General features: G+C 38.6%; 102 protein-coding genes, 2 pseudogenes and 1 riboswitch (1 of these 105 running past the window's edge). Of the genes and pseudogenes, 85 read left to right on the top strand and 19 right to left on the bottom strand.

Annotation, left to right across the window (positions count from 1 at the left end; all coding sequences use genetic code 11):
* On the bottom strand, nt 1-124 hold the 5' portion of the coding sequence (locus tag ACVYAD_RS15400) for a cell wall hydrolase (RefSeq protein ID WP_386830027.1). The gene continues 260 nt to the left of window position 1, outside the view; 124 of the gene's 384 nt are visible here — the first part of the coding sequence; its start codon is at nt 122-124; its stop codon lies beyond the left edge, outside the window.
* Nucleotides 125-880: 756 nt separating this feature from the next.
* Between ACVYAD_RS15400 and ACVYAD_RS15395 the strand changes: the two genes are divergently transcribed.
* On the top strand, nt 881-1,063 hold the full coding sequence (locus tag ACVYAD_RS15395; RefSeq protein WP_079559343.1) for a hypothetical protein: 183 nt from the start codon (nt 881-883) through the stop codon (nt 1,061-1,063).
* A gap of 42 nt (nt 1,064-1,105) precedes the next feature.
* Here ACVYAD_RS15395 and hemQ read toward each other — a convergent pair whose 3' ends face one another.
* Nucleotides 1,106-1,855: a hydrogen peroxide-dependent heme synthase gene (gene hemQ / locus ACVYAD_RS15390; protein WP_349660685.1), complete on the bottom strand. Its 750-nt coding sequence runs from the start codon at nt 1,853-1,855 to the stop codon at nt 1,106-1,108.
* A 157-nt stretch (nt 1,856-2,012) separates the two neighbouring features.
* Here hemQ and lipL point away from each other — a divergent pair, with 157 nt between their 5' ends.
* Nucleotides 2,013-2,846 (top strand): octanoyl-[GcvH]:protein N-octanoyltransferase, encoded by an 834-nt coding sequence (gene lipL / locus ACVYAD_RS15385; protein WP_349660684.1) that lies wholly within the window; start codon nt 2,013-2,015, stop codon nt 2,844-2,846.
* A 59-nt stretch (nt 2,847-2,905) separates the two neighbouring features.
* Here lipL and ACVYAD_RS15380 read toward each other — a convergent pair whose 3' ends face one another.
* Complete coding sequence (locus tag ACVYAD_RS15380; RefSeq protein ID WP_349660683.1) at nt 2,906-3,553, bottom strand: RsfA family transcriptional regulator; 648 nt, start codon at nt 3,551-3,553, stop codon at nt 2,906-2,908.
* Between the two features lie 245 nt (nt 3,554-3,798).
* On the opposite strand from ACVYAD_RS15380, the gene ACVYAD_RS15375 reads away from it, so the two are divergent.
* The 3 genes from ACVYAD_RS15375 (at nt 3,799) to ACVYAD_RS15365 (ending at nt 11,416) form a co-directional block, all read left to right on the top strand.
* Entirely contained in the window at nt 3,799-4,023 is a 225-nt protein-coding gene (locus ACVYAD_RS15375; RefSeq protein ID WP_049667962.1) for a YuzB family protein, read from the top strand.
* Nucleotides 4,024-4,345: 322 nt separating this feature from the next.
* Entirely contained in the window at nt 4,346-5,719 is a 1,374-nt protein-coding gene (locus ACVYAD_RS15370; RefSeq protein ID WP_476427039.1) for an HD domain-containing protein, read from the top strand.
* 513 nt (nt 5,720-6,232) lie between these two features.
* The gene (locus tag ACVYAD_RS15365; RefSeq protein ID WP_476427038.1) at nt 6,233-11,416 is read left to right on the top strand and encodes a collagen binding domain-containing protein; all 5,184 of its coding nucleotides are present in this window, start codon (nt 6,233-6,235) and stop codon (nt 11,414-11,416) included.
* A 51-nt stretch (nt 11,417-11,467) separates the two neighbouring features.
* Here the strand turns inward: ACVYAD_RS15365 and ACVYAD_RS15360 are convergent, their stop codons facing one another.
* Together ACVYAD_RS15360 and ACVYAD_RS15355 are read right to left on the bottom strand one after the other, a co-directional pair.
* Nucleotides 11,468-12,136 carry a class A sortase gene (locus ACVYAD_RS15360; RefSeq protein WP_476427037.1) on the bottom strand — a complete coding sequence of 223 codons (669 nt, stop codon included), beginning with the start codon at nt 12,134-12,136 and terminating at the stop codon, nt 11,468-11,470.
* Between the two features lie 170 nt (nt 12,137-12,306).
* Nucleotides 12,307-12,492 (bottom strand): 2-hydroxymuconate tautomerase, encoded by a 186-nt coding sequence (locus ACVYAD_RS15355; protein ID WP_053484500.1) that lies wholly within the window; start codon nt 12,490-12,492, stop codon nt 12,307-12,309.
* A gap of 171 nt (nt 12,493-12,663) precedes the next feature.
* Between ACVYAD_RS15355 and ACVYAD_RS15350 the strand changes: the two genes are divergently transcribed.
* Nucleotides 12,664-13,179, top strand: coding sequence for a YwhD family protein (locus tag ACVYAD_RS15350; protein WP_349660678.1), 516 nt, complete (start codon nt 12,664-12,666; stop codon nt 13,177-13,179).
* A 349-nt stretch (nt 13,180-13,528) separates the two neighbouring features.
* On the opposite strand, the gene ACVYAD_RS15345 is transcribed toward ACVYAD_RS15350, so the two are convergent.
* Nucleotides 13,529-15,586 (bottom strand): transglycosylase domain-containing protein, encoded by a 2,058-nt coding sequence (locus tag ACVYAD_RS15345; RefSeq protein WP_476427036.1) that lies wholly within the window; start codon nt 15,584-15,586, stop codon nt 13,529-13,531.
* Nucleotides 15,587-15,989: 403 nt separating this feature from the next.
* On the opposite strand from ACVYAD_RS15345, the gene speB reads away from it, so the two are divergent.
* On the top strand, nt 15,990-16,862 hold the full coding sequence (gene speB, locus ACVYAD_RS15340) for an agmatinase (protein ID WP_349660676.1): 873 nt from the start codon (nt 15,990-15,992) through the stop codon (nt 16,860-16,862).
* Between the two features lie 396 nt (nt 16,863-17,258).
* Here speB and ACVYAD_RS15335 read toward each other — a convergent pair whose 3' ends face one another.
* Together ACVYAD_RS15335 and ACVYAD_RS15330 are read right to left on the bottom strand one after the other, a co-directional pair.
* Nucleotides 17,259-18,374 (bottom strand): hypothetical protein, encoded by a 1,116-nt coding sequence (locus tag ACVYAD_RS15335; protein ID WP_476427035.1) that lies wholly within the window; start codon nt 18,372-18,374, stop codon nt 17,259-17,261.
* 432 nt (nt 18,375-18,806) lie between these two features.
* Nucleotides 18,807-19,523: a 3-ketoacyl-ACP reductase gene (locus tag ACVYAD_RS15330; RefSeq protein WP_349660674.1), complete on the bottom strand. Its 717-nt coding sequence runs from the start codon at nt 19,521-19,523 to the stop codon at nt 18,807-18,809.
* A gap of 165 nt (nt 19,524-19,688) precedes the next feature.
* Between ACVYAD_RS15330 and ACVYAD_RS15325 the strand changes: the two genes are divergently transcribed.
* The 3 genes from ACVYAD_RS15325 to ACVYAD_RS15315 all read left to right on the top strand — a co-directional run bounded on the left by ACVYAD_RS15325 (nt 19,689) and on the right by ACVYAD_RS15315 (nt 21,625).
* Nucleotides 19,689-20,093: a winged helix-turn-helix transcriptional regulator gene (locus tag ACVYAD_RS15325; protein WP_349660673.1), complete on the top strand. Its 405-nt coding sequence runs from the start codon at nt 19,689-19,691 to the stop codon at nt 20,091-20,093.
* 204 nt (nt 20,094-20,297) lie between these two features.
* On the top strand, nt 20,298-20,867 hold the full coding sequence (locus ACVYAD_RS15320) for a TetR/AcrR family transcriptional regulator (RefSeq protein ID WP_476427034.1): 570 nt from the start codon (nt 20,298-20,300) through the stop codon (nt 20,865-20,867).
* Entirely contained in the window at nt 20,864-21,625 is a 762-nt protein-coding gene (locus tag ACVYAD_RS15315) for a lysostaphin resistance A-like protein (protein ID WP_476427033.1), read from the top strand. The genes ACVYAD_RS15320 and ACVYAD_RS15315 overlap by 4 nt, the downstream gene beginning before the upstream one ends.
* A 62-nt stretch (nt 21,626-21,687) precedes the next feature.
* Here ACVYAD_RS15315 and ACVYAD_RS15310 read toward each other — a convergent pair whose 3' ends face one another.
* The gene (locus ACVYAD_RS15310; RefSeq protein WP_476427032.1) at nt 21,688-22,623 is read right to left on the bottom strand and encodes a threonine ammonia-lyase; all 936 of its coding nucleotides are present in this window, start codon (nt 22,621-22,623) and stop codon (nt 21,688-21,690) included.
* Between the two features lie 206 nt (nt 22,624-22,829).
* Between ACVYAD_RS15310 and ACVYAD_RS15305 the strand changes: the two genes are divergently transcribed.
* The 19 genes from ACVYAD_RS15305 (at nt 22,830) to ACVYAD_RS15215 (ending at nt 48,898) form a co-directional block, all read left to right on the top strand.
* Nucleotides 22,830-23,261 (top strand): YwiB family protein, encoded by a 432-nt coding sequence (locus ACVYAD_RS15305; protein WP_323648762.1) that lies wholly within the window; start codon nt 22,830-22,832, stop codon nt 23,259-23,261.
* Nucleotides 23,261-24,928 (top strand): arginine--tRNA ligase, encoded by a 1,668-nt coding sequence (gene argS / locus ACVYAD_RS15300; RefSeq protein ID WP_476427031.1) that lies wholly within the window; start codon nt 23,261-23,263, stop codon nt 24,926-24,928. Before ACVYAD_RS15305 ends, argS begins: the two co-directional genes overlap by 1 nt.
* 804 nt (nt 24,929-25,732) lie before the next feature.
* On the top strand, nt 25,733-26,122 hold the full coding sequence (locus tag ACVYAD_RS15295; RefSeq protein ID WP_476427030.1) for a MerR family transcriptional regulator: 390 nt from the start codon (nt 25,733-25,735) through the stop codon (nt 26,120-26,122).
* The gene (locus tag ACVYAD_RS15290; protein WP_476427029.1) at nt 26,115-27,617 is read left to right on the top strand and encodes a class I adenylate-forming enzyme family protein; all 1,503 of its coding nucleotides are present in this window, start codon (nt 26,115-26,117) and stop codon (nt 27,615-27,617) included. Before ACVYAD_RS15295 ends, ACVYAD_RS15290 begins: the two co-directional genes overlap by 8 nt.
* 1 nt (nt 27,618) lies before the next feature.
* The gene (locus tag ACVYAD_RS15285; protein ID WP_476427028.1) at nt 27,619-29,286 is read left to right on the top strand and encodes an acyl-CoA dehydrogenase family protein; all 1,668 of its coding nucleotides are present in this window, start codon (nt 27,619-27,621) and stop codon (nt 29,284-29,286) included.
* Nucleotides 29,287-29,432: 146 nt separating this feature from the next.
* Nucleotides 29,433-29,615: riboswitch (cobalamin riboswitch) on the top strand.
* 394 nt (nt 29,616-30,009) lie between these two features.
* Nucleotides 30,010-30,975, top strand: coding sequence for an ABC transporter substrate-binding protein (locus tag ACVYAD_RS15280; RefSeq protein ID WP_476427027.1), 966 nt, complete (start codon nt 30,010-30,012; stop codon nt 30,973-30,975).
* A complete protein-coding gene (locus ACVYAD_RS15275) occupies nt 30,972-31,973 on the top strand; it encodes a FecCD family ABC transporter permease (RefSeq protein WP_386829446.1) in 1,002 nt (333 codons plus the stop codon). The genes ACVYAD_RS15280 and ACVYAD_RS15275 overlap by 4 nt, the downstream gene beginning before the upstream one ends.
* Nucleotides 31,970-33,445 carry an adenosylcobinamide amidohydrolase gene (locus ACVYAD_RS15270; protein WP_476427026.1) on the top strand — a complete coding sequence of 492 codons (1,476 nt, stop codon included), beginning with the start codon at nt 31,970-31,972 and terminating at the stop codon, nt 33,443-33,445. The genes ACVYAD_RS15275 and ACVYAD_RS15270 overlap by 4 nt, the downstream gene beginning before the upstream one ends.
* Nucleotides 33,446-33,615: 170 nt before the next feature.
* Nucleotides 33,616-34,179 carry a cob(I)yrinic acid a,c-diamide adenosyltransferase gene (locus ACVYAD_RS15265; RefSeq protein WP_079559371.1) on the top strand — a complete coding sequence of 188 codons (564 nt, stop codon included), beginning with the start codon at nt 33,616-33,618 and terminating at the stop codon, nt 34,177-34,179.
* 456 nt (nt 34,180-34,635) lie between these two features.
* On the top strand, nt 34,636-36,858 hold the full coding sequence (locus ACVYAD_RS15260) for a heterodisulfide reductase-related iron-sulfur binding cluster (protein WP_476427025.1): 2,223 nt from the start codon (nt 34,636-34,638) through the stop codon (nt 36,856-36,858).
* A gap of 345 nt (nt 36,859-37,203) precedes the next feature.
* Nucleotides 37,204-38,409, top strand: coding sequence for an acetyl-CoA C-acetyltransferase (locus ACVYAD_RS15255; RefSeq protein WP_476427024.1), 1,206 nt, complete (start codon nt 37,204-37,206; stop codon nt 38,407-38,409).
* Nucleotides 38,409-39,260: a 3-hydroxybutyryl-CoA dehydrogenase gene (locus tag ACVYAD_RS15250; RefSeq protein WP_476427076.1), complete on the top strand. Its 852-nt coding sequence runs from the start codon at nt 38,409-38,411 to the stop codon at nt 39,258-39,260. The genes ACVYAD_RS15255 and ACVYAD_RS15250 overlap by 1 nt, the downstream gene beginning before the upstream one ends.
* Before the next feature lie 69 nt (nt 39,261-39,329).
* Nucleotides 39,330-40,466, top strand: a complete 1,137-nt coding sequence (locus ACVYAD_RS15245) for an acyl-CoA dehydrogenase (protein WP_349660663.1) — start codon at nt 39,330-39,332, stop codon at nt 40,464-40,466.
* A 133-nt stretch (nt 40,467-40,599) separates the two neighbouring features.
* Nucleotides 40,600-41,736 (top strand): acyl-CoA dehydrogenase, encoded by a 1,137-nt coding sequence (locus ACVYAD_RS15240; protein ID WP_476427023.1) that lies wholly within the window; start codon nt 40,600-40,602, stop codon nt 41,734-41,736.
* 3 nt (nt 41,737-41,739) lie between these two features.
* On the top strand, nt 41,740-42,372 hold the full coding sequence (locus ACVYAD_RS15235) for a TetR/AcrR family transcriptional regulator (RefSeq protein ID WP_197139646.1): 633 nt from the start codon (nt 41,740-41,742) through the stop codon (nt 42,370-42,372).
* Nucleotides 42,373-42,500: 128 nt separating this feature from the next.
* A complete protein-coding gene (gene icmF / locus ACVYAD_RS15230) occupies nt 42,501-45,749 on the top strand; it encodes a fused isobutyryl-CoA mutase/GTPase IcmF (protein ID WP_476427022.1) in 3,249 nt (1,082 codons plus the stop codon).
* Nucleotides 45,750-45,876: 127 nt separating this feature from the next.
* Nucleotides 45,877-46,038: a hypothetical protein gene (locus ACVYAD_RS15225; RefSeq protein WP_170938864.1), complete on the top strand. Its 162-nt coding sequence runs from the start codon at nt 45,877-45,879 to the stop codon at nt 46,036-46,038.
* Nucleotides 46,039-46,188: 150 nt separating this feature from the next.
* Complete coding sequence (gene rpoE, locus ACVYAD_RS15220) at nt 46,189-46,737, top strand: DNA-directed RNA polymerase subunit delta (RefSeq protein ID WP_476427021.1); 549 nt, start codon at nt 46,189-46,191, stop codon at nt 46,735-46,737.
* Between the two features lie 568 nt (nt 46,738-47,305).
* Nucleotides 47,306-48,898, top strand: coding sequence for a CTP synthase (locus ACVYAD_RS15215; protein ID WP_349660659.1), 1,593 nt, complete (start codon nt 47,306-47,308; stop codon nt 48,896-48,898).
* Between the two features lie 163 nt (nt 48,899-49,061).
* Here the strand turns inward: ACVYAD_RS15215 and ACVYAD_RS15210 are convergent, their stop codons facing one another.
* A complete protein-coding gene (locus tag ACVYAD_RS15210; RefSeq protein ID WP_349660658.1) occupies nt 49,062-49,592 on the bottom strand; it encodes a DUF2529 family protein in 531 nt (176 codons plus the stop codon).
* Nucleotides 49,593-49,747: 155 nt separating this feature from the next.
* On the opposite strand from ACVYAD_RS15210, the gene ACVYAD_RS15205 reads away from it, so the two are divergent.
* The 24 genes from ACVYAD_RS15205 (at nt 49,748) to ACVYAD_RS15090 (ending at nt 74,040) form a co-directional block, all read left to right on the top strand.
* Nucleotides 49,748-50,107: a response regulator gene (locus tag ACVYAD_RS15205; protein ID WP_349660657.1), complete on the top strand. Its 360-nt coding sequence runs from the start codon at nt 49,748-49,750 to the stop codon at nt 50,105-50,107.
* Between the two features lie 475 nt (nt 50,108-50,582).
* The gene (locus ACVYAD_RS15200) at nt 50,583-51,437 is read left to right on the top strand and encodes a class II fructose-bisphosphate aldolase (RefSeq protein ID WP_349660655.1); all 855 of its coding nucleotides are present in this window, start codon (nt 50,583-50,585) and stop codon (nt 51,435-51,437) included.
* A 253-nt stretch (nt 51,438-51,690) separates the two neighbouring features.
* Complete coding sequence (fsa, locus tag ACVYAD_RS15195) at nt 51,691-52,341, top strand: fructose-6-phosphate aldolase (protein ID WP_349660654.1); 651 nt, start codon at nt 51,691-51,693, stop codon at nt 52,339-52,341.
* A gap of 63 nt (nt 52,342-52,404) precedes the next feature.
* Nucleotides 52,405-53,691, top strand: coding sequence for a UDP-N-acetylglucosamine 1-carboxyvinyltransferase (locus tag ACVYAD_RS15190; protein WP_476427020.1), 1,287 nt, complete (start codon nt 52,405-52,407; stop codon nt 53,689-53,691).
* Between the two features lie 95 nt (nt 53,692-53,786).
* Nucleotides 53,787-54,746, top strand: a complete 960-nt coding sequence (gene glpX / locus ACVYAD_RS15185) for a class II fructose-bisphosphatase (RefSeq protein ID WP_079559386.1) — start codon at nt 53,787-53,789, stop codon at nt 54,744-54,746.
* Between the two features lie 331 nt (nt 54,747-55,077).
* Nucleotides 55,078-56,361 carry a transcription termination factor Rho gene (gene rho / locus ACVYAD_RS15180; protein WP_349660652.1) on the top strand — a complete coding sequence of 428 codons (1,284 nt, stop codon included), beginning with the start codon at nt 55,078-55,080 and terminating at the stop codon, nt 56,359-56,361.
* A gap of 125 nt (nt 56,362-56,486) precedes the next feature.
* Complete coding sequence (locus ACVYAD_RS15175) at nt 56,487-58,394, top strand: AraC family transcriptional regulator (RefSeq protein ID WP_476427019.1); 1,908 nt, start codon at nt 56,487-56,489, stop codon at nt 58,392-58,394.
* Between the two features lie 95 nt (nt 58,395-58,489).
* Nucleotides 58,490-60,214: an ABC transporter ATP-binding protein gene (locus ACVYAD_RS15170; protein ID WP_349660650.1), complete on the top strand. Its 1,725-nt coding sequence runs from the start codon at nt 58,490-58,492 to the stop codon at nt 60,212-60,214.
* A 75-nt stretch (nt 60,215-60,289) separates the two neighbouring features.
* The gene (locus ACVYAD_RS15165; protein ID WP_476427018.1) at nt 60,290-61,084 is read left to right on the top strand and encodes an ABC transporter ATP-binding protein; all 795 of its coding nucleotides are present in this window, start codon (nt 60,290-60,292) and stop codon (nt 61,082-61,084) included.
* Nucleotides 61,085-61,127: 43 nt separating this feature from the next.
* Nucleotides 61,128-62,180, top strand: a complete 1,053-nt coding sequence (locus ACVYAD_RS15160; RefSeq protein ID WP_476427017.1) for a FecCD family ABC transporter permease — start codon at nt 61,128-61,130, stop codon at nt 62,178-62,180.
* Nucleotides 62,177-63,211, top strand: coding sequence for a FecCD family ABC transporter permease (locus tag ACVYAD_RS15155; protein ID WP_476427015.1), 1,035 nt, complete (start codon nt 62,177-62,179; stop codon nt 63,209-63,211). Before ACVYAD_RS15160 ends, ACVYAD_RS15155 begins: the two co-directional genes overlap by 4 nt.
* 30 nt (nt 63,212-63,241) lie before the next feature.
* Nucleotides 63,242-64,231: an ABC transporter substrate-binding protein gene (locus ACVYAD_RS15150; RefSeq protein ID WP_476427014.1), complete on the top strand. Its 990-nt coding sequence runs from the start codon at nt 63,242-63,244 to the stop codon at nt 64,229-64,231.
* Entirely contained in the window at nt 64,212-65,261 is a 1,050-nt protein-coding gene (locus tag ACVYAD_RS15145; protein ID WP_349660645.1) for an NAD(P)/FAD-dependent oxidoreductase, read from the top strand. The genes ACVYAD_RS15150 and ACVYAD_RS15145 overlap by 20 nt, the downstream gene beginning before the upstream one ends.
* 213 nt (nt 65,262-65,474) lie before the next feature.
* The gene (locus ACVYAD_RS15140) at nt 65,475-65,561 is read left to right on the top strand and encodes a zinc-ribbon domain-containing protein (protein WP_432760155.1); all 87 of its coding nucleotides are present in this window, start codon (nt 65,475-65,477) and stop codon (nt 65,559-65,561) included.
* Between the two features lie 88 nt (nt 65,562-65,649).
* Entirely contained in the window at nt 65,650-66,456 is an 807-nt protein-coding gene (locus ACVYAD_RS15135; protein WP_349660644.1) for a DUF6574 domain-containing protein, read from the top strand.
* Nucleotides 66,457-66,619: 163 nt separating this feature from the next.
* Complete coding sequence (rpmE, locus tag ACVYAD_RS15130) at nt 66,620-66,823, top strand: 50S ribosomal protein L31 (protein ID WP_010857976.1); 204 nt, start codon at nt 66,620-66,622, stop codon at nt 66,821-66,823.
* A gap of 236 nt (nt 66,824-67,059) precedes the next feature.
* Entirely contained in the window at nt 67,060-67,632 is a 573-nt protein-coding gene (locus tag ACVYAD_RS15125; RefSeq protein ID WP_349660643.1) for a thymidine kinase, read from the top strand.
* Between the two features lie 192 nt (nt 67,633-67,824).
* Nucleotides 67,825-68,901: a peptide chain release factor 1 gene (gene prfA, locus ACVYAD_RS15120; protein ID WP_349660642.1), complete on the top strand. Its 1,077-nt coding sequence runs from the start codon at nt 67,825-67,827 to the stop codon at nt 68,899-68,901.
* Nucleotides 68,888-69,748, top strand: a complete 861-nt coding sequence (gene prmC / locus ACVYAD_RS15115) for a peptide chain release factor N(5)-glutamine methyltransferase (RefSeq protein WP_476427012.1) — start codon at nt 68,888-68,890, stop codon at nt 69,746-69,748. The genes prfA and prmC overlap by 14 nt, the downstream gene beginning before the upstream one ends.
* A gap of 44 nt (nt 69,749-69,792) precedes the next feature.
* On the top strand, nt 69,793-70,392 hold the full coding sequence (locus tag ACVYAD_RS15110; RefSeq protein WP_476427011.1) for a stage II sporulation protein R: 600 nt from the start codon (nt 69,793-69,795) through the stop codon (nt 70,390-70,392).
* Between the two features lie 101 nt (nt 70,393-70,493).
* A complete protein-coding gene (locus ACVYAD_RS15105) occupies nt 70,494-71,528 on the top strand; it encodes an L-threonylcarbamoyladenylate synthase (RefSeq protein ID WP_349660639.1) in 1,035 nt (344 codons plus the stop codon).
* 258 nt (nt 71,529-71,786) lie between these two features.
* Nucleotides 71,787-72,284, top strand: a complete 498-nt coding sequence (locus ACVYAD_RS15100; RefSeq protein WP_349660638.1) for a manganese efflux pump MntP — start codon at nt 71,787-71,789, stop codon at nt 72,282-72,284.
* A gap of 23 nt (nt 72,285-72,307) precedes the next feature.
* Nucleotides 72,308-72,748 (top strand): low molecular weight protein arginine phosphatase, encoded by a 441-nt coding sequence (locus ACVYAD_RS15095; protein WP_079559400.1) that lies wholly within the window; start codon nt 72,308-72,310, stop codon nt 72,746-72,748.
* Nucleotides 72,749-72,756: 8 nt separating this feature from the next.
* A complete protein-coding gene (locus ACVYAD_RS15090) occupies nt 72,757-74,040 on the top strand; it encodes a methyl-accepting chemotaxis protein (RefSeq protein WP_349660636.1) in 1,284 nt (427 codons plus the stop codon).
* Between the two features lie 28 nt (nt 74,041-74,068).
* On the opposite strand, the gene ACVYAD_RS15085 is transcribed toward ACVYAD_RS15090, so the two are convergent.
* Complete coding sequence (locus ACVYAD_RS15085) at nt 74,069-74,710, bottom strand: hypothetical protein (RefSeq protein WP_476427010.1); 642 nt, start codon at nt 74,708-74,710, stop codon at nt 74,069-74,071.
* A 365-nt stretch (nt 74,711-75,075) separates the two neighbouring features.
* Here ACVYAD_RS15085 and rpiB point away from each other — a divergent pair, with 365 nt between their 5' ends.
* The 29 genes from rpiB (at nt 75,076) to ACVYAD_RS14940 (ending at nt 100,492) form a co-directional block, all read left to right on the top strand.
* On the top strand, nt 75,076-75,513 hold the full coding sequence (gene rpiB / locus ACVYAD_RS15080; protein ID WP_079559803.1) for a ribose 5-phosphate isomerase B: 438 nt from the start codon (nt 75,076-75,078) through the stop codon (nt 75,511-75,513).
* Nucleotides 75,514-75,615: 102 nt separating this feature from the next.
* On the top strand, nt 75,616-76,158 hold the full coding sequence (locus ACVYAD_RS15075) for a TIGR01440 family protein (protein ID WP_349660634.1): 543 nt from the start codon (nt 75,616-75,618) through the stop codon (nt 76,156-76,158).
* Between the two features lie 60 nt (nt 76,159-76,218).
* Nucleotides 76,219-77,460, top strand: coding sequence for a serine hydroxymethyltransferase (gene glyA, locus ACVYAD_RS15070; RefSeq protein ID WP_349660633.1), 1,242 nt, complete (start codon nt 76,219-76,221; stop codon nt 77,458-77,460).
* A 310-nt stretch (nt 77,461-77,770) separates the two neighbouring features.
* Nucleotides 77,771-79,921 carry an EAL domain-containing protein gene (locus ACVYAD_RS15065; protein ID WP_476427008.1) on the top strand — a complete coding sequence of 717 codons (2,151 nt, stop codon included), beginning with the start codon at nt 77,771-77,773 and terminating at the stop codon, nt 79,919-79,921.
* A gap of 125 nt (nt 79,922-80,046) precedes the next feature.
* Nucleotides 80,047-80,676, top strand: a complete 630-nt coding sequence (gene upp, locus ACVYAD_RS15060; RefSeq protein ID WP_079559406.1) for a uracil phosphoribosyltransferase — start codon at nt 80,047-80,049, stop codon at nt 80,674-80,676.
* A gap of 206 nt (nt 80,677-80,882) precedes the next feature.
* The gene (gene wecB / locus ACVYAD_RS15055; RefSeq protein ID WP_349660631.1) at nt 80,883-82,004 is read left to right on the top strand and encodes a non-hydrolyzing UDP-N-acetylglucosamine 2-epimerase; all 1,122 of its coding nucleotides are present in this window, start codon (nt 80,883-80,885) and stop codon (nt 82,002-82,004) included.
* A 517-nt stretch (nt 82,005-82,521) separates the two neighbouring features.
* Nucleotides 82,522-82,893 carry an ATP synthase subunit I gene (locus ACVYAD_RS15050; protein WP_476427006.1) on the top strand — a complete coding sequence of 124 codons (372 nt, stop codon included), beginning with the start codon at nt 82,522-82,524 and terminating at the stop codon, nt 82,891-82,893.
* A 36-nt stretch (nt 82,894-82,929) separates the two neighbouring features.
* A complete protein-coding gene (gene atpB / locus ACVYAD_RS15045) occupies nt 82,930-83,652 on the top strand; it encodes a F0F1 ATP synthase subunit A (protein ID WP_476427004.1) in 723 nt (240 codons plus the stop codon).
* A gap of 63 nt (nt 83,653-83,715) precedes the next feature.
* Nucleotides 83,716-83,931 carry a F0F1 ATP synthase subunit C gene (gene atpE, locus ACVYAD_RS15040; protein WP_400936011.1) on the top strand — a complete coding sequence of 72 codons (216 nt, stop codon included), beginning with the start codon at nt 83,716-83,718 and terminating at the stop codon, nt 83,929-83,931.
* Between the two features lie 177 nt (nt 83,932-84,108).
* Entirely contained in the window at nt 84,109-84,630 is a 522-nt protein-coding gene (gene atpF, locus ACVYAD_RS15035) for a F0F1 ATP synthase subunit B (protein WP_476427003.1), read from the top strand.
* Complete coding sequence (locus ACVYAD_RS15030; RefSeq protein ID WP_349660627.1) at nt 84,627-85,163, top strand: F0F1 ATP synthase subunit delta; 537 nt, start codon at nt 84,627-84,629, stop codon at nt 85,161-85,163. The genes atpF and ACVYAD_RS15030 overlap by 4 nt, the downstream gene beginning before the upstream one ends.
* A gap of 28 nt (nt 85,164-85,191) precedes the next feature.
* Complete coding sequence (gene atpA, locus ACVYAD_RS15025; protein WP_323654276.1) at nt 85,192-86,700, top strand: F0F1 ATP synthase subunit alpha; 1,509 nt, start codon at nt 85,192-85,194, stop codon at nt 86,698-86,700.
* Between the two features lie 46 nt (nt 86,701-86,746).
* On the top strand, nt 86,747-87,604 hold the full coding sequence (atpG, locus tag ACVYAD_RS15020; protein WP_323654277.1) for an ATP synthase F1 subunit gamma: 858 nt from the start codon (nt 86,747-86,749) through the stop codon (nt 87,602-87,604).
* Nucleotides 87,605-87,653: 49 nt separating this feature from the next.
* On the top strand, nt 87,654-89,069 hold the full coding sequence (gene atpD, locus ACVYAD_RS15015; RefSeq protein ID WP_323654278.1) for a F0F1 ATP synthase subunit beta: 1,416 nt from the start codon (nt 87,654-87,656) through the stop codon (nt 89,067-89,069).
* A 24-nt stretch (nt 89,070-89,093) separates the two neighbouring features.
* Nucleotides 89,094-89,501, top strand: a complete 408-nt coding sequence (locus ACVYAD_RS15010; RefSeq protein ID WP_079559415.1) for a F0F1 ATP synthase subunit epsilon — start codon at nt 89,094-89,096, stop codon at nt 89,499-89,501.
* An 86-nt stretch (nt 89,502-89,587) separates the two neighbouring features.
* Nucleotides 89,588-89,827 carry a DUF1146 family protein gene (locus tag ACVYAD_RS15005; RefSeq protein WP_476427002.1) on the top strand — a complete coding sequence of 80 codons (240 nt, stop codon included), beginning with the start codon at nt 89,588-89,590 and terminating at the stop codon, nt 89,825-89,827.
* Between the two features lie 378 nt (nt 89,828-90,205).
* Nucleotides 90,206-91,519 (top strand): UDP-N-acetylglucosamine 1-carboxyvinyltransferase, encoded by a 1,314-nt coding sequence (gene murA / locus ACVYAD_RS15000; RefSeq protein ID WP_386829510.1) that lies wholly within the window; start codon nt 90,206-90,208, stop codon nt 91,517-91,519.
* Between the two features lie 699 nt (nt 91,520-92,218).
* Nucleotides 92,219-93,154 carry a stage II sporulation protein D gene (spoIID, locus tag ACVYAD_RS14995; protein ID WP_476427001.1) on the top strand — a complete coding sequence of 312 codons (936 nt, stop codon included), beginning with the start codon at nt 92,219-92,221 and terminating at the stop codon, nt 93,152-93,154.
* A 37-nt stretch (nt 93,155-93,191) separates the two neighbouring features.
* On the top strand, nt 93,192-93,857 hold the full coding sequence (locus ACVYAD_RS14990) for a M23 family metallopeptidase (RefSeq protein ID WP_349660622.1): 666 nt from the start codon (nt 93,192-93,194) through the stop codon (nt 93,855-93,857).
* Between the two features lie 290 nt (nt 93,858-94,147).
* Nucleotides 94,148-94,408: a sporulation transcriptional regulator SpoIIID gene (locus ACVYAD_RS14985; RefSeq protein ID WP_079559420.1), complete on the top strand. Its 261-nt coding sequence runs from the start codon at nt 94,148-94,150 to the stop codon at nt 94,406-94,408.
* A gap of 693 nt (nt 94,409-95,101) precedes the next feature.
* Complete coding sequence (gene mreB / locus ACVYAD_RS14980) at nt 95,102-96,097, top strand: rod shape-determining protein (RefSeq protein WP_079559421.1); 996 nt, start codon at nt 95,102-95,104, stop codon at nt 96,095-96,097.
* Nucleotides 96,098-96,118: 21 nt separating this feature from the next.
* The gene (locus tag ACVYAD_RS14975; RefSeq protein WP_349660621.1) at nt 96,119-96,952 is read left to right on the top strand and encodes a flagellar hook-basal body protein; all 834 of its coding nucleotides are present in this window, start codon (nt 96,119-96,121) and stop codon (nt 96,950-96,952) included.
* A 24-nt stretch (nt 96,953-96,976) separates the two neighbouring features.
* Complete coding sequence (locus ACVYAD_RS14970; protein WP_349660620.1) at nt 96,977-97,816, top strand: flagellar hook-basal body protein; 840 nt, start codon at nt 96,977-96,979, stop codon at nt 97,814-97,816.
* Between the two features lie 47 nt (nt 97,817-97,863).
* A complete protein-coding gene (locus ACVYAD_RS14965; RefSeq protein ID WP_197139693.1) occupies nt 97,864-98,148 on the top strand; it encodes a DNA-directed RNA polymerase subunit beta in 285 nt (94 codons plus the stop codon).
* Between the two features lie 249 nt (nt 98,149-98,397).
* On the top strand, nt 98,398-98,841 hold the full coding sequence (fabZ, locus tag ACVYAD_RS14960) for a 3-hydroxyacyl-ACP dehydratase FabZ (protein ID WP_079559425.1): 444 nt from the start codon (nt 98,398-98,400) through the stop codon (nt 98,839-98,841).
* A gap of 188 nt (nt 98,842-99,029) precedes the next feature.
* Nucleotides 99,030-99,413, top strand: coding sequence for a hypothetical protein (locus ACVYAD_RS14955; RefSeq protein WP_349660619.1), 384 nt, complete (start codon nt 99,030-99,032; stop codon nt 99,411-99,413).
* Nucleotides 99,414-99,523: 110 nt separating this feature from the next.
* Complete coding sequence (locus tag ACVYAD_RS14950; protein WP_476427000.1) at nt 99,524-99,871, top strand: hypothetical protein; 348 nt, start codon at nt 99,524-99,526, stop codon at nt 99,869-99,871.
* 107 nt (nt 99,872-99,978) lie between these two features.
* A complete protein-coding gene (locus ACVYAD_RS14945) occupies nt 99,979-100,227 on the top strand; it encodes a hypothetical protein (RefSeq protein ID WP_476426999.1) in 249 nt (82 codons plus the stop codon).
* Nucleotides 100,121-100,492, top strand: a complete 372-nt coding sequence (locus tag ACVYAD_RS14940; RefSeq protein WP_476426998.1) for a hypothetical protein — start codon at nt 100,121-100,123, stop codon at nt 100,490-100,492. Before ACVYAD_RS14945 ends, ACVYAD_RS14940 begins: the two co-directional genes overlap by 107 nt.
* On the opposite strand, the gene ACVYAD_RS14935 is transcribed toward ACVYAD_RS14940, so the two are convergent.
* A complete protein-coding gene (locus tag ACVYAD_RS14935; RefSeq protein WP_476426997.1) occupies nt 100,479-101,459 on the bottom strand; it encodes a nuclease-related domain-containing protein in 981 nt (326 codons plus the stop codon). The genes ACVYAD_RS14940 and ACVYAD_RS14935 overlap by 14 nt on opposite strands.
* Before the next feature lie 103 nt (nt 101,460-101,562).
* Nucleotides 101,563-101,988 (bottom strand): YwpF family protein, encoded by a 426-nt coding sequence (locus ACVYAD_RS14930; protein ID WP_079559428.1) that lies wholly within the window; start codon nt 101,986-101,988, stop codon nt 101,563-101,565.
* Nucleotides 101,989-102,297: 309 nt separating this feature from the next.
* Between ACVYAD_RS14930 and ACVYAD_RS14925 the strand changes: the two genes are divergently transcribed.
* The gene (locus ACVYAD_RS14925) at nt 102,298-102,729 is read left to right on the top strand and encodes a single-stranded DNA-binding protein (RefSeq protein WP_349660616.1); all 432 of its coding nucleotides are present in this window, start codon (nt 102,298-102,300) and stop codon (nt 102,727-102,729) included.
* A 250-nt stretch (nt 102,730-102,979) separates the two neighbouring features.
* On the opposite strand, the gene ACVYAD_RS14920 is transcribed toward ACVYAD_RS14925, so the two are convergent.
* Together ACVYAD_RS14920 and ACVYAD_RS14915 are read right to left on the bottom strand one after the other, a co-directional pair.
* Complete coding sequence (locus ACVYAD_RS14920) at nt 102,980-105,742, bottom strand: DEAD/DEAH box helicase (RefSeq protein WP_476426996.1); 2,763 nt, start codon at nt 105,740-105,742, stop codon at nt 102,980-102,982.
* On the bottom strand, nt 105,739-107,313 hold the full coding sequence (locus tag ACVYAD_RS14915; protein ID WP_476426995.1) for a hypothetical protein: 1,575 nt from the start codon (nt 107,311-107,313) through the stop codon (nt 105,739-105,741). The genes ACVYAD_RS14920 and ACVYAD_RS14915 overlap by 4 nt, the downstream gene beginning before the upstream one ends.
* A gap of 198 nt (nt 107,314-107,511) precedes the next feature.
* On the opposite strand from ACVYAD_RS14915, the gene ACVYAD_RS14910 reads away from it, so the two are divergent.
* Nucleotides 107,512-107,985: a transcriptional regulator gene (locus ACVYAD_RS14910; protein WP_197139708.1), complete on the top strand. Its 474-nt coding sequence runs from the start codon at nt 107,512-107,514 to the stop codon at nt 107,983-107,985.
* 447 nt (nt 107,986-108,432) lie between these two features.
* Nucleotides 108,433-109,266 carry a flagellin N-terminal helical domain-containing protein gene (locus ACVYAD_RS14905; RefSeq protein WP_476427075.1) on the top strand — a complete coding sequence of 278 codons (834 nt, stop codon included), beginning with the start codon at nt 108,433-108,435 and terminating at the stop codon, nt 109,264-109,266.
* Between the two features lie 43 nt (nt 109,267-109,309).
* On the opposite strand, the gene csaB is transcribed toward ACVYAD_RS14905, so the two are convergent.
* The 4 genes and pseudogenes from csaB to ACVYAD_RS14885 form a co-directional block, all read right to left on the bottom strand.
* A complete protein-coding gene (csaB, locus tag ACVYAD_RS14900; RefSeq protein ID WP_476426994.1) occupies nt 109,310-110,389 on the bottom strand; it encodes a polysaccharide pyruvyl transferase CsaB in 1,080 nt (359 codons plus the stop codon).
* Nucleotides 110,389-112,143: pseudogene (locus tag ACVYAD_RS14895) on the bottom strand (DUF5693 family protein); the annotation flags it as partial. The gene csaB and the pseudogene ACVYAD_RS14895, both read right to left, overlap by 1 nt.
* Nucleotides 112,144-112,332: 189 nt before the next feature.
* Nucleotides 112,333-113,880, bottom strand: a pseudogene (locus tag ACVYAD_RS14890) (putative polysaccharide biosynthesis protein); the annotation flags it as partial.
* Entirely contained in the window at nt 113,877-114,617 is a 741-nt protein-coding gene (locus tag ACVYAD_RS14885) for a WecB/TagA/CpsF family glycosyltransferase (protein WP_476426993.1), read from the bottom strand. The gene ACVYAD_RS14885 and the pseudogene ACVYAD_RS14890, both read right to left, overlap by 4 nt.
* Nucleotides 114,618-115,343: the final 726 nt, after the last annotated feature.

Genomic DNA, 115,343 nt, shown 5'->3' with positions numbered 1-115,343 from the left:
TTGTACGAACATCTGTAAAATCTAAACAATCTGCTCGTACACGATTGACGCCAACATTGCCGACCATCAGCATACCTTGGTTCCCTTCACCCTCTGCCTCGGCACGCATAAGCCTTGCTAGCATGGCTGTTTGTGCATCATTCGTTTTGATAACAGCGATTTTTACTCCTCCTCGCAGACAGTATATGCATGATGGTATCGTAGACATGTTCAATTTCGATGAAAGAAATTCACAGTTTAAAATGGCTAAGCATATATTAATAATGACGAGCCGTATGTAAAAGAGGCGAAAAAAATTTTTTATTCATGACTATAACGTGGAGTTGAATCGCACAGGCCGTGTATGTTTATCCTTCATTTCTCTACTACGTTAGTTCCAGAAATGAAGCTAACCCCCAAGGAATCTACAAGCTATTAAATGGCATGCTTTTCAACTTGGGTGTTACGCGTATAAAAATGGGTAAAAAGAGAATAGAAACTATATCGGGGAACGTGAGATGGGCATTGCATGTGTATTGAATACATGTGAGGTGACAGGGTATGGAGATTGGTGTTTGGGTAGGTATTTTGTTGAGTGCTGTGCTGGCATTTTTAGTGGGGAGTTTTTACGGACAGCCACTCCATTGGTATCTCTTTATACTAATAATCGTAGTCGGATTTTTCATCAATACGATTATATTAATTTTGAAAGTTAAAGATGAAAGGTCTTGAAGCGCAGCACGGTCATATGAAAATAAGAAAGTGTCGTCCATTACGATGACACTTTCTTATTTTTTTTAATTGAATAAATGGAATCTGATGTTTTGCAAGTATATTAAAAATAAACGGTGACATACTAAAGTTGAAAATTATTTTTTTGCTTTCATGAAGGAGTGTTATAATGCATACTTTTGGTACGTTTGTAGCAATTATCATAAGTGCATTCATCGCCGTTGGGATAGCAGAGTACTATCAGCAACCGTATAATTGGTATTTAGTTTTCCTAATGATTCTAGCTGGTTTTTTTATTCATACAATTATTTTAATATTGGAATCAGAGAACAGCGAAGAAAGCGAATATTAAAAAATGCGAGTCCGATTGGTGGACTCGCATTTTTATATTTAATTAAACAGTTAATAATTTCACAAGTTTTTCTTGATCAAGAAGGTTACCAACGAAGAATGCGCCAAACTCACCGTAGCGAGCTGAAACTTCATCAAAACGCATTTCATATACTAATTTTTTGAATTGTAGTACGTCATCTGCAAATAGAGTTACGCCCCATTCGTGATCGTCGAAGCCAACAGAACCAGTAATGATTTGTTTTACTTTACCAGCATAGCCACGACCAATCATACCGTGAGAACGCATTAGCGATTTGCGTTCATCCATTGAAAGCATGTACCAGTTGTCATTGCCTTGACGACGCTTATCCATTGGATAGAAGCATACATGCTTAGCGCGTGGAAGTTCAGGATATAGACGAGCACGCACATGTGGATTTTGGTAAGGATCTTCGTCTGACTCACCTGCTAAATAGTTAGAAAGCTCTACAACAGATACATATGAATATGTAGGAATTGTAAAATCAGCAATCGCTAATTTATTGAATTCAGCTTCAAGCTCTTGTAGTTCTTCCATTGTTTCACGTAAAGTCATAATCATAAAGTCAGCTTTTTGACCAACGATTGCGTAAAATGCATGGGCACCTGTTTTAGCGATATCAGCTTCGTTTAATTTTTCTAAATATGCAATGAATTCTTCTACTGCTGCTTGGCGTTCTTCAGCAGAAACTAGTTTCCATGAAGCCCAATCGATTGAGCGGAAATCATGTAAAGCGTACCAACCATCTAAAGTAATAGCTGCTTCATTCATTATTAAAAACACTCCTTTATAAGTGAATATCATTCGAAATTTAGTTTATCATAGTTTGTACAAAATCCCTAAGTTCATGATTGCATTTCACGAATTTGACACCTTCCATAGATAATGTATTCTAAAGAGAAGAGATGTAAATAGAGGAGCTCCAATCATGAAAAGTATTTTACAACAGCCGATTTGGCGTTTTTACGATCAATCCATTAGCGCGAAGCAAAGATCGCCGCTTGAATCCTTTGCAACAGACGATACTTTATGTCAGCTAGTTGGGCAATTAGCCTCTCCGCCAACTATTCGTACATGGGTACATGATGCATCTGTTGTGCTTGGTATTCAGGATCACCGTTTACCATATGTGCAGCAGGGCATGGATTTGCTTAAAGCACAAGGCTATCAACCTATTGTACGCAATTCAGGCGGATTAGCAGTTGTGCTGGATGAAGGTGTACTGAATATTTCAATTGTATTATCTGAACAAACGGAAGCGCTAAGTATTAATGATGGCTATGATGTAATGGTAGCTTTAGTAAAAAGCTTGTTCCCTGAAGTAGCAGATCAAATTGAAGCCTATGAAATTGTAGGCTCCTATTGTCCAGGTTCCTATGATTTAAGTATTAAAGGAAAGAAATTTGCTGGTATTTCTCAGAGACGTTTACGTCAAGGTGTAGCAGTGCAAATTTATTTATGTGTTGAAGGAAGCGGTTCAGATCGAGCTGCACTCATTCGTGACTTTTATGAGGAAAGTCTAAAAGGAGAGGAAACGAAATTTACGTATCCTAATATTGACCCTGATGTGATGGCGTCATTGTCTGAACTAATGGACGTATCATTAACAGTGGAAGCTGTTGTTTTTCGTTTACAGCAACTTCTTAACAATATGGCAGAAGAAATTCAAGTTGAATCTTTTCATGATGAAGAAATAACGCTATATGCGTTTTATTTACAACGTATTTTAGAACGAAATACGAAAATGCTTGAACCGAAGTGATGAAGCGAAAGCCTTGAGCGGATGTCAATGAGAGATCGTTGCAAAAAAAAGCGATGCTGCTAAATAAGCGCATCGCCATTTTCTTGTGTATAAGGGCTACTTACAACGAGATTTCCGTTTTTCTCCATTTTGAAAACAGGTGCAATTCGTTCGTCCTCTTCATCTAGTGTAACTAGTCGTCTAGCACGGTTCATAATTTGTACAAATTGCTCGTAATCTTTTCGAATAGCTCTATTTTCTTCTTCTAGCTGTGTAATGGTTTTCTCTAGTTTTTTATTTTTCTCAGATGTTACGTGTACTAGCTGTCTCCATTTTGTAGACTCATTACCTATTTCACCAGAGTGTTGTAAACGTAATAAATAGGCTATGACAATATCAAGATTTAATGCAGATAGAGGAATTGATTTACCCTCTGCGGCACTACTATTAACTGTAAACATACTAGAAGCACGGCGTCTTGCTGGAGCTCCCAACACTCGCATTCTTTCTTTTCTTTCTTTTTTTGCTTCTGATAATTGTTCCTCGTATTCTTTACGAACAACAGCATTCCAACGAAAACCACATGCAGCAGCAGTACGATTCAAAGCATCACCAGCTTCTTCAAAGGCATTTAACTGTGTACTACCTTCCGTCACATGGCGAATAACCGCCTCTGCTAACAATTCATCGTTTTCTTCTAACCAAGCATCTTGTCTAACTTTACTCATATTAAAATCCTCCCACCTTTATTTGGAACTTTTTATTTACAACTAGCATGACCAATCTTTTAACCTTTTATTCATCCATGTGGAAGGAATTATGCTTGAATACAAGGGGAATAATGCGATACAATACCCGTTGTAGGTTTGTACGTATGCTACATACTTAAATATGTGAAAGTCATACGTTCAATAGAGACGAATTTTTGATTTTTTGATTAAAAAAATACTATATAGAAAGGGTTGTTGACAAAATGGCAAACGAATTTAAAGTTTGCGATGAATGTCAGGCCGTTAACTTAAAAACGTTAATTCCAAAATTAAAGGAAATCGATCCTGATGCAACCATCGAAATTGGCTGTCATTCTTATTGTGGCCCAGGACGTAAAAAAACATTTACCTTTGTAAATAGCCGTCCTGTTGCTGCATTAACGGAAGAAGAACTAATGGAAAAGGTTTTAGCAAAGTTAAAAAAATAAGTAAAACAAAACGCTATCTTCACTAGTTGAAGATAGTTTTTGTTTGGATTTTTATTGTCGATGGATAGAATCGATGAAGTGACGGAAGTAAGAGTTAGAGCGACGGATAGAATCATCAAAATGACGGAAAGAAGAGTCAGAGAGACGGAAAGCCATGCGGGCGACGGATAGAATCGGCAAAGCGACGGATAAAACCGCCGAAACGATGGAAGGTTCACGTTACGTCGCCTCATCACTTGGAAATTAGGTCGATAGAAACCTAAAATAAGACGAGAATACAGTGAGTTAGGTTGATAGTCTCTATAATTAAAAGGCAATATGTATGCTAGTCCTGTATTTATCGCATATAATAGAACAAATAGGAAACGGGGGTGCTGTACAATTGACACATTATGCAAAAGCTAAATTACAAGAGGAAAAAGTATTCAAGGATCCAGTGCATCGTTATGTGCATGTACGGGATCAAGTGATTTGGGATCTAGTTGGTACGAAAGAATTTCAGCGACTACGTCGAATTCGCCAGCTCGGTACAACATTTTTAGTATTCCATGGAGCAGAGCATAGTCGCTTTAGTCACTCACTTGGCGTTTACGAAATTGTACGCCGCATAGTAGATGATATATTTGCAGGTCGTCCGGAATGGGATGAGGATGAACGCCTGCTTGTGCTTTGTGCAGCCCTTTTACACGATTTAGGGCATGGGCCATTTTCACATGCCTTTGAAAATGTTTTTGAGCTTGATCATGAATATTATACAAGACAAATTTTGCTCGGTGATACAGAAGTGAATGCCGTATTAAAAAAAGTGTCGGCTGACTTCCCGGAGAAAGTATCTCAGGTCATTGAAAAAACATATCCGAATAAGCAGGTCGTTAGTTTAATATCGAGTCAAATCGACGCTGATCGTATGGATTACCTACAGCGTGATGCTTATTTCACAGGCGTAAGCTACGGTCATTTTGATATGGAGCGTATCTTAAGAGTAATGCGTCCACGGAAAAATCAGGTCGTTATCAAGGCAACGGGCATGCATGCGGTAGAGGATTATATAATGAGCCGCTATCAAATGTACTTACAAATTTATTTCCACCCAGTATCTCGCAGTGCAGAGGTTGTATTAAATAATATTTTAAAACGAGCTAAGCAACTAAGCTTAGCTGGCTATAAATTTAAGCACGAGCCTACACACTTTATTGCATTTTTCCGCAACTCCATTACGTTAGATGACTATCTTGCATTAGATGAGAGTATTCTTTTTACATATTTTCAACTTTGGATGCAAGAAGAGGATGCTATATTAAGTGACTTAAGCCGCCGCTTTGTTAACAGAAAGCTATTTCAATACATCGATTTAGATCCAGGTGTAGAGCTAGATAAATATCAAAAACTACAAGAGCTCTTCAAGCAAGCTGATTTAAATCCAGAATATTATCTTGTCCATGATACAACAGCAGATTTACCGTATGACTTTTATCGACCAGGAGAAGAAGAAGTCCGTGTTCCTATTTTCTTAGAAATGAAAAATGGAGAGCTACGAGAGCTATCACGTGAATCTATTATTGTTGATTCTATTTCTGGTCGCATGAAACGAGATCATAAAGTATACTTCCCGCTAGATTTCCTAGAGGACAATAGTACCCATCCTGCTGTGAAGAAACAAATAATAGCCTTGCTGCAAGGTAAGGGGAAAAATTAAGGAAAAATTAATGAAAAAAATTTTTTGTATAAAAATGTGTATATTAAATAAAGTGGAATATATAGTATTCCAACATACTAATAGTGAAAAACAGCGAAAGTACTCTGATTGAGTTATTTTCGCTGTTTTTTTGTCATTGTATAAAGATGAAAAAAGTGGAAACTATATAGAAATTTTTAGAATTTTATAAATAGAAAGTCTGAGATTGTTTAGAATTTGTTTAGTATAATCGTTTAGAATGAGTCGAAAACCCTAAAATGGGTGTTACCTATTATTAAGGGTGTCACGAAAGTACCATGGATATATTCTAATTGTACATCGCAGATACATAAGTCATCGTAAGTGCCTATTCGTGAGTACTTATTCGAGTGTATTCATATAGACGACCATTGAATAGAAGGAAAGAGGGACCAACCTATTGTTTGCGGCATGCTTTTCGACATGACGAAAGGATGCAACGTCGTCAGCAAATACCAACAGGTAACTCTCTGAACTTAGAAAAAGGAGAGAAACATGCAAAAATTTAAAAAACTAAACATAGCAGTAATCTTAATGCTACTAGTATTCCAAACAGTCCTTTCACCGATTTCGGTGTTTGCGATTGATGGAGCACAATCTTTAGCACAGTCAGTTGAATCTGGAGATGTGGGTAGTAATGATAACACGAGCGTAGGTGAATCGCCTGAAACTTCAGCTAAACCAGAAAAGGGTACTGGTACCACGGGAGTAGTTGAACTACCAGAAACCTCAACTGAACCTGAAAAAGGTGAGGGTTCTATTACTGGTTCTGAGGGCGTAGTTGAACTACCAGAAACCTCAACTGGACCTGAAAAAGGTGATGGTCCTATTACTGGTTCTACGGATGTAGGGGCACAACCTGAAACACAAACTGAACCTGGAAAAGGTGATGTTAGTGGTGAAGGAGAAAATCCAAAAGAAGATAAGGATGACGAAACTACACCACCATCGTATGAGCCAATTATGTCTGTTGATGTAATTAAAAATGTTGAGTTTACTGTGGATGGAAAAAAGGTAAATTCAAATGAAAGTATTAATGTTACTAACGGACAATCTGCAGAGTTTAAATTTCATTTAGAACTAGCAGCAGGACATAATTATGGTCCGGGTACAACATTAACGTACACTTTACCAGCTATTTTTGAAAATATCACATTCCCGAAAGGAACAGCTTATGGTGAGGTAGGTACAATTTCAAAAAATGGAAATGATATTGTCATTACATTTAACGACGAATTAAGAGATGATTTAGGAGCTGGTGTAGCCCTTGAACCGGGTGCATACTTTAGCGTACAAGCAAACTTTGCAAGCGATAATACGAAATGGGAAGAAACAATTAGTTTACCAGGCACTGAAAACATCAAGTTGAACTTCCAACCTAAAACGAGCAATAAACCTGTTACCAAATCAGGTGTAGCAGATAATGGTGGGGAAAATAGTAAGTTTATTGACTGGAAAGTTGAAGTTAATACAGATTTAGGCGTTAATAAAGAATCTGGCACTACAGATTTTATTGATACATTAGAAGGCGCGCATACTTTTAAGCAAGATTCTGTAAAAATTACAAAGTTAAATATATCACCTAATGGCACAAAAACAGACTCTAATGACCCTGTCATTGTGACTCCAATCTTCGATAACAACAAAATGACAATTGCGTTGCCGAATGAAAAATATACTGCTTACCGCATTACGTATCAAACAGAAGTTGGTGACCCAGGTAACGTTAAAAATGCTATCTTTAAAAATAAGGCAACTTATAATGGGAAATCCACTACTGCACCAATAAACGTGAACTTTGGTGATCCATTAGCAAAAACGCATACAGGTCCTACTGCTAGTGACTTAGCAACATATTGGACGATTAATTACAACTTCAATAACCGCAATATTTCACAGGAAAACGCCGTACTAACGGACATCTGGACCGATACTCAAGAGTTAGTTGGAGAGGTACAAGTATTTGAGGCAGATGGTAATACTCCTGCCACTATTTCTTACAAAGTGGAGAAAGATGGAAACGGCTTTAAATTAATATTTAATGCTCCTGTAACAAAACCATATGTTATCAAATATGTAACAAAGCCAAAAGATAACGTGTATCCAACAGAGAGTTTTGCGGTAAAAAATGAAGTAACACGCCCGGATATGTCAGAATCGGTAGAAGATACTTCTTATTATTATAAAGAATATTTATTACTAAACAAATCTGCAAATGGCATTGACTATCAAAATAAAACGATGTCATGGAAGATTGTGGCGAACCAAGCAGGCTATGATTTAGCTGCTGGTACGAAGTTTGTTGATACTTTTACAGATAAAAATCTAAAGTTAATAGAAAATACTTTAGAAGTAAAAGTAGGTAATAAATTAGTTAATAAAGCAGATTACACGTTAAGCATTAATGAGGATAAAAAAACCGGATTTACAATTATTTTAAACAAAGCGATAAATGAGCCTATCGAAATTACGTATGATACAGAATACGATATTCGACATGCTGGAACAAATGCAATTGAATATCATAATACAGTAACAATGACAAATAATAATTTACCGAATTCTCCATCTGCTTCAGCAGAACAAGAGATTCGAAATGAACAAAAAACAAATGGTAAAAAAGAAGGTCATTATAATTACGAAACAAAAACCTTCTATTGGGATGTTGAATTTAACTTTAACTACAATTCTTTAAAAAATGCTGTATTTGAGGATAAATTACCAGATACACAAATAGTTCGAAATATTGTAGTTCAAAAAGGTGAACTAAATGCAAGTGGTGTTTTCACAGGAACAGAAACAATAGAGATTCAAAATACTTCAGATAAAAAGAACGAAATTAAGCTTGAACTAGGGAATATTGATAGTCCTTATAAAGTGACATATGAATCAGTAGATAAAGATGGCATATTCCCACATGGGAACCCAGTACGTATTACGAATACAGCTACACTAACAAGCGATGAAGGTGAGAATGCATCGTGGTCAAAAACAGTTGATGTAAATCATACAGATAAAATTTTAAACAAAATGGGTCATCAAGCTGATCGTGGCTCTGCAGTAGCTAAGTGGAATTTTGAGTTTAACTACGCACAATCCAAATTAGACAATGTAGTCATTACCGACACAGTAGGTAAAGATGCTGAAGGTAACCCAGAACAATTGATTTTAGAAGCTACGTTTAAAGTATATAAAGTTGCATTATCTGGAACAACTCCAAGTAATCCAGCTGAACAGAAGACACTTGTAGATCCAAGTGCGTATACATTAAATGTAGATATGAAAAATGGTGCATTCACTCTTAATTTAGGGAATGTGACTGCAGCATACTATATAGAATACGAAACAGTATTTACAGGTGAATCAGGCTCTGATGCTGAAAATGAAGTAGAAGTAAGCTATCAAGGTGGCAGTCAAACAAGTGGAAAAGATAGCTGGTCAATTGCTGATTTTAATTATGGTAACCAAGCATCAACAGTTAAAGTGCCATTTGTCATTTTAAAAACGAATGCTGCAACAGGCGAAGTAATGAAAGATGTTGAGTTTACTTTATACAGCCAATACACAGGAAATAAACCATTAATTAGTGCTAAAACAGATGAAAACGGTGTATTAGACTTCGGATTAAAATTAGCTGAGGGTAAATATACGTTAAAAGAAACAAAAGTTGATGGCTTTGAAAATCCGGATGTAATCTTTACATTAAATCGAGATAAAAAAGCAACATCAGGTCCTTTTGAAGGTAAACAAATTGTTGAAATAGCCAACATACCAGAAAGCCCTTTGAAATGTTCACTGTTTGAATTAACGGTATACGATATTGACGGTAAATTAGTGGATGGAACAGTAACATTAGTAAGTAAAGCGACGGGATTATCAGAAAATCATACTGTTGAAAACGGTAAAGTTACTTTTACTCCAGAACAAGTTAAAGCAGGTCAGTATGAAGTTATTTATAATGGCGAGACGTTAAAAACAATTACTGTAGAGTACAGTGAAAACTGTAACGCGAGTATTCAACCCGCACCTAAGTGCGAAAACTTCACAATCGTGGTTAAAGATACAGACGGAAACATCCGTACAAATATTAAAGAGTTAACATTGAAATCAGGTACTACAGAAGTAAAGGCATCAACTGATGCATCAGGTAAGTTTATTTTTGAATCAAACAAAACTAATTCTGATAATGGCGTGAAGCCAGGCGAATATACTGTATATGAAGGTAACCAATTCTTGGGGACAGTAACTTTAACGTATACAGAAGACTGTGGGCATGAATTTATTGTTAAACAGGCACCAAAATGCGAGGAATTTAAATTAACAGTTAAAGATGTTGATGGTAATAATATTACTGACGATACTTCAAAAATCGTTGTTAAAGATGCTAACAAAAATGAAATTATTAGCACAACAACTACAACAGGTGTTATTGAATTAACTGATTTAGAACCAGGTGTTTACACAGTTGAAGTAAATGGTGAAGAAATTGGTACTTTCGAAACAAATATCGAATGTGAAAAAACGGTTCAACCAGCACCAAAATGTGAGCTATTCACATTAACGGTGAAGGATGAAAATGGCAATCCACGCCCTAATGTTAGCAATATCACAATTAAAGATAAAGCAACAGGAGCAATTATTGCTGCAGGCAAAACGACAAATGAATTAGGTCAAATTACGATTCAATCTAAAGACATTCCTTCAGGTGAATATAGTGTATATCAAGGTCATCTATTCATTGGGTATATAACTGTTAAATATTCAGTTAAATGTGAAGCAGAAGTATCAGCAGCACCTGCTTGTCCTGAATTTACATTAACAGTAAAGACGGTACTTGGAACGCCTAACGTGAATGCAAAGATAACAATAAAAGATGCTAAAGGTAATATCGTTAAAGGTGAAGACGGTAGTGAAGTTTTCACAACTAGTATTGCAGGAACGGTTCTATTACCAAACAAAACTATTAAACAAGGTACGTACAATGTATATGAGGGAAGTAGTTTAATTGGCTCATTTACTGTAAAAGATACATGCTCTGCAGAAGTACAGCCTAAATCAACAAGTGGTGGAGGCGACGGTGGTGGCTGGACGCCTAACCCAGATCCAGGTCCAGATCCTGATCCAGAAAAGCCAGTTGATCCAGGAAAACCAGTTGACCCAGATCCGGATCCAGGAAAACCAGTTGATCCAGGGAAACCAGTTGACCCAGATCCGGATCCAGAAAAGCCGGTTGATCCAGAAAAACCAACAAAACCAACACCAGAGACAGAGAAGCCAGTTAATCCAACAAATCCAGATGGTTCAGGTAACGAAATAGATCCAAAAGATCCAACAAACCCAACAAAACCTGAAAAACCAACTGTAGAAGAAGTTATTGATCAAGGAAAAGAATTAAAGCCATACAAGCCTTCTACAGCGGATAAAGATACATTAGATGAATATAAGGATTTCCTCGATAAATACAACAAGTTATCTAAAGAGGAACAGGCAGAAGTAGATAAATATCTGGATATTGATAAAATCAAAGCAGATGCAAAAGAAATGGAAGCGCAATTAAATGCGCAAGGCAAACTGCCACAAACAAATGAAGCAAACCAAACAGCTCTTACACTAATCGGTGTAGCGCTTGTACTAGGTGCATTATTCTTATTGCGTCGTCGCAATACAGAAGTGAAATAATTTTCAATAAGAAAACCCCAAGATCGTAAAAATCTTGGGGTTTTCCCTATGCTAGAAGGTATCTGATAGTTTTGCAGGTGCTTTGTCGAATGGATATTGCTCGACAAATTCTGCTTGAACGGCAAGTCGTTTCGTACCCTCATCAGCACATGTAACGAGGGTTAGAAGAGTTTTATCAGGGATATCATCAATAACATAAACATCTGTTGCAGAGATGATTTCCTTAGTTGTGATCTTGTACTCATAAATATTCGTTAAATCCGTTAAATAAATTGTATCTCCTATGCTAGCTTTATATAAGGGGCCAAATAAAATATCTTTTTCCTCAAAATAATGACCTGCTAATGCGTAGTTTCCTTGTCCAAGTTTTTGAGTAGGCTTCATCGTGCCTGCTCCAACGGCAAGAGAGGCGTTACCAACTCCTTTGACGATAGGAAGTTTCATATCCACACTAGGGACTGCGATACTACCGATGACAGGCATTTTACTGGCGGTTGTCTGAGCTTTTAAGACTTCCGCTATGGAAAGGGATTGCACGGCTTCAAATTCAAAATCGGCATCTGCATTTTTGTTTTTGGCCATCTCCTCAGCGCTGTAATCAGTTGTATTTAATTGTTTACTCAAATGGGCGATAATTGCATGCTGAATGGGGTTAATGAAAATAAGTAAGAGGCCAACGATAAGCATACAAATGAGTAGTGGCAGTTTAAATTTATTCATGTCATAAAACACATCCTAGTATTCAAATTACGAGTTGAGGAGGAGTTGGTCCTATTCTGTATCTAGAACCGTAAAACGCCTGTAACAAGCTTCTAAACGTTACAAAGCACTAGAAGGCTACCATACGTTAAAAATGGGTAGAGCTTTATGTGCTCTACCCGTTCTAATCTTTATTTATCGCTGAAGCGTACGCCTGCAACACCGTAGTGGTTTTTAGACATTTCCTCGATGAAGACTGTTACATTTTCTGGTGGCGCATTCACTGTACGAGAAACGGCTTCTGTTACTTCTTTTACGAGTGCACGTTTTTGTTCTTCTGTACGACCTTCAAGCATTTTCACTGTTACGTATGGCATAATATTGCCTCCTTTATTGAATAATGTTGTATAGTTAGTTTATAAGAAAGTATTATATAAACTTCTTACTTATATGTAGGCATTTGCACATTGCTAGCAGCGTTCATTACGATGCTAATGCGCATAAACAATGCTTTACTTTTATAATAGCAGAATGGAGGTAGTTAAAGTATGGCAAATGAAGAAAAACCAAAACAAAAAATGGGCTTTACTATTATTAAAAATGATCCAACAGACGGACATAAGGGATTTGGTATCGGTTCGCTTTCGCTTGAAAACGTATCGCCAGTCATTATCGATATAGAAGAGGGGACGGCATCAGTTGAAATCGGTGCTATGCATGCTCGCAGTGATGTGGAACGAGGTATTAAATTTACGACAGATCGCGCTGATTCAGAAGGTGGGAAAGCGTATTGGCTAGTATGGGTGACAATCGACCATAAAGCGGATGGACCTTACTATGCGGGTGTAACTGCGTGTGAAATGGTAGTTAATCGTGAAAAGCGTCGTGGCTATAAAGTTTTAGCTGATCATGTAAATAAAATGGATAAATCTATGAAGCGTCACATTATTGTAGAGCATATGGATGCGCCGTCTAAAAAGGTGTTAGCTTCTTTCCTAGGTGAGCTAAATCCGGACTTATGGGCTCGTAGTGAGGAGCAATTGCGTCAAGGTTTATTTGTTTAATAGACCTACAATGATTGAACAATCTGTGACATTTCATAATCGCTTTCATATAAGGTTGAAAGTGGGTTTGAAACCAAGTAAACTTGATAAAGAACTTACATTTTAGTAAGCTAGGACACTTGGTTCTGCGAATGTGATGAGCGCTATGCGGCATTTGAACAACCCAAACCCAAGCCAAATGCCCCATGATTCTCATCTACTTCGCGAACCATAAATAAGAAAAGCTTTCTGTTCCCACGGACACAGCTCCGGGGAAGAGGAAGCTTTTCTTTTTCGTATATGTCTGTTACTTTGTCGAGAGCCTTCGCTAATAAAACGCTTATTGCTAATAAAGGTTCCGCATGATTCGTTAATTTTTAAAAATGTTGAATGGGAGCATATTCCAGAACTCTCCCCACGTATCGGTATCGAGAATATCAAAGTTTGAAGAACATTTTTCAGTTGGTACATCTTTAGCATCCATATAGATGAGACGTTGTTGAGGGCAGGCATTTGTCGCTAATTTACCTGATTCAATATCGATGACCGCACCTTTAACGCCTTTCGGTTTTTTGAAATCCTCGTTCTTTGCTCCTTTATTGACAGTCTCCATAAAGTCGATCCAAATTTGCTTAGTAGCAGCAGTATCTTCTTTTTCCGTTAGATTTTTTCCTTGGTCATAGCCGTTCCATACACCGGCGGTTAAGCTAGGTGTAAATCCAATCAGCCACTGGTCGCTATTAGTAGAGCCAGATTTTGCTGCATACGTATGCGTCATACGAGAGCGAATGCTAATCCCTGTAGCGGGAGAATAATCACTAAAGACTGGATCGAAAATACCTGTCATCATCTCTGTTAAGATATACGTATTTTCTTTTGAGAGAACGGTTTCGTCTTCTTTACTAACTTCTTTATTTTCGTAGATAGTATCGCCGTTAGCATTTTTAATAGAAACAATAGTAGTAGGCGTAGTTTTTTTACCTTGCGATGCTAAAATATTATAAGCATTCGTCATTTCATATAATGTTGTTTCTGTCGTTCCAAGTGCCATGGATAAATTGTCCTTCTTACCAATAGTCACGTCGAAGCGATCAGCCATTTCGTGAAATGGTTTAAAGCCAATCTCCTCTAAAGTTTTAACAGCGTAAATATTATCAGAAATAGCGATAGCTTGTGCCATCGTCATATCATGGTTTGCAAATTGACCGTTAACATTTTTAGGTGAGTATGTGGCCCGTCCATGATCATAAGTGAAAGTTGTCTCACCTACATCTAATAATGTTAATGGTGTATAACCATTTTCTAAAGCTGCCGCATATAAAATAGGTTTAATGGTCGAGCCTGGCTGACGTTTTGCCTGTGTAACTCTGTTAAAAGAACTTGCAGCATAGTCACGACCTCCAACTAATGCTGTAACGGAGCCAGTATTGGATTTCATACTAACAAAAGCAGTTTGTAAATCATCAGCAGGCATATGTTTAGCTACAGCTTCTTCAGCTGCCTTCTGATGTTCTAGATTAATCGTTGTTTGGATAGTCCAGCCACCCTCACTAATGTCGAGATTTTTTGATTTCAAAATTTCACTAGCCTCTTGCCATGCTACGTCAAGGAAAAATGGTGCTACAGATTTTGTGGCTACCCAGCTATCATTCTTTAAGACAAGCTTTTCACTTTCTGCACGTGTTCTTTCATCTTGCGTAATAGCACCTTGATCGGTCATCAATTTTAAAATAACGTGTTGGCGATTAGTTGCCTTCTCTAAATTAGCAATAGGGGAGTAAATACTTGGCCCTTTTGGAACCCCAGTTAACATTGCTGCTTCTGCAAGCGTTAAGTCTTTTGCAGATTTTCCATAATAAAATCGACTTGCAGCTTCTACGCCGTACATACCGTGGCCGTAGTAAACAGTATTTAAGTAACCTTCTAGTATTTCATCTTTATCATAAAAAACTTCTAATCTATAAGCATACAGTGCTTCATTTAATTTTCGTGTCCACGATTTCTCATGTGAAAGATATAGATTCCGAGCATATTGTTGTGTAATTGTACTTGCTCCTTGAACTTTACTTCCAGCCTTAATATCAACTAATATTGCACCAGCGATACGAGAAAAATCCAAACCGCCATGCTTATAAAAATCTTTATCCTCAACAGCTACTACTGCTTGCTTTAAATAGGGAGACATCTCATCAAGACTAACCCAGTAACGTCGTTCATTCGCAAAGTGATCCCCAATTTGGTTCTCATTTTCATCTAAAAAAATAGAGGCTTTCGGTACGGTTAAAGGCGGGGCACCAGCCACTTGAACATAGACGCGTAAAGCTATAAATGCTACTACAATTGCGGATGTAAAGGCAACAAAATAGGTAAGTGCTTTACGTGTACGCTTTGAACGTTTTTGCTTACGTTGATAGCTTTTTCTCTTCATCCGACTTCACCTCGTTTTCTCACACTTGCGTATAGTATGTGTTTGAACATTCATATTTAATCGAAATTATTGGTAAAAACTATTGCACTTTATTCAAAAACATCTATACTTTTTTTGTACTGTTTGAAATGCTAGCATTCGACAAAAGAATAGCACATTGTAGATTTTAATCGAATTCTGCTAGACGTTCCAATAATGTATACGAGGATACAGGGATAGAGGTTTCATTACATTCCTGTAAGCCCTTAATAGAGGTTCATTATCAAAAGTTATAAAATAGATTTCATGTGGAAAAATGATTGGAGGGGGATTGGACACCCTCAATTGGAACGGAAATCAATTTTGTAATGAACTGATGAAAATGAATATAATAGGATTAATTTCTAAAAGTGGAGGTCTATTAATGAGATTTGATGAAGCTTATTCAGGAAATGTTTTTATAAAAAGTCATCCTACATATGAGGATGCTCAGGCGGTCATTTATGGTATGCCAATGGACTGGACAGTTAGTTACCGTCCGGGCTCACGTTTTGGCCCGCAGCGTATTCGTGAAGTATCCATTGGTCTAGAAGAATACAGCCCATATTTAGACCGTGAATTAGAAGAAGTGAAATATTTTGATGCGGGTGATATTCCGTTACCATTCGGCAACGCACAGCGCTCGTTAGATGAAATTGAAAAATATATCGAGACGCTTTTAGCAGATGGTAAAATCCCTGTAGGTATGGGTGGCGAACATTTAGTATCGTGGCCTGTTATGAAAGCTGTTTCAGCAAAATATGATGACTTAGCAATTATCCACTTCGATGCACATACAGACTTACGTGAAGAGTATGAAGGAGAGCCACTTTCACACTCAACACCTATTCGCAAAATTGCTGAACATATCGGACCGAAAAATGTATATTCATTTGGTATACGTTCAGGTATGAAAGAAGAATTCGAATGGGCGAAGGAAAACGGCATGCACATTTCAAAATTCGAAGTGCTAGAGCCATTAAAAGAGGTATTACCGTCTTTAGCAGGTCGCAATGTTTACGTTACGATTGATATAGATGTACTTGATCCAGCACATGCACCAGGTACAGGAACAGTAGATTGCGGAGGCATTACATCCAAAGAATTACTAGCGTCAATCCATGCGATTGCGGCAAGTAACGTCAATGTAGTGGGCTTTGACCTAGTTGAAGTAGCACCAATCTACGACACATCAGAAATGACAGCAAATACAGCTTCGAAGTTATTGAGAGAAATGATTTTAGGCTGGGTAAAATAAGTAATGAATAGGAATGGGGGTAGCTTTAAGCTAGCTCCATTTTCCTTTAAACTCTGACTAAATAAATACAGATACCGTTTGCGCTTGAATCATTTCAGAAGTATTTCCTAATCGTAATCGGCAATGGCTTTTACAGGGACAACATTATTCATAAGAATCGTAGCATGTGTATACGTAATCCAATTTTTTGCTTAGAGCAAAGTTGTCACCAACTCTGAAATTTAAGGTTAGTTGATTAGTGGGGCAATTTGGGACTCAGCAAAATCGCAGACTGTTAATAACCAAAAAATATGGCGAGAAAAATACTCGCAATGAGTGTATAGGGCTATAAAGATAAGAAAGGGGTTAATCCCAAAATCATTGTTTAATGATTTTGGGATAACCCCGAAATATAGATTAATGTTTTGAAGTATAAACTTTACCGTTTATCGTTACTTTAGAAGCTGAGATTAGTATTTCTTTATTTGCTTCATAGTATGGATTTAAAATTTTGTCGATAGCATCCCATTTTTCCTGAGATTTTTCATAGTCACCTTTTTTATCAAGAGCTGTTGCTTCCTCATAAAGCTTTTTTAATTGTTTTTGATCATTTGCCTTGATTTCGAAATCAAAGTCAGACAAGTAATCTTCAAAGCTAAGTGGCTTAAAATAAGGATTAATCATTTCATCGAATTCACCCCATAGCTTGTCAGATAATTGATCATTATTATCTTTATCAGCTTTTTTAGCATCATTGTATAAAGTTTTTAGTTTTGGCATGGCCTCAGCCGGGATATCTAATTCCAAATCTGAGATGTATTCTTCAAATGTTAACGGTGGATTTAGAGCATCTAAGTAAGGTTGAAGGACCTTCAGGAATTCATCAAATTTTTCTTGTGCGTCCTCTTCTTTATTGGATTTTTCTAGTTTTATCCACTGTTTATAAATATCTTTCAGTTGTTTTTGATCTTTTTCTTGAATAATTATATTTTTTTCACTAAATCCATACTCTTCAATGAACTCTTCAAAAGATATAGGTACCCAGCTAGCTAAAATATACGGCTTTGTGATTTTATCCATTTCAAGATTAACTTTTTCTACTTCATCATATTTCTCTTCTTTTTCTAACTTCTTCGTTTGATTAAATAACTTTTCTAATTTTGCTAGGTCTTCTTTTGTTATTTCTTTAGGTAAGCTTTTTTTATATGTGTCAAACGTATAGAAATCTGAATAATCTTGTACTAAGCTACCTTCTACAGAGATTTCCTGACCTTCTACTAAGTTCATTTTTTCTAATTGCTTATCTGAAAATTTCTGAAGGTCGATATAATAGTTTTTGCCGTCTTTCCCTTTAATTGCGATGCTATCTCCGTAAACGCTTTTAATAGATCCTTTAATTTGTTGCTCAGCTTTAACCGTTATTTCGTTTGTTGTTGTTGTTGTTGTAGCCTCAGCTTGATGTGGCGTGAAGACAGCCATCCCTATTGTTAGTGCTGATACAATCATCCAAGATTTTTTAGTTGTTTTTTTCATAATTATTTCTCCTTTTGTTTAAATGATTTTATTACTAATTATTGGACGTATTACCAACTATAAAAAGTTAGTTATAGTTAAAAAAAATTTTAAAATAGTCGGAAGGTTTAGATCGATAATTAATTAGAAGGCGAAAAAAGAGGCTATACATTTCTTAAGGAAATAATTCTCTTCAATTGTGGTGCTGGAAGAAGGTGCTATTAAAGTATTGCGATACAACCTTTTGCGTAAGCTGGATAAAATAAGTAGGGTCTTCGAAAAGAAGCGGGTGAGTGGGGGTAACTTTAAGCTCTAACTAAGAAACAATTTGCCCATCCAATTCCTAAAGAAAGTAGCCATAAACTGTATGGATTTCATAGGAGCATATTGTTAAAAAAGAAAGGCGCCACCCCAAATACATCGGATAGCGCCTTGATCTTTCAAAGAATTCTATTAAGGGTTCGTCGACCAAAGTCCTGCGTGTTTTAAGACAACACGTGGGTGAAGTTTTAGTTGTGCAACCATTAAATCTGCTAAATCTTCTGCTTGCATTACTTTTTCTGGATTGCCGTCTGTTAAGTTTAGTTCAACAGCCATATCTGTAGCAACTGTACTTGGCGTTAATGTTGTAACGCGAATATTTTTCTTACGCACTTCAAGCATTAATGACTCACTTAGTCCGATAACTGCAGCTTTTGAAGCTGAGTATGCGCTTGTAATCGGTGCACCTTTTTGACCAGCTGTTGAGGAAATATTAATGATATCGCCTGTATTGCGCTCGATCATTTCTGGTAATACAGCGCGTGTCGTGTAGTACACACCTTTTACGTTGACATCGATAATATTTGTCCATTCTTCAGGCGTTAAGTCCATGAAGCCACCGAATTTTGAAATACCAGCATTGTTTACTAAAATATCGATCGCGCCAAGCTCACCGCGAATAGATTCAACGGCTGTAGTAATAGAGTCTAAATCCGCTACGTTTGCCGTAGCGATGGCTACCTTCACATCATATTGTTTTAGTTCCTCTGCTACTTGTTGTAAATTTTCAAGCGTACGTCCAACAAGACCTACGTGAATACCTTCTTGCGCAAAAGCTACTGCTGTTGCGCGTCCAATTCCACGTCCAGCTCCTGTAACTAACGCCACTTTACCTGCGATTGCTTGCATGTTTTTCTCTCCTTTAGATAAGATCGTTTTATTTAGACGAAAAAATAGATTAAGATTTGTCTTTAAGACTAATCTCATTTTACTACGGTTTTCTACATTGTGAAGAGTGCACTTTTTTGTGCGGAGGTTACTAAAAGTTACTTATAGGAAAAGGGAGTACGCTTTATGACAGATAAATTAAGAGAAGAGATAAAAGAGAGAATAATAAATAACGATTATCATTGTGAAAAAGAACTTACCTTATCGATCATAAGCGGTAAATGGAAGGTTGTTATTCTGTGGCATTTAGGCGTCGAAGGACCGCATCGCTTCAGTGAGCTTCAAAGACTTTTTCCGAAAATATCTCATAAAATATTATCAAACCAATTACGTGAACTGATGGAAGATGGGATTGTTCATCGAGAAGTGTTTCCAGAAGTTCCTCCGAAAGTCGAGTATTCAATGACTGAACTAGGGATGACGTTATTACCAATCGTTGAAATGATGTATGAATGGGGAAAAAATAGAATCGGTCAAATTAAAAAAGAAAGCAATAATGAGGTCATTTCGGAGGATTTAAATAGTCAGTGATATTAGCGAAAGCAATATGTCAGTCGTAAATAATGTGGGGCTAAAAAGTGGGGAGGCATAATGAGATCACTTTTAGCCCCATTTGCTTTTAAATTTTGGCTAATAAAATATTTCCAGGTACCAATAGAAATCTTATTGACATGATCAGGAAAATATTGTTACATTATAGGTAACGGATGTTACCTATTGGAGGAGGCGAATTTTTTGGCACCAAAAGAACGGTTTACAGAGGAAATATTATTGGATTGTGCTTTTGAAATGGCTAGGAAGAGTGGCATTGATAGTGTGAATGCAAGAGATTTAGCAAAAGAGTTAGGTTGTTCGACAAAGCCTATATTTCGATTATTCTCGAATATGGATGATTTGAAGTATGCAATATATGAAAGGGCTGGGAATCTATACAACGAAAGAATGTTTCAAGGCTTGCAAGAAAGTTCTTTTTTAGGGATGGGTTTGGCTTATATTAACTTTGCTCGCGAAGAAAAAAAGCTATTTGAGCTATTATTTCTATCCAATAAATATAAAATCTCCAGCTTTTCGGATTTATTAAATGACGTAGAAAACCAAGGGATTATAGCAATAATTTCAAAATTAACAGGATTAACTCAAACCTCCGCTAGATCCCTATTTATCGATACATGGTTAACTTCACATGGTATTGCAACAATGTGTGCGACGAATACTTGCGATTTAGATAGCTCAGAAATTGAGAGTATTTTAAAAGATGTTTTTGAAGGCGTTAAACTAAAATTATTGAATGGAGAAAATAAATGAAAATGAAAAATTCACCTATTCTTTTATCAATATTATTTACTTTGCTGGCAATTGTTTTTCCTACCATAGCTGGTGTAATTATTACGGTGAAAAATATAAGTAGCTTGAACTCTATATTTTTGATTCAATTTATTGCCTTTGCAGTTGGTGTACTTGTCACTCTTTGGATTATGAAAAAAAGTAAATTTTCTTTCCGAGATTTCGGATTTAGAAAGTTTAAAGCAGAGGCGTGGATGGTTGTTATCGTTATTTTTGAGCTAGTTGCATTCTTTAATGGTATTACAGATCAAGATGGTTCTTCTGCGCGATACGTACTTATTTTACTTTTATTTGTTATTGCCGTGGGTCTTTGTGAAGAGTTTATTTTCCGAGGCCTAATTTTCAAATATTTATCAGCGAAAGGGCTTAAAGTGGCTATTATAGGCTCCTCAATTTTGTTTGGTATTGGACATTTTGCAAATATACTTTCCGGTGCTGATTTATTAATGATATTACTACAAATAACTTTTGCATTCCTCTTTGGGCTAGTTTGTGCTGAAATTGTTGCAAAGACAAAAAGTATTATGTTTCCGATTATATGGCACGCTACGCATGATTTTATTGCGTTCATGACCGATAAAAGTGAGCCGGATGTTCTTGCTGTTTCTATTTATATCTTCCATTGTATTGTGTTAATGGTTCTCGCAATTTATTTCTGGAGAGTTTTATTTCCTAAGAAGAATGCTATAAATTTAAAAAATCCTGAAAGCTATGTTTAAACTCGACAGTCAAAAAGGCATCTACTCATTCATTTGAGTGGATGCCTTTTTTGCTAATACCTTTAAGTCCAAGCCTCTAATCCGACATTGCCTCCTGTAATGAGGAAACATACTTTTTCGTTTTTATGAATAGGTAAAGCTCCTTGCAGGGCAGCGCCAATTCCGATAGAAGAGGAGGGTTCTGCGATAATTTTACCCTCGGCGAGTAAGGTTTTCATCCCACGTTGGATCAAAGCCTCATCTACACTTACAACCTCATCGACAAGCTCTTGGACAATTGGAAAATTCCGTTCCCCTGGCTGTAAAGTTAGTAGGGCATCTGCCAAAGATTTGTGTTCGGCTAAAAGCAATCTTTCACCAGCTTCTAAGCTTTTTGTATAACGCGAAACAGCAGCTGGCTCCACACCAATTATTTTGATACGAGGGGCTATGGATTTGACAGCAGTTGCAATGCCACTTAATAATCCACCACCACCAATAGGCACAACTATAGTATCGACATCTGGAAGCTGTGCTACTATTTCCAAGCCTACTGTTCCTTGCCCTGCCATAATATCGTAATCATCATAAGGATGTATGTTGCAATAGCCATGATCACGACTAAGTCTTTCAGTAAGGACATGTCTTTCTGTTAGCTTACACTGTATAACTTCTGCACCTAAGGCACGTATTCCCTCAACCTTAACGGTAGGAGCTGAATCCGGTAGAACAATTGTTGCCTTACTATTTAACAGTTTGGCAGCATATGCAACACCTTTGCCATGATTTCCTGAGGATGCAGCAACTACGCCTTTTTGTAATTGTTCTAATGGTGTGGAAAGCATTTTATTGAGAGCCCCTCGAAGCTTAAAGGAGTTTGTTTTTTGCATATTCTCGGCTTTTATGTAGACGTGACATCCTAAAAGATGATCGAGCCCGTTTAATCGAATAATAGGCGTTTCAAATATATAAGGAGAAATTCTTCGTTTTGCAGCATGAATTTGTTCAAGTGTTAACATAAAGCAACCCCCATTTCGAAAAAATGATTGAAAATTCAAACTTTATAATATAACTGTAGATTTACAGGGAAATTGTGTCAATACTTAAATGGTAAGTAATTCTGAACAAACATCGGATAGATTACTTACTTCTATCTTGAAAAAATATGAGTATTCATCCTATAATAAAAAGGTTATAGTAAAAACATTAAAAGGGAGCGTCCATAATGGCGAACGAAGCAAGATCGCAGGTGAACATTAAGCTCATTTCTACAATTCGCCCAATTGAGGGGGAATCTGAAGGTTATGAAATGTTGCTAACAGGGCAGCTACTTGAAAAAGCAGGAAGCATATATTTGAAATATGAAGAGGTGCAAGAGGATAAAACCATCCGCACAACTATGAAGCTAGGCAATGAACAGGCATTAATTATGCGTAATGGAGCAGTAAAAATGCGATTACCACTTAACATAATTGAACAACAAATGGGTCATTATGAAAGTGAATTAGGTTCAATGCCACTCGTCATAGACACGAAGGAAATGACATTTACAAAGCAGGCAGTAAGTGGAGATTTCCATGTACAGTACGATTTACTAATGGGTGGGCAATCCGTTGGCAATTATACATTAGACATTACATTTACGGAGGTACAATGATGAACGCAGTAGAACAAGTACAACAAGCCATTAAAGTGGCAATTGCGCAGGCTGTTGAAAAAGCTAGTTTAGTCGAAGCTGGCACAGAGTTAAATATTCACCTAGAAACACCGAAGGATAAGGCAAATGGGGACTATGCAACAAACATTGCAATGCAATTAACGAAGTTAGCAAAAAAACCACCACGTGCGATTGCAGAAGCAATTTTAGAAAACCTAGACACAGCAGGGACAGATATTGAAAAAATCGATATTGCTGGCCCTGGCTTCATGAATATCACTGTGCGTAAAGATTTCCTAACAGGTGTTGTAAAAGCAGTGCTTGAGCAAGGTGCTGATTATGGCCGTTCAAATGCTGGTGCAGGAGAAAAAGTTCAAGTTGAATTCGTATCTGCAAATCCAACAGGAGATCTTCATTTAGGTCATGCACGTGGAGCTTCTGTAGGGGATTCATTATGTAATGTGTTAGATATGGCAGGTTACGCAGTATCTCGTGAGTACTACATTAACGATGCAGGTAACCAAATTAATAACTTAGCGTATTCACTTGAAGCTCGTTATAAGCAAGCTTTAGGATTGGATGCTGAGATGCCAGAGGATGGCTACCACGGTCCAGATATTATTGAAATCGCTGGTAAACTAGCAGGCGAGCATGGCGATGCAATTTTATCAAAATCTGAAGAAGAACGTTTTGCATTCTTCCGTCAACATGGTTTAGCGTTAGAATTAGCCAAGTTAAAAACAGACCTTGCAAACTTCCGTGTAAACTTTAATGAGTGGTATTCAGAAACATCACTATACGAAAACGGCAAAATCGAAGTAGCTTTAGATAAACTAAAAGCGAATGGCCATGTATTTGAAGAAGACGGTGCTACTTGGTTCCGTTCGACAACATTTGGCGACGATAAAGACCGCGTGTTAATTAAAAATGATGGCTCTTTCACATATTTGACTCCAGATATCGCATATCATGAAGATAAAATTGTACGCGGCTTCGATAAATTAATTAATATTTGGGGTGCTGATCACCACGGCTATATCCCACGTATGAAAGCTGCCATTCAGGCGCTTGGTTACGACCGTGATACACTTGAAGTAGAAATCATCCAAATGGTTCAACTTTATAAAAACGGTGAGAAATTCAAAATGTCTAAACGTACAGGGAATGCTGTTACAATGCGTGAGCTTGTAGAAGAAGTTGGCTTAGATGCAGTTCGTTACTTCTTCGTGAAAACAGCAGGCGATTCTCACATGGACTTTGACCTTGACCTTGCCGTTTCTCAATCAAACGAAAACCCAGTATACTACGCACAATATGCACATGCACGTATTTCTTCAATTTTACGCTCAGCAAATGAGCAAGGCTTTGCTGCAACAACAGATCATTTAAGCCTACTAACTGCTGAAAAAGAAATCGATTTACTGAAAAAAGTGGGCGACTTCCCGAAAATGGTAGCAGATGCTGCGAAGCACCGTACACCACACCGTATCGCCAACTATATTCAAGAAACAGCAGCTGCATTCCACAGCTTCTATAACGCTGAAAAAGTGTTAGATGCTTCAAATAAAGAGCTAACAGAAGCTCGCTTAGCCCTTATCACTGCTGTGCGTACAACAATTGCCAACGCACTACGCTTAATCGGCGTATCAGCACCAGAAAAAATGTAATAATCGTCTTTCCAGCCCCCGGCACAATCATGTGCCGGGGGTTTTTTTGTTTTAGGTAGCAAGAAGAGCGGTTGAGGCGAGGGAAAGAGCGGCTGGAGCGACGGAAAGAATGACGGGGCGACGGACGGAAAGAGTGGCTGGGGCGAGGGAAAGAATAGCTGGAGCGACGGAAAGAATGGCTGAGGCGAGGGAAAGAATGGCTGAGGCGAGGGAAAGAACCGCCGAGGTGAAGGAAAGAATCCGAAGCGAGGGAAAGAGCAGCCGTGGCAGAATAGTCGAAGCGACGGAAAGATTCCGAAGCGACGGAAGAATAGCCGTGGCGACGGAAAGGATAGTCGAAGCGACGGAAAGAATCAGAAGCGACGGAAGGAGCAGCCGTGGCGAAGGAAAGAATAGTCGAAGCGACGGAAAGAACCGCCAGAGCGACGGATAGAATCCCCAAAACCGTGGATAGAACCATCAAAATCGTGGATAGCACCCCAAAACCGTGGATAGCACCCCAAAACCGTGGATAGCACCCCAAAACCGTGGATAGAACCATCAAAATCGTGGATAGCACCCCAAAACCGTGGATAGCACCATCAAAAACGTGGATAGAATCCCCAAAACCGTGGATAGAACCCCCAATATCGCGGATAGAACTCCAAAACCATGGATAGAACCATCAAAGTGCCAGATAATATCTCCGAAATAATCAGATTCATCTCTCTAAAACTATAATTTTCTGCAAAATTCAGATATTTTGTTGAAGCTTACGTTAGCGTCAATGATATACTGATGAAAAATGGGAAGGGGGAGATGGTATTGAAGACGATTCAAGAAGTGGCTAAGCAGTTTAATGTTTCAACACGGACAATTCGCTATTATGAGGAGCTGGGGCTGCTTCATCCCAATCGATCATCTACTAATCAGCGAACCTTTTCAAAAAAAGAATTAGCGAAGCTTAAGCTTATTTTCCGAGGAAAGCGGTACGGTTTTTCACTTGAGGAGATTAAGGAGATGGTGTTGCTGTTTGATTATGATCGCACGGGCATTCAGCAGTTGGAGCGTACGGTCGAGTATGGGGAACAAAAAATTGAAGAGATTGATGGCAAAATTGCAGAGCTTGTACAGATAAAAAAGGAGATACAGCAGTTACAAGGCATATTTACAGAAAAATTAGCGACTTTAAAGGGAGAGATGCTTGATGAATAGTTCAAATTTGTTAGCACGTAATGCGCGAAAGTACTCTATGAGTGAAGCGGTTGTTTGTCAGGGCAGACGAGTAACTTATCGTGATTTAGATGAGCAAGTGACACGTTTTAGTCATGCTTTAGTGGAGCAGGGTGTGCGACAAGGCGAAAAAGTAATCATTTTTATGCCAAATGTTTTAGAGTTTGTTGTTAGCTATTTTGCTATTCAGCGCATCGGGGCTATTGTCGTACCGGTAAATGCGAAATTTACGTTGCAGGAGGTCGAGTATGTAGCTCGGCATGCTGATGCTAAAGCTATTTTAGTGCATGAGGCAATTTTTGCAGCAGTTGAAAACATCACGGTAGTTCCTTTAAAAATCAAAACGGGTCAAGAGTACGCTGGCTGGCTAAACTATGAAACACTTATTGAACATGCAAGCACTCAAACCATTGATTGCCAGTTGAATGAAGATGATGTCTCAACGATTTTATATACATCGGGTACAACGGGAAAACCAAAGGGTGTGTTGTTTAGCTATCGCAATATTTTATCTGTAGCGCAAATGATTGCAGTGGAAATGGAAGTAAAGCCAGAAAGCCGGATCCTTCTTATGATGCCATTAACGCATTCAGCTCCATTACATTTATTTTTAATGGCAGGGGTACTTGTAGGATCAACAAACGTGTTAACACCAACGTTTACACCTGATTTATTTATTGATTCAATAGAGCAGGAGCGGACGACGCATTTCTTTGGAGCGCCTGTTGCATATTTGTTAACTGCCCAACTGCCAAGATTGCAAACAGCTGATTTATCATCGATGAAATGGTGGGCATATGGTGGCGCACCGTTATCACAAAACGAAGTCCGTCATTTACAAAAAGCTTTTAGAACAGAAAATTTAACTTGTGTCTATGGCTTAACAGAGGCTGGGCCAAACGGTTCAATATTGCTTGGTGAAGAGCATGCAACGAAGGCGGGGAGCGTTGGGCGACGTGCACCACTTGGAGCAGAGCTGCGTATTATCAACGACATTGGAGAAGATGTCAGTGTTGGTGAAGTAGGAGAAATTGTGTTATTCGGTGAGAGCAATATGCTGGGCTATTACAAGGATGATATCGCAACAAAGGCTGCATTTATAGATGGCTGGCTGAAAACAGGTGACTTAGCTCGCTTAGATGAGGACGGCTATATTTGGATTGTTGATCGTAAAAAGGATGTCGTTTTTTCAGGCGGTGTGAATATTTATCCGAAAGAAATTGAAGATCGTATGTTGAGTTATGAGGGAATATTTGAAGTTGCTGTAATAGGTGTACCACATCCGGAGTGGGGAGAAACCGTGAAGGCTGTTTATGCTGCTAAAACAGAAATTGACGAGAACGAACTTAAAGCTTATTTGGAGGAGCATCTTGCTAAATATAAAATTCCACGCATGTTCGAACGTGTGGAAGCGCTACCACGAAATGCATCAGGCAAAATACTAAAACAAACGTTGAAAGGACAAGAGGTGAGATAAAATGAAGGTTTTACAGCAGGAAGAAATGAAGACAACCAACTTTTTTAAAGAGAATGATACACTTCAAAACGTTTTAGAAATGATGCTAGATAAAGAGTTTGCGGAATATGCAACACGTGAGCTAACAGATTTCGGTGAGCTTTGTGCAGGAGATATTGATGTGAGAGCTAAACATACGGATAGAGAGGGTGAACCTCGATTACAAAGGTATAATGCCTATGGTGAAGAAGTGTCAGAGATTTGGGTCAATGACGGCTATAAAAAAACAATTGAAGAGACGTACAATACTGGCATTGTTGGCTATGTGCATAAAGATATTCCGCAATTAGGTAGAAAGGGCAACTATGTGTATAGCTTTGCTCAAGGTTATATACTATCACATGCTGAACCAGGCTTTTACTGTCCTGTTACGTTAACGATGGCAACGGCTTATCTGCTTGATCATTATGCGAGTGATGAGGTGAAGGAGCGCTTTTTACCACATGTTTGTGCAACTGGAGAGACAGAGCTTTATGAGGGGGCTACATTTTTAACGGAGCGCCAAGGTGGCTCTGATGTCGGAGCGAATGTTGTAGAGGCAAGACAGGACGGCAATCAGTATCGTTTATATGGTGAGAAATATTTTGCATCTAACGTTGGAATGTGTGGAGTGACTATGGTATTGGCTCGCATGGAAGGGGCTCGCGCAGGCTCAAAGGGTTTAACATTGTTTGCAGTTCCATGGAGAAATGATGATGGCACAGTTAATAATCTGCGCGTTCGGCGTTTAAAGGATAAACTTGGTGTTAGAGCAGTACCTTCTGGTGAGGTGGAATTTGATGGGGCGCTCGCATATGTTGTTGGTGATCCGAATAAAGGGATTTACTATATGTTGGAGGCGCTTAATTTATCAAGAATTTGCAATGCAGTTGCTTCTATCGGCATCATGCGTCGCGGCTATTTAGAGGCGAAGCACTATGTGACAAATCGCCATGCATTTGGTAAGCCTTTAACGCAATATCCTATGATCCAGGATACACTAGGGAAATTTGCTGCCAAGCTTCATGTAGAAGTTGCTACGGTTTTTGATCTTATTCAGCTATACGATAAAGTAACTAGTGGACAGGGGAATAAAGAGGACATCATTTTGAACCGCTTGTATATTGCAATCATGAAAAAAGAAACGGCTGAGCAAGCTGTACATTATGCGAGTGAAGCCATTGAATTACATGGCGGAAACGGCTATATTGAAGACTTTGTTACACCTCGGTTATTAAGAGATGCACAGGTCCTTACCGTATGGGAGGGGACTGCAAATATTTTAGCTTTAGAGCTCATTCGTTTAGTAGATAAGTTTCATGTGCACGAAATGTTTGTTCGTGTTATGGAGGAACGTCTAGAAAAACTGGCTGACAGTCCATTAGTTGAAATTGTAGTAGGGCAATTAGCGAAACTAGATTCAACTTGGCAAACATTTAGCCGTTTAGATGATGCAACAAAAACGTTTGAAGCAAAAAAGGTCGCAGAGCAAATGGCACATTTATATGAAAGTGTTGTAGCAGTTGAATGGGCACAAAGAGTCGGCGGCAAATATGAGAAGCTAGCAGACATTTATTTAGAGAATACATGGGCATTACGAGAAATGGGTGCACCAATGAAAACGGTACAGTATTTTTCTGACATAGTTTAACTTTTTTCAGCGTCCAAACATCCGCTGAAATAGAGGAACCCAGTCTAAGCACGCCACGTCCTGTGGCAATTATGACGAGCATAATTGATTTGATGAAGAGTCGTCTCGAATGGAGGCGACTTCTTTGATTTTCATGTATAATACAATCAACTGAATATTATAAAGGTTCTTTACTTAAGTAAAGTGAAAAGGGAAATCGGTGTAATTCCGATGCGGTCCCGCCACTGTAAGTGTGAGTTTTTTCAATCTACGCCACTGAAAATTTCGGGAAGGCTTGAAAAACCGTATGAAGCACGAGCCAGGAGACCTGCCTTTATAGAAAACACGTTGTAGCCTACGAGGATAGGATGGTGGATTTTGTATATGTATATTGTGCAAATTTGACCCCCTCATTTTTTTTATGATGAGGGGTATTTGTTTTGTAAGCTGAATATCGATAAATTTGAAAAAGAGGGAGATACCTCCACAATATTAGGTAATAAACTCAAAAAGTTGGGCGATAAGCCTAAAATGTTGGGTGATAACCCCATAATGTTGTGCGGAAACACGATGTGGTCGATAAATCCACAAAGTTGGGTGATAAACTTAAAAAGTTGGATGATATCGCCACAACGTTGAGAGATAAACAACTCCACAACCTTAAACGATAAAACCTAAAATGTATCGATCAATCAGATAAACAAGTCGTTAACTTTATGCACAGATAGACTAAGGGGGATTCACATGAAGAAATTTTGGAAAATAGGATTATCAGCATTTTTAGCTGTTGGCTTGCTTGCAGCGTGCAACACAAAAGAGGCGACAAATGACAAGCCGTCATCTGCTGAGCAGCAAGAGACATCTAAAGTAGATCAAGCAACATTTCCAATGACGATAACAGATGCTGTTGGCAAAGATATTACGCTAGAAGCACCTCCTGAAAAAATAGTTTCTCTCATTCCAAGTAACACTGAAATTTTATTTGGTCTTGGCTTAAATGATGAAATAGTAGGTGTAACAGATAATGACGATTATCCAGCAGAGGCTACTAAAAAAGATAAGGTTGGCGGTGTAGATTATAATATTGAACAAATTATTGCGTTAACGCCAGATATCGTTTTTGCACATGCATCCGGTATGAGTTATTCAAAAGGAGCAATTGAACAGCTTGAGGCTGCCGGTGTGAAAGTATTTGTTGTAGCGGATGCAAAAAACTTTAATGAAACTTACACAACGATTGAACAGCTTGGTCGTGCAACGGGAAAACTAGAAGAGGCTAAAAAAATAGTCGCAAATATGAAGGATAAAATTGAAGAAGTTGAAACAAAACTTAAGGGTGTTGAGCCAAAGAAAGTCTTTTTAGAATCGTCTGATGAGCCACAGATTTATACAGCTGGTAAAGGTACATTTATGAATGAAATGCTAGAAATGATTCATGCCGAAAATGTGGCAGCAGATGTAAATGACTGGTATCCAATTGAAGCTGAACAAATTATTGCGAAAAATCCAGATGTCATTGTTGTGGCATATAATTATGTACCGAATATTTTAACGAAAATTCCACAACGTCCAGGCTTTGAGACAGTAACTGCCGTAAAAAATAAAGCTATTGTACAAGTGGATGAAAGTACGACAAGTCGTCAAGGTCCTCGATTAGCAGATGGTTTTGAGGAATTAGCAAAGGCCGTTTACCCAGAGGCGTTTAAATGAGTAAAACAATTGTAGCCTATGTAACAGCAATTACGCTTTTAATCATTAGCATCTGGTGTGGTGTAGCGATAGGCTCAGTTCATATTCCATTAGAAGTATTGTGGAATAAGGCGGCCGATGAAACAGCTGCCAATATTTTATGGAAGATTCGTTTACCTCGAGTGATGCTAGCAGGGCTTGTAGGGGCATCACTTGCTATTGCAGGGGCAGCTTTTCAAGGCCTATTAAAAAATCCTTTGGCTGATCCTTATACGTTAGGTGTTTCCTCCGGTGCATCAGTTGGCGCAGTGATGACGATTTTCTTTAGTGTCTCAATACCTGTAATCGGTCATTTTACATTGCCAGTCTTTAGTATGATAGGGGCCATATTAACAATGTTTGCTGTTATGGGTTTTGCTAGAATAGTAGACCGTTCACTAAAAATGGAAACTCTTATTTTAACAGGGGTAATATTTAGTTCATTTTTAGGTTCCTTGATTTCATTAATGATTGCATTATCTGGTGAGGAGCTACGCCAAGTAATCGGATGGTTGCTCGGTTCAGTATCGATGCGTGGTTGGCCTTACGTTCAGATGATCATTCCGTTTGTCATTATTGGCTCTATTATGCTTTGGACTCAAAGACGTGAGTTAAATGTTCTGTTATATGGTGAAGAACGTGCGAAGCATTTAGGTGTCAATGTTAAACGTAGTAAATATATTATTTTAGTAGGTGGATCCATGTTGACAGGAGCAGCGGTAGCTGTTTCTGGAACGATTGGCTTTGTTGGTTTAGTTGTTCCTCATATGACGAGAATGGTTTGGGGTTCAGATCATCGTCATTTATTGCCGTTATCATTTTTAAATGGGGCAACTTTGCTAATTATTTGTGATTTAATAGCAAGAACAATTATTATGCCAAGAGAGCTGCCGATTGGTGTCATTACTGCATTTATTGGGGCGCCCGTTTTTTCCTATATTTTTTATAAACAACGTAGAGGCAAGGGGGTACGGGCATGATTGTTGTTGAACATCTTTCCGGTGGTTATGAAGACGTACCGATCGTCCACGATATAAGTTTTTCCGTTGAAAAAGGTAAAATACTAGGGATTTTAGGGCCGAATGGTAGTGGGAAATCCACACTGTTAAAAGTAATAAGTGGCATACTACCAGCAATTGCAGGCACTGTATTAGTAGATGGTAAAAACAGTAGCTCTTACACTGCTCGTGCATTAGCAAAGAAGATGGCAGTGCTGCCACAATTACATGCTAATGCATTTTCAAACAGTGTAAGGGAGGCTGTATCGCTTGGACGTTATCCACATCAAACAGGCTTCTTTTCAAGCTGGTCTGCTCGTGATGAACAAGCAGTGCAACATGCAATGCTGCAAACAGGTGTAAAGCGCTATGAACAGACACCGATGGAATTTTTGTCGGGCGGTGAACAGCAAAGGGTTTTTGTCGCCCAAGCGCTTGCACAAACAGCGGAAATATTGCTGCTAGATGAGCCGACCAACCATCTAGATATTGCGCATCAACGTCAAATTTTAGATATGGTACGAAAGGAAGCAATAGAATGTGGTTTGACCGTTATTATGGTACTGCATGATATGAATTTAGCTTCTCTTTACTGTGATGAATTATTACTAATGGAGGAAGGACGGATGCGGGCATTTGGGGCGCCGCATGAAGTATTAGTCGCTTCGCAAATTGAAGATGTCTATCATGCTCGAGTGGCAACTTATGCACATCCAGAAATTCCAAAGCCTCAAATTACAATGATGCCAGCCACCGTTGAACATCAGCAACGTGCTGTCATTAAAAAAGAAAATTTCACTGTTACAGATCAGTACATTAAGCTTCAATCAGAGTTTCCTTTAAAAATGGTGTCCTCAGCTGTCCATAATCCGGGTATCGGTTGGTATGATTGTCTGTTAAATCGTTCTGTACCAATAGATTATGTGATTAATGATGTAAAGAGAGAGGTCGCTGAATTTTTACTAAAGGAGCACTTTTCATCTACAAGTACAGTCGTCATGTTAACAGCTGTCCCAACAAAACTTGTAGCTATTAACGAATTTCAAGCTTCTTTTGGTAGCGTTCTTGTAGCTGTTACGGCTGGGGTTGGTAATGCTGTTGATGTATCTCGTGCACATGAAAGACAAGATGAACCATATATTGGTACTATAAATACGTGGGTCATCGTGAATGGCTGTTTATCAGAAGAAGCGTTTTTCCAAGCAATGATGACAGCTAATGAGGCGAAAACAAAGGCATTGCAATCAGAAAATATTCGTGATGAGCTTAGTGGTACGATTGCAACAGGTACTGCTACAGATAGTTTATTGATTGCAGCGACACAAAAAGGGGAAGAAATGCTGTACGGCGGTCCCATTACTGATGTAGGTAAGATCATCGGTAGAGGTGTTTTTGAAACGACTGTGCAGGCAATAAAAAATTATCTTCATTCAGCAGATACACTTGCTGAATGAAGATAATGCCGCCGGCGGATGTCACGGATTTTCAAGGGAATGAATTGTGCGGGCACAATTCAAAATCCGGACGCATTGTTTATCTGTGCGAAAGCGTAGTGCTAACGTAGCGACAGCAACAATTACGCCAAGGCGAAATTGATAAAAAACAATTCTAGGAGATGAGAGAAATGAAGCTTTACACGAAAACAGGCGATACAGGGAAAACAAGTCTTATCGGTGGACGCGTTGACAAAGATAGCTTACGCGTAGAGACATATGGGGCCATCGATGAATTAAATTCTTTTATTGGTAAGGCTATTAGTGAACTAGATCGTGAGCTATTCAAGGATATTCTAATTGATTTAGAAACGATTCAGCATGAGCTTTTTGATGCAGGCGGAGACCTTGCTAATGTTATGAAGGAGCGTCATTATAAGCTTACAGAGCAGCCGATTGAAGTGTTGGAATCGCGTATCGATGCATTGTCAGATGAAGCACCACCGTTACAACGCTTTATTCTACCAGGCGGTGCACCAGCAGCTGCAACTTTACACATTGCTCGCACAGTAGCACGCCGAGCAGAGCGTCAAATGGTAACGCTTATGAAGGAAATCGAAGATGTACCGACAATTGTACAAAAATATTTAAACCGTCTATCTGATTATTTATTTGCGGTTGCACGTGTTGTGAATTTCCGATTGAATGTTGCGGATATTGAATATATTCGAAGCGGCAATGTGTTTAAAAAATAACTTGATCACTAAAAGTTGTGGATGAACTCTACGTTATTGTGATGAATTCGTTTTTCGAAGAATACTTTGAAGATTTATCGGAACAATTTTAGCTTTTATCGGAATAATTTTGGTTTTTACGAAAGGCTAAAGGCATCACGTTGAAATCTAGCACACTTGAAAAAGTCGATTTGTCATCAAAAACATGATGCAAATCGGCTTTTTGAATATCTGAAGACAATTAAAAGATAGATTCATAATATAAATGAATAAATCTCTATAGTGGTTAATAGCTCGCTTTGAAAATTCAGGGTGGCTTTTTATCTTGTAAAATGTAAGAATATAAAATTATCAGAAATATTTCCGTTTTATGTTGACTGAATGCTCACTCATTTATTAGAATAGGAATATAATGATTGAACTAGCAAATTTACTACAAAGAGAGAAACTTACGACAAACTAAAGGGGGGACCAACCATGAGTCCATTAGTAATTGCAAACATTGTTCTAACAGTCGTGGTTGTGCTTTATGCAGTAGGGTTATTTTTCTATCTGTTAAAAACACGCTATAAGTTTGTGCAATTGGGGAAAAAGGTTGAGTTTGATGAAAGTGTTCAAGAACGAATTCGTTATCTTATGGTCAATGTACTTGGCCAAAATAAGCTATTAAAAGATCCGAAGAGTGGTTTAATTCACGTTATGTTCTTCTATGGATTTTTGATGGTGCAGCTAGGTGCCATTGATTTAATTTGGAAGGGGTTAGCACCTGGATCACATTTGCCGCTTGGCATTTTCTATAGTGTGTTTACATTTTTCCAAGAGCTTGTAGTATTAATGATTTTAGTGGCGGTTGTGTGGGCATTTTACCGTCGTTATGTAGAAAAGCTAGTACGTCTAAAACGAGGCTGGAAAAATGGGCTTGTTTTAATATTCATTGGCGGGTTAATGGTATCCACATTACTTGCAAATGGTATGGGACTAATTTGGCATGGTGAAGAACTAACTTATACAGAGCCAGTTGCTTCTGGCATTGCTGCTATTTTTAGCTTCTTACCAGCATCAGCAGCGGCAGTTGTTTTCTATGTAATGTGGTGGGCGCACTTATTAATTCTATTAACATTCTTAGTGTATGTACCACAATCGAAGCACTTCCACTTAATTGTGAGTCCAATCAATGTGTACATGAACCGTTTAGATCGTACAGGTACTTTAACACCAATCGATTTTGAAGCATTAGAAAATGCTGAAGATGAAGAGGATATTCCAGCAATTGGTGTTGGACGTATTCAAGACTTCACACAAAAACAAATGCTAGATTTATATTCTTGTGTAGAGTGCGGACGTTGTACAAATATGTGTCCAGCGTCAGGGACAGGGAAAATGCTATCACCGATGGATTTAATCGTGAAGCTACGTGATCATTTAACATTTACAGGTGCTGTTGAGACAAAGCAAAAGCCTTGGGTACCATATCAATTCTTTGCTAAAACAAAGGGGAATCAGTTAGCGATGGCAGCTGGTGCTGAGGGGGCAGTTATTGAAGATATCTACAGCCCTTCTTTAATCGGCGAAGTCATTACAGAAGAAGAGATTTGGGCATGTACAACTTGCCGAAACTGTGAAGATCAATGCCCTGTTATGAATGAGCATGTCGATAAAATTATTGATTTACGCCGTTACTTAACAATGACTGAAGGAAAAGTAAACCCTGATGCACAACGCGCGATGACAAATATCGAACGTCAAGGCAATCCTTGGGGCTTAAACCGTAAAGAAAAAGAAAATTGGCGTGACTTAGATCCGACAATTCATATTCCAACAGTGAAAGAGCTGAAAAAATCAGGCGAAGAAATGGAATACTTATTCTGGGTAGGTTCAATGGGGGCATTTGATAACCGCTCACAAAAAATTGCCTTAGCATTCTGTCGTCTATTAAACGAGGCAGGCGTGAAGTTTGCGATTTTAGGAAATAAAGAGAAAAACTCTGGGGACACTCCACGTCGTTTAGGAAATGAGTTTTTATTCCAAGAGCTGGCGACAGCGAATATTGATGAATTTGAGAAAAACGACGTGAAGAAAATCGTTACGATTGACCCACATGCTTACAATATCTTTAAAAATGAATACCAAGACTTTGGCTGGAAGGGTGAGGTCTACCACCATACTGAACTATTGAATCAATTGATTGATGAAAATCGTCTAGCGTTAAATTACGAAGTTCATGAAACGATTGTGTTCCACGATTCTTGTTATTTAGGTCGTTATAACGATGTTTATGATGCACCACGTGAGATTTTACGAGGTATTCCAGGTATTAAGCTTGTGGAAATGGAGCGTAATCGTGAGGAAGCAATGTGCTGTGGCGCAGGTGGCGGCTTAATGTGGATGGAAGAGCATGTTGGCAACCGAATTAACGTAGCGAGAACAGAGCAAGCTTTAGCAACGAATGCTTCTGTCATTTCTTCTGGATGTCCTTACTGCTTAACGATGCTTGAGGATGGTACGAAGGCAAAAGAGGTTGAGGATACAATCGGTACATTCGATGTTGCAGAACTATTGGAGCGTTCAGTATTTGGTGAAAAAGTGAAAGCTGTCGAAGAATCTGTTGAAGAAGCAGCGGATGTAATGGTTGAAGAAGTAGTAGCTTCGGTGGACAGTGTCGAACAGAACGAGAAAGCAGAGACTAACGCAGAAAAATGATGGTTATTGCAGAAATATTTTAGTTATCTGAAAAATATAAATTGCACAATAAATAATTGTTTTGTAGAATAAGATTAAATGGAAATGGGAGTTAATGCCTCCGGCGGATGTCGCGGAATCGGGAAGGAGTTCTTAGGGGATGTTAGCCTAAAATCATCGCATCCATGCGATAACGGCTAACTGACCTGCATCGTGCAGGCCTAAGCACAAAGCCGATTCCGGACGCAATTATGCCGAGGCATAATTGATACTCCCATTTTTCATCGATAGAGGTCGAGCGAGCGTTCAGTCAACATTAATGCTCTTATACTTCTTCTAGAACGTAAAACAAAAGGGGTGTTTTACTTGAATAGAGCAGTAATTTTAGCAGGAGCAAGAACTGCATTTGGTAAGTTTGGGGGTTCACTATCAGCATTAAGCGCTAGTGATTTAGGCGCGATTGCCATAAAAGGGGCACTTGAGAAAGCGAATATTTCGCCTGATGAAGTGAATGAAGTAATTTTAGGCTCCGTTTTACAAGGGGGACAGGGCCAAATTCCTTCAAGGCAGGCTGCGATCAAAGCAAGCTTACCGATAGCAGTGAAAACAGAAACGATTAACAAAGTTTGTGCGTCAGGGATGCGTGCTGTAACACTAGCGGATCAGCTAATTCGATTAGGGGACGAAGAAGTAATAATCGCTGGTGGTATGGAATCTATGTCCAATGCACCGTATTATCTACAAAACGGTCGAACAGGCTTACGCATGGGCGATTCAACAATGGTAGATGGCATGCTATATGATGGCTTAACATGTGCTTTCGATAAGACAAGACCGCATATGGGAATCTACGGCAATGTAACGGCCAAAGAATATTCGTTAAGCCGTGAGGAGCAGGATGCTTGGTCTGTTCGCAGTCATGAACGTGCACTTGCAGCAATTGAGAAGGGTTACTTTGCTGAAGAAATCGTACCTGTGGAAATTCCACAACGTAAGGGAGAGCCGCTTCATGTCGATACGGACGAGGCACCAAGAGCTGGTACAACAATAGAGGTACTTGCAAAACTTAAGCCAGCCTTTGACAAGGATGGAACGATTACAGCAGGTAATGCACCTGGCGTTAACGATGGGGCATGTGCCTTAGTAGTAATGAGTGAGGAACGTGCAGCGCGTGAAGGAAGAGAGACGCTTGCGGTGATTATCGGCCATGAAGAGCTTGCGATTGAACCAGAGAACTTCCCGCAAACACCAGGGCTTGTCATTAACAAATTACTTAAAAAGACGGGGAAATCATTAGCTGATATTGATTTGATTGAAATCAATGAAGCATTTGCAGCAGTAGCTCTTGTCAGCAAGCAACTGGCGGATTTAGATGCTGAAAAGGTCAATGTTAACGGTGGTGCAGTTGCGTTAGGTCATCCAATCGGAGCATCTGGAGCACGCATTATTTTAACACTTGCTCATGAATTAAAACGTCGTGGCGGTGGTATCGGAATTGCTGCTATCTGCTCAGGTGGAGGGCAAGGCGATGCGATTATGATTGAAGTACCGAAAACAGGGGGACACGAATGATGGGAATTCAAAAAGTAATGGTTATTGGTGCAGGGCAAATGGGCTCTGGCATTGCACAAGTTTGTGCACAAGCTGGCTATGATGTAAAACTGAACGACATGAAACAAGAATTTTTCGAACGCGGTTTAGGAGTCATTACGAAAAACCTGACACGTGATGTCGAAAAGGGGCGTAAAACGGAGGATGAGAAGGCAGCCATTTTAGGTCGTATTAATATGTCACTAGATTTACAGGATGCTAGTGATGTAGATATTATCATCGAGGCAGCTGTGGAAAATATGGAAGTGAAGCAATCCATCTTTAAGCAAATTGATCAGATTGCACCGGCACACACCATTTTAGCTACGAATACATCATCTTTACCAATTACGGAAATTGCAGCTGTTACAAATCGTCCAGAGCAAGTGATTGGTATGCACTTTATGAATCCTGTACCTGTTATGAAGCTTGTAGAAATTATTCGAGGGTTAGCTACTAGTGATGAAGTCTACAAAGCAGTTGAAGACATGACAGTAAAACTATCGAAAACGCCGGTGGAAGTAAATGACTTCCCAGGTTTTATTTCGAATCGTATTTTATTACCAATGATTAATGAAGCGGTCTACGCATTGTATGAAGGGGTAGCATCGAAAGAAGCCATTGACGATGTAATGAAGCTAGGCATGAATCATCCGATGGGACCGTTAACATTGGCAGACTTTATTGGCCTTGATACATGTTTATCCATCATGGAGATTTTACATGAGGGCTTAGGCGATAGTAAATATAGACCTTGTCCATTGCTTCGTAAATATGTGGCAGCAGGATGGCTAGGTAAAAAATCCGGAAGAGGCTTTTACGTTTATGAATAATCCTATGGGGATGGGACGATTCAAATGAAATGAAATGCTACGGGACAACGTACAGGGGTGACATTATAGATGCATTTACAATTTACAGATGAACAAATAATGATGCGTGATATGGTTCGAAATTTCGCTCAGGATAAAATTGAACCGTGGGTAGAGCGTATGGAAGCAGGAGAGTTTCCGCGTGAACTCCTTGCGCAAATGGGAGAATTAGGTTTAATGGGGATTACAACGCCTGAGGAATTAGGCGGCTCAGCGATGGATTTCACATCGTACATAATTGCGATCAATGAACTATCAAAGGTTAGCGCAGTAATGGGTGTTATTTTATCCGTGCATACTTCGGTTGGAACAAATCCTATCATTTATTTCGGTAACGATGAACAGAAGAAACGCTATGTTCCAAAGCTTGCTGCGGGTGAATATTTAGGGGCATTTTGTTTAACAGAGCCTAGCGCTGGTTCTGACGCTGGCTCTTTACAATCCAAAGCGGTGCGAGATGGAGATGAATATGTCATCAATGGCTCCAAGGTGTTTATTACAAACGGTGGAGAAGCAGATGTTTATATTGTCTTTGCCTCAACGAATCCTGCTGGAAAAACACGTGGTATTTCAGCATTTATAGTTGAAAAAGGAACACCAGGCTTAATCATAGGTAAAGATGAACATAAAATGGGCTTACATGGCTCACGTACAGTTCAACTAACATTCGACAACTGTCGTATTCCAGCTGCAAACCTTCTTGGGGAGGAAGGGGAAGGCTTTAAAATTGCAATGGCTAACTTAGACGTTGGACGTATTGGAATCGCAGCTCAATCTCTAGGCATTGCCGAAGCGGCGCTAGAGGCAGCTACTGCGTATGCAAAAGAACGTGTCCAATTTGGAAAGCCTATTGCAGCGCAACAAGGGGTTGGCTTCAAGCTTGCTGATATGGCAACTGCTGTAGAGTCAGCAAAATTACTAGTTTTTCGAGCAGCAGATTTACGCACAAAAGGGTTGCCATGCGGAGCCGAGGCCTCGATGGCGAAACTTTTTGCCTCTCGTACAGCCGTGCAAACAGCGATAGACGCTATACAAATTTTTGGTGGCTATGGCTATACAAAAGACTATCCTGTAGAACGCTATTTCCGAGATGCAAAGGTGACAGAAATATACGAGGGTACAAGCGAAATTCAAAAGCTAGTCATTAGTAAACATTTACTTAAATAAAGTCTGATGTTATTGCGAAGTTGATTTTTCAAGGATGATTGACGATTGTACAGGGAAGACCGTTAATCCCGCGAAACATCATCACATATAGAAATCAACAAAACTGAGTCTAACGAAAAAGGGGAAATGGACAATGAACTTTCAATTAACAGAAGAGCATGAGCAATTACGTGAAATGATTCGTGATTTTGCTATGAATGAAGTAGCACCAACAGCAGCTGAACGTGACGAGAACGAAGAGTTTGACCGTGCAATTTTCGATAAAATGGCAGAGCTAGGCTTAACAGGTATTCCATGGCCAGAAGAATACGGCGGTGCAGGCTTTGATTATCTTGCATATGTCATTGCAGTAGAAGAATTATCACGTGTATGTGCTTCAACAGGGGTAACTTTGTCAGCACATACTTCACTTGCGGGTTGGCCGATTTTTAAATTCGGTAATGAAGAACAAAAACAAAAATACCTTCGTCCAATGGCAGAAGGTAAACATATCGGTGCTTACGGCTTAACGGAGCCAGGATCAGGTTCGGATGCTGGTGGCATGAAAACATATGCAAAACGTGATGGCGATGACTATATTTTAAACGGCTCGAAAATCTTCATTACAAACGGTGGAGTAGCAGATACATATGTTGTATTTGCAGTAACAGATCCAGAAGCTAAACATGGCACATCTGCTTTTATCGTTGAAGCAGGCTTTGAAGGCTTCTCGGTAGGGAAGAAGGAGAAAAAACTAGGTATTCGTTCATCTCCTACAACTGAAATTATTTTTGATAACTGTCGCGTTCCGAAAGAAAACCTGCTTGGAGCTGAGGGAGAAGGCTTCAAAATTGCGATGACAACACTTGATGGAGGACGTAATGGTATTGCCGCACAAGCTTTAGGGATTGCGCAAGGTGCATTGGATGCAGCGGTTGAATACGGTAAAGAGCGTGTGCAATTTGGTAAGCCGATTACTGCTAACCAAGGTATATCCTTTAAGCTTGCAGATATGGCAACTCAAATTGAAGCATCTCGACTGCTTACATACCAAGCGGCTTGGTTAGAATCGAATGGTCTACCTTATGGTAAGGCGTCTGCAATGGCAAAATTAATGGCTGGGGATACGGCGATGAGTGTAACGACTGAGGCGGTTCAAGTCTTTGGTGGATATGGTTATACGAAGGATTATCCAGTTGAGCGCTTCATGCGTGATGCAAAAATCACACAAATTTACGAAGGTACACAAGAGATTCAACGACTTGTTATCTCTCGTATGTTGACAAAGTAACGTATGACAGAAAAAGATAAAAGACCCCAAGTACAGTCAACAGTAAAAGATGAAAATCTCATCGCCATTCGTCGAGAACAGATGATAGAGGGAGCCATTAAATTATTTAAAGAAAAAGGGTTTCACCGTGCCACAACGAGAGAAATCGCAAAAGCTGCAGGCTTTAGTATCGGAACATTATATGAATATATTCGTACGAAGGAAGACGTCCTTTACCTTGTATGTGATAGTATTTATCACCATGCGATGGGGCGACTTTCAAGTTTTGAAATTAAGGCAGGAACGATTGAAGAGCTAAAGGAAATGATTCGAGAGTATTTCTTGCAAATTGATAGTTTGGTTGATGAGCTGACAATCATGTATCAGGAAACAAAATCGCTGTCGAAAGAAGCACAACGCTATGTATTTAGTAAAGAGTTTGAGATGGTTGCTACTTTTGAGCGATTACTAAAACGCTGTGTGCAGTCAGGTGAAATAACGATGACAGATAAACAAATTCACTTAGCAGCAAATAATTTAGTCGTTTCTGGACAAAGCTGGGCATTCCGTAAATGGGCGCTCCATCGTCAGCACTCGATTGACGAATTTATTGAAATGCAAATAACATTGTTCATTTCAGGCATAAAGGGGTTCTAATAAGTTCTGTAAAGGGGTTGTCGGTAATTGCATAAAGCGACATTGCAATTACCGATTTTTTTATAAATAGAAAGCTGTTTCATCACACAAAGGTGTAATTGATTAAGGGGAGAAAGTGGGGATTTCATATGACAAAGGTAGAAGTATATCGTCCAAAAAATCACGTGCGTTTTGTTACAGCATCAAGTCTATTTGATGGACATGATGCTTCGGTTAACATTATACGACGTATTTTGCAATCAAGCGGTGTAGAGGTAATCCATTTAGGGCATAACCGCTCCGTGGAAGAAGTCGTAAATGCTGCGATTCAAGAGGATGCGCAAGGTATTGCAGTATCATCTTATCAAGGCGGACATATGGAATACTTTAAATATATGTATGATTTGCTGCGTGAAAAAGGGGCGCCACATATTAAAATTTATGGTGGTGGCGGTGGTGTTATTTTACCGCGTGAAATTAAAGAGCTACATGCTTACGGGATTGCTGGGATTTTCTCACCAGAGGATGGGCGTGTTTTAGGATTACAAGGGATGATTAATGAGAAAATTAAAGGAACTGATTTCCCAACTGCTATAGGTAGCTATCAAGAAAAGCTGGATGCTCTATCAACAGAAACACCTGAAATTTTAGCAAACTTATTAACTGCGGCTGAATCGAATGAAGATGAAGAAACGAAAAAGATGCTAGCGGAAGCTCGCAAACGCTCAAAAGGGACGCCTGTATTAGGTATTACGGGAACAGGTGGTGCAGGTAAATCTTCCTTAACAGATGAATTAATTCGTCGTTTCTTGAAAGAGTTTCCGGATAAGCGCGTAGCTATTCTGTCTGTCGATCCGACAAAGCAAAAGACAGGTGGGGCTTTACTTGGTGACCGAATTCGTATGAATGCGATTTTCAATAATCGCGTATATATGCGTAGTTTAGCAACTCGTGGATCTCGTACAGAGCTTACTGCTTCCATTGGAGACGTGCTAGATGTAACGCGTGTAGCGGGCTATGATTTAATCATTGTTGAAACAAGTGGTATTGGTCAGGGTGACGCGGAAATTACAAAATACACTGATCTATCTATGTACGTAATGACAAGTGAATTTGGTGCGCCTACACAGCTTGAGAAAATTGACATGATTGATTTTGCGGATGTGATTGCCATCAATAAATTTGAACGCAAAGGCTCTGAGGATGCACTACGTCAAGTGCAGAAGCAATATCAACGTTCTCGAGAGCTTTGGGATGAATCACTTGATAATATGCCTGTGTACGGTACGATTGCTAGTCAATTTAATGATAAAGGAACGAATGCTTTATTTGCAGCATTAGTAAATATCATTAATACGAAGACAGGTAGTCATTGGGAGACGGGTTATGAGCAATTTGCGAAAACGCAAAAGCAAGATGTGATTATTCCAAACGACCGTCGTTATTATTTACGAGAACTCACGGACACTGTGCGTGGCTATCATAAAAAATCAGAGCAACAGGTGGAATTTGCTCGCCGTCTATTCCAGTTAGAGGGATCTATTGAAACGATTAAGGAAAAGGCGCCAAATGATGCATTAATCGCATCTCTTACTTCTTTAGCGGAAGGTGTCAGAGATGAATTAACGGCTGAGTCTAAACGTATTTTAGATAATTGGCATGCTTTAAAAGAAGCGTATGCTGGAGATGAATTAGTAACGAAAGTACGAGATAAGGAAATACGAACAATTTTAAAGACAACGAGTTTATCAGGTACGAAAATTCCTAAAGTAGCCTTGCCGAAATTCGTAGATTATGGTGAAATTTTACGCTGGGTTTATAAAGAAAATGTACCTGGTGAATTCCCGTATACAGCAGGGGTATTCCAATTTAAGCGTGAAGGGGAAGATCCGAAGCGACAATTTGCTGGCGAAGGAACGCCTGAGCGTACGAATAAACGATTCCATTATTTATCAAAGGATGATGATGCGAAACGTTTATCAACAGCATTTGATTCGGTAACGCTATATGGGGAGGATCCAGATTACCGACCTGATATTTATGGAAAGGTTGGAGAGTCGGGTGTTTCTATTTGTACGTTAGAAGATATGAAAAAGCTATATGCAGGCTTTGATTTATGTGCACCATCAACTTCTGTATCGATGACAATTAACGGTCCAGCACCGGTTATTTTGGCAATGTTCATGAATACGGCTATTGATCAGCAAGTGAAACTACGTGAGAAAGAACTGGATCGACCTTTAACGGTTGAAGAATTTACGGAGACACGCGAGAAAACATTACAGGTTGTACGCGGAACCGTGCAAGCAGATATTTTAAAGGAAGATCAAGGGCAAAATACATGTATATTCTCAACAGAGTTTGCGTTACGTATGATGGGAGATATTCAGCAATACTTTATCGATCATAAAGTTCGTAATTATTACTCTGTATCTATTTCTGGTTACCATATTGCCGAAGCTGGTGCGAATCCAATTTCACAGTTGGCCTTTACATTAGCAAATGGCTTTACGTATGTAGAATATTATTTAAGTCGAGGAATGAATATTGACGACTTTGCGCCAAATCTATCATTCTTCTTCTCTAATGGACTTGATCCAGAGTACACAGTTATTGGACGCGTAGCTCGCCGTATTTGGGCAATTGTTATGCGTGATAAGTACGGCGCCAATGAACGAGCGCAAAAATTGAAATATCATATTCAAACATCTGGACGTAGTTTGCATGCACAGGAGATTGACTTTAATGATATCCGCACAACGTTACAGGCGTTAATGGCATTACAGGATAACTGTAATTCATTGCATACGAATGCATATGATGAAGCTATTACAACGCCTACAGAAGAATCTGTACGTCGTGCGATGGCTATTCAAATGATTATTACGAAGGAACATGGCTTAGCGAAAAACGAAAATCCATTACAAGGAGCGTTTATCGTAGAAGAATTAACAGATCTTGTAGAAGAAGCGGTACTAGAAGAGTTTGATCGTATCAATGATCGTGGTGGCGTACTAGGTGCAATGGAAACACAATATCAACGTGGTAAGATTCAAGAGGAATCTATGCACTACGAGATGCTAAAGCATTCAGGTGAGTTACCAATCATTGGTGTTAACACATACTTAAATCCAAATCCGCCTTCTGAAGATGAAATTAACAATATGGAAATTGCGCGTGCATCAACGGAAGAAAAAGAGACGCAAATTCGTAATCTACATGCTTTCTGGAAGCAACATGAAGGCGAGAATTCAGCAGCTCTTGCTCGTTTACAACAAGTAGCTGTAAACAACGGTAATATTTTCGCTGAGCTTATGGAAACCGTAAAAGTCGCTAGCTTAGGGCAAATCACGAATGCTTTATACGAGGTAGGCGGACAATATCGTCGTAATATGTAATGATCGTTAACGTTTATTCTATTTTGTACAAAATGTTTGTATAGTTTTAAGTGCCTAGTCTTAGGATTAGGCACTTCTTTTTATTTCCGTTATAATAGAAATGTAAAAAAAAGGGGAGACGCAATAGATGATGAAATCGGCTATTAACTACATCATTATTTTAGCTTTGGTGGTAGGAGTTATTTTCCTGTATGATAAGCAAATTGGCGCTGTTCCTTTACTATTATTATCTGTCTATTTGTTTTACTTGGGGATAAAAAAGATGCGTGATATAAAAAACAGTAATTGAAGCTAGCAATGAGGATAATACTTTGTATATAATGGGTATTATGCTTATGATGGGAAGTTACTTTTGTGCGGCCTTTTTTTGCTGCGCTCCGAAAATAAAGCTATATGAATTTTAAAACGTCCAATGTGATGAGAGAAAGGAAGTGCACGAATGAATTTTCGTGAAATGACAAAAGAACAATTAGCGGAAGAATCGTTAATTAACTTAGCTTATGCAATTTTAAATGAAAAACGTGCCTCAGTGTCTTTTAATGACTTATTAACAATTATTCAAGAGCTTGTTGGCTATAGTGATGAGGAAATAAAAGCTCGCCTACTACAATTTTACACGGATATAAATGTAGATGGCCGCTTCTTATTTAATCAAGAAACAGGCTGGGGCTTACGTGAATGGTATAAAGTTGAACAGATTGAAGAAGAAACAGCTCCATCTGTTAAAACGCATAAGAAAAAATCTAAAGCAGCCCTTGAGGATGAAGAAGATTTAGAAGAAGATTTAGAAGAAGAAGATATTGACTTTGATGAAGATTATGAAGAATTCGTTGAAGAAGATCTAGATGAAGAAGAAGAAGAAGATGAAGCAGATGATAAAGAAGATATCGACTTTGATGAAGAAGATTTAGAAGACATCGATGAAGAAATCGATGAAGACTTTATCGATGAAGAAGAAGATGAATTTGAAGAAGAGGATGAAGTCTAATTTATTTTAGCAAACATCCGCTAAAATAAGTTAGTAAGCCTTCTGAGGATGTCATGGAAATCGAGGTATAATTTGATGATAATTACTCTTTGAAATTTTCTTTCTTTTATCCTTGTAGTAAAAAATCTTGACTTCTATCACGGTTCCGTTTAATCTTTTACTTGGGCTCCTTATTAAAGGAGAAAGACCGTGTATGTAATACGCTCCCCCTGCAAACCTATGCAGGAGGAGCGTTTTTTTATTTTTTAACTTTATTCAATCAAGTTCTCCCATGTTTATAATTACGGAATGAATAGTAAGGCGCTAAATTATTCATGATGTATAGTAAGCGGTGATTGAATATATGTTAAATCTTTTTAAAAGGAAAGTAGAAAAGAGATAGAAACGATGACAGCTTCGAATCGACTACATATTTGTAGGCATTCTCGGCTTTTCTTATTTTAGGGATGAGAAATATTTATTTTCTTAGCCTGTCAAAACATTGGCATCAATGCTTAGAATCGGCATGTGGCGTGAATGTACTTTTCTTACTAACAATTTCTAGTACAACATAAGGAGGAATTTTTTCATGACAAAGTATATTTTTGTAACAGGTGGGGTTGTGTCTTCACTTGGAAAAGGGATTGTAGCAGCATCTCTAGGTCGTTTATTAAAAAATCGCGGATTAGAAGTGACGATTCAAAAATTTGACCCATATATCAATATTGACCCAGGTACAATGAGTCCTTATCAACATGGTGAGGTATTCGTAACAGATGATGGCGCAGAAGCTGACTTAGACTTAGGTCACTACGAACGTTTCATTGATATTAACCTAGGAAAACATTCTACAGTAACATCAGGTCGTGTTTATCAATCTGTATTACAAAAAGAACGCCGTGGTGATTACAACGGTGGAACAGTGCAAGTAATTCCTCATATTACAAATGAAATCAAAGATCGTATTCAACGCGCTGGTCGCGAAACTAACGCAGACGTAGTTATTACAGAAGTAGGCGGAACAGTTGGGGACATCGAATCATTACCATTCCTTGAAGCAATTCGCCAAATGAAAACGAACTTAGGCCATAACAACGTAATGTACGTTCATTGTACGCTTATTCCTTACATTAAAGCTGCAGGTGAGCTTAAAACAAAACCAACTCAGCACTCTGTAAAAGAATTACGTTCTTTAGGTATTCAACCAAATATTATCGTTGTCCGCACAGAGCAAGAAGTGCCACAAGATATGAAAGAAAAACTAGCTTTATTCTGTGATGTACAGCCACACGAAATTATTGAATCTCGTGATGCAGAGCATTTATATGAAGTACCATTAAACCTACATGCACAAGATATTGATGATATCGTACTTGACCATTTTGGCATTGAAGCACCAGAAGCGGATATGGAAGAATGGCGCGAGCTTGTAGCAAAAGTGAAGAGCTTACCAAATAAACGAAAAGTAGCATTAGTAGGTAAATATGTAGAACTACAAGATGCTTACATTTCTGTTGTAGAAGCATTAAAACATGCAGGCTATGCATTTAATTCTGATATTGAAATTGACTGGATTAATGCAGAGCATGTAGATGCTGACAATGTTGCTACGCTATTAAAAGGTGCTGACGCTATTTTAGTTCCAGGTGGTTTCGGCGATCGTGGAGTTGAAGGTAAAATTTTAGCGACACAATATGCTCGCGAAAATAATGTACCATTCTTAGGTATTTGCCTAGGTATGCAACTGGCAACAGTAGAATTTGCTCGTAACGTGCTTGGTTTACAAGGAGCGCATTCAACAGAGCTAGATTCACAAACACAATACCCAATTATTGACTTCTTACCAGATCAAAACGACAATGTCGACATCGGTGGTACATTACGTTTAGGTTTATATCCATGTAAGTTAAAAGAAGGCTCGAAGGCAAGCCAAGCGTATGGTCAAGAGCTTGTTTATGAGCGTCACCGTCATCGTTATGAATTTAACAATGAATATCGTGAAGCGATGGAAGCAGAAGGTCTTGTCTTCTCAGGTACAAGTCCTGACGGAAAATTAGTAGAAATTATCGAGTTACCAGAAAATAATTTCTTCGTAGCATGCCAATTCCACCCAGAATTAGTATCACGCCCAAACCGTCCACAGCCATTGTTCCGTGATTTTATCGGAGCAACATTTAAATAATACAAAAAAGAGTTGTCTCACGTGCTGAGACAACTCTTTTTTTAGCTCTTCGGCAAAACGAGATTATTCCGATAAAAGCTAAAATTGTTCCGATAAAACTTCAAAGTATTCCTATATAAAAAGAGTTGTCTCTAGTGCTGAGACAACTCCTCTTATAGATTCTTTATAGCTCTTCGTCATCAAGACCAAGCATTTCATCATACGCAATTTTTACGGCTTCATAAACAAAAAGGGCAGCAATAGCGTGTGGTACAACTATGCGCTCACCTAAATCGTTCGGTAATAAACCACCTCGCATGCGTGTTGAAATATACGTATACGCTAAATCTGCCAGTGGATTTTCGGCATTAGCCACTTCGCTAGCAACGGCTGCAAATGGAATAAACTGATTATTTAATTGCTGTGCTAATGCTAATGCATCCTCATCGTGTGCGCTACGTGTAAAAATGCATACACGATCTGCTTCTGTGATTACTGTATCTTTTGTCCAAGGGACTAACTTCGTAAAACGTTCCACAGCTTGAAATGCATTTAATTCGACAACTTGCATTTCGCCAAAGCATGCGAAATAGACATTACCTTCACTAATACCCGCTTGCGCAAGTAATCGCGCTGTTTCTTCAATTGCTTCCTCTTCATTTTGTGATATTCTTTGTAATAAACCACTTAGTTGTGTTGTTAATATTTTTGACATAGTCCCACCTCAATCAATATTATAGGTTTGAAAAGAGCATAAAGCAAAAGTAGATAATTTATAATAATAGAAGGTATTAATAGGTTAAAGGAGAATATTACATAATAGAGAGAATTTTACGTAAAAATAATAACTAAAAAAGGGCGGAATGAAATGTGAAACGAGTACTAATTGTCGATGATCAACCAGGAATTCGTTTACTTTTAAATGAAGTGTTGAAAAAAGAAGGTTACGGTACATATTTAGCTGCAAATGGTATGGAAGCACTGAAGTATGCTGAGGAAGAGGAAATAGATTGTGTCCTGCTAGACATGAAAATTCCAGGAATGGATGGCATAGAAATTTTAAAGCACTTAAAAGAGCGATGGCCACAACTTCCAGTTTTCATGATGACAGCATATGGTGAATTGGACGTTGTACAGGAGGCATTAGATTTAGGAGCTATTCGATATTTTACTAAGCCTTTTGATATTTTTGAAGTGCGTGATGAGGTTAATAAAATAGTAAGTGCTTAGATGAACAGGCAGTGGTCAACACCGCCTGTTTTTCTTGGTTATTATAGAAGTTTTCTACCATTTTACTATTATTTTGCTTCCACAATAAATGACTCATCACCATAACGAGGGGGTGATTTCCGTCCGATGATCCTCTTTTATTTTTCTGCAGTATTGAGATTTATCGACCAACTTTTTATATTGATCACCCAACTTTTGATAAATATCGACATCTACCTTCATGTAACACTATTTGATCGTACTGTGGCTAACCTTCGTTCCGTTAACACTGCAAAACGGTTGGACGCTGTCGCTCCGCTTTCACGTAACCTTCGTTTCGTTGCACTACACAACGGTTGGCACTGCCGCTACGTTGCACTTCGCTTTCGTGCAGAAAACAAAGTAACCTGAAATGCTTTTCAGGTTACTTTGTTTTTGCTATGATTAAATAGCATATCTATGTAGAAAAGATAGTCCTAAGAGGAGGATTTTTAGTATGGCATTAGTATCTATGAAAGAGATGTTAATTAAAGCAAAAGCAGAAGGTTATGCGGTTGGTCAGTTCAACATTAACAACCTTGAGTGGACTCAAGCAATTTTACAAGCAGCAGAAGAGGAAAAATCTCCAGTTATTCTAGGCGTTTCTGAAGGTGCAGGAAAATATATGGGCGGATTTATTTCCGTTGTACACATGGTAAAAGGTTTAATGGAATCTTATGGCACTACGGTACCTGTAGCTATTCACCTTGACCATGGTTCAAGCTTTGAAAAATGTAAAGAAGCTATTGATGCAGGCTTTACTTCTGTAATGATCGATGCTTCTCATCATCCATTTGAGGAAAACGTTGCGACTACTTCAAAAGTAGTTGAGTATGCTCATTCGAAAGGTGTTTCTGTTGAAGCTGAGCTTGGCACAGTAGGCGGTGACGAGGATGGCGTAATCGGTGGTATTATGTACGCTGATCCAGAAGAATGCCGTAAAATGGTTGAGATGACAGATATCGATTGTTTAGCGCCAGCACTTGGCTCTGTACATGGTCCTTATAAAGGCGAACCAAACTTAGGCTTTAAAGAAATGGAAGAAATCTCAAACTTAGCAGACCTTCCATTAGTATTACATGGTGGTACAGGTATCCCAACAAAAGATATTCAACGTTCAATTTCATTAGGTACAGCAAAAATTAACGTCAATACTGAAAATCAAATTGCTGCTACAAAAGTAATTCGTGAAGTTCTTGAAAACGATAAAGTTGTTTATGATCCTCGTAAATTCCTTGCACCAGCACGTGAAGCGATTAAAGCGACAGTTATTGGGAAAATCCGTGAATTTGGCAGTGCGCAAAAAGCATAATTTTAGTATCTAATACGCAAAAAAAACAGAGATGAATACACATATAAGAGAAGTGTTGATGTTGTTATCGACCTTCTCTTGTTTTTGAAATAAAAAATTTTTGGCAAAAATTTAAATAGCAGGCTTATCCCAAAAGTTGTATAGTAAATTGATTGCCGTTCCAACTGATTGGTCCTAAGAAAGTGCCCAGTCAGAACGGAAATCAACTTCAAGTAGGATGATGAGTCAAAACAGTGATTAGGAGGAAAAAATAATGAAATTTTTTATAGATACAGCAAACTTTGAAGAGATTAAAGAAGCACACGCATGGGGTATTTTATCAGGTGTTACAACAAACCCATCATTAGTTGCAAAAGAAGAGAATGTTTCTTTCCATGATCGACTTCGTGAAATCTCAGAGCTTGTAGATGGCTCAGTGAGTGGGGAAGTAATCGCTCTAGATGCAGAAGGTATGATTAAAGAAGGCTTAGAATTGGCTGAAATTGCTCCGAATATTACAGTTAAACTGCCAATGACTCCAGCAGGCTTAGAGGCATGTCGCTTCTTTGCAGACAAAGGTATTAAAACGAACGTAACATTAATCTTTAGTGCCAACCAAGCATTAATGGCTGCTCGTGCAGGTGCTACATATGTATCACCATTTATCGGTCGTTTAGATGATATGGGTCAAAACGGTGTAGAACTAATTGAAACGATTGCAGATATTTTCACAATCCATAATATCGATACGCAAATTATTGCTGCATCTATTCGTCATCCGCAACATGTAACAGCTGCAGCACTTGCAGGTGCACATATTTCGACTACTCCATTTAAAGTATTAAAGCAACTTTTCAATCATCCACTAACGGAAAAAGGAATTGAAGGATTTTTAGCGGATTGGAATAAGAGAAAAGGCGAATAATAAGATTATATAGTGAGCCAATTGCAGAAAAAATTACTTTCCAATCATGAGGGAGAACGCAAAATGGATGTTTATAAAATTACAGGCGAAAATCGCCTACAGGGTACAATAAAAGTTAGTGGTGCAAAAAATAGTGCAGTCGCCTTAATTCCTGCATCGATTTTGGCGAACTCTCCAGTGACAATTGGAGGGTTACCAGAAATTTCTGATGCGTGGACGTTAAAGGCATTATTAGAGGAAATCGGTGGGGAAGTGTCATTTGAGGATGGCGTAATGACAATTGATCCAACGGAAATGATTGCTTTACCATTACCGAACGGCAACGTGAAAAAACTTCGTGCTTCCTATTACTTAATGGGAGCCATGCTTGGGCGTTTTAAAAAAGCTGTGATTGGTTTACCGGGAGGCTGCTTCTTAGGGCCACGTCCTATTGATCAACATATTAAAGGCTTTGAGGCATTGGGTGCGAAAGTTACGAATGAGCATGGAGCGATTTATTTACGTGCTGATGAATTAATTGGTGCCAAAATATTTTTAGACGTTGCCAGTGTGGGAGCAACCATTAATATTATGTTAGCTGCTGTTCTTGCAAAAGGACGTACGGTTATTGAAAATGCAGCAAAAGAACCAGAGATTATTGATGTAGCAACTCTTCTTACTAACATGGGAGCTAATATTAAAGGTGCGGGTACTAGTGTTATCCGTATTGAAGGCGTAGAGGAGCTTCATGGTACGGAGCATACAATTATTCCAGATCGTATTGAAGCTGCTACGTTTATGATAATGGCTGCCGCTTTAGGTGAAGGCATTACCATTGATAATGTTATTCCATTGCATTTAGAGGCAATTATTGCAAAGCTTCGTGAAATGGGTGTGAAAATCGAAATTGATGAAGAAAGTATTTTTGTGCCCAAAACGGACCTTTCCTTATTGCAGGCCGTCGATGTAAAAACATTAGTGTATCCAGGGTTCCCGACTGATATTCAGCAACCACTTTCTGTATTAATGTCTCAAGCATTTGGTTCCTCAAAGATAACAGATACGATTTATACAGCTCGATTTAAGCATATTGATGAACTTCGTCGTATGAATGCCATTGCACGCGTTGAAGGAAATACAGCTATTATTACAGGCCCTAATAAATTACAAGGTTCAACTGTAACAGCTACAGACCTTCGTGCTGGTGCTGCATTAGTATTAGCAGGGCTTTTAGCTGAAGGTGAAACAGAAATTCACGATATCTATCATATTGAACGTGGGTATAGCTCACTTATTGAGAAATTACGTGATTTAGGCGCTGATATTCGACGTGAAACAATAATGGCACGCGTAGCAGAGACAAAGGAATAATGAGAGCTAAAAGTTTTGAACTAACTATGTTACAATAGAGGTAATTTGAATGTTTCGGCGAAGAAACATGCCGATAACGGGAGGCAAATAAGACAATGGAACGTAGTTTATCGATGGAAGTAGTACGAGTAACAGAGGCAGCAGCAATCGCATCCGGGAAATGGATGGGTCGCGGTTTAAAAATTGAGGCAGATGATGCAGCAACGACAGCGATGCGCGTAATGTTCGATACAATTCCAATGCATGCTACAGTAGTGATTGGTGAAGGTGAAATGGATGAAGCGCCAATGCTTTATATTGGTGAAGAGCTTGGCTTACGCAATGGTGGTCCTAAAGTAGATATTGCAGTTGACCCATTAGAAGGTACGAATATTGTAGCGAAGGGTACAAATGGTGCAATGACAGTTCTTGCTATTGCAGATAAAGGGAATCTGTTAAACGCGCCTGATATGTACATGGAGAAAATTGCAGTAGGACCAGAAGCGGCTGGTAAGGTAGATATTAACGCTTCTGTTACGTATAATTTATTACAAGTAGCGAAAGCTAAAAATAAAGATATTTCGGACGTAGTAGCTACACTTTTAGATCGACCACGTCACCAAGCAATTGTTGATGAAATCCGAGAAGCTGGAGCACGTATTAAATTTATTCAAGACGGTGACGTTGGAGCGGCTATCAATACTGCTTTTGATGAAACTGGCATTGATATTATGTTTGGTACAGGTGGTGCACCAGAGGGTGTTATTTCAGCTGTTGCTTTAAAATGTCTAGGTGGAGACTTCCAAGCGAAGCTAGTGCCAGAAGATGCTGAACAGTTAGAACGCTGCGAAAAAATGGGTGTAGACGTAGAAAAAGTTCTTTATTTAGATGACCTAGTTAAAGGTGACGATGCTATTTTTGCAGCGACTGCTGTAACAGATTGTGAGCTATTAAAAGGTGTTCAGTATAAAGGAGCCTACGCATTAACTCATTCAGTAGTTATGCGAGCTAAATCTGGAACTGTACGATTTGTAGAAGGTCGTCATGCTCTTGATAAAAAACCTAGCTATAAATAAAATTTTCTTCTAAAATATACCTAGTGCATCTTTTTTGCACTAGGTACCTTCTTCTAAATTTTCAACCATCCCATAGTTTTATAAGGCCATGTTATGCTTCAATGCTTTGCCTAGTTAATTGAAGTATCTATCGCCCTGCTTAATTTCTAACGAACAACTGAAAATACTGACAGGTACGAAAAGATTAACTTTATCTTCATGTAGCAAAATGCTATTGTATTGAAAGTAAAGTGTAACAATTATGCCAAGGTGATATAGGCCTATCGCAAAAAACTTCTATGAAAACCCCAAAAATGAAAATTATATTTTGAAAAAGACTGGAGTTGTGCACATGTCTGCATTGACAATCGCTCAATTAGAAAACATGACGTTAAAGGAGCTTTATGCCCTAGCACGCCAATATAAAATTTCATATTATAGCAAGCTAACGAAAAAAGAATTAATATTTGCTATTTTGAAAACTCGTTCGGAGCAAGAAGGCTATTTCTTTATGGAAGGTGTACTAGAAATTGTTTCGCAAGAAGGCTTTGGCTTCCTTCGACCAATTAACTACTCTCCAAGTAAAGAGGATATTTATATTTCTGCTTCTCAGATTCGTCGTTTTGACCTACGAAATGGGGACAAGGTATCTGGTAAAGTACGTCCACCTAAAGAAAATGAACGCTATTATGGACTACTACAAGTAGACGCTGTTAACGGTGAAGACCCAGAAGTAGCTAAAGAACGTGTGCATTTCCCTGCATTAACGCCTTTATATCCTGATCGACAAATTAAGCTTGAAACTACACAGCGCAATTTATCGACGCGTATTATGGATTTAGTGGCACCTGTAGGCTTCGGGCAGCGTGGATTGATCGTCGCACCACCAAAAGCAGGGAAAACGTCATTATTAAAAGAAATCGCGAATGCGATAACAACTAATTATCCAGATGCAGAGTTAATTGTATTACTAATTGACGAACGCCCTGAGGAAGTAACTGATATTGAACGTTCAGTGAATGCTGATGTAGTGAGCTCGACTTTCGATGAGGTTCCAGAAAATCATGTGAAAGTTGCAGAAATTGTGTTAGAACGTGCACGCCGCTTAGTTGAGCATAAGCGTGATGTTATTATTTTAATGGATTCTATTACACGTTTAGCACGAGCGTATAACTTAGTTATTCCTCCGAGCGGTCGTACGCTTTCAGGTGGTATTGACCCTGCGGCGTTCCATCGACCAAAACGATTCTTCGGTTCGGCACGTAATATTGAAGAAGGCGGTAGTTTAACAATTTTAGCGACTGCTTTAGTAGATACAGGATCTCGTATGGATGAGGTCATTTATGAAGAATTTAAAGGAACAGGTAACCTAGAGCTGCATCTTGATCGCCAATTAGCAGAGCGTCGTATTTTCCCTGCGCTGGATATCCGCCGTTCAGGTACACGTAAGGAAGAGCTTCTACTTGAGCCTGAGCAACTTGAAAAGCTATGGGCAATTCGTAAAACATTCTCGGACGCACCTGATTTCGCGGAGCGCTTCATGAAAAAATTACGTACAACAAAATCAAATGAAGAATTCTTTGATAAGCTAAATGAAGATATGAAAAAAGCTACTAAAGGCAAAGGCCTACTATAACCATGAATCACCATTGACTAGCAATAGTCGATGGTGATTTTTTTATTTAATCTAAAATAATTGAAATTGAGAATCATTATCAATATAATAGTTCCATATAATTCTATTTTTAAAAGGAGACGGAAATGAATTATGACGCTTATATGCTTCTATGGCAAAATGCAAATATCCAGTTAAAGCAAATTGACTATGTTAGTAATACCGATGTTCGAATGACAAAGGTTTTAAAAAATAGCGCATTCCTTATCATCACAGCAGGAGATGCAGAAATTGTCATTGATGAGCAACCTTATCATGTACAGCACTTTAGTATTTTCCATATTGGAAAGTCCAAATCCTTTCATATTACGGCACCAAATAGCATTAGCTACTTCCTTATCTCCTATAAAGGGGATGTAATTTGCAAAGATGCTTTTATGCAACATTTACAGATACAATATCGGCCATTCCAAACGACTTTCTCTTGTATACCTGCAAATCCAGTAGCCTTACATACAATTTTGCAAGATATGTACAGCAAATGGCAGTCGGGCTCTATTCAAGAGCATTTATCAGTGAAAGCATCCTTTTATGAGTTCGTCTACCGTGTTTTTCGAGAACTGGCTGAGGGGCAGGGGGAACCGCACGACATTGATAGGGCAGAAGCAGCACGTCTGTATATAGAGCAAAACCTACATGAATCTTTATCCATACAGGCACTTGCTGATTTACTAAACATTAGTGCACGTCATTTATTACGTATTTTTAAGGCTCGTTATGAAGTAGGTCCACAAATTTATTTACAGCAACTAAGAATAGAAAAGGCGAAGCATTACTTGGTAGAAAATCAATACGGCATAAAAGAAATAGCTATTTCGCTTGGATTTGAAGATGAATATTATTTTAGTCGGGTTTTTAAAAAGGCAACAAACATGGCACCAAGTAATTTTAGGCTGAAATATACATCAAACTTGTCCGAAATCGCCATTACAAATGAGAATCATTTTCAATACAATAAGAATCAGCTCGCGCAAGCAAAACAATATGAAAATGAGGAAAATAACATAATGATGAAAAAAATAAGTAGGCATGTAAAGATACCATTTTTGCTAAGTTTATTCGTTTTACTTGCAGCATGTGGAGAAGATACAAAACAATCTGTTGAACATAAAGAAAATGAGCCTAAGTCAGAAGAAGTAAAGACTAGAACTGTGACAGATGATAGTGGACGACAAGTAGAAATTCCAGTTAAAGCAGAACGGGTAGTGACAGACTGGTATCTTGGACAAATTCTAGCGTTGGATGTTATTCCAGTAGGAGCAGTGACAGCTAACTTAGACTTTGCAGCATTTTTAAAATCTTATTACAAGGAAGGTGATATTTCCAATATTGGTACAGATGGGAGTGCATCATTAGAAAAGATCTTAGAATTAAAGCCAGATCTAATCATTACATGGAATAAAGAAGATGTAGAAAAATATGAAAAGATTGCTCCAACTATTGTATTTTCGGAAACAGCGCATAAATCGGCTACCGAGGAAGTTAAAGCGATGGGAGAATATTTAGGTCGTCAGGACGAAGCTAACGCATTTGTTCAAGATTTTGAGAAACGTATAGCGCAAGCACAGGAAAAAATAAATAATGTTATCCCAGAAGGAGCTACTTTTACTATTTATGACGTATTCGAAAAAAATGCAACGGTTGTAGGGAATTCAAGTGTGTCAGGTGGTAGAGCACTTTATCAAATGCTTAATATGAAGCCTCAGGAAAAGGTACAGGAGCTTTTCGATACAAAAGAATCTACAGGTGGGCGTTATGAAATTTCCTATGAAGTGGTAGGAGACTATGTTGGGGATTATGTTTTTGTTATTAATTTCTTTAATAAAGAGAAGAAATTTCCTTCCACTTGGAAAAATCTCGATGTTGTCAAAAATAATAAAACAATAGAATTAGAACCAGAATATTATTTTGCTTCTGATCCACTCTCTGGATTACATCAAGCCGAAGATATGGCTGACAAAATAGTAGAGTTTTCAAAGGCTCAACAAAAGTAATAAATAGTACAAAGAAATGTGAGCTACCTGTGTATGATGGGGTAGCTTATTTACTAGAATACTATGAATGATATTGATAATAGGAGGCTTCCTCAATGTTATTACAGCGTTTTTTTTCATATTACAAGCCCTATAAAGGATTATTTATTTTGGATTTTTCCTGTGCCATACTAGTAGCCCTTATCGAATTAGCATTTCCAATCGTTTTAAATAAGGTAATTGATGATATTTTACCAGACGGTGAACTAAAGTGGATTATTATGGCTAGTTTATTATTATTTGTTTTATATATTTTTAATTCAATTTTACATTTTATCGTTTCGTATTGGGGACATATGTTAGGAATCAATATTGAGACGGATATGAGAAGGGAAGCGTTTAGTCACGTTCAAAAGCTCTCTTTCCGTTATTTCGATAACAATAAAACAGGGCACCTAGTTTCAAGATTGACGAATGATTTAATGGACATTGGTGAACTTGCACATCATGGACCAGAGGATATGTTTATTGCTGCAATGACGATTGTAGGTACATTCGGAGTTATGTTTTACATTGATCCAACCTTTACAATACTAATTTTCCTACTGGTTCCAATCATTTTAATTTTAACGATTATTTTTGGGAAGTTAATGTCCAAAGCATTCCGTCAAATGTTTGGGGATATTGCAGATTTTAATGCACGTGTTGAAAACAATGTAAGTGGTATTCGTGTTGTACAAGCCTTTACGAATGAAGAGCATGAGATTAAACGATTTAAAGCAAACAATGAAAGATTTCGAATGACAAAGCTTTTTTCTTATAAAGTAATGGCTTGGAATGAAGCAATCTCAGGCATTCTCACAAAAATTTTGTCATTATTCACGCTATTTGTAGGTGCATATTTCGTTTTAGAAGGCCATTTAACAAATGGTGAATTCATTGCATTTATTTTATTATCAGGTATTCTCTTAAACCCCATCAATAAAATTAATATGTTTATTGAAAGTTATCCGAAAGGAATGGCAGGGTTTAGAAGATACATTGAATTTCTAGAAACAGCACCTGAAATTGCTGATCGTCCAGAGGCAAAAGCTATTGATGAAATTGGAGGAGAAATTACATTTACTAATGTATCGTTTGGTTACTCTGAAAATAATCATACCTTACACCATATTAATTTAAAGGTACATCCTGGTGAAACGGTCGCGCTAGTAGGTCCATCTGGTGCAGGGAAATCTACCATCTGCAGTTTATTACCACGTTTTTATGAAGTAAATGAAGGTTCAATAAAAATTGATGGCATCGATATACGAGATTTTAAGCTGCAATCTTTACGTTCACATATAGGAATTGTTCAACAGGATGTCTTTTTGTTTGATGGCACAATTCGAGAAAATATTGCTTATGGTAATTTAAACGCGAGTGAGGAAGATATTTGGTTTGCTGCACAGAGAGCGCAGCTTACAGATGTCATTAAAGCGCTACCTGATGGCATGGATACATTAATTGGTGAACGTGGCGTGAAATTATCAGGCGGACAGAAGCAAAGATTATCGATTGCACGTATATTCTTGAAAAATCCTAAAGTATTGATTTTGGATGAAGCAACATCTGCTTTGGATACAGAAACCGAGCAGGCAATTCAACAAGCTTTAAACGAGCTCGCAATAGGCCGTACAACATTAGTGATTGCACACCGTTTAGCAACGATAAAGGATGCTGATCGAATTGTCGTTGTATCGAAAAAAGGAATTATAGAAGAAGGTACTCATGAGCAATTAATGGATAGAAAAAATGCTTATTATGGTTTGTATACAGCGCAATTTGGCTTACAAATCTAAGCTAATAATTTGTCATTTTATCGTCACTTAGCGCAATGACGCCAAGGTGAATTGATAAAAGGAAGGAAGGATTATATGTCAGTTCTTGAAATAGATCGTGTAGCTATTGGTTATTCCTCGACGCTCATTGTTCATGATTTAAGTGTGGAAATTCCAAAAGGACAAATCTCAACGATTATTGGTCCAAACGGCTGTGGCAAATCTACCTTATTAAAGGCAGTTGCACGTGTACTACGGACCCAAGATGGAGCAGTTTACTTAGATGGAAAAGCAATTCATCAATTAAAGACAAAAGAAGTAGCAAAAAGAATGGCGATTTTGCCTCAAACAGCAACAGCTCCAGGAGGATTAACAGTTTTTGAACTAGTATCCTATGGCCGTTTTCCTCATCAAGCAGGGTTTGGTACATTGCACAAGGAAGATTATGAATATATTCATTGGGCTATCGATGTTACAGGTCTTAGAGAGTTTAGTGACCGTCCGATAGAGGCACTATCCGGTGGGCAACGTCAACGAGTATGGATTGCCATGGCATTAGCTCAAGGAACAGATATTTTAGTACTTGATGAACCTACTACGTATTTAGATTTAGCACATCAGCTCGATATTTTATTACTGTTACAAAAGCTAAATAAAGAGGAAAGACGGACGATTGTGATGGTATTACACGATTTGAACCATGCTTCTCGTTTTTCGCACTTTATGATTGCTATGAGAGATGGACATTTAATTGTGAATGGTCAGCCAAATGAAGTGATGACAAAGGAAAATTTACAAAAGGTGTTCAATATTGATGCAGAAATGGCTGTCTGCCCATATAGTAAAAATCCTATCTGCTTATCTTACCAACTGCACGACATGAAAGAATAGCGTTAAGTAGGAAATTGAATTGTAAGGATTAAGGAGGAAGTGTATGACTACGTCGACAGGAGTAGGAGGGCTTAGAGATTTAGATGAACTACAACAGCGATCTCATCCAGTCCGTGGTGTAGTAGCTTTAATTGTTGGGGTGATAGGGTTAATATTTGCAATCGGTTTGTCTATTTCATTTGGTGCCGCAGATATTTCATTGAGTACTGTATGGACAGCTATTACTCATTTTTCACCGGATGTAACAACACATCAAATTATACATGATATTCGATTACCACGAGTGTTAGGCGCAGGATTAGTAGGTGGATGCTTTGCGGTCGCAGGTGCGATTATGCAAGGCATGACACGCAATCCATTGGCTGACTCTGGATTATTAGGGTTAAATTCTGGTGCCGCGTTTATGCTAGCAATCTGCTTTGCTTTTTTCCCTAATTTATCGTACATGTATATAGTTTTATGGTCATTTGTTGGAGCGGGCTTAGGTGTTGCGATTGTTTATGGCGTAGGTTCGCTATCAAAAGGTGGCCTAACGCCGATGCGATTAGTGTTGGCAGGTGCTGCTGTAAGTGCTCTATTAGGTGCGCTAGGAGAAGGCGTTGCTCTTTATTATCGTATTGGACAAGACTTAGCCTTCTGGTATGCAGGAGGTGTTTCAGGTACAAAGTGGTATCATCTTCAAATATTATCGCCATGGATACTGGCGGCAATGATTGGTGCTCTAATTTTATCACGTTCCATTACATTACTAAGTTTAGGTGAAGAAATTGCCGTAGGACTTGGACAACGTACTACCGTAGTAAAAATATGGGGAATGGTAATTGTTTTAGTGTTGGCAGGAGCAGCAGTATCAGTCGTTGGAGCAGTCGGGTTTGTTGGCTTAATAGTTCCGCATTTTATGAGATACATAGTTGGACACGATTATCGTTGGATTATTTCATGTTCATTAATTTATGGAGCATTACTTGTTGTGTTGGCTGATCTTGTTGCAAGGATGATCAATCCACCTTACGAAACACCAATTGGAGCGCTAATTGCGTTTATCGGAGTTCCATTCTTCCTATATATAGCCCGTAAAGGAGGAAAAGAACTATGAGTAATAGTTTTTTAACAGTAACTCAACAAAAAGCTAAAAAGAAAAACTTCTTAATTCTAGGTACACTAGCTTTACTAATAGTCATCACATTTGTCATTAGTATGAATACAGGGGTTATAAAGCTAACACCAATGGAGGTTATTCGAACACTTTTTGGTCAGGGCGATGCCCAACAGCAACTTATTTTGTTTGAATTTAGGCTGCCTCGTATCGTTATTGCAGTTTTAGTGGGGATGGGCTTAGCAGTTTCCGGGGCTATTTTACAAGGTATTTCTAAAAATGCTCTAGCTGACCCAGGCATTTTGGGTATAAATGCAGGAGCTGGACTTGCAGTTATGCTTTATATTTCATTTTTTCCATCTACTAAAGCAGCACCTGTATTTTTACTGCCGGTGTTAGCATTTGTAGGATCAGGGATGACAGCTGTTTTAATTTATATACTTTCTTATCGACGTCATGAAGGAATTACCCCAATGCGCTTAATATTATCAGGGATTGCAGTAGCTGCGGGTATTAGCTCAGCGATGATTGTGCTGACGCTGCGTTTAACTCCTGAAAATTATCAATTCGTTGCAACGTGGCTAGCGGGGAGTATTTGGGGATCAAATTGGAGATTCGTATTATCTTTATTGCCATGGTTACTAATTTTACTACCATTTGTGTATTCAAAATCCCGCGTTTTGAACGTGATAAATTTAGGAGAAATAACAGCAGTCGGTTTGGGAGCTTCTATTGAAAGGGAGCGTCGCTGGCTACTTGCAGCATCTGTAGGATTAGCTGGGGCAAGTGTGTCAGTAAGTGGGGGGATTGGATTTGTTGGATTAATTGCTCCACATTTGGCACGTCAGCTCGTTGGGGCTAAACATCAGTTTTTACTGCCTGCTGCCGCACTCTTAGGTGGATTATTAGTTTTAATGGCCGATACAATCGGTCGCTTAATCTTAGAGCCATCAGAAATTCCAGCCGGGATTGTAGTAGCAGTTTTAGGAGCACCCTATTTCTTATATTTATTAGCGCGTTTAAAGGAATAAAAGGGAGTATTTCAATTTCGGAGGAGTGGAATGATGAAAAAACGAACTATATTTTTAATTATAGTAGCACTTATGCTTGTAGGATGTAGTAGCAATGATGAGACATCGATGAACGGTGATCCTAAAGCAGAGACAGAAGCAACGACGAAAAAGATATCCACTATTAATGGAGAAATTGAAATTCCTACAAAAGTTGAGCGACTTGTAGTGGATGCATATTTGCCAACTTCATTACTATTAGGGGTAAAGCCAGTAGGTGCGACACAACGAGATTTAGATAATGTCCACATTCAAGACCAAATTGATGATATAGAAAATACAGGGGAAAGTGCAGTTGAATCTATTTTAGCTTTGAAGCCAGATTTAATTATTACAGCTGAAGCGGATGCAGAATCGTATGAAAAGCTATCCAAAATAGCACCGACTGTTGTATTGCCCTATGAAACTTACCGTAGTGTGGAAGAAGAAGTAAAAGGGCTCGCTGAAATTTTAGGAAAACAAGCTGAAGGAGAAGCTTGGCTGAAAATGTTTGCAGAGAAAGTCTCAGAAAATCGTGAAAAGTTAGCAGAAGTTTTAGATCCAAATGAAACGTATTCAATTTTTGGGGCATACAGCAAAGACTTTTATTTATACGGTGATGGTATTTATCGTGGTGGGCAAGCAATTTATAAGCAATTGCAACTAAAAGCACCCGAAAGTACTCAAAAGGAATTAATTGAAACTGGGGAAACGTACAAGCAAGTCTCTTATGAAGTATTACCTGAATATGCGGGAGATTATATTTTCTTGGATGAATCGAATGGTGCCGAGTTAAACAGAGAAGATTCTTTGTGGAAGTCAATGGATGCAGTGAAAAATAACAATGTATTTTATTTAGATGCAGAAAGATTTTGGGCGTTTGACCCGATTGCTGTACTTGCCCAAGTAGAAGAAGTGACAAATATGCTGTTAGAAAAGAAAAAGAGTGAAAAAATAAAAGATGAAATGAGGAATGCCGAATATGACGATAGAAATGTATGATGTAACGATTGTTGGTGGGGGACCCGCAGGCCTTTATACATCTTTTTATAGTGGGATGCGCGACTTAAAGACAAAAATTATAGAATATAGCTCTCAGCTTGGTGGTCGAATGTTAATTTATCCTGAAAAGATGATCTGGGATGTTGGTGCTGTAACACCAATATTAGGTGGACAGCTAATTGAACAACTAGTTGAACAGGCAAAAACATTTGATCCAACGATAGTATTAAATCAAAAAGTTGAAAAATTAGAAAAGCAGAGTGATGGTACATTTATGTTAACGTCCTCAACAGGCGAGAAACACTATTCGAAAACGGTCATTTTAGCAGTTGGATATGGTGTACTTTCTATGCAAAAGCTCGATATAGCTGGAGTAGATCGCTATGAGGTGACAAATTTATATTACACAGTACAGGAATTAGAAATTTTCCGTAATAAGCATGTTTTAATTTCTGGTGGTGGTAATTCTGCTGTGGATTGGGCAAATGAGCTAGAGCCAATTGCTGCTAGTGTAACAATTGTTCATCGACGTGATGAATTTGGTGGTCATGAAAAAAATGTTATAAAAATGCGCGAATCCTCTATATCTATAAAAACACCTTATGAAGTGGTGCAATTGCATGGTGATGGTGATTTAATACAGTCCGTGTCAATTGCCAATAAAGAAACAGACGAAGTCGAACAATTAGAAGTGGACGCAGTCATCGTTAATCATGGCTTAAAATGTGATTATGGCGCACTTGAAGAGTGGGGTTTAAATATTCAAGACGGAGTAGCTATTGTCAACGAAAAGCGTGAAACAAATATAGAAGGGGTTTATGGTGCAGGAGATTTTGTAGATCATCCTTCTAAGGTAAGATTAATAGCGGGTGCATTTACGGATGGTATTTTAGCGTTGAATAGTGCAAAGCTTTATTTAGAGCCAGATGCACCAAAAGTGGCGTACGTGTCTTCCCACAATATTCGATTCAAAGAACGAAATAAAAAAATAGGATTAGTGGATAATGACTATCGTGAAGTACGAGGTTAACTATAAAAAATCACCATCGACTAGCATTAATTAGATGGTGATTTTTTTACGACAACGTGAATTAAACTGAAGTTATTCCGATAAAATGAGATTTTGTTCCGATAAATCTCCAAAGTATTCATCTAAGGTTGAATAAATTAGTAAACAAATCTATTATTTTGCAATTTTTCGTTGTATAATTTTGTTATAATATATAGGTAATGGGTATTATTAGTGGAATTTTGCACAAATTGCGGGGAGCAAAATAGTGAGGAAGTATTGTTTTGTACATACTGTAGTAAAGTTGCAATCGAGCTATAAAGAAGGTTCCACTAGTTATGAACATAAAAAAGAAATATGTCTTTTCGTCTTACAAACGAAAAAGACAAAATGTTAATGAGGTGTACATATGAAAAACTGTTTAGCATGTGGTCATGCGCAGGATGACGGAAGATTTTGTGGGAAATGTGGAGCTCCGATTGAAAATGCTGCACAAGAACGAGCAGCAACAACGCATAGCATGAGTGATGAACAACCACACTCACAATATACGCAGACTGCTCAGAATACTACGCAAAGTAATGAGCAAATTGAATTAATTAAAAAGCAATCTAAATTATACGTTAATTATTTTGTAGAACAATTAAAAATGCCATCCGCAAATTTTAATGTAGAAGCTACTTGGAAAAATAGTATTATAAGTATGATTATCTATGTTGTATTAACAGCAATATCAGTATTCACATTAATAAAACAATTCTTTTCAGGAGGGTTTGGTTTCTTTGAAAGCATTGCTCCATCCTTCATTCAAGTATTTTTTTACATGTCGTTATTCATTTCTTTACTAATAGTAATAAGTATCTTTGCTATATTTTTAACGGCAAAACTATTTTCTGAAAGTCTAAGTTTTACAAATGTTATTAGTAAAATAGGAAATTATTATACACTACCTATAGCTATTATGGTTTTAAGTATTTTATTAGGATTGTTGAAATCATTCTCGTATTCAACAACGATGATATACATTGGATTTGCGTTAGCTATTGGTATTATCCCTATGTTTGTCATGATTAAGTTGTTAAGTAATAAATCTAAAAACATTGATAGTTTTTATGGTTTTATTTTCTATTTAGTAGTAACAGTTATTTTATCTTCGATAGTTTTCTCATTTATGATAGACTCTGCAGTCGGAGAAGTGTTTAAATTTTTTAAATAACTAATCATTGATACATTCAAAACTATTGTCAAATGTATATTTCATATGGTAATATTGCAAAGTATGTAACGTGTACATATGTAGCCGACATATTCGGGCTATGTAAGGTACAGTTCGATAATACTCTGTTCCAGATGGTTCAGGGCGAGAGGAGAAAACGAATATGAAACAAGGAATTCATCCAGATTACAAAGAAGCAACAGTAACTTGCTCTTGTGGTAATACTTTCAAAACTGGTTCAGTAAAAGAAAACATCGTTGTCGAGTTCTGCAACGACTGTCACCCATTCTATACTGGCCGTCAAAAATTCGCGTCTGCTGATGGTCGCGTGGATCGTTTCAACAAAAAATACGGTCTTAAAAACTAATGTTAGTTTAATACCTGCCAAGCATGTGCTTGGCAGGTATTTTTTTCAGTATAATCAATTATGCCTCGGCATAATTGCGTCAGGAATCGGCTTTGTGCTTGCACAAAGAACGCCTTTAATCCGCATTCACCTCGCCCCGACAGTGGTGGGAAACAACTACTGAAAGAAGTTAAAGAAATACGTTGATGCGAGTCTTTTCAGTATCCAGCTCGACATGAAGAAAGGGAGAAGACAAAATGGCACAGCTATATTTTAAACACGGTGCAATGAACAGTGGTAAATCCATAGAAATTTTAAAAGTTGCGCATAACTATGAAGAACAACAAAAACCTGTAATGATGTTTACACCAGGCATAGATACGCGAGATGAAGTAGGCTTTATCTCAAGTCGAGTAGGCTTACGTCAACAAGCCATTCCTGTTAATGATGATACAAATATTTTTGAGCTAGTAAAAAACAATGCTGTAAAACCATACTGTGTACTTGTTGATGAAGTACAATTTCTAAAAAAAGAACATGTTTTGCAGTTAGCATATATCGTAGATGAGTTAGATATTCCAGTTATGGGCTTCGGTCTAAAAAACGATTTCCAAAATGAGCTTTTTGAAGGCAGTCAGTATATGCTTACATATGCAGATAAAATTGAGGAAATGAAAACGATTTGCTGGTTCTGTCATAAAAAAGCGACAATGAATTTACGTGTTGATGAAAGTCGAAAGCCTGTTTATACAGGTGATCAAATTCAAATTGGCGGGAATGATTCATACTATCCGGTGTGTCGTAAATGCCACGCGAATCCGCCGCTATAAGGCAAAATGCTCCAGTTGATAGAACGAAGAAAAAGTAGCATACATGCGAAGATTTCCTTATACTAAGTAGTGGAAATAATAAATGTTTATAAAAAAATTTTACGCGCTTAGCGAGATTCTAATGTAGAGTTTTTCTTTTTGGCGACAGTTAACAGAGCAAACTTTATAAAAAACTAAATAGAGGTGAAATCCATGTTCGATCGATTACAAGCAGTAGAGGATCGTTACGAAAGGTTAACAGAGCTTTTAAGTGATCCCGATATTGTAAATGATAGTAAAAAATTACGTGAATATTCTAAAGAACAATCAGATATCCAGGAAACTGTAGATGCATATCGTGAATATAAAAGTGTAAAAGAGCAATTAGCTGATACTCGTGAGATGCTAGATAATGAAAAAGATCCTGATATGCATGAAATGGTGAAAGAAGAATTCAACCTTCTAAAAGAACAGCAAGAAGAGTTAGAAGACCGTTTACGTATTCTATTAATTCCAAAAGATCCTAATGATAATAAAAACGTTATTATGGAGATTCGTGGGGCAGCTGGTGGAGACGAAGCGAATATTTTCGCGGGCGATTTATTCCGTATGTATTCTCGTTATGCGGAGACACAAGGCTGGAAAATTGACATAATGGAAGCGACGCCAAACCCAATGGGCGGCTATAAAGAAGTTATATTTATGATTAACGGTCAAGGTGCATATTCAAAATTCAAATTTGAAAATGGCGCACACCGTGTACAACGTGTACCAGCAACAGAATCTCAAGGGCGTATCCATACATCGACAGCGACAGTAGCTTGCTTACCTGAAGTTGAAGAAGTAGATGTGGATATCCATGAGAAAGATATCCGAGTAGATACATTTGCATCTTCTGGTGCCGGTGGTCAATCGGTAAATACAACGATGTCAGCTGTGCGTATGACCCACTTACCAACAGGTGTTGTTGTATCGATGCAGGACGAACGATCACAAATTAAAAACCGTGAAAAGGCAATGAAAATTCTGCGTGCTCGTGTTGCTGATATGTATTTGCAAGAAGCACAAAAGGAAATCGATGCTACACGTAAATCAGCTGTAGGTTCAGGCGATCGCTCTGAGCGTATTCGCACATACAATTATCCACAAAACCGAGTTACAGACCACCGTATTGGTTTAACGATTCAAAAACTAGATCAAATCGTCGAAGGTAGACTAGACGAAATCATTGATACGCTCATTTTAGAAGAGCAAGCATCGAAGTTAGAGCGATTAAATGATGACCTATAATAATGTAATGGAGGCCCTTCAATGGGCTTCTTCTTTTTTAGTGGATAATGGTCGTGAGGAAACAGCGGCACGTATTGTCATGCAGCATATACTTGGCACTAGCTATTCAGAAGTAATGTTACACCTTCAAGACGCATTAACAGCTGAACACCAAGAGAAATTTAAAGAACTTATCGAAGAGCATGCGAGTGGACGACCTGTACAGTATTGCATCGGTAGTGAAGAATTTTATGGCCGTTCATTTATTGTCGATGAGTCAGTACTTATTCCTAGACCGGAGACGGAGGAATTAGTACTTGGAACGATTAATCGTATGAACAAAATATTTGAAAACCAAAGCTTGAAGCTTGCGGATATCGGTACCGGTAGTGGTGCAATTGCTCTTTCTATGAAGTTAGAATGTCCAGAGCTGACAGTCGTAGCCACTGATTTATCTGAGGCTGCTTTATCTACGGCGCAAAAAAATGCACAAAGCTTGGCGGCGGATATTGATTTTCGACTAGGGGATTTAACGAAACCTCTGTCAGGTGAGAAATTTGATATCGTTTTATCGAACCCGCCGTATATTGCTTTTGATGAAGCAAAAGAGATGTCAAATACTGTGCTAGAGCATGAACCACATAGTGCTCTTTTTGCAGAAGAAGACGGACTCATTTTATATAGAAAATTGGCTGAACAGCTTCCACCCCTTATGAATAAACCAGCCCTCATTGGTCTTGAAATCGGATATACACAAGGGGAGCAGGTCGCTCAATTCTTTAAAAATAGTTTTCCGCAGGCTACAGTTTCGATAGAAAAAGATATAAACGGTAAGCCCCGAATGATTTTTTGTGAAATTCATGTATAAAGTATCTACTTCTTGCCCACAATGTGGAGCAAGGAGGGATTTTTATGTTAAACGAATACAAGATTATTAGATTACCAAAACAAAATATCTTTTTAGCTTTTGCAAGATTAGTAGTCATTGCGATTTCTTTACAATTATGTATTATATATATTCCATCATTAGTAGGTTTTGCGAAAGAAGCTAGCAATCAAGAGCAAGAAAATGATTTTCGTATACGCGTGATTGCAAATAGCAATACGACACAAGATCAGCTTGAAAAGGAACAGCTTGTCCAAAATTTAAAGCCGTATTTTAAGCAAGTAGTTGCAAGTGCTGGAGCTAAAACTGTGGATAACGAGCAAATTATTTTATTGAAACAGGAAATTGAAGCGGAAATCAAAAAGAATTATCCACAGCTTCATACACAGGTTGTAATTGGGGATAACTTATTTCCACCGAAGAGACATAACGCAGTACTTTATCCACAAAATTTATATCAATCGATTGTTGTGAAAATCGGTGATGCACGTGGTGATAACTGGTGGTGTAGCATATTCCCCTCAATTTGTGAGCCCGATAAAGATGAACAAAAAGAAGAAATAAAAGAAGAAAAGGAACCAGTTACATTTTTTATATGGGAATGGATTAAAGGTTTTTTTGAATGAATTGTTAACAAATTCAGATAACTTATGCACAATTTTTAATAAGTTATAAACATTATGTGGATAATTCAGTAAAAATGAATAATTGAAGGAAGGTTTTAATTATGGAAACCGTTTGCAAAATTGTGGATAGAAATGTGAATAGTCAGACAAATTATGCACAGGCTGTGGATATCTTAAATGCAGGCGAGGTCGTAGCATTTCCAACAGAAACGGTTTATGGGCTTGGAGCTATTGCAACAATTGATACAGCAGTCAAAAAGATATTTGAAGCAAAAGGTCGTCCTTCAGACAATCCGCTAATTGTCCACATTGGCACGAAAGAGGAAGTTGAACTCTATATCGAGCATATTTCAGAAGTAGCAAAAAAATGCATGGATTTATTTTGGCCAGGTCCACTGACGCTTGTCATGCCTGTAAAGCCAAATGTGTTGGCAGACAGTGTGACAGCTGGTCTTACTACTGTCGGCATCCGTATGCCAGATCATCCAGTTGCACTCGACTTACTGCAACAATTAAAAAAGCCACTTGCTGCGCCAAGTGCTAATCGTAGTGGGAAGCCGAGTCCTACAGAAGCTGTACATGTTCAAGATGATTTGGAAGGGTACATACCTTATATTTTAGATGGAGGTACTACTGGGATCGGGCTCGAATCCACAGTGTTAGACGTTACACACGAACCTCCAGTAATTTTGCGTCCAGGCGGAATTACAAAAGAAATGTTAGAGGCTAAAATCGGTCCAGTACTTCAACCTTCAAAAACAGAGCAGACATTAGAGACTACTCCGAAAGCCCCTGGTATGAAATATACACACTATGCACCTAACGCCCCTGTGCTATTAATTGATTGTGATTTGAAAAAAGTTCATGAGGCTGTACATCAATTACAAAAACAAGGACATAAAGTAGCGTTACTTGCACCAGCTAGTTTTGTTGACAGCAAGGCTGATTATTATTTCTCAGTAGGAGAAGCTGGTAGTAAAGAAGAAATGGGTGCGGCATTGTATCATGCCCTAAGAGCTTGCGATAAAACAGCGGCTACAATAATTCTAGCGACTACTACATCGACTGAAGGAGTAGGGGCTGCAATTATGAATCGACTTGAGAAAGCAGCTGGCGGGAAATGGTATACTTCGTAAATAAACTACCTAGAAAATAGTATGTTAGAGGTAACTCTGGCATACTATTTTTTTGTATCAATCAGTGGGGGTATCTACTTAGACTTTTGTACTTGAGCTGTAGTTGTGCAAGTATAGCGAGTTTTTACCATAGTGGAAGCTGATTGTTTTTTTTGATAGAGTGACTTTTAGCACCATATTGTAAGGAAATTGTATTATGATATTACTGTATTTTCGAGCATAAAATGATAAAATATTAGAGAGCGAAGGAGTGCTTTCTTGCAGGGAATTCTTGCGGGTATAATAACGTCTGTAGATGTGATTGGCTTATATGTATTACTGCCAAATGTTAAGTATCGATTTTTTTTATCAGTATGGACAGCTGCGTTGCATATGCTTTTCCCGCTATTAGGCTTCGAATTAGGAAGCTATTTAATGCGTTTCCTCTTAGAATGGGGACAATGGATATCAAGTATTTTATTATTTTGTATGGGCATACATTTGCTATTATTTTCGCGGAAAGATGAAAAAGTTACAATTTCACCAATACTTTTAGCCGTGACTGCAAGCCTAGATACCTTTTCAGTAAGTGTTTCATTTGGTATGCTAAACTTAGAGAAAATGGTATTTATTATAAGTGCGGGTGTCAGTGCACTTATTTGCTCTTATGGGTCATTAGTCATTGCGCGTAAAAGTCAGACGTTACTTGGCAATAAATTTCAAATCATAACAGGAATTTTTTTCATTATTATGGGTTTCCTAGCTATCCGGCAATAGAAAATCAGTGGAGGGTGATAAGTATGAAAATACTATTTGTTTGCACCGGGAATACTTGTCGCAGTCCTATGGCAGAGGTTATTTTAAAACATAAACAATTGGACAATGTAGAAGTTCGTTCGGCGGGCATTTATGCGATGCCAAATGCAGAAATGTCTGCACATGCACAACAAGTATTATATGAAGCAAATATGACGCATCAGCATTTAGCAACACAATTATCAATAACTGAAATGGAGTGGGCTGATCTAATTTTAACAATGACAACAGCTCATAAAGATACAATTATTGCTAATTTCCCAAATGCTGAACAAAAAGTTTTTACTTTAAAAGAATATACAAGCGAAGTTAGTGGCGGAAATGTTGTAGATCCTTACGGTGGTAGTATAGGAATTTATAAAGAAACATTTGCAGAATTAACAACATTAGTAGAACGATTAGTAAAAAAAATTGAAGAGAATTGAGGGTCGCTATGAAAAAGCAGTTTGGTTTACGATTTAAACTAGTATTATTTGTTAGTTTTCTTGCACTAATCACTTACAGTATTAGTTTTATATTTATCGAATATTTACAACCTACCTTTTTCCCAGAAATCAATCGTAAACTGTTTGAAATTTTTACTTATGTGTCAGGGATAGTATGGTCAGGCATTTTGGCTGCAATTTTCAGTGTAATCTTAATTAAACCTTTACAACAGCTCGAAAATTCAGCTTCTCGAGTAGCGGAAGGAAAAATTGGACAGGATGTAGAAATGCCGAAAACAAGTGATGAAATTCGTTCTGTCGCAGAGGCATTCCAACAAATGGTGTTAAACTTAAGAGGAATGGTGGAAAGCATAGATAGTAACTTCCAGCAAACTAATCAATCAATTATCCAACTATCTGATGAAGCTGCTATTGCAACAAAAAAAGCAGAGAATATTGCTTCTACAGTAAAGCATATTTCTTCTGGTGCAGAGACATCAGCAACGGCAGTCCAAGATACAGCCGAAGCAATTGAAGATGTACGAGCCCTAGCTACAGAAGTCAATAGTAGAGCAGAAGCATCAGCAACGCAATCCAAAGAGATTCTACATAATTTAACGACAACAACAAATGCAATCGAAACGTTAGTAAATAGTATTCAACAAATTGCAGCTGGCAATAATGAGGCATTAGAAAGCATTCATCTTCTAGAGGAAAACGCTGGTCAGGTAGAACGCATCATTAGCCTAGTTGGCGATATTGCAGCACAAACAAATTTACTAGCGTTAAATGCTTCTATTGAGGCAGCGCGTGCTGGAGAACATGGAAAAGGGTTTGCTGTTGTAGCAGAAGAAGTTCGTGGCTTAGCGGATGAAAGTGCGAAAGCAGTACAAGGCATTACAACTCTTATTCAATCAATGCAACAAAACGTTGAGGTTGTAGTCAAACAAATGAATCAGCAAGTGGCATTTGCGACAAAAGAAGCTGCTCGCGTATCAGAGACGACAACAGCCGTAGAAGGCATGTCTTCAAGCGTACACGAAATGGCAACAGCCATTGTAGAAATTTCTTCATTAATCGAACAACAAATGCACAACATCGAAACAACTGCCCATCAATCCCAAGAAGTGGCAGCCATCGCAGAAGAAACGTCAGCCAGCGCACAAGAAGTCCGCAGCGCAGCAGAAGAACAAGCATACGCCATTGAGCAAGTAGAAAAACTAGCAGAAGGCCTAAAGAAACAATCAGAAGAACTACACAAAATGATTCAACAATTCGATAGACAAGCCTAAATGCGAAGATAATAGACTGTAGATAAACTCAGATGAGGTTTGAGTTTGCTACAGTTTTTTTGTTGGGGTGAGGGGATTGTGTGTGGTGGCTTTTGGAGAGGAGAGTGATGGAATGAAGAGCGGTGTTGACGGATAGAATAGCGGGAGCGAAGGATAGTCGGTCAAGCGACGGAAGATTGGCAGTACCGACGGAAAGAACAGCCGAAACGACGGATAAAGAGAGGAGAGCGACGGAAAGAAGAGCAGCACCGACGGAAAGAAAGCGGAAGCGACGGATAAAGAGAGAAGAGCGACGGAAAGAAAAGCGTGATCGAAGGATAGTCGGCCAAGCGACGGATAGAACGGCGGAAGCGACGGATAAAGAGAGGAGAGCGACGGAAAGCAAAGCGTGATCGAAGGATAGTCGGTCAAGCGACGGAAAGAAGAGCAGCACCGACGGATAGAACGGCGGAAGCGACGGATAAAGAGAGGAGAGCGCCGGAGCATGATCGAAGGATAGTCGGCCAAGCGACGGAAAGAAGAGAAGTACCGACGGAAAGAACAGAGGAAGCGCCGGATAGAACAGCAAAATCTGGATAGAAAGTCGAAAATCGTGGATAGAACCGCCAAAAAGGTGGATAGAAAGCCGAAAGCGCGGATAAAACCGTCGAAACGTCAGATAAAGCTTCAACCTAAAAAGAATTCACCCCCAGCACACCCCGCCGCACCCACATCTACTCACCGAACCATTCTGCACCATCAAATACTGGTAATACATAGAAAAAATACTGATATAGTATGTCCACTGTAATTGAAAAAGGAAACAAACTTTAGAAGATAGAATATTACAACAAAATGCCGTTATCCGAATTTATCAACATGATATTCACAATATCCACAGAAAAACAGTCCTGAAAGTGAATGATTTTATAAATGTTTACAAGAAATGTTCGTCTTTCAGGAGAAATCAGCATAAAAATGCAAGAAAAATCATGTTATTCTTGGGAAAGAAGTGGTACACTAGTGTTGACTATAATTTCGAAAAGAGGGAACCCAGTGAGAATAGCAATTTCTTCTGATCACGGAGGCAATAACTTACGTCGTGAGATTATGCAGCTGTTAGATGAGTTAAATATCAGCTACGAAGATTTTGGTCCACAATCTGCGGATTCAGTAGACTATCCTGATTATGCAAAACCAGTTACTGAAGGTGTTGCTAGCGGGGAATTTGATAAAGGTATTTTAATTTGTGGTACAGGCATTGGTATGTCTATTGCTGCAAATAAAATTAAGGGGATTCGTTGTGCTTTAGTACATGATTTATTTAGTGCAAAAGCAACTCGTTGCCACAACGATTCAAATGTTTTAGCAATGGGTGAGCGTGTTATTGGGCCAGGCCTTGCACGTGAAATCGCTAAAGTATGGCTTGAAACAGATTTTGAAGGTGGTCGTCATACGCGACGCGTTGAAAAAATCGCTGAACTTGAGCAATAAAAAGCAGTTAAGTTTGTTAACATTTGTCCTACGCTAGAAAGTTCTTCAAAGAGCTTTTTAGCTGTGGGATATAAATAATTTAGAAATAAGGGGCTGAGCATAGTGGTTGTACAACAAATACGAACACATTTGACTCAGTTACTCAGTGAATTTGAAGAGCAGGTAACCCTAAGACCGAATACTATTTTTGTCGTAGGTTGCTCGACATCTGAAGTGATTGGTCAGAAAATTGGCACAGCAGGCGCGCTTGAAATTGGAGAGGCGATTTTTGAGCCGTTGCAGGCATTTGCCAAGAAACATCAACTACATCTAGCGTTCCAAGGTTGTGAGCATATTAATCGTGCTATTACTATGGAAGAAACAACGGCAGAACGTTTTGGTTATGAACCGGTAACAGTTGTACCAGTTCGTACTGCGGGTGGCTCGATGTCCGCTTATGCGTTTACGCAATTTACAAATCCAGTTGTAGTGGAAGCTGTGCAAGCAAATGCAGGTATTGATATTGGTCAAACTCTTATTGGTATGCATTTAAAGGCAGTAGCTGTTCCGGTTCGTACTTCTGTGCGAATGGTAGGAGAAGCGGTTGTGACAATAGCAACAACGCGTCCGAAGCTGATTGGCGGAGAGCGTGCAGTGTATAAATAAAATTACCTTTGAAAACAGTGGTATACAAATAACGATTATACTTAGGAGGCTTTTTTAAACATGGCATACGAAAAATTAGCAGTACAAGACAAAGCAGTATTAGACGGAATTCTTGCGGAAAAAAAACGTCAACAAGCAAATATTGAGTTAATCGCATCAGAAAACTTTGTATCAGAAGCAGTAATGGAAGCACAAGGTTCTGTTCTAACAAATAAATATGCTGAAGGTTATCCAGGTAAACGCTACTATGGCGGTTGTGAACACGTAGATGTTGTGGAAGATATCGCACGTGATCGTGTGAAAGAAATTTTTGGTGCAGAATATGCAAACGTACAACCACACTCTGGTGCACAAGCAAACATGGCTGTATACCACACAATTTTAGAACCAGGAGATACAGTACTTGGGATGAACCTATCTCATGGCGGCCACTTAACACACGGATCGCCTGTAAACTTCTCAGGTATTCTATATAATTTCGTTGAATATGGCGTAACAAAAGATACTCAAGTAATCGATTATGAAGATGTACGCCAAAAAGCATTAGAGCATAAGCCAAAACTAATTGTGGCGGGTGCTTCTGCATACCCACGTGAAATCGATTTTGCTAAATTCCGTGAAATTGCTGATGAAGTAGGAGCATATTTCATGGTGGATATGGCACATATCGCAGGTCTTGTAGCTACTGGTGAGCACCAATCACCAGTGCCATACGCTGATTTTGTGACATCTACAACACATAAAACATTACGTGGCCCACGTGGTGGTTTAATCCTTGCTTCGAAAGAATGGGAGCAAAAGCTAAACAAATCTGTATTCCCAGGTATCCAAGGTGGACCATTAATGCACGTAATCGCTGCAAAAGCTGTTGCATTCGGTGAAGCGTTACAACCAGAATTCAAAGAGTATGCAAAACAACTTAAAGCGAATGCTAAAGCTTTAGCAGAAGTATTAATGGCAGAAGGCGTTGAAATTGTATCAGGCGGTACGGACAACCACTTACTACTTCTTAATGTGAAATCTCTTGGCTTAACAGGAAAAGTAGCAGAGCACGCACTTGATGAAGTAGGGATTACAACAAATAAAAATACAATTCCTTACGATACAGAATCTCCATTCGTAACTTCTGGTATCCGTATTGGTACACCAGCAGTAACATCTCGTGGCTTCAATGAGGAAGACATGAAAGAAGTTGGGGCAATTATTGCTACAGTTCTTAAAAATCCAGAGGATGAAGCAGTTAAAACTGAAGCGAAAGCTCGCGTAATAGCTTTAACGGACAAACATCCATTATACGCATAATTTAATAGAAGATAAGGCTGTGGTTAAAGTGTACTTTGCACTTTAATCACAGCTTTTTTTATTGGCACTGCTGCGAGCTACTCTCGCGGACGCCTGCGGAATGGAACTCGACAAAATGTTTCGAGGATAAGTTATTTTTCTGGAATGGAAATAAAATACTTTTATTTTTGAATTTATTTACATAAACTTAGTATAAAAGGATATAGTATAGAAGAGTGAGACAGATAATGTCCTTGTAAAAAAAGGATTTTTTATAAAAGTGACAATTTATTGAATTTTTATGTACAATGTAAGAGGGAGGAGGGGCTGTATGGTTACTAAAACGATGTCCATAGAAAATGAAATATTATTAAATACAATTCGTAGGTTAGGGGATCATTCTAAAGAAAGCTACGTTATTTTTGATGCGACAAATAATCATTGCGTATTGGAATGTAATGATTCTTTTTGTACGCTGACAAATACTACACGTTCGCAAATAATAAATAGCGATTATTTTGCATTGTTGTCAAACGAAGAACAGACAACTGTTGAAAAGATTAAACAAAAAATACATAGTGGAGTTTTGGTACAAGCAAAATTGCACCATAGTTGCTTCGATAAACCTCTTTTTTGGGCAGAGGTACAAGCACTCCCATTTCAAAATAATAAAGATGAAACATTATTTGTTTTAGTACTTGTGAAGGATGTTACGTACGATCACAACGTAGAGTTTTTAATGCGCCTTGAGAATGGTATGTACGAAGCGATTGAAAAGGACAATTCCTTTGATAAAAAGATGAGCATTGTTTGCAGTAGTTTAGATGAATTTTTTATGCCGAATATATCAAGTATGGTACTTGTCAAAACGGAGGCAAATCAATTACAGATTTATAGAGGGAACGATAAAATAAAAGGTTTACCCGATTGTTGTGAAAATAATGATTTTTTTAAGAGTGTTATGCAAGGGGAGACGTTCATTCTAGTGAAAAATTTGGATGATATTGATATTCCGATAGAATACAAAAGGTTTGCCAATTCATCTAAAAAGTCATTTGGGTGGTTTATGCCAATATACAATCAACAACAGCAAGCAATTGGATTGTTTGCAATATTGTTAGAGCAACATGGTGATGAAAAGAAGTTTTTTGAATTTATGTTTCGAAAAATCGGTGCTCTTGTTGCGTTGGCATATTCGTATGCAAAAACACAAAAAAAGATATGGGATTTAGCCTATGTCGATATCACAACGGGGCTACCGAATCGACACGGTTTTTTAAATAAGGTAGAAAAAGAATGTAGTCAAAAAGGTAACATCAAAATCTTAAAGCCAAGCGAATTCCATCATATTGTCGAGTTATATGGACGTGAAGCGGGAGACGAGCTGTTAAGACAAATTGCCAAACGTTTAAATGAAGAGAAGTATGAGCGTAACGAATATATTGCTAGATTTACAAGCTCTAGTTTAATCATGTCCAATGCAACAGCTGATGAAGATTTCTTCTATTATGAAAGGCGCATTAAAGAGATTATTCGTCAGCCTTTTATTATAGGTGGTAAGAACATTTATATTACGCTAAAAACGGGTATTGCTTTATATAACGATGAGATCAAAATGGCTGATGCAATTCGCTTTGCAGATAATGCTGTATCCTTTGCTGCCAATAAACCGGGTACTCATACGGAAATATTTACGCAAGAAAGAAATGATGTACTTGAGCAGCAAATGACCGTGTTAAACCATTTGGCACAGGCATTAAAAAATAAAGAGATCTCAGTGAATTTGCAGCCAAAGGTTGATTTACGAACAGGTGAAATTCATAGTATTGAAGCGCTTGCTCGCTGGATTTCTCCAAAACTAGGTTTCGTGTCACCGGCAATCTTTATTCCAGTAGCAGAAGGTGCAGGAAAGGTACGCGAAATCGATGTTCAAATATTAGAGTTGGTTCTTTCATGGTTAGCAAAGCGAAAGACATTAGGGAAAAAATTAGTGAAGGTGGCAGTCAATATTTCGCCGGATCATTTTTATTATGCTAATTTTGTACAGGATACATTGGGGCTCGTTCGGAAATATGATATTGATCCGAAATATATCATTTTAGAGGTGACGGAAAATATTGGCCTAGTTGATTTTCAGACAGCTTTTTTTATTATCCAGGAATTAAAGGGCTACGGCTTTAAAACTTCGGTGGACGACTTTGGCACAGGCTTTTCATCTTTAAGTTATTTACAAAGACTGCCATTTACTGAATTGAAAATAGATCGTAGCTTCATTAATGCTATTGATGATGGTGCGACACTCGCTATTGTCCGATCTATTATTCAATTAGCATTAAACCTAGGAATGACTTCGGTTGCTGAAGGTATTGAAAACAAAGAGCAAGTTGAGATTTTACGCGCATTAGGCTGTACAGTAGGACAAGGATATTTTTATTACAAACCAATGACAATAGAACAAGTAGATACAATACTTGATAAATAATCGCTAGCATATGTAGGAAACATTCTTGAAAAGGAGTTGGCCCAAATTTATTTTTGAGACGACTCCTTTTTTCTGTTATACTAGTTGAGATAAAAATGAATCCGAACGGTTAGGAGAGAATCCCTTTGAGCAAAGTATACGTATTTGATCATCCACTAATCCAACACAAGTTAACTTATATTCGTGATAAGAATACAGGAACTAAAGAATTTCGTGAGCTAGTAGACGAAGTGGCAACATTAATGGCATTCGAAATTACACGTGAGATGCCAGTAGAAGAAATTGAAATTGAGACACCGGTTACTGTTGCTAAGACAAAAGTACTTTCTGGTAAGAAACTTGCGATTGTTCCGATTTTACGTGCAGGTATTGGCATGGTAGATGGCGTATTAAATCTAATTCCAGCTGCTAAAGTTGGTCATATCGGTCTTTATCGTGATCCAGAAACGTTAAAACCTGTAGAATACTATGCAAAACTTCCAGCAGATGTAGAAGAACGTGATTTCATCATTGTAGACCCAATGCTTGCAACTGGTGGATCAGCAGTGGAAGCGATCAACTCACTGAAAAAACGTGGTGCGAAAAGCATTAAATTCATGTGCTTAATCGCTGCGCCAGAGGGTGTAAAAGAAATTCAAAAACATCATCCAGATGTAGATATTTATATTGCTGCACTTGATGAAAAATTAAATGACCATGGCTACATTGTCCCAGGTCTAGGTGATGCAGGCGACCGCCTATTCGGTACAAAATAATACTGAACACTTTTTTGATAATTTCGTTCAGTATGTAATTTTTAGGAAACTTATAACTATAGAGAGCGTCCTTCATTATTGAAGGACGTTTCATAGTATGTTAGGCGAATTACTTCTATTAAAGTTCGATCTTGCCACAAATGACGCAGATCAATGGAAGTAAAGCACTTTTCATACAAATATAACAAAGGACGGTGCAAATCGTTTTGATGAAAAAATGGAAAGTAATGACGATTTTCGGTACGAGACCAGAGGCTATTAAAATGGCCCCACTAGTATTGGAATTACAAAAGCATCCTGAGCAAATAGAATCGATTGTGACGGTAACAGCCCAACATCGCCAAATGCTCGATCAAGTTTTAGAAACATTTAAAATTACACCTGATTACGATTTGAATATTATGAAGGATCGTCAAACATTAATTGACGTGACGACGAATGCTTTACAAGGCTTAGACAAAGTCATGAAAGAAGCAAAACCGGATATTGTTTTAGTACATGGTGATACAGCAACGACTTTCATTGCAAGTCTAGCTGCATTTTATAACCAAATTGCTATCGGACATGTGGAAGCGGGTCTTCGAACTTGGAATAAGTATTCACCATACCCAGAGGAAATGAATCGCCAGTTAACAGGCGTTATGGCTGATCTTCATTTCGCACCGACAGAAGTATCAAAGAAAAACCTTTTAGATGAAAATAAAAACCCTGATACTATCTATGTCACTGGTAACACAGCAATCGACGCATTAGCTACAACAGTAAGTGAACATTACACACATCCTGTCTTAGACAAAATAGGCACAGACCGTATGATTTTATTAACAGCACATCGTCGTGAAAATCTAGGTGAACCTATGCGTCATATGTTCAGAGCGATAACAAGAATTTTAGCAGAGCATGACGATGTACAAGTAGTTTACCCAGTTCATATGAATCCAGCTGTACGAGAAATAGCGAATGAAATTTTAGGAGATCATAAGCGTGTTCATTTAATTGAACCTCTTGAAGTCTTTGATTTCCATAACTTTGCGGCTAATTCTTATATGATTTTAACGGATTCTGGTGGTGTCCAAGAGGAAGCACCTTCATTAGGTAAACCAGTTCTAGTACTAAGAGATACAACGGAGCGCCCAGAAGGTATTGCAGCAGGGACTCTAAAGCTAGCAGGAACGGAAGAAGATACTATCTATTCTCTAGCTAAACAATTAATAGAAGATACAAATGCTTATGAAGCTATGTCAAAAGCGTCAAATCCTTATGGAGATGGACATGCTTCAGAGTATATTGTGAAGGCTCTTTTGGATTTTTTACAAAAAAGCAAGTAATATCCCTTTTCAGAAATGAAAAATGAGTCTAATGTACTAATTGCGGTAGGCGGGCTAATTTGCGAGCATATATGTGTCGCAAATTAGCTTTTTTTTGCATAAACGTTGACTGTGTTTTTGAAACTATGAATTTCCATACACAAATTTGTCAACAATTTGTCAAGACTATAGTGGCTGTGAAGTTTTTCTACTTTACTAATTGACTTCAAATATCTCCTATTGTATGCTTACAAAGGGTAAGAATGATAAGGGTTTCTATTCGTAAATAGAGGTTGAAACACTTGTTACATCAAGTTTCTACTAAATTGACAGTTCAAACCAAAAGCTGTCGATTTGCAACGTTTTGTGCGTTTCGGGGTGTAAGATTTTTTTGGGATTTACACCTGTAATTTCAAAATGACGCTCTCCCGTTACTATTCCGCTGTGAGTAGTGTTTTTCACTGCTCTTTTCTGATTTCACATAGTGGTCAGCAAATGTTTCTTTACTCGAAAAAATGATTCAGGAGATTATAAACCAATGCTAGATTTGCATCACATTTTTGCTATGCAGAAGAGAGCGTTATTTTTTTTGCTCGCACTCTGTGCATTAGGCTGGGGATTTACGCCCTATCAGACGTTTTTTGCGGGCATCGCAATCGGTGCATTATTTGGTACGTATAATTTTTGGATTTTAGTTCGCCGTATGGAGAAGTTTGATCGATCCATTAGTGAAGGGAAGAAAATAGGCTCACTTGGTACAATGCTCCGCTTTGGGTCAGGTGTAGCGGCAGTCGCTCTAGCCATTTCGTTGCCAAACTATTTTCACTTAATTAGCACGGTCATAGGGCTAATGATTCCGTACCTTTTTCTCTTTGTCGAGAGAATTGTGTCCCGTGTAAGGAACCGCTAATGTGCTTTAAATTAGAAAGAGAGGTGAAAAATAACAATGAATCATGAAGCTCCATTGAAAGTAGTTGATTTCGGTCTTTTTAAACTAACATTCAACCTTTCAACTGTAATGATGTTACTAGTTGCAGCTGTAATCGTTTTCTTAATCGCATTTATCTCAACTAGAAGCCTAAAGTTAAAACCTACAGGTATGCAAAACTTTATGGAATGGATTATGGATTTCGTAAAGAACATCATCAAAAGCAACATGGACTGGAAAACTGGTGGACGATTCCATATTTTGGGTATCACGTTAATTATGTTTATCGCTGTATCTAACTTATTAGGTCTTCCATTCTCTATCGTCTATGATCACCAACTTTGGTGGAAATCACCTACAGCTGATCCAACTGTTACAATGACGCTTGCAGCAATGATTTTAGCCTTAACACATTTCTATGGTATTAAAATGAAGGGGACAGGCCATTATGTTGGTACATTCTTCAAACCAATGTCATTCATGTTCCCGCTAAAAATCGTTGAAGAGTTTGCGAACACTTTAACATTAGGTCTTCGTCTTTACGGTAACATTTATGCAGGTGAGATTTTACTTGGCTTAATCGCAAGTTTAGCTGTTACGGGTCCAATTGGATTCATCGGAGCAATTGTTCCAATGATGGCATGGCAAGGTTTCTCTATTTTCATCGGCTTTATCCAAGCCTTTATCTTCACAATGTTAACAATGGTTTACATGGCTCATAAAGTGAGCGATGACCATTAATATAAAGCATAATTTTTATGCTTAAACAAAAAAAACAAACAATTCCAAGGAGGAAATTTTCAAATGGGTTTATTAGCAGCAGCAATCGCAATCGGTCTAGGTGCACTTGGTGCAGGTATCGGTAACGGTCTTATCGTTTCAAAAACAGTAGAAGGTATCGCACGTCAACCAGAAGCTCGTGGCGTTCTTCAAACTACAATGTTCATCGGGGTAGCATTAGTTGAAGCCCTACCAATCATCGCAGTAGTAATCGCATTCATTGTAATGAACAAACAATAATTCAGTTTTACACTGAATTCTAGTGGCGAAGCAGAAATCTCTAGATGAAACTTCGCCCTTCATTTTGGAACTGATAAAAGCTATGTGTAAATATAGCTTTTTAAAATAGGTAGTTTTTCAAGTAATTAATTAATTTATTATGTTGAAGTCAAAGCTCTTGAAGGGAGTGAAACAATCGTGTTTTTAGATAATCTTGTACTAGGCAGCGCTAGTGCCGGTTTCAACGGTGGTGACATCGCAGCAACATTAATCATTTTCTTATTGTTAATGTTCTTACTTAAAAAGTTCGCTTGGGGTCCACTTATGGGCATCATGCAACAACGTGAAGAATTAGTAGCTAGTGAAATCGAAGCAGCTGAAAAAGCTCGCAAAGATTCTCACCAATATTTAGAAGAACAAAAGAGCCTTCTTAAAGAAGCTCGTACGGAAGCACAATCGATTGTTGAGGGCGCTAAGAAGCAAGGCGAAATGCAAAAAGAAGAAATTCTTACTGCAGCTCGCAATGAAGCAAACCGCTTAAAAGAATCGGCTTTACGTGAAATTGAGTCTGAAAAAGAAAAAGCTATTGCAGCTGTACGTGATGAAGTCGTTTCATTATCTGTACTTGCAGCATCTAAAGTCCTTAGCAAAGAGATTTCTGAGGCAGACAACCGTGCTCTAATTGAAGAGACGATTGCGAAGGCAGGGGAAGCTCGATGAGTAATTCAACTGTAGCAAAACGTTACGCACAAGCGCTATTTGAATTAGCGCAACAAAAAAACATTCTTGCTGAAGTTGGAGCAGACTTAAACGAGCTAACAAAAGTAGTCAAAGAATCTCCTGATTTTTTAACACTTTTAAATGCTCCTAAGTTCTCTATCGAACGTAAGAAACAAATGGTAGCTGAAATCTTTGCAGGTGCATCTCCAGAGGTTTTACACACAGTTCAACTACTTGTTGAGAAAAAACGTGTAAACGAAGTGAAGCTTATTGCGAACGCATATGCTGAGCTTGCTGCACAGGCACAAGGTTCTGCAGATGCAACAGTATTCTCTACTCGTGCACTTTCTGCTGAAGAAAGCGCTAATATTTCTACAACATTTGCGAAACTTGTAGGGAAACAAACATTAAACATTACAAACGAAATTGATCCATCACTTCTTGGTGGTATTCGTGTTCAAATCGGTAATCATATTTATGATAGCTCAGTAGCGAACAAGCTTGAGCGCTTAAAACGTGAATTAATCGGTTAATAATTTAGAAATGTGAGAGGTGACATACATGGGCATCAAGGCTGAAGAAATCAGCAGTCTGATTAAACAACAGATTGAGAATTATGAATCTGAACTTAAAGTAAGCGAAGTTGGTACAGTTATCCGTATTGGTGACGGTATCGCACTTGCTCATGGCCTCGACAACGCCATGGCTGGAGAGCTTTTAGAGTTCTCTAACGGTGTTATGGGTATGGCTCAAAACCTAGAAGAAGGTAACGTTGGTATCGTAATCTTAGGTCCATATGCTGACATCAAAGAAGGCGATGAAGTTCGTCGTACAGGTCGTATCATGGAAGTACCAGTTGGTGAAGAACTAATTGGCCGTGTTGTAAACCCACTTGGTCAACCAGTGGATGGACAAGGTCCAATCAACACAACAAAATCTCGTCCAATCGAAAGCCCAGCTTTCGGTGTAATGGCTCGTAAATCAGTACACGAACCACTACAAACTGGTATCAAAGCGATTGACGCTTTAGTACCAATCGGTCGTGGTCAACGTGAGTTAATCATCGGTGACCGTCAAACTGGTAAAACATCAGTAGCAATCGATACAATCTTAAACCAAAACGGTGAAAACATGATTTGTATCTACGTTGCTATCGGTCAAAAAGAATCAACTGTACGTGGTGTAGTTGAAACGTTACGTAAGCACGGTGCATTAGATTATACAATCGTTGTAACTGCTGCTGCGTCTCAACCAGCTCCATTACTTTACTTAGCACCATTTGCTGGTGTTTCTATGGCAGAAGAATTCATGTTACAAGGTAAGCACGTTTTAATCGTGTATGATGATCTTTCTAAACAAGCATCAGCTTACCGTGAACTTTCACTTCTTCTACGCCGTCCTCCAGGTCGTGAAGCATACCCTGGTGATGTTTTCTACTTACACAGCCGCTTACTTGAACGTGCTGCGAAGTTAAATGAAACATATCAAAATGGTTCTATTACAGCTCTTCCATTCGTTGAGACACAAGCTGGGGATATCTCTGCATACATCCCAACTAACGTAATCTCAATTACTGATGGACAAATTTTCTTACAATCTGACTTATTCAACTCAGGTGTACGTCCAGCGATTAACGCCGGTCTTTCTGTATCACGTGTAGGTGGATCTGCTCAAATTAAAGCGATGAAAAAAGTTGCGGGTACACTACGTCTTGACTTAGCTGCATTCCGTGAGCTTGAATCATTTGCTCAATTCGGTTCAGATTTAGATAAAATCACACTTGCTAAACTTGAGCGTGGTAAACGTACGGTTGAAGTTCTTAAACAAGACCTAAACAAACCACTTAAAGTTGAAAAACAAGTTGCCATCCTTTATGCATTAACTAAAGGTCACTTAGATGATATTCCAGTACAAGATATCGTTCGCTTTGAAAATGAATTCTTAAGCTGGTTAGAATCAAACCACACAAACGTTTTAGATCACGTTCGTACTACAAAAGAGCTTGCTCCTGATGCGGATTACGTTGAAGCAATCAATGCATTCAAAAAAACTTTCGCTAAATCAGAATAAGTTCGAGCAGTCACTTGATTAAAAAACAAAAGGTGGTGAAATACCAGTGGTAAACTTACGCGAAATAAAAGGTCGTATTAATTCTACAAAGAGTACGAAACAAATTACGAAAGCGATGCAGATGGTTTCTTCTTCAAAGTTACGTCGTGCAGAGCAAAACGCTAAAGCGTACGTTCCTTACATGGAAAAAATCCAGGACGTAGTAGGCGCGATCGCTTCAGGGACAAAAGACAGTGGACATCCAATGTTAACTGCTCGTCCTGTTAAGAAAACAGCTTACTTAGTCATTGGTTCTGACCGTGGTCTTGCAGGTGCTTACAACTCAAGTATCCTACGTCAAGTACAACGTACAATTGATGAGCGTCATAAATCGAAAGACGAATACGTGATTCTAGCGGTAGGTCGTGTTGTTCGTGACTACTTTGTGAAACGTGATCATAATGTCATCAGCGATGTTATCGGTCTTCCGGACCAACCATCATTTGCTGATATTAAAGAAATCGCTCGTAAAGCTGTTGGTATGTTCATTGACGGTACGTATGATGAACTTTATATGTACTACAATCACTTTGTCAGCGCTATTGCTAGCGAAGTGACAGAGAAAAAACTTCTTCCATTAACGGATCTTGCACCTGCTAGCAGTAATGCTTCTTACGAATTTGAGCCATCTGGTGAAGCAATTCTAGAAGTATTACTTCCACAATACGCGGAAAGCTTAGTTTACGGCGCATTATTAGATGGAAAAGCAAGTGAACATGCTTCTCGTATGACGGCTATGAAAAATGCAACTGATAATGCATCTGATCTTATTTCAGATCTTTCATTGCAATATAACCGTGCGCGTCAAGCGGCGATTACACAAGAAATTACAGAAATCGTTGGTGGAGCTGCAGCCTTAGAATAGGCCCAGCTTCCCAATGTCGTATAAGAATACGATAGGAGGATACACAGTAATGAATAAAGGACATGTTATTCAAGTAATGGGTCCAGTTGTTGACGTAAAATTTGACAATGGCCAATTACCAGCAATCTATAACTCATTAACAGTTAAGATTGAACGTCCTAATGAAGAACCAACAATTCTTGCATTAGAAGTTGCTCTTCATTTAGGTGATGATTCTGTTCGTACAATTGCAATGTCATCTACTGATGGCTTACAACGTGGAGCAGAAGTAACAGATTCAGGAAAAGCTATCTCAGTACCAGTTGGTGAAGTTACTTTAGGTCGTGTATTCAACGTACTAGGCGAAGTAATCGACTTAGGTGAAGAGATTCCAGCTGACGTTCGTCGTGATTCAATTCACCGCGAAGCGCCATCTTTCGATGAACTTTCAACTACAGTTGAAATTCTTGAAACAGGTATCAAAGTAGTAGACTTATTAGCACCATATATCAAAGGTGGTAAAATCGGTCTATTCGGTGGTGCCGGTGTAGGTAAAACTGTATTAATCCAAGAATTAATCAACAACATCGCACAAGAGCACTCAGGTATCTCTGTATTCGCTGGTGTAGGTGAGCGTACTCGTGAAGGGAACGACTTATTCTTCGAGATGAGCGATTCAGGCGTTATCAAGCAAACAGCGATGGTATTCGGTCAAATGAATGAGCCACCAGGTGCACGTATGCGTGTAGCTTTAACTGGTCTTACAATGGCAGAATACTTCCGTGATGAGCAAGGTGCTGACGTACTTTTATTCATCGACAATATCTTCCGTTTCACACAAGCAGGTTCTGAGGTTTCTGCCCTATTAGGTCGTATGCCTTCTGCGGTAGGTTACCAACCAACACTTGCAACTGAAATGGGTAAATTACAAGAACGTATCACATCTACTAACAAAGGTTCTGTAACTTCTATCCAAGCGATTTATGTACCAGCCGATGACTATACTGACCCGGCTCCAGCTACAACTTTCGCCCACTTAGATGCAACTACTAACCTTGAGCGTAAATTATCAGAAATGGGTATCTACCCTGCGGTTGACCCATTAGCTTCGACTTCTCGTGCTTTATCACCTGAAATCGTAGGCGCTGAGCACTACGCTATCGCTACTGGTGTACAACGTACAATCCAACGTTACCGTGAATTACAAGATATCATTGCTATCTTAGGTATGGATGAATTATCTGATGAAGATAAACAAACAGTAGAACGTGCTCGTCGTATTCAATTCTTCTTATCTCAAAACTTCCACGTTGCGGAGCAATTTACTGGTCAAAAAGGTTCTTATGTACCTGTTAAAGAAACTGTTCGCTCATTCAAGGAAATCCTTGATGGCAAATGGGATCACCTACCAGAAGATGCTTTCCGTCTAGTTGGTTCTATTGATGAAGTAGTTGAAAAAGCGAAAAGCATGGGCGTAGAGGTTTAATACTAGGGACGAGGAGGAAAAAATATGAAGACAGTTCAAGTCAATATTGTCACTCCCGACGGCCCAGTATACGATTCTGAAGTATCAATGGTAATCGCAAAAACAACTTCAGGAGAAATCGGTGTTCTTGCAGGCCATATTCCTATGGTCGCTCCACTTGCAATTGGTGCAGTGAAGCTTAAAAAAGAAGACGGTTCAACTGAACTTGTAGCTTTAAGCGGTGGTTTTATTGAAGTTCGCCCTGAAAAAATCTCAATTTTAGCGCCATCTGCTGAAATTGCTGAAAGCATCGATGTTAAACGTGCTAAAGAAGCCGTTAAACGTGCTGAAGGACGTCTTCAAGATAAACAAGATAACATTGATTTCAAACGTGCTGACCTAGCATTAAAACGTGCGTTGAATCGTATCAACGTTCATGAGGGTAATATCTAATTCAAATTTTAACGGGCAGATTCAACATCTGTCCGTTTTTTAACATTATTCCACAGTGGTTAGAGGAAGGAATATGGAGGAACAACATGGAATTATATAGGGCAGTAGGGCAGGAAGCTTTAATAGGTATTTTATCGCACATATTTTTTATCGCTATTACCTTTTATGCGCTACAAGCGTTTATGTTAGAAAAGATTTTTAAGAAGAATAAAGTATTTCAAGTCCAATTAATTTATATTTTATTAAGTGTGGCAATAGGATCAGCCGTTTCAAATTTCTTTCTCCAATTTTCAAATTGGTCTGGGAAGCTTCCGTATTTATTTTAAGAGGCCCTTACTACTTTTTATATGTTAGCTGTTGAATCTACATATTTCACAGGGCTTTATAACATAATTTATGTGGTCCTTTGAAATATGTAATAAAAGAAATTTGTGAGATTTCGGTTTTTGTTCACAAATCTTTGGGTATATATTAAAAATTTACGCTTATCTTCCATGTTATTGGTCATTCACAAAAAAAAAAATCATGCGTACAATAAATAAATAGCAAAATATTAAAAAATGACGTAAAATAGTGATTTGGACGCTTGAACGAGCGTAAGAAAAGTTGTACTATAAAGTTGTTTGTTTACTGATTATGACATTATACTTCTTTTTAAAATAAAATTTTGATAGGTTAATAGATTGAATTCGGAGGGACATAGGGTGGAAAAAATAATAGTGACTGGCGGCCAACAGCTACAGGGGAAAGTACGCGTAGAGGGCGCAAAAAATGCGGTGTTACCAATCCTAGCAGCAGCTTTACTTGCTTCTAAAGGAGAAAATGTAATTAAGGAAGTCCCTAACTTAGCAGACGTCTTTACTATAAATGAAGTACTAAAAAGTCTAAATGCGGCTGTTACATATATACCTGAGGATAATACAGTATATATCGACACAACAAAAGAACTTTCTAGTGAAGCTCAATTTGAATATGTAAGTAAAATGCGTGCATCGATTTTAGTGATGGGTTCTTTACTTGCTCGAAATGGTTATGCTCGTGTTGCTTTACCTGGGGGCTGTGCAATCGGTTCTCGTCCAATTGAGTTACATTTAAAGGGCTTTGAGGCTATGGGAGCAAAAATCTCGTTTGGTCATGGTTTTGTAGAGGCAAAGGCAGATGGACGTTTAAAAGGCGCAAATGTGTATTTGGACTTCCCTAGCGTTGGGGCAACTGAAAATATCATGACTGCTGCAGCGTTAGCGCAAGGAACGACTGTAATTGAAAATGCAGCGAAAGAGCCTGAAATTGTAGATCTTGCAAACTTCATTAATAATATGGGTGGTCGTGTTATCGGAGCAGGTACGAATACAATTCGTATCGAAGGAGTCGATACATTATATGGAACAGAGCATCATATTATTCCTGACCGTATTGAAGCTGGTACATTTATGGTTGCAGCAGCAATTACAAAAGGTGATGTAACGATTGAAAATGCGGTTCCTGAGCATATGACAGCATTAATTGCAAAGATGCGTGAAATGGGTGTAGAAATCACTGAGCTAGATGAAGGAATCCGCGTACGCGCTCCTAAACCATTAAAAGCTGTTGATATTAAAACTATGCCACATCCAGGCTTCCCAACAGATATGCAATCTCAAATGATGGCCTTGATGTTAACTGCTGAAGGTACGAGTATTATTACGGAAACGGTTTTTGAAAATCGTTTTATGCATGTTGAGGAGTTCCGTCGCATGAATGCCGGCGCTAAAATAGAAGGACGTTCTGTGTTTATCGAAGGGCCAATAGATCTTCAGGGTGCTGAAGTAATGGCGACTGATTTACGAGCTGCGGCTGCACTAATTTTAGCTGGCCTTGTATCTGAAGGTGTGACTAGAGTTACAAAACTTCATCACTTAGATCGTGGTTATGTTGATTTCCACGGCAAATTGGCTTCACTTGGCGCACAAATTGAACGTGTACCAGTAGAGGACGTTATCGTTGAAGAAAAAACAACTGTAGAATTACCAACAAACTAAATAGATTTCCCAACCCTTTGCTTAAGAGCAAAGGGTTTTTTCTTTATAGTTTAATCCACGCTGACGATAGTGAAGCAGCAATAGGAAGATTTTTTAGTAATCATTAGATGGAAAGAGGACTAAACCTGTCTTAACGGTGACAATGTAGCTGCTAAAAGAAGAGTATTTCTACCATTTAAGAGGATGTTAGTTGCTATTTAGCGTTTTTAAAACGTATGTCAAGTTATAAGTTGATTGGAGTGGAGGCTGGGCGACTCCTTGGGGATTAGCGATAGAGGAACGAAGGCTAAAAGCATCACATCCTGTGATAACGCCTTCGTGACCAACATCGGTGCTGTTGCTGTCGCTGCGCTTTCGCACAAACAAAACCAAACCCTCTGCTGCCGCTTCGCTTTCGCGCAAAAAACATCTGTTGGCCCAAGATCCTGGAGCGAAGCGGGTGTTTTCTGTGCGAAAGCGTAGTGGTAACGTAGCGGCAGCACCAAAAGCGGCTCAGCGGACGCCCCCAGGAAGCTTTGCTCTGTGCGAAAGCGTAGTGGTAACGTAGCGGCAGCAATTGTTTTAACTGTGCGAAAGCGTAGCGACAGCAACAACAAAGCGCCCAGCCGAAACGGAAATCAACTTCACATTATGGTTATAAGAGATTTTTAAGAGAGCCCTCAATCGCATATTTTGAAAAGTTTCAGCATATTATTCCTTATGAAAAAATGGATAATGAGTATAGGCATAATTTGTTTGACTGGAGCATTATATATGCTTCCTGTGGCATTTGGTGAGAGACGTACGGTTGAGGATGCGCCTACAACAACAGAACAAGCTTGTGAAATCTTCATAGAAGTGGAGGGACAACCGGAGAAAATCCCTTTAGAAACGTATGTGACTGGTGTGGTAGCTGCAGAAATGCCTGTTTCATTTAAAAAAGAAGCTTTAAAGGCACAGGCTATTGCTGCAAGAACTTACGCGTTGAAATCGACAAATTACGGTAAAATAGCTATCGCTCCTACTGTTGCTAGACAAGTTTTTTACAATAAGGAACAAAGAAAAGAGAATTGGACTAGCAATTTCCCGGGGAATGAAAAGAAAATTGTCGAGGCTATTAACGAAACGAAAGGACAAGTTCTTCTATATAATAATGAATTAATTACGGCAATGTTTCACTCTACTAGTAATGGGAAAACAGAAAGTGCCTACGGTTTTAGTGGCAATGAGGTACCCTATTTACAAAGCGTCGCGAGTAATACGGATCAATCATCACCAAAGTTTGCAGCGATGAAAGAATGGACATTGGCTGAGTGGAATGCATTGTGGCCTGTTAAATGGCAGGCAAATGATTTCAACCGTGTACAGTTCTTTTTAAATGATTCAGGACGTGTTGAGCGCATGCAGTTAGGGAAAAATATATGGTCAGGGCGAGAGGTTCGAACACTTTTGGGAATAGCATCAACAGACTTTAAAATCTCATATAATTCCACTGCTGGAAAAGTGTTGGTGAGCACGAAAGGATACGGGCATGGGGTAGGGATGAGTCAATATGGAGCAGATGCTATGGCAAGCGATGGGAAAACTGCTGCCGAAATTTTACACTACTATTATCAAGATATTGAGATAAAAAAGATAGATGCATGTTTAAAATAACTTCTAGTTGTTCACACTGCAACTAGAGGTGATGAAAATGAGAGAGGATAAAAATAGTAAAACTTCTCAAAATCAAGATGAAAAAGTTCAATTACAGAAGAAACCATGGTTTTGGCCAGCTGTTTACGCTGGTGGAGCTCTAATGCTAGCAGGTATACTACTTGGTTACAATAGTCTTGTATCAAAAGTAGAAGAGGCTCCATTACCAGAAGTAGCAGAAGTAGATTCAGGTCCTGTAGTTGAAACTAATGCAAGAACAGAAAATATGAAGTACCCGTTCAAGGAAGCAAATCTTAATAAAATTCAAGTTTCACAAGAGTTTTATGATGTAGAGGCAAATGCTGAGTCACGTGAAAAAGCACTAATGGTATTTAATCAAACATTTACGACATCTTCTGGTATTTCTCTTTCTATGAATGGTGAAGAATTCGAAGTACTTGCTGCTTTAAGCGGTAAAGTAAAACAAGTAAAGCTTGACGCATTTACAGGTAATAAAATTGTGATCGAGCACGCAAATGGTAAGGAAACACAGTATAGCTCTGTAAAAGACATTGCTGTCAAAGAAGGCGATGAGGTAACACAAGGTCAAGCACTAGGAAAAGCGACTGACAATGAGTGGAACCAAGCAGCTGGCATTCACTTGCATTTCGAAGTACTTGAAAACGGAAAATATATTAATCCGAAAAAATTACTAGGCTTTTAACCTACTTCAGCGGCTGCTGAAATAGAGGAATTTATGCCCAACAACGTGCCTATTATCAATTATGCCGAGGTATAATTGATAATAGGCCATTTTGTTTTCTTCTAAACAATGAAAATGATCATTTTCTATGTAAGAAACGAATACTAAAAAATGCATAAAAAATCAGTATTTTATCGTGAAAATGTAAAATGTGTTCTGAACAGCTTTGTCCTCACATAATGTGAAGAAATGCGCAGACGTGCATCTGATGCCAACGCCATTTGTGAATTTGTGTGGAAAGGACGAAGAACGTGCACGAGCACATTCGGAAGCGCTGTATACGCCTCGGTGAATTATTGATTGAGACGCGTGAGACTGTGCGTGTCCTCGCGAAAATGACAGGTTATTCAAAAAGTACGGTGCATAAAGATTTAACAGAGCGACTGCCAACAATTCATGAAGGATTAGCTGAGCAAGTAAAGGAAATACTCGCCTACCATAAGGCCGTACGTCATATTCGCGGAGGAGAGGCAACGAAAAACAAGTGGAAAGAAAGAGCGAGTCATGAATGATTCGTTCTTTTTTAAAATGCAAAGGACAAGCTAGATACATATTTCCATTTCCTCATAAATAGCTGCTCACAATAACGAGGGGTTGATTTCCGTTCCAACTGGGCGCTTTGTTGCTGCCGCTACGCTTTCGCACAGTTAAAAACAATTGTTGTTGCTGCCGCTACGCTTTCGCACAGTTAAAAACAATTGTTGTTGCTGCCGCTACGCTTTCGCACAGTTAAAAACAATTGTTGTTGCTGTCGCTACGCTTTCGCACAGATAAAACAATTGCTGCCGCTACGCTTTCGCACAGAGCAAAGCTTCCTGGGGGCGTTGGGGCAACAGGATGTTGGTCACGAAGGCGTTATCACAGGACGTGATGCTTTTAGCCTTCGTTCCTCTACCCGCTTCACTCGCGTTGCTCGCTGCAGGGTCTCATCTGTGACGCTAATCCCCAAGGAGTCGCCCAGTCTCCACTTCAATCTCACATAACGTTTGTTAAAAAATTACATTTTAAACTATTTGATGATGGACCTTGAAAAAATTGTTTAACAATTTCTTCTTTTCATGAAGTGTTCATATAATTAAAAGGAATGAAGTTCTATTCACTAAAATTAGGTGAAATTACCAATAGGTTGTGATAGAATATTCTAGATAAACAGATAAAAATGAACGTTTTTGTAGTTGGAAATGGCGGGAAGGAGAAATTATAAAATGTTTTCGAAAGATATTGGCATTGACTTAGGAACTGCGAACGTATTAATACACGTTAAAGGTAAAGGAATCGTCTTAAATGAACCATCTGTTGTGGCGATTGATAAAAAAACAAATAAAGTATTAGCTGTGGGGGAAGAGGCTCGCCAAATGGTAGGTCGTACGCCTGGTAACATTACTGCAATTCGCCCACTACGAGATGGGGTCATTGCGGATTTTGATGTTACAGAAGCCATGCTAAGACATTTCATCAATAAGTTAAATGTAAAAGGATTTTTAGCTAAGCCACGTATTTTAATTTGCTGTCCAACGAACATTACTAGTGTTGAGCAAAAGGCTATCCGTGAAGCCGCAGAAAAATCAGGTGGAAAAAAAGTATACTTAGAAGAAGAACCAAAAGTGGCTGCAATCGGTGCAGGCATGGATATATTCCAACCTAGCGGCAATATGGTAGTCGATATTGGCGGCGGAACAACAGATGTTGCAGTCTTATCAATGGGTGATATTGTAACGAGTGAGTCCATTAAGGTAGCCGGAGACATTTTTGATAATGATATTTTGCAATATATTAAAAAAGAATACAAATTACTAATTGGTGAACGTACTGCAGAAGCCATTAAAATTACAATCGGTACAGTCTTTAAAGGTAGCCGAAACGATTCAATGGATATTCGTGGTCGAGACATGGTGACAGGTTTACCGCGTACAATAACAATTCATTCTGAAGAGATTGAACGTGCCTTACATGAATCGGTTGCTATGATTGTTCAATCTGCAAAAAATGTTTTAGAAAAAACGCCACCAGAGTTATCAGCTGATATTATTGATCGTGGGGTCATTATTACTGGCGGTGGTGCTTTACTACACGGTATGGACCAACTATTAATCGAAGAATTAAAGGTACCTGTGTTCATTGCTGAACAACCTATGGATTGTGTAGCAATTGGTACAGGAATTATGCTTGAAAATATTGATCGAGTTCCCGCATCCTTATAAAAAGATAATGAGGTGAGTCCTTTGTTTAAAGGGTTTTATACAGTTGCAACTGGTATGATTGCACAACAAAGACGAACAGAATTACTAAGTAATAATTTATCAAATGCGAATACACCAGGATTTAAAGCAGACCAATCAACAATTCGGTCATTTCCTGACATGCTCATGTCAAGTGTAGGAAAAACGAATGCACCTGCTAATCAGCAAGCGGGTTCTCAATATATGAGCCAAGTTGGCGCATTAAATACAGGGATTTATATGCAAGAAACATTGCCAAATTACATACAAGGCCAAATCTATAGCACTGATTTCACGACAGATATGGCTTTGATCGATGGAAACTTACCGCAAAATGCAGATGGTACTACCGGATCTATTTTCTTCCGTTTAGCACATCCAGAAGGCGGAGAAGCATATACACGAAACGGGAATTTCACATTAGATGGTCAAGGCTATTTAGTAAATCCACAAGGACTGTATGTGTTATCAGACAGAGGCCAACGCATTCAGCTACCGAATGATGATTTCCGCTTAGATGAGAACGGAGCAATTTATGTTAATGATCAGCAAGTAGCTCGTGTTGGCGTATCATATGCAACGAATCCGAACATGCTACGTAAACAGGATAATGGTTTAATTCGAACAGAAAACGGTGAGAACTTACCGACAGCTTACGGTGCCAATGGCGTATCCTTTACACTGCGTCAAAATTATCTAGAGGGCTCAAACGTTGATTCTAGTCGCACAATGACCGATTTAATGACAGCATATCGCGCTTTCGAGGCTAACCAAAAAGTGTTACAAGCTTATGATCGCAGTATGGAAAAAGCTGCTAATGAAATCGGGAAAGTTTAATAGGCGAATAGGAGGCGTTTGATCATGCTACGTACAATGATGACTGCAACAAACACAATGGGGCAATTACAAAATAGACTAGATACAATTAGTAATAACATTGCCAATAGTAATACACAGGGCTATAAATCAAAAGAAGCTACATTTAATGAATTGCTTTATCAGCAATTTAACAATGACAAGCAAGATCGTGCTGATCGACAATCACCTGTTGGTATCCGTTACGGTTCAGGTGCAATGCTTGGACAAATCCAATCTAATCAAAAACAAGGTTCTCTACAAACAACAAGTCGAGATCTTGATTTAGCTTTTACAAAAGCAAAACAATATTTCAATATTTTAATGCCAGATGGTGAAAATGGCACAAAAACAGTGTATACTCGTCAAGGTGACTTTTATTTATCACCATTAAATAATGGAACAGTAATGGTTGTAACTGCAGATGGATATCCATTGGCAAACGAAAACGGGCAAGCTATTACATTACCGGATAATGTAAAAAGTTTCGCGATTCGTGATGGGGGCGTATTAGAGGCATCATATCCAAATGGAGATTTTATTCGTACTAATGTAGGGGTGACAGAGTTCCAAAAGCCACAGCTTATGGAGGACATTTCTGGATCCTATGTTGGATTGCCGAATAACCTAGCTCAGTTAGGATATACGCAAGCTGAAGTTGTCACTAATTTACAAGGTGCAAATCGTCAGCAAATTGGTATGCAGAACGGTGTGCTAGAAATGTCGAATGTAAATCTTTCAAAGGAAATGACGGATTTAATTCAAACACAGCGTTCTTATCAATTCAATGCAAGAACTGTCACTTTAGCAGATCAAATGCTTGGGCTCATTAATGGTATTCGATAGTAAATCCATAATTACTGTTTAGTAAGGAATGAAGAGGAGTACAATTTATGACAAACGATTCAAGTCGAGGTTCTATGCAAACAAAAGAAACCGATACGCCACCAGAAGAGAAGGAACACGGCTCAAATGGAGAGCAACGAGAGGTTCGATGGGTGCAAATACGGCTGATTCCGATTTGGCTACGCGTTGTACTTATTATCATCTTAGTTGTTGTTGCCGCAATTTTAGGTACAATAATTGGCTATAGTGTAATTGGACAAGGTAAAGCCATGGACGTTTTCAAACCAGAAACATGGCAGCATATATTTGATATTATGAATGGTAAAGAATAATAATATTCTTTACCATACTTTGTTTTACATAATTATTTATGTAATGGTTTATAACATTTACTGAATGAAGATTATAGTCTCCGGCGGATGTTACATAATTTTTTTGTAGGCACCATTCAAAATCCGGACACTTTGTTTATCTGTAGCGAAAGCAAAGCGACAGCGGCAAATGTTTTCTGCGCGAAAGTAAAGCGACAGCGGCAATTACGCCAAGGCGAATTGATATTAAGCATTCAAGGGGGAAAAGAAATGTTAACAGCAGAACAAATTCAAGCAATTTTACCACATCGTTATCCTTTTTTATTCGTTGATCGTATCGTTGAATTAGAAGAAGGTAAGCGTGCAGTCGGTTTAAAAAATGTCTCTATGAACGAGGACTTTTTTAATGGGCATTTCCCTGGCTATCCAGTAATGCCTGGGGTTTTAATTGTAGAGGCACTAGCACAAGTTGGTGGCGTAGCATTATTAAACGCAGAGGAATTCAAAGGTCGTCTAGCTTTCTTGACGGGTATTGATAACTGTCGTTTCAAGCGCCAAGTAGTACCGGGAGATCAACTTCGATTAGAAGTAGAGTTCGTGAAACTACGTGGAGTTATGGGCAAAGGTCACGGTGTGGCGACAGTTGATGGGGAACTAGTATGTGAAGCGGATATTTTATTCGCTATTGGACCTGCACAACCAAAACAGGTGTAATTTGCAATTATAGGCTAAAAGATTTAAAATAATTATATCGAAAATTGTCTTAACTGTTAATCTTCTAATAGTTTATTAGAGGGAGTACAATTAAAGGTATTACGGTATTTTATAAAAATGCAATGGCGCTATATGTGATTGTGAATAATACATGTAGTTTTGTTTTTAAACGTAGGAGGATTATATAGATGTATAAGGAATTGTCTTCAGGTGTTAAAATTAGCATTACGCGTTCGATTTCAACATCTTTTGAATCATACTTAGCAAGTATTGATTGGAAAGAGGAGCGTTTTTCTATGGAAGACTTCATTGCTAGCTGGCAAACTTATTTTCAAGAAAATGCCGCATGGATCGAAAAAATCCCAGCAGATGTTTTGATGAATACTGAATTCCATGAAGAGATGGCGCAGAAAATCGACGAAGTAATTGCAAAAATTTTAAATGAAGAACCAACAGCTAAACAAATTGAAACAATTGAGGCCTTGCAAAAAGAGCTAGGTACAAGTTATAGCTACAACTGTAAAGCAGAAGCAGCATACATTGAACAATTGTTAAAAGAAAAACAAAAATAGTTTGTAAAAAAATCGGATAGTTCCCTCCTTTCCCGGGCAATCTATGTAGGATCACAAATACATACATTTGTATTTGATGACATAGCACCGGAGGAAGGAGGTTTTTTCATATGTGGAGAATGTCATTTTTGGCAATTATTCTTGCTGCATTATTCCTTGGAGGTTGTAACTGGGGAAATAGAGCTGTAGAAGATAGACCAGCGGACGTTAACAATGACGTTAAGAACGACGTTCGCCGAGGAGCTGACAGAGTAGAAGACGCATTAGATCCATCACGAAACGGCGATTACGATCGTGACGTTAATGATGCTAACCGTAACAATATTCTTCCAGAATCTACAACACCAGGTACAACGACAACACCAGGAACTGTAACACCAGGTACAACAACGACACCAGGAACAAATACTACTGGTGAAGTTAAAGAAAAGATCGTTGAAGAGAAAGTTACGCGATAATTTGAAAAGGAGTGTTTCCAACCAATGGAACACTCTTTTTTTATTTCAAATCGCTTTGATGAAGGGTGTGTGATCTTTTTCTTTTTACACAATTATATGGGCTTAATTTGAATACCCGCGGAAGAGAAGCAAATACCCGCGGAAGGAGTAAATCCCGCGGAAGGGACGTGAATACCCGCGGAAGAGAAGCGAATACCCGCGGAAGGGGAGCAAATACCCGCGGAAGGAGGAAATACCCGCGGAAGGGACGTGAATACCCGCGGAAGGGAAGCGAATACCCGCGGAAGAGAAGCGAATACCCGCGGAAGAAAAGCAAATACCCGCGGAAGGAGGAAATACCCGCGGAAGGGACGTGAATACCCGCGGAAGAGAAGCGAATACCCGCGGAAGGGAAGCAAATACCCGCGGAAGGGAAGCAAATACCCGCGGAAGAGAAGCAAATACCCGCGGAAGGAGGAAATACCCGCGGAAGGGGAGCAAATATCCGCGGAAGAGAAGCAAATACCCGCGGAAGGGGAGCAAATACCCGCGGAGGAGAAACACCCCCCGCGAAAGATAAGAAATCCCCACAAAGTGGAAGCAAAACCACTCTCCCACACGTACCCCCTCAAGAAGATCTGAAAAACGGCTTCATATAGTCCACCAAATTCTCAGGTAATTGGTAAACGCGATTTTTATAAGAACCTGTATAGGGAAATTGAAATTTTCTAAGTAAACGATTGGCAGCATCACTGGAATGAATATTGAAAAATTCTCGTAACTGTTTGTTGGTAATGGTCGGTCCAACTAAGTATCGATAATCTTGTAAGGCTTCAGCGAAAATTTCTACGCTTGCATAGTGGCAGTATGAACATTTCCAAATCCCACGAGCAAAATGCATTTGGGATTTGTATTGGCATTTTGGACAAAGCACGCCTTGTCGGAATCGTGAAGAATCAAGAGAAGCCGGAATTTTCGATGGCTGATGTCGACTGAGAAGTTGTTGAGCAATTTGTGTTAGCTGTTCTTCGCTTAAAATAGTTTGTGTATATTTTTTAAATAGGGATTGAAGATGTTTTTGAAGTCCTGAAACATGGAAAATAGGGATTGTGTTTGGATGACTTGCTATGATAGCGGAGGGGTTAGAAATAACAACTGCGCCCTCGATGGGGAGAGAATAGTTTTGGCAAATAACTTTAAGAAATTGCATATGTCGTTGCGTCTGAGTAAGTGCATTTGGAAATCCTTCAACAGTACCATCTGGCTTTGTACGAATACACTGATGAGTAGTTTCGTCAAAATCAAGGCGACCGTTAATATTTTTAATTTCAATTACTAGCATAAAATTCTGGCAAATGAAGAGTGTATCGAGTTGATGTGAATGCTGTGCCGTATTCATCAGAATTAAATTATGTAATACTAAAAAAGTATAGGGACATATTAATTCAAGCCATTCACGGTCAACTCTCCTTTCACCAGCAAAGCCGGCATCGAATCGTCGAAATTGCTCATTATAATAATCAAAATCAGGGTCCTCATCGAACAACCGCCGCTTTAAAGCCTCAAGCCACAGTAATTTTACGGGCTTTTTCCTAATAGCAATAGTCAAGTATAGTTACCTCCTCTAATTTTTACATCGTATTGTACCTTAAAATTTATACCTGTCCAATAAAAAATAACGATGCAAACACATTTGCATCGTTAAATGAAGTTCAATCATTTTTTAGTTTTGGTCGTTCTTTCATATCGTGTGAGAAGCGGTCCAATAACTTATCTAAAGTGACACCCTCAGCTAGCAATTCGGCAAGCAATTGTTCGGCATATTTCGAGCGTTTTATCTTGAGCTTCCCTTTTAGCAGGACAGAGATGTGCTCGCCAATTTCTTGAACTGTATGTACGGCAACCTGGAAAGGAGCAGGCTCATTATCTGGAAATGAAATAACTGCACGTACATTAAAGACAGTAGCATTCGCTAAAAGTTCATCAAAAGTTGAACGATATTGTCGGTCCATAAACAGCTCAAGAATCCAAGATTGATGGCTATTTTCCTGGTTAATAATAATACCATCGACTAAAGGGAAAGGTTGCTTGCCCTCTTTTGTGACAAGGTCAAAGGAAAGCATCTTAAATGTTTTCATTATGTAATATCCTCCTAAGTCGGTCATCCTTTTTAGTATAACATATTCAATTAGCCCTGTTTATGGAAGGGTCCATGCTGTTTTTTGCGCATTGAATAAAAACTGCCAAACTTCATATTTCAACAATTAGCATTTGCAACTACAGGGAAAAGCATTCAGCTCAAAAAATCATTCAATACTTGAAAAGTAAAAGCCTCAATTTACCCAATTTATGATTAAAAACTGAAGGAAATGATAAAAATCGACTTTTGCCAATGCTGAATTAATTTTTGTATGATGAGAGCAATCAACAGCAAAGGAGGTGAATCAATGAACCAAGTCGGACTGGTCGGAAGGTTAACAAAGGATCCAGTGTTACGACACCTATCTGAAAACCGCGTGCAAACACATTTTTCACTAGCCATTAATCGCAATTACAAAAACAGTCGTGGGGAAGTGGATGCTGACTTTATTCTTTGTTCAGTTTGGGGAAGGCTGGCAGAGCATATCGTCAAATATTGCGGAAAAGGCTCATTAATTGGGGCGAATGGTCGTATTCAATCAAGATCATTTTTAAATGAAAATAGCACAAAGGTTTTTATAACAGAAGTAGTCGTAGAAGATGTCCGATTTTATCAGCTTAAGCCAAGGGATCGTGATGGGGCTATTGTATTGCCAAAGCCAACTGATGAGCAGGACGGCTTAACCGATTTTGTACTACCTGAGGTAGAAGTACAATTACCAGTAGTATCGCAGTCCTAAATGGTACATACGGGGCAAGTACAAGCTGTCTGATCCTCCATTTTCCTTCTATACTTGCACCGTAATCAATTTAGAGAGGAATGATGTATACCTTTCAAATAACGTAGTTCATTGGCTGAAGACCGCTCAGCAATGAGACTTAAACACAACTAAATATTAATATGAAGTAAGTAGGGAAGAAGTAACAGCAATGTCCGCTGAAAAAAAGAGCGCCAAGAACGTTTTGCTCTTGGCGCACATATATAAATCTTTAGAAATCGAGGGTCATTAAATCACGAAGTTCATCATCTTCTAATTCAGTTAACCATTTGCTTGATTGAATTAGTTCTTCTGATAATGCAGATTTCTGAGCTAGCATTTTATCGATTTTTTCTTCAATCGTACCAATAGTCACAAACTTATGCACTTGCACAAATTGTGTTTGACCAATTCGATATGCACGGTCTGTCGCTTGATTTTCAACAGCTGGATTCCACCAGCGATCTGCGTGTAATACATGATTTGCAGCTGTTAAATTTAGCCCTGTTCCACCTGCTTTTAAGGAAAGGATAAATATTGGGAAATCTCCTGCCTGAAAAGCCTCAACTAAGCGGTCACGCTGCTGCTTAGGCATGGCACCTGTTAAGAACGGTGCATCAATATTATATAGTTCACTAAAACAATGCTGTAGTAATTGTCCCATTCCAATATATTGGGTGAAAATGAGGCATTGCTCGCCGTTGTCCACAATTTCTGTAGCCATTTGCACGATACGTTCTAATTTCGTAGAACGAGTCAGCATTGATTCTGCATCCTCGAAAGGTTCTTTTAAATACAAGGCAGGATGATTACATAATTGCTTTAGCTTACTGAGCATCTTTAAGACGCGTCCCTTTTTTTGAAAGCCTGTTAATTGCTCGAGCTGATCGAGGGTCTCTAATATATATCCTTCATATAGAGAGGCTTGCTCAGTTGTTAATGGGCAATAATCATGAGACTCTTGTTTATCTGGTAAGTTAAGCTGTAAGTGTGGATCACGTTTTGTACGACGAAGTAAAAACGGTTGAATTTTTGTACGTAACTTCTGTTTATGTGACTCAGACTCATCTCGTTCTACCGGTAAAATAAACTCTTCGTTAAAGCGACCGAAGCTACCTAAATAGCCTTTATGGATAAAGTCAAAAATTGCCCATAGCTCAGATAAACGGTTTTCCACCGGTGTACCTGTTAAAGCAATATGATGCTTACCATTTAATTTACGAATAGCTCTTGATTGGAGCGTTTGCATATTCTTAATATTTTGAGCTTCATCCAGTACAACCGTTGCCCAGTTTACTTCCTGTAAAAACTCAGCATCCTGAGATACAGTGCCGTAAGTAGATAAAATCACATGTGGTTTTTCTCTTTCTACTAGCTGTTTAAAAGCATCCTCCTTTGCTCGATTCGCCTGATAATGCGTATGCACAATCAAGGAAGGAGCAAAACGGGCAAGTTCTTTTTGCCAGTTGCCTAACACTGAAGTAGGACAAATAATGATGGCTGGCTTTGTATCCTCAGTTGATTCATAAAGATAAAGCAAATATGAAATAAGCTGAACCGTTTTACCAAGCCCCATATCATCCGCTAGACACGCACCAAAGCCTTGTTCGCGCATGAAGACAAGCCATTCAAAGCCTTCATGCTGATAAGGTCGTAATTCAGCCTGTAAAGGTGTAGGAACGGGTACTGTAGGAAGTCCTTTTTTCTCTTGAAGCTGTTCCATATAGGATTTAAGCGATTGTTGCAATTCAAATGCAAAAATCGGGTCATCCCGCATTTCATCATCGGCATCCTCTTCTTCAAGAGGTAAGGATAAATCCTCTGGTAGCTCACGAAATAGTAACTCGCGAACAGTCCAGCTTTCATCTTCTGCTTGCTGCATCAATGTACGCATCTCTTGCATCCAGTTTGCATCGACTCTAAACCATTCAGTACCTATACGAATGAATTCGCGTTTCTCTTCCACGAGCTTTTTAAATTGCTCAGGTGAAATGGACTGTCCGTTCATAGAAAACTGCCATTTGAATGTTAAGATATCATCTAGTCCAGCAACCTTCTTTGTCGATACATTGCCAGTACTTACACGAACACGCATTTTTGACTGTTTTAAATCTTTAAGCCAAGCCGGTAATACAACGTCAAAGCCGAGTGCCTGTAATCTTGCTAAATCTTCACGTAAAAATGTTCGAACTTGTAAGTCTTCAAGCATAATACGGATAAAAATATCGTTACTTACATCTTCGGTAGAAAGAAGATCTACAATTTGACCTTGTTGTTGTTCAATAGCTTCAGCATACATTTCCCATTTTGCTGGTAGAGCATCAGCGATTGGTAGTGATTGCTTTCGCATAGCAGGCGTCCAGTAGTTCTTAGCTGTAGCCGTGCTCAGTACTGTTTCTAAAAGCCACACATCTGAATCTTCCTCAGGCTCACTTAAGCGTAGGGAGACTTTAACTGTACCTGCTTGTCGTTCCTGGTCTAATGGCCAGCCACCACGCAAGAAAAATGGTACTAGTTTTGGTAAATCAGACAGTAATAGACCTGCTTGAGCCAGTTTTTGCTGCACGGCTGTTTCTAATAAAGCTGTTTCAACACCGTCCAGAGGGAATGTTAGTGAGGAAAAATCATCTGCAATAACAGCATGTGACCAGAGCGATGGCTCCTGCCAATACGTTTGTAAAGAAGATGCTTTTTCTAGCAACACCTGACTTTCTGTGTTTACACCTTGCCATTCAATAAAAGGGTGTAGATAACGCTGTGAAAAAATATCAAGGAGCTCAGAAGTTGAAACCTCAATAGTAAGCTCTGAACGATTGGTTAATATCCCATAGACATTCGCTTCATAGTTAAAAAATAATGAAGAAATGAGTGAGTCTACGTCCATTGCTGCACCATCAGCAGTAAATCCCTGTAACGTAAAATATCCTTCCTGTGCAGCATGAATACGAAGCTGTAATTTTTTTGAAAACGGGGAAGGAGCATTTATAGTCATCATACTAAGTTTCCTTTCTCAATTTCTTCTTGTAATGCACGGAGTCGTTTATACTCTGCACGAATGGTTTGCATATATGTTTCGAAATAAGCAGTTTTACCAGCACGCTTTGCTGCACTGCGCATACTTTTCCAAATTCGTACAGCCTGCTTATAGTTCAGACGAGATTTTTGTGTAATTTCAGCCATGGCATATAGATGATATAAGGGCAATACTGTTGCAGGAGCAACTTGAAGCACATCCTTTAATCCACACATTTCTAAATAGGAAAGGGAGGAGAGGTTTAGCTGATGAAGGGCTGCCCAATCACGATAACGTCCTTTTTTAATAAGAAAGAACGAAAACGGCTGAAGCCCGTAAACACCAAATGCACTATATAATGTAGCTTCCTCTTCCTCTGTAAGCTGAATGTCTTCGTATAAAAGCTGGAATTGACGTACGTATTGAGCTCGCTTTACAACTGGCACAGTTTGCTGTAAAAAGACTTCGGTAAATGGTAGCATCGCACGTAAAATAATGGCTTGTGCAAGTGATTCACCAGCACGTTTTGCAAAGGTAGCTAGTTCAAAAAGGTCTTGCATTTGTTGTACATCAATATGAGCAATTCTTTCTTGTATTAAACTTTCTTTTTGTAGCAGTACATAAAATAGCAGTTGTAAGGACTGCAAAGAAATCTCAGATGAAGGATTTTCAAGGTTATTGATAAGTGCTAATTCCTGTTCGCGTCGTGGCTTTTCATAAAAAAGCACTGCCCAAAGCAGCATATAAATTTGTAGTCGCTCCGCAAACAATCCTTGTCGTTCCAATAAAAACTTCCTAACTAATTCCTGAATCGCATCATAGAATGGGTCAGTGGCAAAAAGTCGTGATCGGCCCGTTAGTTCGGTCAAAATACTTTCGAATGATTGGACACTTTGATCAATAAAATATTTCATATAAGGAGAATCCAACGAATGTCCTTTTGTCTCATTTAAATGACGCCATATTGTATTAAAGATCGATAGCTCCATAAAAAGCTTATAAAGTGGCTGCCATTCACGCTCAAACGGCATATGCCGTTGAAGTCGCTCCAGTGCATCCGTCCGTATAGCAGAAAGGCCATACCCTTCTAAAATACGCCCAGGTGGTAATAAACGTTTCATGACTTCATCGACCATCAATTTCCAGCTTTCTGGACTTCGTTCTTCTGCTAATGATTTTAATTGCACTGATTTTTGCGCACGCCAAGCGCTTGACCAATTTTGCACAGAATCAAAATACTGATAGAGGGCAAGTAATGCGCCAACTTGATGTCTGCACCATTTTAGCTGAGGACAGTTACAGCTCAACTCCTCTTTGGCAAAATCAATTTCTACAGAAGCAGGTCTGACATCCTGTACGCTTGCATATAATATAGAACTCGCTCCATTAAAACGTTCAAAGACAACTGATTTGTTCCGCACTGAAAAAACAGCACGACGCACTAGCTCTTCGTCTTCAGTAGAGGAAGGATGTAACGCCTGTTCAGCTTCCTGTAATTTGGCAAGGATAAATTCTTGGTGTTCCTTAGCTAATTGGGCAATAGACAATGCCATAACCTCACTCCTTTCAAATTGTATAGCTAGTGGGCATGTAAGTATAAAGAAAAAAAGACTGTCCTTCCATTATACGATTAAAATGCGTTCATGATAAGCCGAATGATTTGAAAGAAAAAAATCAAGGAGAAGATAGTTAACAAGATATTTTATTTGTGTTAAAATCTGAATAATCAGATAAATAGGGAGGGATGAAGGATGATGCAAGTTCAATATATGAAGCCATTTTACACGAAGATTACTGGAGATAAACTGCGTCTAGTATTTGCTTATCAATATTTCTCTATATTAAAAGAGAATGAGATTTTCCATTTCATTCCCATTGAAGGTAAAGAGATGATTATCAACTTGAATACACAGCAAATTGAAAATATATCTGAGGTGTTTGTTTTCCAGAAAGGGAATCGTTTTATCCGATTGCCATTATATCAATTATTATTAATTACAAATGTTCATGATCATCTAGCACCGATTCTTGAAAGCGCTACGCCGAAGCCTCAGTTACCACTTGTATCTTCAGTGACTGTTGGCGAAGTGGATCAGCTCATTACAGAATTGGAGCAGAAAAACATTGATTATTTAATCGACCAGGCATTACTAGATCATAATAAAGATCTCTTTTTTGAACTACTACAACAAAAGAACCATCAACTCGGAGGTTTCGAAAATTGAATACACGGTATTTTATGTAAGCACCCTTTCTATTTAAGAGAAGTGGGTGCTTTTATCTTCAGAAAGACTTCCACCTCTGAAGGTGATGAGGTTCCTGCTGAAATAGGGAAACACAGGCTAAGAACTTCAAAACGCCTTAGAAACCAACATCATGCTGTCGCTACGCTTTCGCCAAAAGCTATCTAGTTGCTGATAGTAAGATTTCGCACAAAAACCATTGTTGCTGTCGCTACGTTAGCACTACGCTTTCGCACAAAAAACAATGTTGCCCTAAAGCCGGGCACAATTGCGCCAACGTAAAATCGATATGGGTCTAAAGTCGAAATCATAAAAGCGGATGAGAAGCTATTACTATATAGGGCTTACTAAATTAGAAACGATTACCAAAATGAGTTAAAGAGAATGTCACAAAGACCGATATACTTATCAATAGGGGGTGGTGAAATGATGATTGGGAAGTGGTCAGCAACGGGGATGTCCATTTTAAATAATATGAATAGACATTACGGGGCAATGAGTAAGGCAATGCTTCGAATTTCTTCTGGGTACCGTATTAATAGTGCTGCTGATGATCCAGCGGGACTTGCGATTTCTGAAAAAATGCGGGCGCAAATTCGTGGTTTGAACATGTCTGCGAAGAATATTCAGGACGGTATTTCACTTGTTCAAACAGCTGAGGGAGCACTAAATGAAGTACATGATATGGTTCAGCGTATGCGTGAGCTGGCAGTCGAGGCGGCCAACGACACATTAACAGATAGTGATCGGAAGAATCTTGATTTAGAATATCAGGAATTAAAAAAAGAAATTCAGCGCATCTCGAAGGATACGGAGTTTAATACGAAGACATTGCTAAATGGGGATCATGCTACAAATGGTATTAAAATTCAGGCAGGTGCTAACTCAGGTCAAAGTATCGAGCTGTTTATTAACGATATGGGTGCTGGAGCATTGGGCTTGGACGATAAGTCATCTATTGCAACTCGTGAGGATGCCGATAAAGCTATTTCCTCCATGGACGAGGCTTTAAAGCGTGTATCAAGCGAGCGCTCAAGACTAGGTGCCTATCAAAATCGTCTAGAGCATGCTTATAATGCGAATGTAAACACGGCAGAAAATTTACAAGATGCGGAGTCTCGCATTCGTGATGCAGATATCGCTAAAGAAATGATGAATATGGTGAAGGCCCAAATTCTAATGCAGGCAAGTCAATATGTACTAGCGATACATATGCAACAGGCTCAATCCATTTTAAAATTGTTAGAGTTCCAAAAAAAATGATGAATTTCAATTTTTATTGAAATTCATCATTTTTATTTAACTTCTATGCTTTTGTGAAAGCCTCTAAGGCTAGTTTTGCTGTCGTCTCTGCGGCAGCTTGGAAAGCTTGGACTTTTTGACGCATGTTTTCTTGGATGGTCGGTAATTGTTCAATTACTTTTACAGTTTGTTCGAACAATAACGTCCCGTCCCAATTATCTACTTCAACATGTCCAACAATGGGTTGATCCATGATTTCAGCAAATGCATCGATTTTCGGATCGTAAGAAATCGCAATAAATGGGGTAGCGTAGATGGATGAGAAAATTAGTGAATGCAATCTCATCCCAATTAACAATTTAGATTGACCAATTACTGCAATTTTTTCTTCGATCGATAAATCAGCAGGGGCAATGATGCTCTTTTCTTGCATAAGTGCTGCTACATCTTGTGAAGACTTTGCATCGTGCTCACCGTGCATTGGCAAGAAGACAATTTGTTCACCATGACGTACTAATTGATCGAGGCTGTCAGCTATTTTTTGTTTGTAATCTACTGTTGATGGCCAGTCACGAACACTTATAGCAATATAAGTGTTCGCTGATAAGGACGCATCTGCTAACCAATCAGTATGGAAGGTGCTACCGTTAAGGCCGATAACTGGATCCGGCACTATTAAAGACTCGTTTTTGACACCAATCTCTGTTAAAAGAGATTGTGAGGCTTTATCTCGTACTGTTATTTTTACCTTATTAAAGGCTTTGCGGACAATAAATTTACTTACAGGATGATTGATTGGACCCATACCTTGAGCGTAAACAAATACAGGTTTTTTTAACCATTTTGCTATTTGAATAACGCCCGCATAGTAAGGAATCGTCTTCATTCCTGTTTGATCTTGCATGAGGCTACCGCCACCACTGATGAGCCCATCTGCTGTTTTTAGCACTTGTTTGATTTCGTTCATTTTCCAACGATTCACGGCCTTCACGCCATATGTTTTTTCAGTGGCAGCTGGATTATTCGATAATACCGTAATGTCTATATCAGGTTGACATTTTCTTAGAGCTTGGATAATGGAAAGCAGGATCGCATCATCGCCGACATTATCGAATCCGTAGTAGCCAGATAATACAACATGCATTATGACCACCTCGCGACTGCTTTAGAAATAAAACGGTAACCGATCTTGAAGATAAAGATAAATACTAGTCCTACGACAAAACCAAGTATAACGCTATAAAGTGTACGTAATGCCGACACTTCAACAGGGATGTGTAAATGTGTAAAAGTATTAACGATAGACAAGAATCCAATAACGCCTGGTACTAGAAGGATACTGCCCCATTTTCGATTAATGCCCATCACATATAGCGATAAAACAAAGAATGGGAAACCAATTAAAAATTCCTTCGTTCTTGGTCGAACATATAAGATGTTCTCAAGCCATTGTCTAAATGCCAATTCTGCATTACTAACGGAACCAGAGTTACCAGTTCGACTAATATAGAATAAACCTATAGCTGCAACGACCATTACCAGTAAAACATGCCAATATTTTAAATCTTTGTTTAATAAAGTAACGGTATTCGAAAGTGTTTTCTTTAGATCTTGATCAACTAGACGGTTAAGTTCTAGTAGCACAAATACTAATACACCTGCGATTGGAACAACATAAACAAGCTTAACGCCTTTAAATGCTTCAAAGCCTGTCATAAATGCATTGCCATTTAATAATCCAATGACAATAACGATACCGATGATGCTAATAGCTACTGCTTTTAAATATTGTAGTAAGATCGAAGCAATATTTTTAGAGCCCTTAGCTGCTTTAATGACTGCATACGTTGGGGCCATAACTGCAATAATTAATGCGAATGCTTGTAAGAAAAGTGTACTTTTCAGAACGAAGTACGCGATGGCTAGAGCACTCATAAATAAAACTGCTGCTATACGAAGTGGCATCCATTTCACTAGTTCTGAGATAAGGAAAGTAAATACGATACCTGCTAATAAGACAAGTGCTGTTACCCATGTTGGGACTGTAACAACATCAAATAGTTTTGGCGTGCCAGACTTGAAATGATTTGGCATTTGTTTTTGAACACCTGTTAAATAATCAATTGTTTCCGCTAAATTTTTCTCAGCTTTACCTTTTGTTTTAATATGATAGAAGATAGATCGAATATTTCGCTCTTTCACTGCGCGTGTTGTACGATCAATGCTTGCATTAAGCTTTAACTTTGTTTCTCTGTTTACATTGATGCTGTGCAAGCGAATCATATTATAATCTGTCTTTTTGGCAATTTTGTCTTCACCCTTAAGGGGATTGCTTTCAATTGTGTAGAAGTAATAACCTGCATTACTTAGCTGTTCAATGTATGCATCACCTGATTTTTGACCAAATCCGATTGCCTCATCCCCTGAACCAAGTAAACGGCCTGCTGATGAATCTTTTAATTCAAGCAATTGCTTAACGGTCTTATCGTTGGCTGCTTTATTGTCTGCATTTTCTACTTTAAAAATGAGTGACAGATCATGCTTGTTGATCATCTCAACTGCCAGCTTATCGTAACCGATTGGTGTTTTTAAACCATAACGATGGTTTGAGCTCGGAAGATAATAGAAAGACTCATCTCCAATTTGTACTTCTTCTGGTTTAATGCTGTCTTTAATAAGCTGTTGATAGCTTGCATTTTCAGGAACGCTAATATAGTATCCACTCTTATTGACATCTATAGCATCTTTATAAGGTGTGAAACGTAGTTGTGCCGCTAAATCATTTTCATCGTAAATGGAAATCAGGCTTTGATGTTCCATTTCTTTTAATGTTAAAGGCTCAAGGCTAACTGTTGTAAGCCCTGCATTTTTTAAAGAGGAAAGGATTTTATCCATTGTTAAATCGCTTTCCTTGTTTACTACTTGAATTTCATCATAAGGAATCACTATTTCATAGGCATCATTTGCTTGCTCAGCATTCCACCTCTTCATAATTCCAGGTGAAGACACGACGAGCAATAGGATGACAATTCCCCAAAGCCATTTCTGTTTCGACATAGATTTTCTACCTCTCTTATTTATGACAACCTTTTTCCCGATAACCGGAATTTTCTTTAAATCTTCTTCATGAATGGCATTCATTAGCCATAATAATAGGAAATAAATAACACATCCAATTGCAATTGCAACCGCTAGATACCCCATTGCCCACAGTCTTGACCAGTTTTCAATATCCAACCAAAGTGTAGGTAAACCGACTGCAGCTCCCATTAGGATAGAAGATAGGATGATTTTGATCGTATCTTTCCCCAATACAGTGAAGCGAATTGCACGATAAATAAAAATAGAATTTACAATAAATAAAACAAAGTAAACAAATAGTGTTGCATAGGCAGCCCCATCTAATCCGAACGCTTGGATAAAGAAGATGTTTGAAAATACCTTTAGTACAACGCCACTAATAATGATGATGGCTCCTGTTTTGGCAGCATTCATCCCTTGTAAAATACCTGTACCAAGTAGTGTCAGAGATGTAAATACAGAGCTAAGGTTAATAATCGCTAACATTAAGCTTCCCTCTAAGTCTGTGAAAAGAGCGAGGTTTAAAGGTAAGGTTAATGCTAACAACCCTAAAGCAGCTGGCCAGGAAATAAGATGTGTAATACGGTGTGTTCGCTCAATGATCCCTCGTGTTTCATCTAATTTACGTTCGGCTAGCTTTGTCGTAATTAGTGGAACAAGCGGTAATATGATAGAGGACGCAAAAACAGTTGTAATTTGAACAAGCGTTAAGCCTCGACCGTAAATCCCGTAAAGGAAACTAATTTCACTTGAGTCAGCACCAGCACTTCTTAAGCCGTACGTTACTGTAAAGGAGTCAACAAAGTTAAAGAGTGCCATTGTGACAGAACCGATGGCAATCGGAATCGATATTTTTAAAATTGTCTTACCCCAGAGTGAGAAATCGTTAAATTTATATTTCTCCTTACTCGTTACTTTTACAGAAGAACGGAAATATTTAAAGCGTAAATAGAAGAGTGATGCAGCAGCCCCAATGACAGAGCCTGCCATAATACCCCCAGCGACAATGTCATTTGAATAATCCATTGCAACTAGGAAATAGGCAACAATTAAAATGAGAGCAACACGTACTAACTGTTCAATTACCTGAGAAATCGCAGTCGGACGCATATCCCCATAGCCTTGGAAAAATCCTCGATAGACGGCCATATAAGGAGCAACGAGCAATGTAAGAGCAACAACAATTAACGCAATTTTCGTTGACGGGCCCCCTAAAGCATTTGCGATTTCAGTTGAAAAGCCATAAATGATAGCAAAACTTAAGACGCCAAAGCATAGTGCTAGGATGCTTGCTGTAACATAAATTTTCTTCACTTGATCTGTTTCTTTTTTTGCATTGGCCTCCGCAATAAGCTTCGAAATGGCAATAGGGATTCCAGCAACCGATAAATAGAGTGCCACCATATAAACGGGATACACTAAACTGAATATACCAAGAACCTCATCGCCCGCTATATTTTGTAGCGGAATTCTGAAAATACTACCGATGACTTTAGAAAGCAGCATAGCAACTGTTAGGACAAGGGTACTTTTGACAAATGTGGACTGACTCATTTTGGTGCTCCCTGACCTTTAAATTTCATTGCGAAAACCTTTAAAGCAAATCGAGGAAGGACAAGCATTCTTCCAAAACGGCTTGGCTGACGAAGCAGTCGGTAGAGCCATTCGAGATTTAATTTTTGCCAGATCATAGGAGCACGTTTGACTGTTCCTGCAATGACATCAAAGGAACCACCAACACCCATAAATACACCTTTGCTAAATTGACCTAAATTTTCAGTGATCCATTTTTCTTGTCTTGGCACACCTAATGCAACAAAAACAAGGTCAGGCTGTAACGCAGCAATTTCATTTGCAATATCATTTTTGTTCCAATCAAAAAATCCATCATGATAGCCTACTACGTCAACATTTGGATACGTTTGATTAATATTTTTTACAGTCTTTTCGAGCGTTTCATTTTGCGCGCCTAACAGATAAATCTTAAAGCGCTTTGTATTGCCGACTTCTAAAAGTCGTACCATCGTGTCGTAACCAGTAACACGCTCAGGAAGCGGATCACCAAGTATTTGTGCAGCTTTCACAACGCCAATACCATCTGCACAAATGTAAGTAGCTTGCTTCAGATAATTCATGACAGTAGGATTTTCATTTGCCTGCATCACGACTTCGGGATTTGCTGTAATAACGAATGTCTTTTCTTCATGTTCAATACGATTAACGAGTAAATCAACAAACTCTTGCTGTTTACTATGTAAAAAGGGTACGCCCATAATCGTTACATGCTTCATATAGTGTTCAAACCTTTCTTTAATTCCTTTTTAACTGCAATCTATCATACCACAAAAGCAATATTGACAGGAAATTTTCGGTGGAATGATATGGGGCGAATTGTGAAAAAGAAGGGGAAGGGAAACGGACTTATAGTAGGTTCACCACTATAAATGAGGGTTGATTTCCGTTCCGACTGGTCGCTTTGTAGCTGCCGCTACGTTAGCACTTCGCTTTCGCACAGAGCCAAGCTTCCTGGGGGCGTCCGATGAGCCGCTTCCTTCACTTCGTTCAGTCCAGGGTCTCATCTGTGACGCTGATCCCCGAGGAGTCGACCAGTCTCCACTCCAATCAACTTTTTGCACAATCTTATAAATTACCAATATGTAGTTTCAATTTTAAAGTGATTAATCTAATAAAGTGCCTTTCAAAAGACGGTAAAAGTTATAAGATAAAATGGTAAAATAATCCTCTAAATTTGAGTTTCTTCTATTATATATAGCATATAAATATTATAGAGTAATAAGCGTATCATCATGGGGGAATTTAAATTCTTCCTAGATGTAAATAATTAGGTGAACATAAAGAAAGAGTGCGAATCATTTTGATTCGCACTCTCCTATGTGCGCCCGGCATGCATATGAACTATAGGGTGTAAGTCCCGAACCCCGAAGACAGAAGTAGAGGTTAGCCAAGAGCAAGGGTGTCCGTGGCGACGCGGAATCTGAAGGAAGCTGGAGGCAAAA

It is taken from the genome of Lysinibacillus sp. G1-3 (assembly GCF_056322905.1).
Note: the sequence above shows the minus strand (reverse complement) of the source record. Positions and strands in the feature narration are given on the sequence as shown.

What these genes read in the sequence shown, in the direction of transcription:
- ACVYAD_RS15395 (WP_079559343.1), top strand. Translation starts at nt 881, where the DNA reads ATGCATACTTTTGGTACGTTTGTAGCAATTATCATAAGTGCATTCATC.
- hemQ (WP_349660685.1), bottom strand. Translation starts at nt 1,855, where the DNA reads ATGAATGAAGCAGCTATTACTTTAGATGGTTGGTACGCTTTACATGAT.
- lipL (WP_349660684.1), top strand. Translation starts at nt 2,013, where the DNA reads ATGAAAAGTATTTTACAACAGCCGATTTGGCGTTTTTACGATCAATCC.
- ACVYAD_RS15380 (WP_349660683.1), bottom strand. Translation starts at nt 3,553, where the DNA reads ATGAGTAAAGTTAGACAAGATGCTTGGTTAGAAGAAAACGATGAATTG.
- ACVYAD_RS15375 (WP_049667962.1), top strand. Translation starts at nt 3,799, where the DNA reads ATGGCAAACGAATTTAAAGTTTGCGATGAATGTCAGGCCGTTAACTTA.
- ACVYAD_RS15370 (WP_476427039.1), top strand. Translation starts at nt 4,346, where the DNA reads ATGCTAGTCCTGTATTTATCGCATATAATAGAACAAATAGGAAACGGG.
- ACVYAD_RS15365 (WP_476427038.1), top strand. Translation starts at nt 6,233, where the DNA reads ATGCAAAAATTTAAAAAACTAAACATAGCAGTAATCTTAATGCTACTA.
- ACVYAD_RS15360 (WP_476427037.1), bottom strand. Translation starts at nt 12,136, where the DNA reads ATGAATAAATTTAAACTGCCACTACTCATTTGTATGCTTATCGTTGGC.
- ACVYAD_RS15355 (WP_053484500.1), bottom strand. Translation starts at nt 12,492, where the DNA reads ATGCCATACGTAACAGTGAAAATGCTTGAAGGTCGTACAGAAGAACAA.
- ACVYAD_RS15350 (WP_349660678.1), top strand. Translation starts at nt 12,664, where the DNA reads ATGGCAAATGAAGAAAAACCAAAACAAAAAATGGGCTTTACTATTATT.
- ACVYAD_RS15345 (WP_476427036.1), bottom strand. Translation starts at nt 15,586, where the DNA reads ATGAAGAGAAAAAGCTATCAACGTAAGCAAAAACGTTCAAAGCGTACA.
- speB (WP_349660676.1), top strand. Translation starts at nt 15,990, where the DNA reads ATGAGATTTGATGAAGCTTATTCAGGAAATGTTTTTATAAAAAGTCAT.
- ACVYAD_RS15335 (WP_476427035.1), bottom strand. Translation starts at nt 18,374, where the DNA reads ATGAAAAAAACAACTAAAAAATCTTGGATGATTGTATCAGCACTAACA.
- ACVYAD_RS15330 (WP_349660674.1), bottom strand. Translation starts at nt 19,523, where the DNA reads ATGCAAGCAATCGCAGGTAAAGTGGCGTTAGTTACAGGAGCTGGACGT.
- ACVYAD_RS15325 (WP_349660673.1), top strand. Translation starts at nt 19,689, where the DNA reads ATGACAGATAAATTAAGAGAAGAGATAAAAGAGAGAATAATAAATAAC.
- ACVYAD_RS15315 (WP_476427033.1), top strand. Translation starts at nt 20,864, where the DNA reads ATGAAAATGAAAAATTCACCTATTCTTTTATCAATATTATTTACTTTG.
- ACVYAD_RS15310 (WP_476427032.1), bottom strand. Translation starts at nt 22,623, where the DNA reads ATGTTAACACTTGAACAAATTCATGCTGCAAAACGAAGAATTTCTCCT.
- ACVYAD_RS15305 (WP_323648762.1), top strand. Translation starts at nt 22,830, where the DNA reads ATGGCGAACGAAGCAAGATCGCAGGTGAACATTAAGCTCATTTCTACA.
- argS (WP_476427031.1), top strand. Translation starts at nt 23,261, where the DNA reads ATGAACGCAGTAGAACAAGTACAACAAGCCATTAAAGTGGCAATTGCG.
- ACVYAD_RS15290 (WP_476427029.1), top strand. Translation starts at nt 26,115, where the DNA reads ATGAATAGTTCAAATTTGTTAGCACGTAATGCGCGAAAGTACTCTATG.
- ACVYAD_RS15285 (WP_476427028.1), top strand. Translation starts at nt 27,619, where the DNA reads ATGAAGGTTTTACAGCAGGAAGAAATGAAGACAACCAACTTTTTTAAA.
- ACVYAD_RS15280 (WP_476427027.1), top strand. Translation starts at nt 30,010, where the DNA reads ATGAAGAAATTTTGGAAAATAGGATTATCAGCATTTTTAGCTGTTGGC.
- ACVYAD_RS15275 (WP_386829446.1), top strand. Translation starts at nt 30,972, where the DNA reads ATGAGTAAAACAATTGTAGCCTATGTAACAGCAATTACGCTTTTAATC.
- ACVYAD_RS15270 (WP_476427026.1), top strand. Translation starts at nt 31,970, where the DNA reads ATGATTGTTGTTGAACATCTTTCCGGTGGTTATGAAGACGTACCGATC.
- ACVYAD_RS15265 (WP_079559371.1), top strand. Translation starts at nt 33,616, where the DNA reads ATGAAGCTTTACACGAAAACAGGCGATACAGGGAAAACAAGTCTTATC.
- ACVYAD_RS15260 (WP_476427025.1), top strand. Translation starts at nt 34,636, where the DNA reads ATGAGTCCATTAGTAATTGCAAACATTGTTCTAACAGTCGTGGTTGTG.
- ACVYAD_RS15250 (WP_476427076.1), top strand. Translation starts at nt 38,409, where the DNA reads ATGGGAATTCAAAAAGTAATGGTTATTGGTGCAGGGCAAATGGGCTCT.
- ACVYAD_RS15245 (WP_349660663.1), top strand. Translation starts at nt 39,330, where the DNA reads ATGCATTTACAATTTACAGATGAACAAATAATGATGCGTGATATGGTT.
- ACVYAD_RS15240 (WP_476427023.1), top strand. Translation starts at nt 40,600, where the DNA reads ATGAACTTTCAATTAACAGAAGAGCATGAGCAATTACGTGAAATGATT.
- ACVYAD_RS15235 (WP_197139646.1), top strand. Translation starts at nt 41,740, where the DNA reads ATGACAGAAAAAGATAAAAGACCCCAAGTACAGTCAACAGTAAAAGAT.
- icmF (WP_476427022.1), top strand. Translation starts at nt 42,501, where the DNA reads ATGACAAAGGTAGAAGTATATCGTCCAAAAAATCACGTGCGTTTTGTT.
- ACVYAD_RS15225 (WP_170938864.1), top strand. Translation starts at nt 45,877, where the DNA reads ATGATGAAATCGGCTATTAACTACATCATTATTTTAGCTTTGGTGGTA.
- rpoE (WP_476427021.1), top strand. Translation starts at nt 46,189, where the DNA reads ATGAATTTTCGTGAAATGACAAAAGAACAATTAGCGGAAGAATCGTTA.
- ACVYAD_RS15215 (WP_349660659.1), top strand. Translation starts at nt 47,306, where the DNA reads ATGACAAAGTATATTTTTGTAACAGGTGGGGTTGTGTCTTCACTTGGA.
- ACVYAD_RS15210 (WP_349660658.1), bottom strand. Translation starts at nt 49,592, where the DNA reads ATGTCAAAAATATTAACAACACAACTAAGTGGTTTATTACAAAGAATA.
- ACVYAD_RS15200 (WP_349660655.1), top strand. Translation starts at nt 50,583, where the DNA reads ATGGCATTAGTATCTATGAAAGAGATGTTAATTAAAGCAAAAGCAGAA.
- fsa (WP_349660654.1), top strand. Translation starts at nt 51,691, where the DNA reads ATGAAATTTTTTATAGATACAGCAAACTTTGAAGAGATTAAAGAAGCA.
- ACVYAD_RS15190 (WP_476427020.1), top strand. Translation starts at nt 52,405, where the DNA reads ATGGATGTTTATAAAATTACAGGCGAAAATCGCCTACAGGGTACAATA.
- glpX (WP_079559386.1), top strand. Translation starts at nt 53,787, where the DNA reads ATGGAACGTAGTTTATCGATGGAAGTAGTACGAGTAACAGAGGCAGCA.
- rho (WP_349660652.1), top strand. Translation starts at nt 55,078, where the DNA reads ATGTCTGCATTGACAATCGCTCAATTAGAAAACATGACGTTAAAGGAG.
- ACVYAD_RS15175 (WP_476427019.1), top strand. Translation starts at nt 56,487, where the DNA reads ATGAATTATGACGCTTATATGCTTCTATGGCAAAATGCAAATATCCAG.
- ACVYAD_RS15170 (WP_349660650.1), top strand. Translation starts at nt 58,490, where the DNA reads ATGTTATTACAGCGTTTTTTTTCATATTACAAGCCCTATAAAGGATTA.
- ACVYAD_RS15165 (WP_476427018.1), top strand. Translation starts at nt 60,290, where the DNA reads ATGTCAGTTCTTGAAATAGATCGTGTAGCTATTGGTTATTCCTCGACG.
- ACVYAD_RS15160 (WP_476427017.1), top strand. Translation starts at nt 61,128, where the DNA reads ATGACTACGTCGACAGGAGTAGGAGGGCTTAGAGATTTAGATGAACTA.
- ACVYAD_RS15155 (WP_476427015.1), top strand. Translation starts at nt 62,177, where the DNA reads ATGAGTAATAGTTTTTTAACAGTAACTCAACAAAAAGCTAAAAAGAAA.
- ACVYAD_RS15150 (WP_476427014.1), top strand. Translation starts at nt 63,242, where the DNA reads ATGATGAAAAAACGAACTATATTTTTAATTATAGTAGCACTTATGCTT.
- ACVYAD_RS15145 (WP_349660645.1), top strand. Translation starts at nt 64,212, where the DNA reads ATGACGATAGAAATGTATGATGTAACGATTGTTGGTGGGGGACCCGCA.
- ACVYAD_RS15135 (WP_349660644.1), top strand. Translation starts at nt 65,650, where the DNA reads ATGAAAAACTGTTTAGCATGTGGTCATGCGCAGGATGACGGAAGATTT.
- rpmE (WP_010857976.1), top strand. Translation starts at nt 66,620, where the DNA reads ATGAAACAAGGAATTCATCCAGATTACAAAGAAGCAACAGTAACTTGC.
- ACVYAD_RS15125 (WP_349660643.1), top strand. Translation starts at nt 67,060, where the DNA reads ATGGCACAGCTATATTTTAAACACGGTGCAATGAACAGTGGTAAATCC.
- prfA (WP_349660642.1), top strand. Translation starts at nt 67,825, where the DNA reads ATGTTCGATCGATTACAAGCAGTAGAGGATCGTTACGAAAGGTTAACA.
- prmC (WP_476427012.1), top strand. Translation starts at nt 68,888, where the DNA reads ATGATGACCTATAATAATGTAATGGAGGCCCTTCAATGGGCTTCTTCT.
- ACVYAD_RS15110 (WP_476427011.1), top strand. Translation starts at nt 69,793, where the DNA reads ATGTTAAACGAATACAAGATTATTAGATTACCAAAACAAAATATCTTT.
- ACVYAD_RS15105 (WP_349660639.1), top strand. Translation starts at nt 70,494, where the DNA reads ATGGAAACCGTTTGCAAAATTGTGGATAGAAATGTGAATAGTCAGACA.
- ACVYAD_RS15095 (WP_079559400.1), top strand. Translation starts at nt 72,308, where the DNA reads ATGAAAATACTATTTGTTTGCACCGGGAATACTTGTCGCAGTCCTATG.
- ACVYAD_RS15090 (WP_349660636.1), top strand. Translation starts at nt 72,757, where the DNA reads ATGAAAAAGCAGTTTGGTTTACGATTTAAACTAGTATTATTTGTTAGT.
- glyA (WP_349660633.1), top strand. Translation starts at nt 76,219, where the DNA reads ATGGCATACGAAAAATTAGCAGTACAAGACAAAGCAGTATTAGACGGA.
- ACVYAD_RS15065 (WP_476427008.1), top strand. Translation starts at nt 77,771, where the DNA reads ATGGTTACTAAAACGATGTCCATAGAAAATGAAATATTATTAAATACA.
- ACVYAD_RS15050 (WP_476427006.1), top strand. Translation starts at nt 82,522, where the DNA reads ATGCTAGATTTGCATCACATTTTTGCTATGCAGAAGAGAGCGTTATTT.
- atpB (WP_476427004.1), top strand. Translation starts at nt 82,930, where the DNA reads ATGAATCATGAAGCTCCATTGAAAGTAGTTGATTTCGGTCTTTTTAAA.
- atpE (WP_400936011.1), top strand. Translation starts at nt 83,716, where the DNA reads ATGGGTTTATTAGCAGCAGCAATCGCAATCGGTCTAGGTGCACTTGGT.
- ACVYAD_RS15030 (WP_349660627.1), top strand. Translation starts at nt 84,627, where the DNA reads ATGAGTAATTCAACTGTAGCAAAACGTTACGCACAAGCGCTATTTGAA.
- atpA (WP_323654276.1), top strand. Translation starts at nt 85,192, where the DNA reads ATGGGCATCAAGGCTGAAGAAATCAGCAGTCTGATTAAACAACAGATT.
- atpD (WP_323654278.1), top strand. Translation starts at nt 87,654, where the DNA reads ATGAATAAAGGACATGTTATTCAAGTAATGGGTCCAGTTGTTGACGTA.
- ACVYAD_RS15010 (WP_079559415.1), top strand. Translation starts at nt 89,094, where the DNA reads ATGAAGACAGTTCAAGTCAATATTGTCACTCCCGACGGCCCAGTATAC.
- ACVYAD_RS15005 (WP_476427002.1), top strand. Translation starts at nt 89,588, where the DNA reads ATGGAATTATATAGGGCAGTAGGGCAGGAAGCTTTAATAGGTATTTTA.
- spoIID (WP_476427001.1), top strand. Translation starts at nt 92,219, where the DNA reads ATGAAAAAATGGATAATGAGTATAGGCATAATTTGTTTGACTGGAGCA.
- ACVYAD_RS14990 (WP_349660622.1), top strand. Translation starts at nt 93,192, where the DNA reads ATGAGAGAGGATAAAAATAGTAAAACTTCTCAAAATCAAGATGAAAAA.
- mreB (WP_079559421.1), top strand. Translation starts at nt 95,102, where the DNA reads ATGTTTTCGAAAGATATTGGCATTGACTTAGGAACTGCGAACGTATTA.
- ACVYAD_RS14970 (WP_349660620.1), top strand. Translation starts at nt 96,977, where the DNA reads ATGCTACGTACAATGATGACTGCAACAAACACAATGGGGCAATTACAA.
- ACVYAD_RS14965 (WP_197139693.1), top strand. Translation starts at nt 97,864, where the DNA reads ATGACAAACGATTCAAGTCGAGGTTCTATGCAAACAAAAGAAACCGAT.
- fabZ (WP_079559425.1), top strand. Translation starts at nt 98,398, where the DNA reads ATGTTAACAGCAGAACAAATTCAAGCAATTTTACCACATCGTTATCCT.
- ACVYAD_RS14955 (WP_349660619.1), top strand. Translation starts at nt 99,030, where the DNA reads ATGTATAAGGAATTGTCTTCAGGTGTTAAAATTAGCATTACGCGTTCG.
- ACVYAD_RS14950 (WP_476427000.1), top strand. Translation starts at nt 99,524, where the DNA reads ATGTGGAGAATGTCATTTTTGGCAATTATTCTTGCTGCATTATTCCTT.
- ACVYAD_RS14930 (WP_079559428.1), bottom strand. Translation starts at nt 101,988, where the DNA reads ATGAAAACATTTAAGATGCTTTCCTTTGACCTTGTCACAAAAGAGGGC.
- ACVYAD_RS14925 (WP_349660616.1), top strand. Translation starts at nt 102,298, where the DNA reads ATGAACCAAGTCGGACTGGTCGGAAGGTTAACAAAGGATCCAGTGTTA.
- ACVYAD_RS14920 (WP_476426996.1), bottom strand. Translation starts at nt 105,742, where the DNA reads ATGATGACTATAAATGCTCCTTCCCCGTTTTCAAAAAAATTACAGCTT.
- ACVYAD_RS14915 (WP_476426995.1), bottom strand. Translation starts at nt 107,313, where the DNA reads ATGGCATTGTCTATTGCCCAATTAGCTAAGGAACACCAAGAATTTATC.
- ACVYAD_RS14910 (WP_197139708.1), top strand. Translation starts at nt 107,512, where the DNA reads ATGATGCAAGTTCAATATATGAAGCCATTTTACACGAAGATTACTGGA.
- ACVYAD_RS14905 (WP_476427075.1), top strand. Translation starts at nt 108,433, where the DNA reads ATGATTGGGAAGTGGTCAGCAACGGGGATGTCCATTTTAAATAATATG.
- csaB (WP_476426994.1), bottom strand. Translation starts at nt 110,389, where the DNA reads ATGCATGTTGTATTATCTGGCTACTACGGATTCGATAATGTCGGCGAT.
- ACVYAD_RS14885 (WP_476426993.1), bottom strand. Translation starts at nt 114,617, where the DNA reads ATGAAGCATGTAACGATTATGGGCGTACCCTTTTTACATAGTAAACAG.